Source organism: Paenibacillus sp. D2_2, from assembly GCF_031199965.1.
Taxonomy (GTDB): domain Bacteria; phylum Bacillota; class Bacilli; order Paenibacillales; family Paenibacillaceae; genus Fontibacillus.
In genome coordinates, this window is the sequence record NZ_CP133605.1 from 1,885,247 (window position 1) to 2,000,589 (window position 115,343).

At 46.2% G+C, this 115,343-nt stretch carries 86 protein-coding genes and 20 pseudogenes (2 of these 106 running past the window's edge); 90 read left to right on the plus strand and 16 right to left on the minus strand.

All coding sequences use genetic code 11. The features are described from left to right. The 4 genes and pseudogenes from RE628_RS09375 to RE628_RS09390 form a co-directional block, all read right to left on the minus strand. Positions 1-421, minus strand: the 5' portion of a protein-coding gene (locus RE628_RS09375; RefSeq protein ID WP_309158469.1) for a lysoplasmalogenase. Its footprint begins 230 nt before the window's first position; 421 of the gene's 651 nt are visible here — the first part of the coding sequence; the start codon lies at positions 419-421; the stop codon falls past the left edge of the window. 225 nt (positions 422-646) lie between these two features. Continuing rightward, positions 647-2,337, minus strand: a pseudogene (locus RE628_RS09380) (SulP family inorganic anion transporter). Positions 2,338-2,385: 48 nt separating this feature from the next. Beyond that, positions 2,386-2,706, minus strand: coding sequence for an ArsR/SmtB family transcription factor (locus tag RE628_RS09385; RefSeq protein ID WP_309158470.1), 321 nt, complete (start codon positions 2,704-2,706; stop codon positions 2,386-2,388). A gap of 355 nt (positions 2,707-3,061) precedes the next feature. Beyond that, positions 3,062-4,597: a flavocytochrome c gene (locus RE628_RS09390; protein ID WP_309158471.1), complete on the minus strand. Its 1,536-nt coding sequence runs from the start codon at positions 4,595-4,597 to the stop codon at positions 3,062-3,064. A gap of 416 nt (positions 4,598-5,013) precedes the next feature. On the opposite strand from RE628_RS09390, the pseudogene RE628_RS09395 reads away from it, so the two are divergent. From RE628_RS09395 to RE628_RS09440, 10 genes and pseudogenes are all read left to right on the plus strand, one after another. Next, a pseudogene (locus RE628_RS09395) lies at positions 5,014-6,745 on the plus strand (DNA repair helicase XPB). Next, entirely contained in the window at positions 6,742-7,047 is a 306-nt protein-coding gene (locus RE628_RS09400; protein ID WP_309158472.1) for a hypothetical protein, read from the plus strand. Before RE628_RS09395 ends, RE628_RS09400 begins: the two are co-directional and overlap by 4 nt. Then, positions 7,023-8,567: a helicase-associated domain-containing protein gene (locus tag RE628_RS09405; protein WP_309158473.1), complete on the plus strand. Its 1,545-nt coding sequence runs from the start codon at positions 7,023-7,025 to the stop codon at positions 8,565-8,567. Before RE628_RS09400 ends, RE628_RS09405 begins: the two co-directional genes overlap by 25 nt. 220 nt (positions 8,568-8,787) lie before the next feature. Next, positions 8,788-9,230 (plus strand): annotated as a pseudogene (locus RE628_RS09410) (YlbF family regulator). An 85-nt stretch (positions 9,231-9,315) separates the two neighbouring features. Beyond that, positions 9,316-9,579, plus strand: a complete 264-nt coding sequence (locus tag RE628_RS09415; protein ID WP_309158474.1) for a YlbG family protein — start codon at positions 9,316-9,318, stop codon at positions 9,577-9,579. A 243-nt stretch (positions 9,580-9,822) separates the two neighbouring features. Next, positions 9,823-10,260: a hypothetical protein gene (locus tag RE628_RS09420; RefSeq protein WP_309158475.1), complete on the plus strand. Its 438-nt coding sequence runs from the start codon at positions 9,823-9,825 to the stop codon at positions 10,258-10,260. A 165-nt stretch (positions 10,261-10,425) separates the two neighbouring features. Continuing rightward, positions 10,426-11,331 (plus strand): selenium metabolism-associated LysR family transcriptional regulator, encoded by a 906-nt coding sequence (locus tag RE628_RS09425; RefSeq protein ID WP_309158476.1) that lies wholly within the window; start codon positions 10,426-10,428, stop codon positions 11,329-11,331. An 81-nt stretch (positions 11,332-11,412) separates the two neighbouring features. Next, positions 11,413-12,282 carry a PHP domain-containing protein gene (locus RE628_RS09430; protein WP_309158477.1) on the plus strand — a complete coding sequence of 290 codons (870 nt, stop codon included), beginning with the start codon at positions 11,413-11,415 and terminating at the stop codon, positions 12,280-12,282. A 622-nt stretch (positions 12,283-12,904) separates the two neighbouring features. Continuing rightward, complete coding sequence (locus RE628_RS09435) at positions 12,905-13,729, plus strand: Cof-type HAD-IIB family hydrolase (RefSeq protein ID WP_309159422.1); 825 nt, start codon at positions 12,905-12,907, stop codon at positions 13,727-13,729. A gap of 103 nt (positions 13,730-13,832) precedes the next feature. Further along, positions 13,833-14,522, plus strand: a complete 690-nt coding sequence (locus tag RE628_RS09440) for a YdeI/OmpD-associated family protein (protein WP_309158478.1) — start codon at positions 13,833-13,835, stop codon at positions 14,520-14,522. Between the two features lie 16 nt (positions 14,523-14,538). Here RE628_RS09440 and RE628_RS09445 read toward each other — a convergent pair whose 3' ends face one another. Further along, positions 14,539-15,063 carry a dihydrofolate reductase family protein gene (locus RE628_RS09445; protein ID WP_309158479.1) on the minus strand — a complete coding sequence of 175 codons (525 nt, stop codon included), beginning with the start codon at positions 15,061-15,063 and terminating at the stop codon, positions 14,539-14,541. Positions 15,064-15,136: 73 nt separating this feature from the next. On the opposite strand from RE628_RS09445, the gene RE628_RS09450 reads away from it, so the two are divergent. Further along, positions 15,137-16,045, plus strand: a complete 909-nt coding sequence (locus RE628_RS09450; RefSeq protein ID WP_309158480.1) for a helix-turn-helix transcriptional regulator — start codon at positions 15,137-15,139, stop codon at positions 16,043-16,045. Positions 16,046-16,113: 68 nt separating this feature from the next. Here RE628_RS09450 and RE628_RS09455 read toward each other — a convergent pair whose 3' ends face one another. Beyond that, positions 16,114-17,304, minus strand: a complete 1,191-nt coding sequence (locus tag RE628_RS09455) for a coenzyme F420-0:L-glutamate ligase (RefSeq protein ID WP_309158481.1) — start codon at positions 17,302-17,304, stop codon at positions 16,114-16,116. 319 nt (positions 17,305-17,623) lie between these two features. Between RE628_RS09455 and RE628_RS09460 the strand changes: the two genes are divergently transcribed. From RE628_RS09460 to RE628_RS09510, 11 genes and pseudogenes are all read left to right on the plus strand, one after another. Beyond that, positions 17,624-18,514 (plus strand): LysR family transcriptional regulator, encoded by an 891-nt coding sequence (locus tag RE628_RS09460; protein WP_309158482.1) that lies wholly within the window; start codon positions 17,624-17,626, stop codon positions 18,512-18,514. 147 nt (positions 18,515-18,661) lie between these two features. Next, positions 18,662-19,792 (plus strand): ROK family protein, encoded by a 1,131-nt coding sequence (locus tag RE628_RS09465; protein WP_309158483.1) that lies wholly within the window; start codon positions 18,662-18,664, stop codon positions 19,790-19,792. Positions 19,793-19,801: 9 nt separating this feature from the next. Beyond that, positions 19,802-20,521 (plus strand): 6-phosphogluconolactonase, encoded by a 720-nt coding sequence (locus RE628_RS09470; RefSeq protein WP_309158484.1) that lies wholly within the window; start codon positions 19,802-19,804, stop codon positions 20,519-20,521. A 19-nt stretch (positions 20,522-20,540) separates the two neighbouring features. Further along, a complete protein-coding gene (locus tag RE628_RS09475) occupies positions 20,541-21,461 on the plus strand; it encodes an ROK family protein (RefSeq protein ID WP_309158485.1) in 921 nt (306 codons plus the stop codon). Continuing rightward, positions 21,458-22,519 (plus strand): family 4 glycosyl hydrolase, encoded by a 1,062-nt coding sequence (locus RE628_RS09480; RefSeq protein WP_309158486.1) that lies wholly within the window; start codon positions 21,458-21,460, stop codon positions 22,517-22,519. The genes RE628_RS09475 and RE628_RS09480 overlap by 4 nt, the downstream gene beginning before the upstream one ends. Beyond that, a complete protein-coding gene (locus tag RE628_RS09485) occupies positions 22,417-22,842 on the plus strand; it encodes a family 4 glycosyl hydrolase (RefSeq protein ID WP_309158487.1) in 426 nt (141 codons plus the stop codon). Before RE628_RS09480 ends, RE628_RS09485 begins: the two co-directional genes overlap by 103 nt. A 10-nt stretch (positions 22,843-22,852) precedes the next feature. After that, on the plus strand, positions 22,853-23,002 hold the full coding sequence (locus RE628_RS09490) for a hypothetical protein (RefSeq protein WP_309158488.1): 150 nt from the start codon (positions 22,853-22,855) through the stop codon (positions 23,000-23,002). Next, a complete protein-coding gene (locus RE628_RS09495; protein ID WP_309158489.1) occupies positions 22,996-24,975 on the plus strand; it encodes a glycoside hydrolase family 3 N-terminal domain-containing protein in 1,980 nt (659 codons plus the stop codon). The genes RE628_RS09490 and RE628_RS09495 overlap by 7 nt, the downstream gene beginning before the upstream one ends. Before the next feature lie 196 nt (positions 24,976-25,171). Beyond that, positions 25,172-26,083, plus strand: coding sequence for an ABC transporter permease (locus RE628_RS09500; protein WP_309158490.1), 912 nt, complete (start codon positions 25,172-25,174; stop codon positions 26,081-26,083). A 15-nt stretch (positions 26,084-26,098) separates the two neighbouring features. Next, positions 26,099-26,970 (plus strand): annotated as a pseudogene (locus RE628_RS09505) (carbohydrate ABC transporter permease). A 20-nt stretch (positions 26,971-26,990) separates the two neighbouring features. Next, the gene (locus RE628_RS09510; protein ID WP_309158491.1) at positions 26,991-28,610 is read left to right on the plus strand and encodes an extracellular solute-binding protein; all 1,620 of its coding nucleotides are present in this window, start codon (positions 26,991-26,993) and stop codon (positions 28,608-28,610) included. Positions 28,611-28,696: 86 nt separating this feature from the next. Here RE628_RS09510 and RE628_RS09515 read toward each other — a convergent pair. After that, positions 28,697-30,483: pseudogene (locus RE628_RS09515) on the minus strand (NFACT family protein). Between the two features lie 188 nt (positions 30,484-30,671). Here RE628_RS09515 and RE628_RS09520 point away from each other — a divergent pair. The 24 genes and pseudogenes from RE628_RS09520 to spoVM form a co-directional block, all read left to right on the plus strand. Then, a pseudogene (locus tag RE628_RS09520) lies at positions 30,672-33,446 on the plus strand (HAD-IC family P-type ATPase); the annotation flags it as partial. A gap of 95 nt (positions 33,447-33,541) precedes the next feature. After that, positions 33,542-34,375 carry a diaminopimelate epimerase gene (dapF, locus tag RE628_RS09525; protein ID WP_309158492.1) on the plus strand — a complete coding sequence of 278 codons (834 nt, stop codon included), beginning with the start codon at positions 33,542-33,544 and terminating at the stop codon, positions 34,373-34,375. A 222-nt stretch (positions 34,376-34,597) separates the two neighbouring features. Then, positions 34,598-36,483 (plus strand): annotated as a pseudogene (locus RE628_RS09530) (bifunctional homocysteine S-methyltransferase/methylenetetrahydrofolate reductase). A gap of 35 nt (positions 36,484-36,518) precedes the next feature. Then, positions 36,519-37,406 (plus strand): YicC/YloC family endoribonuclease, encoded by an 888-nt coding sequence (locus RE628_RS09535; RefSeq protein WP_309158493.1) that lies wholly within the window; start codon positions 36,519-36,521, stop codon positions 37,404-37,406. A gap of 41 nt (positions 37,407-37,447) precedes the next feature. Beyond that, on the plus strand, positions 37,448-37,708 hold the full coding sequence (gene remA, locus RE628_RS09540; protein WP_005548256.1) for an extracellular matrix/biofilm regulator RemA: 261 nt from the start codon (positions 37,448-37,450) through the stop codon (positions 37,706-37,708). Between the two features lie 13 nt (positions 37,709-37,721). Continuing rightward, positions 37,722-38,305, plus strand: a pseudogene (gene gmk, locus RE628_RS09545) (guanylate kinase). 41 nt (positions 38,306-38,346) lie between these two features. Continuing rightward, positions 38,347-38,568, plus strand: coding sequence for a DNA-directed RNA polymerase subunit omega (gene rpoZ, locus RE628_RS09550; protein WP_309158494.1), 222 nt, complete (start codon positions 38,347-38,349; stop codon positions 38,566-38,568). Positions 38,569-38,730: 162 nt separating this feature from the next. Next, positions 38,731-39,951, plus strand: coding sequence for a bifunctional phosphopantothenoylcysteine decarboxylase/phosphopantothenate--cysteine ligase CoaBC (gene coaBC / locus RE628_RS09555; RefSeq protein WP_309158495.1), 1,221 nt, complete (start codon positions 38,731-38,733; stop codon positions 39,949-39,951). Next, entirely contained in the window at positions 39,948-42,491 is a 2,544-nt protein-coding gene (gene priA / locus RE628_RS09560; protein ID WP_309158496.1) for a primosomal protein N', read from the plus strand. Before coaBC ends, priA begins: the two co-directional genes overlap by 4 nt. A 101-nt stretch (positions 42,492-42,592) precedes the next feature. After that, positions 42,593-43,093: a peptide deformylase gene (def, locus tag RE628_RS09565; protein WP_309158497.1), complete on the plus strand. Its 501-nt coding sequence runs from the start codon at positions 42,593-42,595 to the stop codon at positions 43,091-43,093. An 8-nt stretch (positions 43,094-43,101) separates the two neighbouring features. Then, entirely contained in the window at positions 43,102-44,046 is a 945-nt protein-coding gene (gene fmt / locus RE628_RS09570) for a methionyl-tRNA formyltransferase (RefSeq protein WP_309158498.1), read from the plus strand. A 71-nt stretch (positions 44,047-44,117) separates the two neighbouring features. Then, positions 44,118-45,510: pseudogene (rsmB, locus tag RE628_RS09575) on the plus strand (16S rRNA (cytosine(967)-C(5))-methyltransferase RsmB). A gap of 216 nt (positions 45,511-45,726) precedes the next feature. After that, the gene (locus RE628_RS09580) at positions 45,727-46,950 is read left to right on the plus strand and encodes an S-layer homology domain-containing protein (protein WP_309158499.1); all 1,224 of its coding nucleotides are present in this window, start codon (positions 45,727-45,729) and stop codon (positions 46,948-46,950) included. Positions 46,951-46,964: 14 nt separating this feature from the next. Beyond that, positions 46,965-47,849 (plus strand): Ig-like domain-containing protein, encoded by an 885-nt coding sequence (locus RE628_RS09585; protein WP_309158500.1) that lies wholly within the window; start codon positions 46,965-46,967, stop codon positions 47,847-47,849. A gap of 119 nt (positions 47,850-47,968) precedes the next feature. After that, positions 47,969-48,640 (plus strand): DUF5704 domain-containing protein, encoded by a 672-nt coding sequence (locus tag RE628_RS09590; protein ID WP_309158501.1) that lies wholly within the window; start codon positions 47,969-47,971, stop codon positions 48,638-48,640. 5 nt (positions 48,641-48,645) lie between these two features. Continuing rightward, positions 48,646-49,437: a hypothetical protein gene (locus RE628_RS09595; RefSeq protein WP_309158502.1), complete on the plus strand. Its 792-nt coding sequence runs from the start codon at positions 48,646-48,648 to the stop codon at positions 49,435-49,437. A gap of 713 nt (positions 49,438-50,150) precedes the next feature. Continuing rightward, positions 50,151-51,944 (plus strand): group II intron reverse transcriptase/maturase, encoded by a 1,794-nt coding sequence (gene ltrA, locus RE628_RS09600; RefSeq protein ID WP_309159423.1) that lies wholly within the window; start codon positions 50,151-50,153, stop codon positions 51,942-51,944. A gap of 57 nt (positions 51,945-52,001) precedes the next feature. Continuing rightward, the gene (locus RE628_RS09605) at positions 52,002-52,766 is read left to right on the plus strand and encodes a hypothetical protein (protein ID WP_309158503.1); all 765 of its coding nucleotides are present in this window, start codon (positions 52,002-52,004) and stop codon (positions 52,764-52,766) included. A gap of 240 nt (positions 52,767-53,006) precedes the next feature. Further along, positions 53,007-54,052, plus strand: a pseudogene (rlmN, locus tag RE628_RS09610) (23S rRNA (adenine(2503)-C(2))-methyltransferase RlmN). Between the two features lie 6 nt (positions 54,053-54,058). Next, positions 54,059-54,832 (plus strand): annotated as a pseudogene (locus RE628_RS09615) (Stp1/IreP family PP2C-type Ser/Thr phosphatase). Next, entirely contained in the window at positions 54,829-56,994 is a 2,166-nt protein-coding gene (gene pknB / locus RE628_RS09620) for a Stk1 family PASTA domain-containing Ser/Thr kinase (RefSeq protein WP_309158504.1), read from the plus strand. The pseudogene RE628_RS09615 and the gene pknB overlap by 4 nt, the downstream one beginning before the upstream one ends. 61 nt (positions 56,995-57,055) lie before the next feature. Further along, positions 57,056-57,958: pseudogene (rsgA, locus tag RE628_RS09625) on the plus strand (ribosome small subunit-dependent GTPase A). Between the two features lie 4 nt (positions 57,959-57,962). Then, positions 57,963-58,628 carry a ribulose-phosphate 3-epimerase gene (gene rpe / locus RE628_RS09630; RefSeq protein WP_309158505.1) on the plus strand — a complete coding sequence of 222 codons (666 nt, stop codon included), beginning with the start codon at positions 57,963-57,965 and terminating at the stop codon, positions 58,626-58,628. Between the two features lie 221 nt (positions 58,629-58,849). Then, a complete protein-coding gene (gene spoVM, locus RE628_RS09635; RefSeq protein ID WP_036621610.1) occupies positions 58,850-58,930 on the plus strand; it encodes a stage V sporulation protein SpoVM in 81 nt (26 codons plus the stop codon). A gap of 165 nt (positions 58,931-59,095) precedes the next feature. Here spoVM and rpmB read toward each other — a convergent pair whose 3' ends face one another. Continuing rightward, complete coding sequence (gene rpmB, locus RE628_RS09640; RefSeq protein ID WP_309158506.1) at positions 59,096-59,284, minus strand: 50S ribosomal protein L28; 189 nt, start codon at positions 59,282-59,284, stop codon at positions 59,096-59,098. A gap of 299 nt (positions 59,285-59,583) precedes the next feature. On the opposite strand from rpmB, the pseudogene RE628_RS09645 reads away from it, so the two are divergent. The 16 genes and pseudogenes from RE628_RS09645 (at position 59,584) to RE628_RS09720 (ending at position 73,510) form a co-directional block, all read left to right on the plus strand. After that, positions 59,584-59,941, plus strand: a pseudogene (locus tag RE628_RS09645) (Asp23/Gls24 family envelope stress response protein). Positions 59,942-59,956: 15 nt separating this feature from the next. Then, positions 59,957-61,719: pseudogene (locus tag RE628_RS09650) on the plus strand (DAK2 domain-containing protein). Between the two features lie 267 nt (positions 61,720-61,986). Further along, complete coding sequence (locus tag RE628_RS09655; protein WP_309158507.1) at positions 61,987-62,856, plus strand: DegV family protein; 870 nt, start codon at positions 61,987-61,989, stop codon at positions 62,854-62,856. A gap of 59 nt (positions 62,857-62,915) precedes the next feature. Beyond that, positions 62,916-64,960, plus strand: a pseudogene (gene recG, locus RE628_RS09660) (ATP-dependent DNA helicase RecG). A gap of 381 nt (positions 64,961-65,341) precedes the next feature. Continuing rightward, positions 65,342-65,629 (plus strand): stage VI sporulation protein F, encoded by a 288-nt coding sequence (locus tag RE628_RS09665; RefSeq protein WP_309158508.1) that lies wholly within the window; start codon positions 65,342-65,344, stop codon positions 65,627-65,629. A 138-nt stretch (positions 65,630-65,767) separates the two neighbouring features. Next, positions 65,768-66,583, plus strand: a complete 816-nt coding sequence (locus tag RE628_RS09670; protein WP_309158509.1) for a helix-turn-helix domain-containing protein — start codon at positions 65,768-65,770, stop codon at positions 66,581-66,583. Positions 66,584-66,627: 44 nt separating this feature from the next. Next, complete coding sequence (locus RE628_RS09675) at positions 66,628-67,338, plus strand: transglutaminase-like domain-containing protein (RefSeq protein WP_309158510.1); 711 nt, start codon at positions 66,628-66,630, stop codon at positions 67,336-67,338. A 160-nt stretch (positions 67,339-67,498) separates the two neighbouring features. Continuing rightward, the gene (locus RE628_RS09680) at positions 67,499-68,179 is read left to right on the plus strand and encodes a TetR/AcrR family transcriptional regulator (protein ID WP_309158511.1); all 681 of its coding nucleotides are present in this window, start codon (positions 67,499-67,501) and stop codon (positions 68,177-68,179) included. A 127-nt stretch (positions 68,180-68,306) separates the two neighbouring features. Continuing rightward, positions 68,307-69,053: a type I methionyl aminopeptidase gene (map, locus tag RE628_RS09685; RefSeq protein WP_309158512.1), complete on the plus strand. Its 747-nt coding sequence runs from the start codon at positions 68,307-68,309 to the stop codon at positions 69,051-69,053. A gap of 196 nt (positions 69,054-69,249) precedes the next feature. Beyond that, the gene (locus RE628_RS09690; RefSeq protein ID WP_309158513.1) at positions 69,250-69,477 is read left to right on the plus strand and encodes a hypothetical protein; all 228 of its coding nucleotides are present in this window, start codon (positions 69,250-69,252) and stop codon (positions 69,475-69,477) included. Further along, entirely contained in the window at positions 69,449-69,658 is a 210-nt protein-coding gene (locus RE628_RS09695) for a YhjD family protein (RefSeq protein WP_309158514.1), read from the plus strand. Before RE628_RS09690 ends, RE628_RS09695 begins: the two co-directional genes overlap by 29 nt. After that, positions 69,655-70,893, plus strand: coding sequence for a DNA polymerase IV (locus tag RE628_RS09700; protein WP_309158515.1), 1,239 nt, complete (start codon positions 69,655-69,657; stop codon positions 70,891-70,893). Before RE628_RS09695 ends, RE628_RS09700 begins: the two co-directional genes overlap by 4 nt. Next, positions 70,890-71,255: a YolD-like family protein gene (locus RE628_RS09705; RefSeq protein WP_309158516.1), complete on the plus strand. Its 366-nt coding sequence runs from the start codon at positions 70,890-70,892 to the stop codon at positions 71,253-71,255. Before RE628_RS09700 ends, RE628_RS09705 begins: the two co-directional genes overlap by 4 nt. Positions 71,256-71,332: 77 nt before the next feature. Further along, positions 71,333-71,833 (plus strand): Crp/Fnr family transcriptional regulator, encoded by a 501-nt coding sequence (locus tag RE628_RS09710; protein ID WP_309158517.1) that lies wholly within the window; start codon positions 71,333-71,335, stop codon positions 71,831-71,833. A gap of 418 nt (positions 71,834-72,251) precedes the next feature. Continuing rightward, positions 72,252-72,911, plus strand: coding sequence for a YitT family protein (locus tag RE628_RS09715; RefSeq protein WP_309158518.1), 660 nt, complete (start codon positions 72,252-72,254; stop codon positions 72,909-72,911). A 92-nt stretch (positions 72,912-73,003) separates the two neighbouring features. Next, positions 73,004-73,510: a Crp/Fnr family transcriptional regulator gene (locus RE628_RS09720; RefSeq protein ID WP_309158519.1), complete on the plus strand. Its 507-nt coding sequence runs from the start codon at positions 73,004-73,006 to the stop codon at positions 73,508-73,510. A gap of 90 nt (positions 73,511-73,600) precedes the next feature. On the opposite strand, the gene hmpA is transcribed toward RE628_RS09720, so the two are convergent. The 3 genes and pseudogenes from hmpA to msrA all read right to left on the minus strand — a co-directional run bounded on the left by hmpA (position 73,601) and on the right by msrA (position 75,952). Continuing rightward, entirely contained in the window at positions 73,601-74,797 is a 1,197-nt protein-coding gene (gene hmpA / locus RE628_RS09725; RefSeq protein WP_309158520.1) for an NO-inducible flavohemoprotein, read from the minus strand. A gap of 189 nt (positions 74,798-74,986) precedes the next feature. Then, complete coding sequence (gene msrB, locus RE628_RS09730) at positions 74,987-75,325, minus strand: peptide-methionine (R)-S-oxide reductase MsrB (RefSeq protein ID WP_309158521.1); 339 nt, start codon at positions 75,323-75,325, stop codon at positions 74,987-74,989. After that, a pseudogene (msrA, locus tag RE628_RS09735) lies at positions 75,289-75,952 on the minus strand (peptide-methionine (S)-S-oxide reductase MsrA). The gene msrB and the pseudogene msrA overlap by 37 nt, the downstream one beginning before the upstream one ends. Before the next feature lie 393 nt (positions 75,953-76,345). Between msrA and RE628_RS09740 the strand changes: the two are divergent. After that, positions 76,346-77,145, plus strand: a pseudogene (locus tag RE628_RS09740) (TerC family protein). 113 nt (positions 77,146-77,258) lie between these two features. Here the strand turns inward: RE628_RS09740 and RE628_RS09745 are convergent. Beyond that, positions 77,259-78,146, minus strand: coding sequence for an AraC family transcriptional regulator (locus RE628_RS09745; protein WP_375143064.1), 888 nt, complete (start codon positions 78,144-78,146; stop codon positions 77,259-77,261). A gap of 278 nt (positions 78,147-78,424) precedes the next feature. Here RE628_RS09745 and RE628_RS09750 point away from each other — a divergent pair. From RE628_RS09750 to hemH, 6 genes and pseudogenes are all read left to right on the plus strand, one after another. Then, positions 78,425-79,191 (plus strand): annotated as a pseudogene (locus RE628_RS09750) (sugar phosphate isomerase/epimerase family protein). Continuing rightward, on the plus strand, positions 79,184-80,266 hold the full coding sequence (locus RE628_RS09755) for a Gfo/Idh/MocA family protein (RefSeq protein WP_309158522.1): 1,083 nt from the start codon (positions 79,184-79,186) through the stop codon (positions 80,264-80,266). Before RE628_RS09750 ends, RE628_RS09755 begins: the two are co-directional and overlap by 8 nt. A 73-nt stretch (positions 80,267-80,339) precedes the next feature. Then, a complete protein-coding gene (locus RE628_RS09760) occupies positions 80,340-81,308 on the plus strand; it encodes a sugar phosphate isomerase/epimerase family protein (protein ID WP_309158523.1) in 969 nt (322 codons plus the stop codon). Positions 81,309-81,549: 241 nt separating this feature from the next. Further along, positions 81,550-81,876 carry a winged helix-turn-helix transcriptional regulator gene (locus tag RE628_RS09765; protein ID WP_309158524.1) on the plus strand — a complete coding sequence of 109 codons (327 nt, stop codon included), beginning with the start codon at positions 81,550-81,552 and terminating at the stop codon, positions 81,874-81,876. A gap of 191 nt (positions 81,877-82,067) precedes the next feature. After that, the gene (locus RE628_RS09770) at positions 82,068-82,628 is read left to right on the plus strand and encodes an FAD-dependent oxidoreductase (RefSeq protein WP_309158525.1); all 561 of its coding nucleotides are present in this window, start codon (positions 82,068-82,070) and stop codon (positions 82,626-82,628) included. A gap of 147 nt (positions 82,629-82,775) precedes the next feature. Then, entirely contained in the window at positions 82,776-83,786 is a 1,011-nt protein-coding gene (gene hemH / locus RE628_RS09775) for a ferrochelatase (protein ID WP_309158526.1), read from the plus strand. A gap of 76 nt (positions 83,787-83,862) precedes the next feature. On the opposite strand, the gene RE628_RS09780 is transcribed toward hemH, so the two are convergent. After that, positions 83,863-84,579: a Crp/Fnr family transcriptional regulator gene (locus tag RE628_RS09780; RefSeq protein WP_126997591.1), complete on the minus strand. Its 717-nt coding sequence runs from the start codon at positions 84,577-84,579 to the stop codon at positions 83,863-83,865. Positions 84,580-85,041: 462 nt separating this feature from the next. Between RE628_RS09780 and adhE the strand changes: the two genes are divergently transcribed. The 11 genes and pseudogenes from adhE (at position 85,042) to RE628_RS09835 (ending at position 103,162) form a co-directional block, all read left to right on the plus strand. Then, positions 85,042-87,660, plus strand: a complete 2,619-nt coding sequence (gene adhE / locus RE628_RS09785; RefSeq protein WP_309158527.1) for a bifunctional acetaldehyde-CoA/alcohol dehydrogenase — start codon at positions 85,042-85,044, stop codon at positions 87,658-87,660. Between the two features lie 243 nt (positions 87,661-87,903). Next, positions 87,904-90,174, plus strand: coding sequence for a formate C-acetyltransferase (pflB, locus tag RE628_RS09790; protein WP_309158528.1), 2,271 nt, complete (start codon positions 87,904-87,906; stop codon positions 90,172-90,174). Positions 90,175-90,248: 74 nt separating this feature from the next. Next, positions 90,249-90,989, plus strand: a complete 741-nt coding sequence (pflA, locus tag RE628_RS09795; protein WP_309158529.1) for a pyruvate formate-lyase-activating protein — start codon at positions 90,249-90,251, stop codon at positions 90,987-90,989. Positions 90,990-91,203: 214 nt separating this feature from the next. Further along, entirely contained in the window at positions 91,204-92,583 is a 1,380-nt protein-coding gene (locus RE628_RS09800) for an ABC transporter substrate-binding protein (RefSeq protein ID WP_309158530.1), read from the plus strand. Positions 92,584-92,724: 141 nt separating this feature from the next. Beyond that, positions 92,725-93,609 carry a carbohydrate ABC transporter permease gene (locus RE628_RS09805; RefSeq protein ID WP_309158531.1) on the plus strand — a complete coding sequence of 295 codons (885 nt, stop codon included), beginning with the start codon at positions 92,725-92,727 and terminating at the stop codon, positions 93,607-93,609. Beyond that, positions 93,609-94,436 carry a carbohydrate ABC transporter permease gene (locus RE628_RS09810; protein WP_309158532.1) on the plus strand — a complete coding sequence of 276 codons (828 nt, stop codon included), beginning with the start codon at positions 93,609-93,611 and terminating at the stop codon, positions 94,434-94,436. The genes RE628_RS09805 and RE628_RS09810 overlap by 1 nt, the downstream gene beginning before the upstream one ends. A 27-nt stretch (positions 94,437-94,463) precedes the next feature. Beyond that, positions 94,464-96,311, plus strand: coding sequence for a cache domain-containing sensor histidine kinase (locus RE628_RS09815; protein ID WP_309158533.1), 1,848 nt, complete (start codon positions 94,464-94,466; stop codon positions 96,309-96,311). Beyond that, positions 96,268-97,899 carry a response regulator gene (locus RE628_RS09820; protein WP_309158534.1) on the plus strand — a complete coding sequence of 544 codons (1,632 nt, stop codon included), beginning with the start codon at positions 96,268-96,270 and terminating at the stop codon, positions 97,897-97,899. The genes RE628_RS09815 and RE628_RS09820 overlap by 44 nt, the downstream gene beginning before the upstream one ends. Positions 97,900-98,066: 167 nt before the next feature. Then, the gene (gene nagZ, locus RE628_RS09825; RefSeq protein ID WP_309158535.1) at positions 98,067-99,605 is read left to right on the plus strand and encodes a beta-N-acetylhexosaminidase; all 1,539 of its coding nucleotides are present in this window, start codon (positions 98,067-98,069) and stop codon (positions 99,603-99,605) included. A gap of 341 nt (positions 99,606-99,946) precedes the next feature. Further along, positions 99,947-102,214 carry a stalk domain-containing protein gene (locus RE628_RS09830; protein WP_309158536.1) on the plus strand — a complete coding sequence of 756 codons (2,268 nt, stop codon included), beginning with the start codon at positions 99,947-99,949 and terminating at the stop codon, positions 102,212-102,214. Positions 102,215-102,511: 297 nt separating this feature from the next. After that, a pseudogene (locus RE628_RS09835) lies at positions 102,512-103,162 on the plus strand (transcriptional regulator). A gap of 250 nt (positions 103,163-103,412) precedes the next feature. Here the strand turns inward: RE628_RS09835 and RE628_RS09840 are convergent. From RE628_RS09840 to RE628_RS09850, 3 genes are read right to left on the minus strand one after another with little or no spacing between them, the layout of a single operon-like run. Continuing rightward, positions 103,413-103,841 carry an integrase core domain-containing protein gene (locus RE628_RS09840; RefSeq protein ID WP_309159425.1) on the minus strand — a complete coding sequence of 143 codons (429 nt, stop codon included), beginning with the start codon at positions 103,839-103,841 and terminating at the stop codon, positions 103,413-103,415. Next, positions 103,736-104,341 (minus strand): IS3 family transposase, encoded by a 606-nt coding sequence (locus RE628_RS09845; protein ID WP_375143065.1) that lies wholly within the window; start codon positions 104,339-104,341, stop codon positions 103,736-103,738. The genes RE628_RS09840 and RE628_RS09845 overlap by 106 nt, the downstream gene beginning before the upstream one ends. After that, a complete protein-coding gene (locus RE628_RS09850) occupies positions 104,332-104,655 on the minus strand; it encodes a transposase (protein WP_309157525.1) in 324 nt (107 codons plus the stop codon). Before RE628_RS09850 ends, RE628_RS09845 begins: the two co-directional genes overlap by 10 nt. 412 nt (positions 104,656-105,067) lie before the next feature. Here RE628_RS09850 and RE628_RS09855 point away from each other — a divergent pair, with 412 nt between their 5' ends. From RE628_RS09855 to RE628_RS09900, 10 genes and pseudogenes are all read left to right on the plus strand, one after another. Then, positions 105,068-105,538, plus strand: a complete 471-nt coding sequence (locus tag RE628_RS09855) for a Fur family transcriptional regulator (protein ID WP_309158537.1) — start codon at positions 105,068-105,070, stop codon at positions 105,536-105,538. A gap of 1 nt (position 105,539) precedes the next feature. Further along, positions 105,540-105,803 carry a membrane protein insertion efficiency factor YidD gene (gene yidD, locus RE628_RS09860; RefSeq protein ID WP_309158538.1) on the plus strand — a complete coding sequence of 88 codons (264 nt, stop codon included), beginning with the start codon at positions 105,540-105,542 and terminating at the stop codon, positions 105,801-105,803. 563 nt (positions 105,804-106,366) lie between these two features. After that, positions 106,367-108,377 (plus strand): annotated as a pseudogene (gene metG / locus RE628_RS09865) (methionine--tRNA ligase). Between the two features lie 338 nt (positions 108,378-108,715). Next, entirely contained in the window at positions 108,716-109,675 is a 960-nt protein-coding gene (locus RE628_RS09870; RefSeq protein ID WP_309158539.1) for a metal ABC transporter substrate-binding protein, read from the plus strand. 42 nt (positions 109,676-109,717) lie between these two features. Further along, positions 109,718-110,476, plus strand: a complete 759-nt coding sequence (locus RE628_RS09875; RefSeq protein ID WP_309158540.1) for a metal ABC transporter ATP-binding protein — start codon at positions 109,718-109,720, stop codon at positions 110,474-110,476. Between the two features lie 49 nt (positions 110,477-110,525). Further along, positions 110,526-111,329, plus strand: coding sequence for a metal ABC transporter permease (locus tag RE628_RS09880; RefSeq protein WP_309158541.1), 804 nt, complete (start codon positions 110,526-110,528; stop codon positions 111,327-111,329). Between the two features lie 149 nt (positions 111,330-111,478). Continuing rightward, the gene (locus RE628_RS09885) at positions 111,479-112,192 is read left to right on the plus strand and encodes a cytochrome c biogenesis CcdA family protein (protein ID WP_309158542.1); all 714 of its coding nucleotides are present in this window, start codon (positions 111,479-111,481) and stop codon (positions 112,190-112,192) included. 110 nt (positions 112,193-112,302) lie between these two features. Then, positions 112,303-113,859 (plus strand): ABC-F family ATP-binding cassette domain-containing protein, encoded by a 1,557-nt coding sequence (locus RE628_RS09890; RefSeq protein WP_309158543.1) that lies wholly within the window; start codon positions 112,303-112,305, stop codon positions 113,857-113,859. A 207-nt stretch (positions 113,860-114,066) separates the two neighbouring features. Further along, positions 114,067-114,492 (plus strand): transcriptional regulator MntR, encoded by a 426-nt coding sequence (gene mntR, locus RE628_RS09895; protein ID WP_309158544.1) that lies wholly within the window; start codon positions 114,067-114,069, stop codon positions 114,490-114,492. A gap of 144 nt (positions 114,493-114,636) precedes the next feature. After that, positions 114,637-115,343: the 5' end (the start) of a family 10 glycosylhydrolase gene (locus RE628_RS09900; RefSeq protein ID WP_309158545.1), read on the plus strand. Its footprint extends 922 nt past the window's final position; only the first 707 of its 1,629 coding nucleotides appear in the window; its start codon is at positions 114,637-114,639; its stop codon lies off the right edge, out of view.

The window sequence follows — 115,343 nt, forward strand, 5'->3', positions numbered from 1 at the left end:
ACAGGATGATTAGCAAATAGATCATGACGGGAATAATGAGCTCCTCGTTGTCGGTGTTATGCATCGCTTGGAATAGCTGGTTCGCCATGATTCCTGCATAGATCAGAATCGGGATGATCGTACATAATCGGATCCATGAAAATTTCCATTTCGTGATGAAAGCGGCGGTGTAGAACAGATGCCCGATCAGGAAGGCTGATAGTCCGATGACAAAATGGCTGAGCAGACCGTCCCCCAGCATGCAGAAGAACAGCCCGATAATAATGAGCAAGACATATCGTTTGTCGACCCGGGATCTGTGCAAATAAGCATACAACAGGATCAGCCACATTGGAATCAGTTTAAAAATAAGCGCAGAGCTTACGAAGATGTAGACCAGCCCCATGATGAGAATGAGTACAGCCAGCGTTCTTTTGAGCATTTCAATACCTCCAGATCGTTAGTGCGAGATCAAAAGTGAACTTTTTAAACTTCCTCTATTAGATATGTATATTTAGTGAAAGCGTAAACAGTATATCAATCATGGCTGACAATCACCAGATGAAAAATGTCGTTGGATCAAAAAAATCGCCCGAGGCCCCTGACGGGGGCTATCGGACGATTTTTTTAGTACCAAGAGATTATGATTGCTTTATTGACCCCGTGCTCAAGAGAGGCGTAAGGATTGCAGATTATCGAATTTGTCCTGCTGTAATTTCTCAAGTGAGAAGGTGATCGCTTCATTCACATGCTCGAAGAAATGCTCTCCGCCGATTGTATAATATAGCCCGTTATGGATCAGTGTCTCCTTAACATGAGGTGGTAGTCCGGCAATCAACAGCCTGCCCCTTGAGCTCTGAATTGATGGATGATACTACGGAAATACGCCTCACCTGTTGTATCAATGAAGGGGACATTGCCCATTCGCAAAATGAGGAATCTCGGCTGTTGCTTGATATAGCTAGCAACCGTCTCGTGGAAATCTTGAGCTGCCCCGAAGAATAAAGGGCCTTCCACAGTATATATGCTGATGGTCGAGTCACTGCTGGACTCATTCCGCAGTTGGGCGATCTTCTCACGTTTTTCACGGAGATGGTTCGGCAATGATTTTTTGACCGTCACACTCTCACTCATTTTCTTGGTGAACAGAAGTAGTGCAAGTCCGAGGCCAACTTCGACGGCAATGGTCAAACTCGTAAATACGGTGAGCAGGAAGGTGATGACGAGAATCAGCGAGTCGCCCGACTTCATCTTGAGAATATGCTTGAAATGGGCTCGCTCACTCATGTTCCAAGCTACGATCATCAGAATTGGCGCCATACTTGCTAACGGAATTCGCGAAGCAAGCGGGGCCAAGAGCAGGAGGGTTAGTAGCACAAACACCCCATGGATGACACCGGATACTTTCGAGGTCGCTCCACTCTTGACATTTGCTGCGGTACGGGCGATCGCTCCTGTAGCAGGTATCCCGCCGAACAGCGGAGTAATGATATTGGCGATCCCTTGACCGATTAGCTCGCGATTGCTGTTATGCTTCGTATTGGTTAAACCGTCAGCGACTACAGCAGATAATAATGATTCAATAGCGCCAAGCATAGCAATTGCAAAGGCCGGACCGATCAGTAGCTGAAGTGTATCCCAATTAAAGGATGGTATTTGGAATTTGGGCGGCGTGCTTGGTATAACTCCGAATGTCGTTCCAATAGTCGGGATATGGCCAGAGAATAGCCAACCTGCGATTAGACTGGATACGACGATTCCAACGAGCGGCGCCGGTACTTTAGGTATTATGCGCGGCATGATGATCAGAATCGCCAGGCAGATCAATGCTGTAATCACGCTGTATATATTAATCGTGCCGATATGGATAGCAATTTCTTTCATGTTCGCGATGAAGGTCTCATGCTTCTCAATATCGGTAAGTCCGAGGAAGTTGGCAATTTGGCCTGTGAAGATAGTAACCGCGATTCCGGAGGTAAAACCGACCGTTACAGGACGGGGGACAAATTTGATTAATGCTCCAAATTTGAATATGCCCATCAGACAAAGGATGATTCCGGCCATGATTCCGGCGATCAGTAGGTTCTGATAACCGTAGGTGAGGACGATCCCGAGCAGGATCGGCACAAAGGCGCCTGTCGGCCCTCCGATCTGAAATTTGGAACCGCCGAATATAGAGATGAGTATTCCGGCGATACATGCGGTGTAAATCCCGTACTCCGGCTTTACACCAGATGCGATCGCGAAGGACATGGCAAGCGGAATCGCAATAACGCCGACAACAATGCCGGCGATTAAGTCTTTTTGAAGTTGCTTGAGTGAGTATTTCTTGAAAATACCCGTAAACAGAGTATTCACAATCGAGCCTTCTTTCTTATAGATCGTTTGAACTACCTCTTAATTTGTTCAATCCTGGTCTTCGTACATGGAAATAATGTGGATCAGATGATTGTTGAAAATATCTTTGGTAATAGCTAATAAATCGGCGACCATAGGGTCGACTAGAGAATACATCACTTGCTTACCTTGCTTGATTCCGACCACAATATTTTTGGCCCGTAGAATACTAAGCTGCTGGGATACCGCAGAGCCTTCGCTTTCTAGCAAGGTCTGTATTTCAGTGACGCTTCTTTCTCCTTCACATAGCAGCTCCAGAATACGAATGCGAAGCGGATGGGCTAACGCTTTGAAGAATTCAGCCTTGAACGCTTGCAATTGGGTATTCATAGAATTCCCCCACCTTTCAAATCTTCAAGAGGTAGTTCAAAAAATCACTTTTGATCACGAAGTAAATCAAGAAGCTATTCGACGTCGAATCTTGAATTCAGCCGGGCCTTCCGGTGCTCACGTAGGTTTTGCCTACGCTCCGCTCCTCAGTCCCTAGCTTCATTCAACCTTCTCGGTGCTGAAAACTGGATTTTTTGAACACACCACTTTAAGTATTAACATATTCAAATATCTTGATATATAATATTATCATGAAGCACGAAAGTACGCTATATGTGAATTCACACAAAATAAAAAAACGGGTCCGACAATCATTTCTGATTATCGAGCCCGTTTGCTCTATTGAGATCAAATCTTATTGTGCTTGAACGAATTCAGCCGATTTGATACCTGCTTGACGGCCGAAAATAATGATCTCGGCTACAGAGTTGCCGCCGATTCGGTTCTCGCCATGAAGGCCGCCAACCACTTCACCTGCTGCGAACAGACCTGGGATAGGTTGACCGTCTTTATTAACAACTTCTGTGTTGGTGTTGATCTTTATACCACCCATGGTGTAGTGAATCCCAGGGCCGATTTTGATCGCATAGAAAGGACCCTTGGACAAGTCGTTATCCATACCGGTTGTTCTGTCAAATTCAGCATCCTTTTTGTTCTTCACTGCGTCGTTCCATGTATCGAGTGTAGTTTTCAATTGATCTGCGGGTACGCCCATTTCTTTAGCCAGAGCTTCAATCGAATCGCCACTAATGACGAAGCCCATCTTTTCATATTGATCAATCGCCTTGGCACGAGATTTCACGCCGGAGTCGAATACAAGATAAGCCGATTTATCAGCTAGTTTGTTAATGGCTGCTGTTACTTTATCGCGAGTATCCAGTTCATTAACAAAGCGCTTGCCTTCGTTCGAGACGAGGATCGAGCCTTCACCACGCACTACTTCCCCGATCAGATACGATTTATCTTGCTGTACAGTTGGGTGAACCTGGATTTGATCCATATCCACCGTTATGCCGCCTAGCTTTTCAATCATTTGAATACCATCGCCAGTGCTACCTTCTTGGTTCGTAGTGACCAGGCCTTTCAAGTCGGGACGAACTTTGGAGATCATATCCATATTGGAGCCGTAGCCACCGGTCGTTACAACGACAGCGTCTGCAGTAATTGCCTTCTCATCTTTTTCGTCAAAGAGAACTTTAACGCCATTTACTTTGCCGTCTTTTTCAGTAATTTCCTTCACGTTAGCATTAACGAAAAGCGGAATTTCTTGTTCTTGAACATTCTTCAGCAATCCGTTGGCAACATATTGACCAACTGCTGATCCATCTTCAGGACGGTGTGTGCGTTTCTCACCCATGCCGCCAGTAATCGTAATATTATTCAATCGAATTCCGATGGAATCGAGCCAATCGATTGCACTGGCTGAATTGTCCACGAAGAACCGAAGCAATTCTTTGTCGTTGGTACCATGACCGCCTTTTAAAGTTTCCTCATAAAACAAATCGTTGCTGTCCTTGATGCCTTGTTCCTTCTGGAACTTGGTCTCGGAAGCGTTCATTCCCGAAGACGCCTTAAGCGTATTCCCGCCGGCAACCGGCATTTTCTCGAAAATAACAGGGTTCAAGCCTTTGCTCTTGGCTTCAAGTGCGGCAGACATGCCTGCGCCGCCCGCACCGACAATGATGATATCATATTTGTCCTGGAGTTGATCCAGTGGTGTGTAAGTCATTTTCGATGCTCCTGAGACAGCTTCATTACCTGCGGCCTCTTCTTTTTTCGTGTCGTTCTGTGGTTGGTTGTTTTTCTTGTTCTCATTCCCGCTTCCACAGCCCGCGATGACGAGCACGAAAGAAAGCATGAGAATTAGCATTGCTGCAGCTTTTTTCTGCATGGTTTTAACCCCTCCATTTTTCTATTTATAGTTGAACTTAAAGATGCTCATGAAAAGGAGAGTGTAACTTGAAGTGAGAAGCGGAAGATAGTTCTTCCCAGCATCACTCCATTTCGGTTATCCCCTCCTTAATTGGTATTTGGCTTCTTTAAGATCAACCTTATTGTAAAATAGGATGGAGTCGGAGATAGTGATTTTATTCACAATCGTAGACATACAATATATGACAAACCGTTTGGAGGTTAGTTCATCTCTTGTTATGATAATAGTTGTTATTGATGGTCCCGTCTTATTTAAGCGGGTTTGGAGATGCTATAACGTAGGAGAAATTCACCCGGCAGAGGGATAAGTTCTCTGTGTTGAGTATAAATGATTAGTGTGCTAATTGAACTAATTAATGAAGGAAGGTGCTGCGCTTGAATGCGGCTGGAGCATGTATTGTACAGAGGGATGGTACGGTATTGCTGGAGAAGAATCACCCAGGCTTTGAAGAAGCGCGGGCACAATTGATACAGATTGCTGAGCTGGTGAAGAGCCCGGCAAATTACCATACATACCGCATTACTCCATTATCGCTGTGGAATGCAGCTGCTGGGGAAGTCTGCGGCAGAGATTGTGGATTCTCTGGAGTCGATATCGCGGTGGGCGCTCCCTCCAGCCGTTATCTCAGATATTCAGGTGACGGTGTCGAGGTATGGAAGATTAAAGTTGCTCCCTGCCGAAGACGAGGAAGGGATGCTATGGCTGGGAGGTGAGGATGCCGACATCATGCGTCAGTTGGAACTTGAACCCAGCTTGTCGTCCTTCGGATTAGTTCACATCGATAATCTGCGAATGAGGCTTTCGGCTACCTATCGCGGCAGTATTAAGCAGGAATTAGCTCGTTTAGGGTACCCTGTACTTGATAGGGTCGGGTATCACGAAGGCCAATCGCTTTATTTTACCTTGCGAAATGTTTCCTCGAATGGGACGGAGTTCAGGCTAAGGCCGTATCAGGAGCAAAGTGTCGCCGCGTTTGCCAGGGATCAGGAGCAGGGCTCCGGAGGTAATGGCGTGCTTGTGCTACCTTGCGGGGCGGGCAAGACGGTAATTGGTCTTGCCTCTATGGAACGTTTTCAATGCGAGACCTTGATTCTAACCTCAAGTGTAACTTCGGTACGGCAATGGATCGCTGAGCTGTTGGACAAGACGACGCTCACATCGGATATGATCGGTGAATATTCCGGAGAGAAGAAGCAGGTTAGAGCAGTTACTGTGTCTACCTATCAAATATTAACGCATCGCAGTAAGAAGGAAGACGGTTTCAAGCATATGGGACTGTTCAATGAACGGGATTGGGGCCTGATTATCTATGATGAGGTACATCTGCTGCCTGCGCCGGTATTCCGTGCCACAGCGGATATTCAGGCTACCCGGCGTCTGGGGTTGACGGCAACCTTAGTGCGTGAGGATGGTCAAGAGCGCGATGTGTTCTCCTTGATCGGACCAAAACGCTATGAGGTACCATGGAAGGAAATGGAGGAGCGCGGATACATCGCTACAGTACTATGTCGGGAGATCAGGGCAGCGATGCCGTCAGCTCTTCAGGAACGCTATAATCTTGCCGGAGCACGGGACAAGTTCAGAATCGCAGCGGAGAATCCACATAAGATTGCAGTGTTAAAGGGATTGTTAAAGCGTCATGCCGGGCGGCAAATTTTAATCATCGGCCAATATTTGCAGCAGCTGCGCCAGGTTGCAGATGAACTGGGTATCCCTTTGATAACCGGAAGGATGCCGCAGGATGAACGTGAGCAGCATTTTCAAGCTTTCCGCAGCAAGCAGATCCCTGTACTGGTTGTATCGAAGGTAGCCAATTTTGCGATCGATCTACCGGATGCTGCAGTGGCAATTCAAATCTCAGGTAGCTTCGGTTCCAGACAGGAGGAAGCGCAGCGGCTCGGCAGAATTCTGCGTCCGAAGGAGGACGGGGAGATTGCGTATTTCTATACTCTCGTCTCGGAAGGAACTCGTGAACAGGAATTTGCCGTGCGCAGACAGTTATTTTTAATTGAACAGGGATATGAATATGAGATCATGTTGGAACAGGCGGACAGTCATATCAACTGGATAGGTTCCGAACGCATTGAGGGGGTATCGGAAGCATGATGGAGGCGATGATTCGTAAATTTGCTGGTTCTCCGTTCACATTGAGCAAATTGAATACGGCAGCTGCGGACAGACTAAGCGGTGCTGAGCTACGCGCGGCAATGCCTGATTTGCTTCATAAAGGGCAAGTCGCAGCCGTCAAGAAGTCTTGGGGGATAGGTTGTATTACATTCCAGGGGATGTGCTCTATGAGTACTGGATCAACTGGCCTCACATCGGGCTTGATTGCTTACCACCCGCTGGCGTCACTTTACGACAGGCTGCTAAGCAAGGGCTTGTGGTTGATTTATTTCGTGGATTAACCTGGATTGCTCATCACGGGCTACCGCTCACAGCGAAAGGGACGATTCACCAGAAATCACTCCATAAATGGCTAGAGCAAGTCGAGCTTACAGAGCAGGATGTAGTGGGTCTTAATTTACGCTACCCGCATCAGGAGGTCTATCCGGCCCATGCTGCCGTCATGCTCGATATGCTGCTTGCGCTAGGGGTAATTCGTAAGGAACGAGGCTCTTGGAGCTTGAATGCTCATGAGCTGTCTCAATGGTTAAGTAGGCCAGTACAACAGATGAATGATCTGCTGTTTCGTGAGGTAATGCTTCGCTATGTACCTGATGATGTCGCTCTGACGCATTTTACCTTCAGGCTGATCGCAGCCGATCTGGTAGAAGGACAGTGGTACTCCTTACATGAGGTCCACGCTTCTCTGACGAAGCAAAGAATGCTCCATGAAGAGCTACCACAGGATAAGCTATTATGGATGAGAAGCTGGCTGGAGGCTCTATGCGGACTGGGTTGGTTGGATCTTGGCGAGACCCAGGAAGGAGAGCTTGTATTTCGTTGGAGTATGAAGCCTTTATTTACCGAGCAGGATGCCATGTCCCTTCTTATAGCAGAGGAGTGCTTCTATATTCAGCCGGATTTTGAAATTATCGTACCGCCGGAGGTTTCCTACCGGGTACGCTGGGAGCTTGAGCTATATTGCGAGAACGTAACGATGGATGTCATGTCCATTTATCGACTTAGTCGGACCAGTATAGCTGCCGCCACGCAGCAGGGGAGAACAGTAGAGGAAGCTATTGATTTCCTGCAAAATGGTTCGGCTGGCATTCCAGATAATGTCCTGCTGTCCCTGAAGCAATGGGCCAAGGAGATGGGCCGGACTTCTCTTGCTGAGGTCCAACTGCTTCGCTGCAAGGATGAAGAGGCGGCTAGCAGGATTGCCGCTCATCCTGAACTGGGGGGCATGCTGGAGCAGATTGGACCACTCGTCTTCATCGTTGATCAGGATCGTCTGAACAAGGTGGAGAAAGTTCTGGAGGAACTGAGTCTATCACCGCCCAGACCGGGCTTGGGACAATCATTGGAGTTGAAATATATTCAGCTGGAGACCGATGCGGAGATTGTGGAACAAGAAGCTACTCATAATCGAGATATAACTGATCAACAAGCCTGGATATACAACGGGCGCGATTATCAGTTTTATGAGCGAGATATATCGATTCCTAAGGGTGATCAACTGTTCCCTGGAATGCAGGACATTCCTGGAGTATGGTTGAGAGAATTAAGGAAATACCATCCTTCTACAGCACGTAAGATCGCCCAGCAGGCCTTAGAGTGGAAGGCAAAAATGATATTGAAAATGGACGAGCAGTTGGCGGAATTTATTCCCGAGCGGATGGAGGGTGAAGAAAGTTGGCATATTCATGGTCTGCTCATGAATTTAGGCATGGATGGGAAGGATACGGGACAGGCACTACGCCAAGCTTCTCTTACGCCGGAGCAGTGGGATGAGATGCGAATTCTTCTGCCAGAATTATAAGTACGAGTTTAAAAAGTCAGATTTTCAGCACCGTGTTAGATATAGAATTTATTAAGTTTTCAGCGGGGGACTTTTTAACAACCTCTATAAGACCTCTTTTCGCTCAGGTAGAGAGTATGATATGATTACTTCGTCGACTGTAGTCAATGAAGTAAGTCGCAAACGGCGGATGGAATGACTTGTCGTCGCAAATAATTGCATAGAATCGAGTTGATCATTCATGAGCGTAACAGAGCGAGTTACGGTTGATATGGCCGAAGTACTGACATACGCCTATGAATTGGGTGATATGATAAATAATTCTACTGCTGTCTCTGATTATTTATTTTGGAAGCAGCGTGTGGAGGAAAGTGCGGAAATTCAGAATCTAATCCGGAAATTGGACGCACAAAAAGAACTGTTCGAGGAGACTCAGCGGTTCGGACATTTCCACCCCAACTATCACGAAGCAAAGGATCGGGTCACGGCGGTGGAGCTTGAACTGGAACAGTTCGAGGCAGTAAGTAAATTCAAGGCGGCCGAAGCGGAGCTGGATGGTATCCTGCATCAAATGTCTGAGATCATTGCCTATTCGGTCTCCGATACGATTAAGGTACCCAGCAATGATCCGAATCCCTCATCTGGATGTGGTTGCGGAGCGGCGGGTCATGCAGCTGCGGATAACGAACTGTACAAGCAATGACTGAAGGTTGCCATACTTGAAGAGGCTATGGCAGGCTGCATAGAGATAGTCGAAAGGAGAGGAAGCATGTTTCCGGAGCGTACAGGCTACATTATTTGGGTAAGCGATTTGAAAGCGGCTAGAAATTTGGAGAAATACGGGAGCGTGCACTACTTATCCCGGCGGATGCATTATGTTGTTATGTATGTAAGCGCGGAGCGTGCCGAGGATACGATGAAGAATATTCGCCGTCTTCCTTATGTGCGCAAAATTGAGCGCTCGTATCGCAACGAGATTAAGACGGAATACAGTAAAGACGTTCCGGATAAGACGCAATACTACGGCTTATAGCCTTGGAATGCGATCTGAAATATGTTTCTGAGTGGGGATTTTAGAAGCAGCGGCAGATTCTTGCCGCTGTTTTTTTGTTTTGTCAATAATTCCGAAAAAGCTAATAATAGTATGAAAGATCTATATCTTTTTATCTTATTAGCCCAATTTAACCGGATGCTGATCTTGTAGAATTATAGGTTATAATGTAATATAATAGGCAAATATACATAGTTACAAAGTCCTATCGATGCGAGGTGCGGCATGAGAGACAAGGCTACAGAACGATGGGGAACCTATGAAGCTTTCCATGTTCCTCTGGGCGATAAAAGAATCGCTGATATCGTGATAACCAATCATGCCAAGGTCAGGTACGAGGATCGTATTAAGGATACCAAGGCCCGGTATGAAGATATCGCTCTTTGGCTGTGGGAACGCCTAAAACAAGGTCGGATAACCCCTTATTATAGAAAAGAAGAAGACGTATATTTAGTGGATGATGACATCGTGATGGTTGCTGAGTTTAACGAGTTACCCGGAGAATTCGATCTAGCGGGACGACCGCTGCATCGTATGATCATCGTGACCTTCCTTGGCTTGATGTCGGAGACAATTGAGCTCCGTGATTTGAAATCGTATTATTCCTGGCTTCGCCATTCGCGGCGTATGACCTTGATGAAGAATAGCCGTAAACGAAAATAAGATCGGAACGTGCGAGGCGGAAGTGTCAGGAGTGCAAGTGACTGTCAACTACATACGATAATGGAGCAATTTTTAGGAGCCTTCCCTTGGTAGTATAACTACTTAGGGACGGCCTCTTTTTTTGTCATGTCCACCATGCTATTGTAAGAAAAGGGGGGATCAGAGTTGGCTTTAAATTTTCATCAATTACATATTTTTTATACCGTGGCCGAGCGGGGGAGCTTCTCAGCGGCAGCTCAGGCACTTCATATGACACAGCCTGCGGTTACGATGCAGATTCAATCGCTGGAGGATTACTTCGGTAGTAAGCTGTTGGTACGCTCTACGAAGAGGGTTGAGCTTACGGAAGCGGGCCAGACTCTGTATCCGTATGCGAAGCGAAGCATCGAGCTGATGCGGGATGCCGAGAAGGCAATGTCTCGACATACTTATATGTTGGAGGGCAGACTGCAGCTTGGGGCCAGCCTGACTATCGGCGAGTATGTACTTCCGAGGCTGTTGGGACCTTTCGCTAGTCAATGTCCACATATTTCTATATCCCTCAAAGTGATGAACACGACGCAAATTATCGACGAGATCGTTAGTCATCAATTGAATTTCGGGTTAGTAGAAGCTCCGGTTCATCATCCAGATCTGAGCTTTGAGCCAGTGATGGAGGATGAACTGAAGCTAATTGTACCTGCCGAGCACCCATTGGCGGAGCGGGAGCGGGTGACACTCCAAGAAGTAGTCAGCTATCCTTTCGTGTTAAGGGAGAAGGGCTCTGGAACGCGCCAAGTGATGGAATCGGAGCTGACGCATAGAGGGTTTGAGCCAGATCGAATCGAGTCTGTGATGGAGCTGGGAAGTACGGGAGCGGTCAAGTCAGCAGTGGAATCGGGGATTGGCATTACAATCATCTCACCTTCTTCGGTGAAGCATGAACAAGCGCTCGGATTACTGAAAGTTATTGATATTGAGGATGCCGAGTTTAAGCGAAAATTTTACGCGGTTCATTTGAAGTCGACCTTGCTGCCAGTCCCTGCGGTTACTTTTCTTACTTTTTTGAGAGAATATGGACAGTCTCTGTAGATGCTAATTATGGTAGTGGCTTAGCAACTCTCGGATCGGAATTTATTTATATATATTACAATTATGAGGATGTGAAGATTAATGAAGGAGACCAGAGAATCGATGTATGATTTACATACCCATAGTCGTGCTTCTGACGGGATGAATACTCCAGAGGAAAATGTGATCTTGGCGAAGGAGAATGGGCTGACCGGACTTGCCGTGACCGATCATGATACCGTGGCCGGAATCGCTTTGGCTCTGGCAGAAGGTGAACGGATCGGTGTTGATGTTATTCCAGGTGTAGAGATAAGTACCCAAGCAGGAGGTAAGGATATTCATGTGCTTGGATATTTTTTGAATTATAAGGATCCCGTTCTGCTAGAGCGGCTGTCTGGGCTCCGTGCAACACGTGATGCCCGTAATGAGCAGATTATTAGCAATCTTCAAGGTTTGGGCCTGTCGATTACCCTGCAAGAGGTTATCGATGGATTAGGCCGCATTTTGCGCCCGGATGAGAGCTTAGGACGACCGCATATTGCTGATGCGCTGGTGCGAAAAGGCTATGTCCGTGATATGCGCGATGCCTTTGATCGATATTTGGCTGAAGGGAAGCCCGGCTATGCAGCTCAGCCGAGAATATCACCGCAGCAAGCGATAGAGTGGATTCGCGAAGCAGGCGGTGCTCCGGTGATCGCCCATCCTGGCTTATACGGGGATGACGAGTTGGTCCGTACGATTATTGAAGCAGGCCGGCCTGCCGGAATCGAGGTATATCACTCGGACCACGGGCCTGCCGAGGAACATAGATATTTGACGATCGCTAGTGAGTATCATTTGATTCCAACGGGGGGATCCGATTATCATGGCGTCAGGCAGGGCGTTGTGTTTCATGGCGACCTTGGCAGTCGCTTCGTTACAGGAGAGACCGTGGAACGGCTGAGGCAAGCCGCCCAATCGCCCAACAATTGAGAGGGTAAAGGGCGGCGATATCTGATATAGTAGAGATTATTACTCTATCAGAACAGTATGCGTGGCTTCGAGTGAATTACTATAACGTTATGTTTCTAACGAAACAACAGATCGCTATTTACTCAAAAACAAAGGCAAAGGAAATCTAACGAAACACCATATCGTTATTTAGAAGAAAATCAGCTTTTGAGCCCTTAATTGGCTTGAATAACGATACCGAGTTTCGTTAAATTTTTTTGTAGTCGATTTTGGCTCAAATAGCGATACCACGTTTCGTTAGAGATTAAATAAAAGTTCAAAAAGTCCGGTTTTCAGCACCGAAGCTTATGCTTCCGATGTGCGTTTTTTCAAAACGCTTCAGTTGGATGAAGCTAGGGTCTGAGAAGCGGAGCGTACGTAGTTTGTACGTGAGCATCGGAAGGCCTGGGTGATGTCGTAGATACTTCCTGATTCACTTCGTGTTAGATATAGAATTAATAAGTTATCAGCGTAGCTGATGTAATTCTATATCGCAAGAAAACCTACCTTTGAATCGCGGTCGCTCATCCATGAATTGGCCTCGATTGGTTTTCTTATCAAAAGCGGACTTTTTGAACTACCTCTTAAAAAGGATGGCTGCATGATGACTTATAAAATGATAGTACTAGATTTAGATGATACTTTACTCCGTGATGATGGGACGATCTCGCCCCGTAATAAACAAGCGCTGATGTCTGCACAGGAAGCCGGCGTAAAAGTTGTGCTGGCATCTGGAAGACCTACGTATGCGATGAAATCACTGGCTGATGAGCTGGAGCTTGAGCGGTTCGGAAGTTATATTCTATCGTTCAACGGAGCGAAGATTATTAATTGGAAGACGCGGGAGGAACCGTTCAGCAGCACATTGACCCCGGAGACAGCCCACGCTCTTTATGAGATGAGTATTGAGGAGGGCGTATCAGCGTTGACGTATGTCGGCGACGATATTGTGACGGAGCAGGCGAACGAGTACACTCATATAGAAGCACAAATTACCGGAATGAAGATTGCTGAAGTACCTAGCTTCATCGAGGCGGTTCAAGTTCCGGTTGTGAAGGTGCTGATGGTTGAAGACCCGGACAAGCTTGTAAGGGTTGAAGAGAAGTTAAAAGTGAAGTTAGCCGGAAAATTGAACGTTATGCGCTCCAAGCCATTTTTCCTAGAGTTTACGGAGAATGGCGTCAATAAAGGAACCAGCCTGCATCACTTAATTAAAAAGTTGGGGATTGAACGTTCTGAAGTGATTGCGATGGGCGATGGGTACAACGATGTAGCGATGCTTGAATTTGCTGGTCTAGGGGTTGCAATGGGCAATGCTCCCGAGGAGATCAAAGCGTTGGCCGATTATGTCACAGATACGAATATGAATGATGGCGTAGCTCAGGTCGTGGAGTCATTTATTCTGAAAGACCTGATTCCAACGACATAACACATATATGTGCATACGCAAGTGCTCCCCGGTATGGGGAGCATTCATTTTAGGATAAGCTTTTAATTGCCAAACTTAATTGGAGGAAGTGAGGAATTATATAATGGCGAAATCAATTGTTGAGAAGCTGAATTTGCATAAGTACGACCGAGTTGCGGTATTGAATAAACCGGATGGCTCGGATTATCTTGAGGAGTTAAGTGGTTATGATGCGGTGCTTGAGGATCAAGCGTATGATCTCATATTCGCATTTGTATTAGATATGAAATCACTGCAGGAACTGGTTGATCACATCATCAAGCACCAGAACCTCCAAAGCGGGGGCTATCTCTTTGTTGCTTATCCTAAGAAGGGCAATAAGGTGTATCCGACCTACATTCATCGCGATGATCTGTTTCCGGGCCTTGGCAGTGATGAGGATGGTTTTATCGGAACAAGCACGATAAAATTCGCTCGTATGGTCGGTCTGGATGACGTCTTTACTGTCATCGGGTTCAAAGAAGATACCAAAGGTAAAAATAAGAGCATAGGCAGCACCTCCGCAAAACCGAGTCAGCGCGTAGGGGACTATATCGCTTTCATCCCTAACATTGAGAAGGATTTGGAAGACACCCCGGAGTTACTGACCTTCTACAGCTCGCTTACTCCGGGATACCGTAAGGATTGGGCGCGTTATGTCTACAGCGCAAAGCAGGAGGAGACGGTGGCGAAGCGCCGCGAGGAGATGAAGATGATTCTTCAGGCTGGTTACAAGACCCGTGAGCTTTACCGCCAATCCCAAGCCCAATCTTGATTCAGTTATGATCCGTCTAAACTGTATAGACTAATGAGACGAATTGCCCCATTTGTTCTATATGCTTTAAGCGAAAAGCACTTGGGACTGTTCCCTGTGGAAACAGTGGAATACCCTCTCCGAGGATCTTTGGGGTAACGGTAATATAGAGTTCGTCCAGTAAACGTGCTTCCAGGAAGCCCGCTACAAGCTGTCCGCCGCCGACAAGCCAGACATCACCATCAGAATCGGCTTTTAAGCGTGGGATTAGAGTGTCCAGAGCCTCATTCGTAAATGTAACGTGTGGGGCTGGAGGATGCTCCTTCCTGGACAGGACATAACATGGCTTATCTGCATATGGGAACTCCTCGGATAGCTTAAGTATTTCGTCATACGTAAGCCGCCCCATCACCACCGTGCCCACGGTACTGTAAAATTCACCATACCCGTTATCTCCTCCGTCTCCTTCCACATCAAAGAGCCAATCGACAGAACCGTCAGTTCTGGCAATATAGCCATCCAGACTCATCGCGACGTATAACACGATTTTATTGTTTTTCATTTTTTATCGCTCCCTTCTATAGATTATGTTACATTTGAATTATGACAATACTTGACGTAATTAGGTGAAGAGATTGAATCAACGCAGACTGATGATTATGCGTCTATTGGACGCCAGAAAGAAATTTACGGCTCGTGAACTGGCTGAACGTTTTGACGTATCGATACGAACGATTCAGCGGGATCTCGACTACTTACAGCAACTGGGTTTCCCCTTATATACCGAGGTTGGTGTCAATGGTGGCTATCGGGTTCTACCAAACCGGATTTTGCCTCCTCTGCAGCTTACCGAGCATGAGGCATTCGGTTTGTTCATGATGATGGAGTATTTACAGCAGGTTCCCGACTTTCCTTACGGCTCCATTCGTAGTCAGCTGTCTGATCACTATTTCTCTAGCTTGCCGAACGATGTCCAGGATAGGATTACCCGGATGGCTCAGCATATTGCATTTATACAGGATCACTCTATGCAGCCGGAAGCCCTAACTACGCAAATCATCAATGCTGCCATGGAGAAAAGACAGATCAAATTCACTTATGCTTCACGCAGTGGGCTGAAGGATGTAGAGGCTTACCCGATTGGCATCTATTATGAGCATGGCTACTGGTATATGCCAGCCCAGAAGCGTGAGCGGGTACTGTTGTATCGGCTTGATCGGATGCGACAGGTGGAAATTCTTCACTGCACGGATGATTCCGTTCCCACGCTGAAGGAATGGTTAGCCTCAACAGATGATAGGGAGAAGACAGAAGTGACGGTGCGGTTTACCGATTTCGGCGCTAGACTTGCTCAATCGGATCTTCATTTCAAGTCGGTGAAGGATCTTGAATGGAGGGGAATGGTTCCGCCGGAGGAATTCCCATTCATGGCCCGCAGGTTACTCGCTTACGGTCCTGAAGCGGAGGTTATCCAGCCGAAGCAAATACGGGAGCTTGTGAAGGAGTTACTGGAGTGTAGCTTAACTCCATATCGGCATGACTAGTGAAGCTCTTCGAACGATCTATTGCATAAAAAGACCGTCCGGCATACAGCGCCGGACGGTTCTATTTATTATTTCGTGTAATTGTCGAAGTAGCCTTGAATATAGATGACAGGCGTACCTTTGTCGCCGCTTCCTGAGGTCAGGTCGGATAGGGAACCGATCAGATCGGTAAGCTTTCTTGGCGTGGTGCCTTGCGCTTCCATAGCTCCTGTAAGATCGGATTCCTTATTGTTAATGTACTCAGCGACCGCTTGCTGCAGTTCTTCGCCTCTCAGATGGGCAAAGTTGTTATCGGCCAAATACTTTAATTTAACCTCGTTAGGCGTGCCGTCCAGGCCTGCGGTGTAAGCTGGGGATACAACCGGATCGGCGAGCTCCCAGATTTTACCCACTGGATCTTTAAAAGCACCGTCTCCATAGATCATAACTTCAACCTGTTTTCCGGTCTTCTCTTTGAGCGCGGATTGAATTTTATCTACAATAGGCTGACAGTTGCGTGGGAAGAGCTTCACGCTGCTCTCAGTGGATTTATTGGAGCCAAGCAGACCGTATGACTCATTAAATCCGCCACCGTCCACAGACTCCGACAGGATATTGTCAAGGCTGAAGACTTTCTCAGCACCATTTGCTGTTAAGATGCGTTTTGTTCTGAATCTCGTATGAATGTCGCAAGTCAGAACGCTCTTCGTATAATTCAGGATCGTCTTCGGATTGTTCGAGAAGATAACTTCACATTCAACGCCGTATTCTTCAATTAGTGATTTATAATAGTCGATGTAATCCACACCAGTAAATGTATGCTTGTTATATCCGAAATGGTCGCGGAATTGCTGTTCAGTCAGTACATCCGTCCATGGATTGACTCCTTTTTCATCGAGCAGGTCCAGATCGACCAAGTGATTACCTACTTCGTCAGACGGATAGCTTAGCATTAATACGATCTTCTTAGCGCCTTTGGCAATGCCCCGGAGACAGATTGCAAAGCGATTGCGGCTCAGAATGGGGAAGATGACTCCGATGGTATCATCACCGAATTTAGCGTTAACGTCCTTCGCGATCTGATCGATTGTCGCATAATTGCCTTGGGCGCGCGCTACGATCGATTCAGTGACCGTTACGATATCCTTATCGCCAATTTCAAATCCTTCGACTTCGGATGCTTTCAGTACACTGTCCACGACGATTGTCTCAATGCTGTCTCCCTGATTGATGATCGGGCAGCGCAAGCCTCTTACCACAGTTCCAACTACTCTTTCCAATATTATCGCTCCTTGTAAGCTATATTAGAGGTAGTTCAAAAAGTCCGATTTTGAATCAGGAAGCTGACTCGGCATCGAATCTTGAATTCAGCCGGGCCTTCCAACCTTCTTGGTGCTGAAAACCGTACTTTTGAACTCACACAATGATGAGTTGAACGAATATTCAACTCATATTGTGAAGTCTCTATTTTTATGAGGTTGTTCAAATAGAGTTTGTTCAAAAATTCGCATTCTTTTTGAACCTACCCTTGTAATATACATTGGATTAATGATATAAGTAAAATTAATATATTGAATGTCGGGTATAAGGAATGGTTATATGTCAGGCAAACTGGATTTATACAAAATATTTTGCAAGGTCGGAAAGAGCGAGAGCTTCTCCAAAGCAGCCAGGGATCTATACCTGACTCAGCCAGCGGTTAGCCAAGCGATTATGCAACTGGAGGGTGAATTGGACATCCGCCTGTTCAACAGAACGCCCAAAGGGGTATCTTTAACCGATGAAGGTAGTCTGCTTTTTGAATACGTGAATTCGGCGATCAATTTGATTCAGGCTGGGGAAGAGAAGATCCAAGGATTCAAGGATATGACGGTAGGAGAATTGAAGGTCGGTGTCGGGGACACGATTTCTCGTTATTTTCTGCTTCCCAAACTAGAGGCTTTTCATAATAAATATCCCTATATTAAATTCAAGATCGTGAACGGGACAACCCAGGAGCTATGCTCGATCTTAAAATCAGGCGAGGTCGATATCGCGGTCTGCAACTTCCCACTTGCGGATTCAACACTGTTGCTCCGGCCCTGCCTCGATATCCATGATATATTTGTCTGCGGGGAGAAGTACCGACAGCTTCTGTCCGGTCCTGTGAGCCTGAATGAAGTCGTGAAGCAGCCGTTGATATTGCTGGAGAAGAACTCCAATTCCAGACGATATGTGGAGGAGTATATCCGGTCCAAGGGAATTCAGCTTTCGCCGGAATTTGAACTCGGCTCGCATGATCTGCTGCTTGAATTCGCCAAGATTAACCTGGGAATCGCTTGTGTAACGAAGGAGTTCTCTCAGGACTACTTGAAGAAAGGGATCTTGCATGAGGTTCCATTAAGCGAAGCAATTCCGCGAAGAAGCATCGGAGTATGCTCGTTAAAAGGTGTGCCCTTATCAATCGCTGCCAAGAAATTCGTTGAGATTATCGAAGACCAGCAGATGTAATCTCGGCTTCCCAGAGCGAAAATCTATTGACATAAGGTCTAGTAAGTATATAATGTTTTGTAAAGGTCCAATACGGCCTTTATATTTTTCCTTAATTATTTAAGAACATTAATTAATTACATTGAATAAATTGAAAGGGGTGACTGAATGAAGTCGTTTTTGCCAAATGACATTAAGGATGAGAATCGAAAGATTATTTTTGATATTGTGATGCAGAATCCGGAGTTAGCGAAAGTCGAAATCACAGAGAAGACAGCGATGAGCTTTGTAACGGTGAGTAAAGTCGTCAATTTCTTCGAAGAGATTGGACTGTTGACCGCGACTGGAGAAAGCCGGGAAGGCTCTGGCGGCTTAGGGAGAAAAAGAACGGTATACCGATTTAATGAGAACAGCTATGTAACCGTCGGAATTCAAATTATAGGCAGCAGAATTACTGCGCTACTCATCAATCTATATAGCAAGATTATTGATTCATATTCGATCGAGACAGATATTCCGTTCTATAGCGAAGAGTTTATCTCGATTTTTGAAGATATCATTTCGCGCATGAAGAGTGTAGCGGAGAAAACGAACAGCGTCGTCCTAGGTATCGGTATTGGGATCGATGGTGCGATAAACACAAGAAAGAAAACGATCAGAATGAGGATTCAGGACAATAAGGAGCAGGACTACAATTATGAGCCAATTATTGAAAATCTGATCAATCGGGTTGATTTGCCTATTTTCCTTGAGAACGATGTAAACGCTTCTACCGTTGCTGAATTCCGAAATCTGGAGAACTCCGGAAAAGCGCTGGCTGATCTGGTTCATATTGCAGTAGGCGATGGGATCGGTGGAGGTTTGATCATCAATAAGGAGCTGCATAGAGGCTTCAACGCAAGCGCGGGTGAGCTCGAGTATATGTGTTTCGATCCCGATTACAGAAGATCACCTTCCTCTGTTGGCTGGCTGGAGAGCAAGCTGGGGATTCAGCATTTGCTTAGCCATTATGATCTAAGCTCCGAATCAGATAAGGAAGCCTGCGCAGATTACGTAGCCAAGCATATAGCTCTAACGATGATTAATATCATCAGCGTGCTGGACATCGACCAGATTATTATTAGCGGTAAGACGGTAGCTCTGTTCCCTGATCGGATTCTAGAGAGAACAAGATATTATGTTGGACAGTATGTGGAGTGGACTCCAACGATCACTTATAGTGATTCGCATCATTCGACAGCTGTTGGAGCGGCCATCCTCTCTCTTCAGCATGAGATGATCAAAGTAATATCCGGATAGGAAGTGAACATGATGATTAAGATTTTTGCGACGGAAGAGGAAGTGGCAGATGCCATTGCCAAAGAGATGAAGGAGCATCTATCGTATGAGCATCCAGTGTTCTGCTTGGCATCAGGCAGCACACCGCAGAAGAGTTACCTGAAATTTGCGGGTGACGCAGATCTCCATTCCAGGATTCAACAGCTTAGAATCGTCAGTTTGGATGAGTGGGTAGGAATAAGCAGAGAGTCTGAGGGAAGCTGCTATCAAATGCTGAATCAGGATTTATTCTCACTTGTACATTTAGACTCAGACCAAATCGAATTCTTTGATGGGACGGCACCGGACCTGGAACAGGAATGTCTGAGAATCGACCAGTTTATTGCTGAGCATCCCATTACTTTCAGTCTCATGGGAGTTGGAATGAATGGTCATATTGGTCTGAATGAGCCAGGCTGCTCGTTGCTGGATCATAGCAGTGTCGTTGATCTTTCGGAGACGACCAAGACGGTGGCTCAGAAATACTTCCTACAACCTACGGAATTGGATAAAGGAATCACCTTAGGTTTAAATCAGGTGGCGGGTAGCAAAAGGGTGATTGTAGCGATTACCGGTGAACGCAAAGCCGGGATCGTTAGAGAAATATTTACAAATCCAGAAGCAAAGCTACCTGCTCAGGAGCTGCTTGGTTATGAACATATCGATTTCTTCCTGGATGCGGAGGCAGCGAAATATATAAAACAGCGATAAAAACTGAGGAGTTCAAATCATGAGTAACAGCGTCATTGGAGTAGATATTGGAGGTACGAACATACGAGTCGGGTTAGTGAATGAGAAGCTTGAATTGGTCTGCAAAGAGACAACATTGACTAGTGATTTTCGAACTGCCAATGAGATGTTTATGGCTATCAAGCAAATGATCGAACGAGTAGATGACCATAAGTCAGCCGACAAGATAGGGATTGCTTTACCCGTACCATGGAAACAGCGGACCAAGACTATATATGATGCGACCAATATTCCTTGCCTAGAAGGGATTGAAATTTCATATATTAAGCGTTTCTTTACTGGCTATGAAGTTCATTTCGAGAATGATGTAAATGTCGTGACTTTGCTCGAATCAGAGCATGGCGCTTCCCAGGCATATGAACAATCGATCTATATTACAGTAAGCACGGGAATTGGCAGCGGTATCATTTTGAATAATGAGGTTCATCATGGGGCACATGGTTATGCCGGCGAGATTGGAAGTATGGTGATATCCGATAACGGCAGGACCCATTCGACATTATATCCGGGCACGCTCGAAGCTCTATGCAGTGGTAGAGCACTGGAGCAAGAGAGTAGGAATCTATACGGTAACGAGGCTACGGTGCATCTGTTGTTTGAGAAGTATCAGCAGCATGACGAGAAGGCGATAGGTGTGGTGAATACCTGGATTGAGTACTTCTCAAATGCAATTGCTTCATTAATGCAGACGATCGATCCGGATATATTTGTCATTGGAGGAGCGGTCATTTATAACAACCAATGGTTGATAGATAAAATTGTTGAAAGCGCTAAAACCAAGGTGTTTGAGCACTTAAGCGACAAAGTCAATGTAGTCCTATCTAAATTTGGCCCTGATGCAGGTGTCATTGGAGCGGGTTACATGGCGTTAAAAAACGATAAAGGAGTCAGAACAGCATGATGAAAATGAAAGTAGCGTTAGTCGGAGCGGGAAGCGTCTCCTTTGCTTTAGGGGCATTGCAAGATATGGTATTGTCCGAGCGTTTGAAAACTCAGGTCCAGCTTGAAATCGCCTTGATGGACATTGAAGAAGAAAATGTAGCTAGAACCTATAAGTACGCTACAGATATGTTTACCGCTTTCTCACATCCGGCGAACATCTGGCAGACAACAAACTTGGAAGATGCGCTGAGAGCAGCGGATTTCGTCATCGTGGCGATCGAAGTAAATCGTTATTTCTACTGGTCGCAGGATTTCCATATTCCACGCCGCTTCGGAAGCAAGCAAATTTACGGGGAGAATGGCGGCCCTGGGTCGATGTTCCATACCCTTCGAAATCTTGGCCCGATGCTTGAAATCGCCCGTACGATGGAGCGTGTCTGCCCAGATGCTTGGTTCATTAACTATACGAATCCTGAAGCGAAATTGGTTGAGGCTATCTCGAAGCTTACTTCGATCAAAATTGTCGGTCTATGCCATGGACTCGATATGGGGATCGAACAACTGTCCCAATTCCTGGAGATGGATATCGCCGATATCGGAATGGAAGGCGGTGGCTTGAATCACTTCGGCTTCTTCACCAAGATCTGGAACAAGAAGACGGGAGAAGATCTGTATCCGTTGTTTGATGAGAAGGAGAAGCAGGCCAATCGTCTGGCGCAATTCGATCATGTCGCACTATCCAGAACGATGTACCGTACTTATGGCTATTATCCTTACCCTGGAACCAACCATTGCGGTGAATATGTTTCTTATGCCGAGGATTTCTATGCTGGCTTGTCTTTGCAATACCGTTATGACCCGATTCGCGAGAAGCTGTGGAGAAGGACTCAAGAACTCCTGATTTCGTATATTGTGCAAGCGGCAACAATCTGGATCAAGGCTTATTCTCAAAGATTCAGACACAAGAACTGTGGGTGGAAGAGGCTTATATTTTCGATAAAGAGAAAGTTAATAGAAGTAATGAATATGCGATTCCAATTATTGAGGCCATCTTCTTTGACGATGAAATTGAGCTGAATGCGGTCAACTTGCCGAACCACGGCGCGATCAAAAGACTTCCTGACGATATGGTTGTTGAGACGCAAGCGATCGTTAACGGCAGCGGAATTACGTTGAAGCCGATGACGGTGGAACTACCGACTGCGGTTATCGGTACGATTCATATTCAAGGCTCGATCCATAAGTTGCTGCTCGAAGCTTTTGTAGAACAGTCCAAAACGAAGCTGCTGCAAGCGATTCTGTTAGATCCGCAGTCGCCAACGTATTACCAGGCTTGTGCAATGATCGACGAGATGTGTGAGATGCAGAAAGATATTTTACCTAAGCTGGAGTGGAAGTAAAGGGGACCATATGAATAATACAAAGATCATTGAGTTGCTTCAGGAGATGACTCTTGCCGAGAAGATCGGACAGCTCTCACAGACGACCGGGGAACATTATGTCGGCAAAATTGATAACGAAATGGTCGAGACCGGCCCGGCTTCCCAGATCATATGTTAGAGGGAAATACGCTGTACACGATGGGTAGTATTATTGGCGTGTCGAGCGCTAAGATCACGAACCTGATTCAAAGTGAGTACTTACAGAAGTCACGGCTTAAGATACCTCTTCTTTTCATGCATGATGCGATACACGGATATAGAACGATTTTCCCGATCCCATTGGGACTCTCTTCTACTTGGGATGAGAGGATTGTGCAGCAGGCAGCGGAGGATACGGCATCAGAATTGCGCGCTGCGGGCATCCATGTTAATTTCTCGCCGATGGTTGATCTAGTGCGCGACTCTAGATGGGGAAGAGTGATGGAGTCCTTCGGTGAGGATCATCTGCTGTCCGGTAATCTTGGCCGGGCGATGATCCGAGGCTATCAGAAAGGCGAGAACGGAGAGATTTCCGAATCAGGAGTAGCAGCTTGTTTGAAGCACTTTGCTGCGTATGGAGCAGGTATTGGCGGCAAGGACTACAACACGGTGGATATGTCCTGGAGAGAATTTTACGCCTATTATGGCAAGCCTTATGAAATCGCACTTCAGGAGAAGCCTAAATTCGTGATGAGCTCCTTCAACACTTTCAACGGGGTTCCCGTAAGCGCGAGTGAGCAAATGATGAAGGATATTCTAAGAGGCACCTATCAATTTGAAGACATAGTCATATCAGATTGGGGGGCTGTTGCTGAACTGCAGAATCACCGTGTTGCCGGCGATGGCAAAGAAGCCGCTGAATTGGCCTTGAAAGCAGGCATCGATATCGAAATGGTCTCGACGTTGTACCTTGAACATTATGAGCAGATTCTACAAGAGAATCCAGAGCTGATTCAAGATATCGATGCGGCGGTACTGAAAATTTTGCAGCTGAAAAATGAGATGGGTTTATTCGAGAATCCTTATGTTGACGAAGCGGCTGAGAATGAAATCATCCTTAATGCACGGTTTCAAGAACATGCTAAGGAAGCTGCCAAGAGAAGCTGCGTGCTGCTGAAAAATGAACAAATGTTGCCAATACGCAAGGATTACAAAAAGATCATCATCGTCGGCCCATTTGCCGGGAGTAATCAATTACTGGGCAATTGGCAGTGTAAAGGTAGCTTTGAGGACGTAGTTACCTTAGCGGAAGGGATGAAGCGGGTAGACGATTCATTCGATCTGCATGTTTACGAATCTTTAGAGGATTGTCCTCAAGACACGCTGGAGCAATGCGATTATATTGTCGTAGCAGTCGGTGAGGATTGGCAATTGAGCGGCGAAGGGCACAGCAGCGTGAACATTGAGCTTGCTGGCGATCAGCAGCATTTGATTCGTGATGTGAAACAGACGAACAAACCGTATGCATGTGTCTTCTTCTCGGGTCGTCCATTAGTACTTCAGAGCATTATCGATGATATCCCTGCTCTTCTGTGGTGCTGGTATCCGGGAACACAAGCCGGGAGTGCGATTGCGGAACTGCTTACGGGTCAAGACACCCCATCAGGGAAATTAACGATGTCGTTCCCGCGTCATTCAGCGCAGACGCCGATTTATTATAATGAGTACAGTTCAGGCCGTCCGGCTAATGAAACGAGCTATAGCAGTAGGTATCAGGATTGTGAAGTTGGGCCACTATTCCCGTTCGGGCACGGGCTGACTTATACCGGTACGCAATATTCTGATTTTGAAATTTCGAGTCATGATCTGTCAAGTGATCAGGAATTGACAATCTCTTTTCAGGTGAGCAATCCAAGCGGGTATCATTATTCTGAAATCGCTATTCTGTACATCGAAGATCTTGTCTCCAAGGCCGTCCGTCCTGTGCGTGAGATGAATAAATATCAGCTCGTGGACGTACCGGCTGATCAGACCGTTACCGTACAGATGACGCTATCTTCGGCGGATCTTCAATATTTGAATGCCAATTTGCAGCATACGATTGAACCGGGAAAATTCAATATTTACATCAACAGTCTTGAACGTCCCGTGTTCACGATTGAATACCGATAAGAATGTCGTACTCACAACATATTTTATGAAATGATCACTAGGCTCGCTCAATTATTAAATTAAATTAATTAATTGTGTAAAATTTATCCAACCACAAATCCAAAATATTTGAGGGAGCCTAGAAGATTTTGGGATAACGCTTACAAGGTCAGATAGAACTGACCATGCAGTACCTGAAGAGAGAGGAGGCATACGGATGAAATCCAAGTTTAAAGACAAGTTTCTGTCCCAGTGGGAGCTTCAAGCTATGATCTGGCCGAGCATTATCTTAATGATTATTTTCTCGTTCGTGCCGATGTTCGGATTGATCATTGCTTTTCAGGATTATTCTCCGTTATCCAGTTTTACGGGCTCGGAATTTGTAGGTCTGGACAATTTCAAAGCCTTTTTGGGGGACCAAGATTTCTATAATGTACTGACGAATACACTGGCCATCAGTCTGATGAAATTGTTAATCGGCTTCCCGCTTGAGATCATCCTAGCTATATTAATTAATCAAATTAGATTAAGCTTCTTCAAGAAATTTACGCAGACGATATCTTATTTGCCGCACTTTCTGTCATGGGTTATTCTGGGCGGCATGATTATATCGTGGCTCGGCTCGACGGGGCTGGTAAACAGCTTCCTGCTATCGACGCATCTCATATCTGAACCGATCTCCTTCCTGTCTAATGCTGATGCTTATTGGTGGGTAGCGACGCTGTCGGATATATGGAAAGAGGTTGGCTGGGGAACGATTCTCTATCTTGCGGCCATCGCGGGAATTGATCCTTCATTATATGAGGCGGCCAGGGTTGATGGAGCGAAAATCTTAAAGAGAATATGGTATATCACGCTTCCCGGTATCAAAAATATTATCGTCCTAATGTTTGTACTTCGTGTAGGTTCTGTCCTGGGAGCGAATCTGGAGCAGACCCTCGTATTGCAAAATTCTACGAATATGCTGCGCAGTGAAGTCATCGATTCCTATGTATATCATTTGGGTCTGACGCAAGGAGACTTTTCCTTCGCGACTGCGGTCGGGATCTTCTCGTCTGTCGTATCCGTCATACTGCTGCTGATTGCTAATTTCTTAACTAGGAAGCTTAGCGATAGTTCAATTTTTTAGAAGGGAGGGAGCTATATGCGGCTAGATAGAGGCGAGAAAATATTTAATGTGTTCAACGCGATATTCATGCTGTTCTTCATCTGCATCATCGTATTTCCATTGATCAACATCATTGCCCTTTCATTCAACGATGGGTATGACGCAATGAAAGGTGGCATTTATCTATTTCCAAGAAAGTTTACGCTAGTAAACTATGAGACCATATTGAAGGATACGACCATTTACCGGGCGTTTGGAGTTACGGCGGCTAAGACTGTAATCGGTGTCATCGGACACTTGGTTATCACAGGGGCTGCAGCCTATGCGATGAGCAAGCCTTATTTATTGGGAAGAAGATATTCATCCGTATGGGCGTTATCACGATGTTTTTCTACGGTGGAATGATTCCGACATTTCTAGTCATTAAGTCGGTAGGTCTATTGAATAGCTTCTGGGTGTACATCATTCCTGTGTTATTCAGCTTTTACGACATGATTATATTGATGAATTTCTTCAGAAGTTTACCGGACTCTATTGAAGAATCGGCCAAGATTGACGGAGCTAACGTATTTCAGGTTTTCTTCAAGATTATTATCCCGTTATCTTTTCCGGTGTTGGCGACGATCGCCTTGTTCCACGGGGTGTATCAATGGAATGATTTTTTCGTGGCCAAGCTCTATGTGACAGATAAGACGCTTTACCCGATTCAATATTATTTGTATCAGCTCTTAACGAGCACTGCCGCTGCGAGCTCGGCCAAAGCGGGAGTATATATCTCCAAGGCGTTTACGACCCAGTCTTTGCAGCAGGCGACGATGATCGTTACAACTTTACCAATTATGCTGATCTATCCTTTCCTTCAGAAATACTTTATTAGCGGCATGCTTGTCGGAGGAGTTAAAGAATAATAAAAGCGAGGGATAACATTATGAAGAAATCAATCTTACTTCTGACTTTGGTCGCCTTAGTAGTTTCATTGACTGCCTGCGGGGGCAAGAAGTCAAGCGCGGAATTACCGGATTCAACGATTGAAGTGGACAAGGATACACCAAGCTGGAAAAATGACAAGGCAACGGCTGATCTTGACTGGTATATCAATTTCGATTGGTTCGCCCAAACCTGGGGTAAAGATGTATCTTCCAAATATATTTCGGAGGATACCGGGGTGAACATTACTTACTTAGGTGGCAGCGATGATAAGCTGAATACGATGATGGCTTCCGGATCGCTTCCAGACATTATTACTGTAGATGGAAGCAACCCTTTTGTTAAGGAAGCTGAAAAATTTGCGATACCACTGGATGTTCTGGCTGAGAAATATGATCCTTATTTTCTAGAAAAAGCGGCCAAGCCGGAAACGCTTAAGTTTTTCACAAGAGACGACGGCCATATTTACGGGTATCCGAACTTCTCAAATACGAAATCGGATTATGAGAAGGGTGGTATTTATGCGAACCAGGGGTTCCTGGTGCGGAAGGATATTTATGAACAGCTTGGTAAGCCTGATATGACCACACCGGAAGGCTTCATCTCGGCACTGGAAGCAGCACAGAAGCTGGGAGTGAAGGATGAACTGGGGAAATCGGTCATTCCGATCGGGATGTCTGATTTTAATGAGGGCTCGGAGCTAAACGGAATATTCAATAGAACGTTGGCGGATTTTATCGGAGTTCCTATGTTAACGGAAGATGGCAAATATTATGACCGTTATACAGATGCGGATTTCCAGAAATGGTTGAAAGTAATCGTCGATGCCCGCCAGAAAGGGCTGACAGACCGCGACATGATTACGATGACCAAGGATGACAAGGACGCGCGGGTAACGAATGGCAGCTACTTCGTCTACTTCGTTTCAGACTTGAATAGTGAGACAGATACGTTGACTGTATGGGCAAATGAGAACCCGGATAAAGAGTATATTGCCGTTAACGGACCATCTTCTACAGTAGGCAGAAAGACAGCATTGCCGGGTACTTCCATAGAAGGCTGGACGCAGACTTTCATTACTAAGGACTGTAAGAACCCGCAAAAAGCTATGGAGTTCTTGACCTATTTAGTTAGTGAGTATGGTGACACCGTAATGAACTACGGACGTGAAGGTGAAACCTACACGATGGTGGACGGAAAACCTGTGTTGAATGCTGATCTTCTTAAATTTAAGCAAACCGATCCTGCTGGCTTCGAGAAGGAAATCGGATTGACAACTCACTTATGGGTGCAGGATAGCGCTTTGCTCTCCCGTCAAATGGGACTTGATCAATTCCCGAAAGCATTGCAGCAAGCAAAAGAGTGGACAGTAGATTATGTAGTGCCACAATTCGAACTAGCGGGTCTGGATGTCTATTTAACGAAAGAATCATCCAGAAATGCAGAGAAAATCAACCAGAACTGGTCACAGACGATCGCCAAGATTTTGGATGCCAAATCGGATAGTGAAGTCGATCAAGCGATGAACGAGTTCATTAAGTATCGCCAGGATAATGGCTATGGCAAATTGGTAGAAGAGAGAAACAAACAAATCGAGGCTAATGCGAAGAGATTGGACTAGTCTCCATAAAATACAAGAAGAGGACTCTCGATATCGAGAGTCCTCTTCTTGTGTACTCCACAGTGTGATTGTAATTTCTATCGCTATTAATTTTTCACCACATTAGGCATGTTCTTGATCATCTGTTCATTCGGAGTAACAAACAGAGTCTTCTGATGATCATAGATCACGAAACCTGGCTTAGCCCCGCTTGGCTTGCGGACATGGCGGATCAATGTGTAGTCGACCGGAACACTGCTGGATTGCTTAGCCTGACTGTGATATGCAGCTAACTGTGCCGCTTCGTCGAGGGTCGCATCACCGAAGGAGTTACTGCGAATCAGCACGTGTGAGCCTGGTATATCCTTTGTATGCAGCCACGTATCGTTCACATTGCCGATTCGGTTAGTGACATAGTCATTCTGCAGATTGTTCTTGCCTACATAGATCTCGATCCCTTCTGAAGAAGTGTAGACATGGAGCGTCGGCTTGTCGTTTTTCTTCTTCTTTTTCACCTTTTTGCTCCGATCGCGCAGATACCCTTGCTGGATTAATTCTTCGCGGATTTCATCGATATCGTCAAGCGTAGCATGAGAGAGCTGCTGCAATAGCTGCTCCATATAGCTGATCTCTTCGCGGGTAATCTTCATTTGTTCATCGATGACTGTCAGGCTGTTCTTGTACTTATTGTATTTCTTAAAATAACGCTGGGCATTCTCTGATGGCGTCAATAGCGGATCAAGCTCAATCTTCTCTGTTCCCTGGTTCTCATCGTAGTAGTTGATTAATTCTACGGATTTATCTCCCTTATGCATCAGGTGCAGGGAGGAGAACAGTAGTTCACCCCGGATGCGGTATTGCTCGGCATCCCCGGCTTCAGCCAAGTCCTCTTCTAGTTTAGACATTTTCTTAACATTTTTACTCAGTTCATTGTGCAGGAACCGTAGTAGATCGCTTGTCTTCTGCTTAACGGTGTCTCTTAAAGCCTTGTCGCCGTAGTATTCTTCCATGCAATCGCTAATCGAATCATATGTGTGCAGATCCCTCTGGATCAGCGTGAGCTTCACGGCAGAGAATATACTCTTTCCTTTGGCATTCTCGCCGTAACCGGTTCATAGCGATGCTCGCGAATTTGCGTCATCAGGTCGGCAAAAGAGCTCCAGAGCGAAGTTACTTTACCCGTTGTCATCTCATGAGAGACATTGTTATCTGTGGCTACTCCCGCTATGGCTTCCTCTGCCTGGCTTGCCCTCAGACATATCTCTTCAGCGATGAGTGGGCTAAGTCCACTAAAGGTGGATACAAGCCAGCTCTTGTCCGTAGTTCCGATCTCAGCCTGCCGATAGGCCTCCATGAACTGTTCCTGGGCAACTTCAAGCGGATGCAGTTTATGCTGCTGTGGGGGCTCTGTATAAGTGAAGCCGGGCATGACGATCCGGTAACTGCTGATTGACGGGGTTACATGGTGAATTCCGTCCAGCTGCGTTCCCGACGCGGGATCGAACAGAATAATGTTGCTGTGCCGCCCCATTAATTCAATGATGATGCGCTTCAAGGATTCATCCCCAAGCTCGTCGCGCTGCCGTATGTCAATATGGATAATTCGTTCCATCTCTTGCTGGGTGACCGCTTCAATCACACCGCTTTCACAGTGCTTGCGAAGCAGCATGCAGAACATCGGGGCTTCCAGCGGGTTGGGGAAGGATTGTTCAGTCATTTGTACCCGAGGATATGTCGGGTTGGCTGAAAGCAGCAGACGCCGGTTACCTCCTCTGGAGCGCAATTGAATAATGATGTCGTTATCCGTAGGTTGATGTATTTTATTGATGCGTCCACCGACGCAAATCTGCAGTTCGTGAACGATGGAGCGCGTTACTATTCCGTCAAGTGCCATACCATATAATCTCCTGTCTTTTTATACTCTCCTCTATGATGCCATAACTGGGGCAAAACTTAAGAGCTTCTTCTGTGATAATTTGGGACTGGCCGGAATACATTTACCCTAGGTGGATAAGCCTCACGCTGTTATCGTACTAAATACGGGAGGGGAAAAAGGAGAATGGAACAAAAAAACTGGCACCAGTGGAATGGGGAAGAGCTTCTGGAGCTGTTGAACGTGAAGCGCGAACAGGGCCTGACCCGGGATGAGGCGCAGAGGAGACGGGAAGAGAACGGCTGGAACGAATTGTCGGAAGGCAAGCGTGTATCCCCGCTACTACTGTTCCTGAACCAGTTTAAGGATTTTATGATGCTCGTATTGATGGGAGCTACGCTCATATCGGGAATTCTAGGCGAATATTTGGACGCCATTACGATTATTGCCATTGTGATCCTGAACGGTGTGCTCGGGTTTATTCAGGAATTCCGGGCTGAACGCTCATTGCGAGCTTTGAAGCAGTTGTCTGCTCCGAGCGCGAAGGTATTGCGTGATGGGTCTATCGAGCATATTCCGGCCAAGGAGCTCGTTCCTGGCGATATCGTCATCGTTGAGAGCGGAGACCGGGTTCCAGCAGACGTGCGCTGGCTGTCTGTGAGCAGCTTGGATGTGGAGGAGTCTGCATTGACCGGGGAGTCCCATCCGGTTGGCAAGCACGCCGGGGTGCTCCGCGAGTCCGAGGTGTCTTTGGGCGACCAGAAGAACCTAGGCTTCATGGGTACGATGGCAACCCGTGGCAGTGGCAGAGGGATCGTCGTTCGTACTGGCATGGATACAGAGATGGGTAAAATAGCGGATCTGATCCAAAATACCGATTCCCAGGAGACTCCACTGCAGCGTCGTCTTGAACAGTTGGGCAAAATATTGATATATCTCTCGTTGGGACTTACGGTATTAGTTGTCCTCGTTGGCATTTTGCATGGACAACCGCCTGGGCGATGTTCTTAGCTGGGGTGAGCTTGGCAGTAGCGGCGATTCCCGAAGGTCTTCCGGCGATCGTCACCATTGCATTGGCGCTTGGCGTGCAGCGTATGATCAAGCGTAAAGCGATTGTCCGCAAGCTTCCTTCCGTAGAGACATTGGGCTGTGCTTCGGTTATTTGCTCCGATAAGACGGGGACGTTAACTCAGAACAAAATGACAGTAACCCATGTGTGGGTTGAAGGACGCGCACTGGAAGTGACAGGTGACGGCTATGAGCCAGTAGGTCAGATATTGGAGCATGGGCGATCGGTTGATCTCAAGAAGGATCAGAGCTTGCGAAGGCTGTTGCAGGTCAGCTCGTTGTGCGGAAATGCCGTGATCTATGAGGAAGATGGCGAGCAGCAGGCGAAGCGCAAGGGAAAGGAACTGGATGAGACTGCTGCTTCGAGATGGAAGCTAAAAGGGGATCCGACTGAAGGAGCGCTCATTACACTGGCAGCGAAGATGGGCTTATCTCCAAGCGCGCTCAGCAGCATGTATACACGCGATAAGGAATTGCCATTCGATTCCGATCGCAAGCGGATGTCCGTTATCGTATCTCATCAAGGTGGCAAAATGGCGCTTGTCAAGGGAGCTCCGGATATGCTTCTGGAGAAATGCTCCTATATATTATGGGATGGCAAGGTGGTTCCTTTCACGGGAACTTTCCGTCAGAAGGTACAGGCTGCCAATGAGGAGATGGCACGGAACGCACTGCGGGTGCTTGGAATGGCCTACCGCGATTTGCGGCCAACGGATCCCGCGGATTCTGAAGCGGATGTTGAGTCTCAATTAATATTCATCGGACTGGCAGGAATGATTGATCCGCCACGCCGAGAAGCGCGCGAGGCGATATCTGTCTGCCGCCGTGCTGGTATCAAGACGGTAATGATTACAGGCGACCATGGTCTGACGGCCGAAGCGATCGCCGCCGATCTCGGTATCATTCCAAGGGGCGGACGTTCCATGTCCGGTAATCAGCTGGCTACACTAAGCGACGAAGAGTTGGATCATCAAATCGATCAGATCTATGTTTATTCCCGGGTTGCTCCGGAACATAAGCTGCGAATTGTGAAGTCGCTGCAGCGCAAAGGGCATGTCGTGGCAATGACCGGTGATGGGGTCAATGACGCACCGGCGATTAAGGCGGCGGATATCGGGATCGCAATGGGCATTACTGGTACTGATGTATCCAAGGAGGCCTCTTCCTTAATACTCAGTGATGACAATTTCTCCTCCATCGTGGCAGCGATTGAGGAGGGACGGAATATTTATGAGAACATCCGTAAGTTTATCCGCTACTTGCTTGCTTCCAATGTCGGTGAGATATTAACGATGTTCTTCGCCATGTTGGCTGGGTTACCACTACCACTGCTGCCGATTCAGATCCTATGGGTCAATCTCGTCACAGACGGTCTACCAGCGATGGCGCTTGGCGTAGACCAGCCGGAGAAAGATTTGATGGAGCACAGGCCGCGCGGAGCGAATGAAAATATTTTTGCACGAAGACTGGGTTGGAAAATTATTAGCCGCGGATTGCTGATCGGCTTCTGTACACTCGGAGCCTTCTGGCTTACGTTGCACACCGCGCCGAATGATCCGGCTCAACTAGCCAAGGCCCAATCGGTTGCCTTTGTAACACTGGTCATGGCCCAGCTCATCCATGTGTTCGACTGCCGGAGTTCGCGTTCGATTTTCCATCGCAACATCCTTCAGAATCGTTATCTGGTCATAGCTGTGCTATCATCGGTCCTTCTGCTGCTCGGGGTAATGTATATTGAGAGCCTGCAGCCGATCTTCAAGACGGTACCACTTGGTTTCCGGGAATGGGCGCTCAGCTTCGTTGCCGCAGGCATACCGACATTCCTGCTTGGGGCGGGTAGTGTCTGGTCGGGTCGTCGTCGCAAGTATAACGGTCCGAGACAGATGATTCCAGCGAAAAGTACAAATATTCGTGCATAAAATCAATACCTTTCCTCTGAAGTAAAATATAGACTAACCCCATAAAGTATTGCTCTGATCACAAAGACAGGGCTCTAGGGAGTGGGGTTCAAATGGAATTTACGAAAATGCATGGCCTTGGTAACGATTTTCTGGTGTTCTATGGTGAGAAGGAATTACCGCAGAATGTCTCGGATTTGGCTATAAAATGGTGCAATCGGTATTTCGGTGTGGGAGCGGACGGTCTGGTGTTTATTTTGCCATCTGATCGAGCTGACTTTAAGATGAGAATTATTAACTCCGACGGTACAGAGGCTGAACAATGTGGGAATGCGATCCGCTGCGTTTCTAAATACGTCTATGAAGCAGGGCATACAGAAAAGCAGCGGATGACGTTTGAGACGCTTGGCGCCGGCGTCCAGGAAGTCCATCTTCAGGTGGAGAATGGAGCTGTGAAAAACGTCCGGGTCGATATGGGTGAACCGATTCTGGAGGGAGTAAGAATCCCCACAACGCTGGAAAGTGAACCTATTGTAGCCTATCCGATTGAAAGTGATGGGCAGCGATTCAGCTTCACAGCGGTATCGATGGGTAATCCCCATTGCATTATTTATGTGGATGATGCGCCGCATTTTGAACTGGAGAAGTGGGGGCCGCAGTTTGAAGTACATCCTTACTTTCCAAGGAAGACGAATGTGGAATTCGCGACCGTTACCTCGCCTGAACGGATTGAGATGAGAGTATGGGAGCGTGGAGCGGGTCCAACACTAGCCTGCGGAAGCGGCGCATGTGCCACTTTAGTATCCTCCGTATTGAACGGGTACACGCAGCGTAAGGCCTGGGTCGGTTTGAAGGGCGGCGATCTCTATATTGAATGGAACCCTAGCGACAACCATGTGTATATGACTGGTCCGGCGGTGATCGTATATCAGGGTGTAATTGAATGATAATATGTGCAAAAAGGCCTAAGGGCCTTTTTCTATTTAAAGTATTTTAGCAGTAGATCTATCTCTCGCTTTATTGCTATAAGAGAAATATAACGATAGAAAGTTCTATCAATTCCTTATCAATTGGCGGAAATTATGATAAATTAATATGAAACTAAGGCGAAAAGGTAGTCTCTATACCGTTCAATTCGTACTATGATCATATATTAAGGAGGGGCTCATATGAGGCCTGATCTACGTCAAACGTGGCAAAATGAAGTTCTTATCGGCGATGGAGCTATGGGTACCTACTTGCACCAATTGGGCTTTTCCGTCGGCATATCTTATGAAGAGATGAATATAACTCGGCCTGAGGTGATTCAAGATGTACACCGCCGTTATATTGATGCAGGTGCGAGATTAATAGAGACAAATACGTTCTCCGCGAATTTCTATAAATTGTCCAAGTTCGGTTTGGAAGGTCAAGTAGCTGACATTAACCGTGCTGCCGCACGCATTGCTAGACAGGCTGCAGGCCCAAATGTTTTTGTTGCCGGTGGTGTTGGCACAATTCGAGGCGGCAAGCGAATAAATGTGACTGACCAGGAATTGGTCAAGTACTTCGAAGAGCAGATGTCCGCTCTACTGGCTGAGGATGTAGACGCGCTTATCTTGGAGACTTTCTACGATTTAAAAGAGATGCGTATAGCGCTCGGACGAGCCCGTCATCTGACGAGCTTGCCGGTCATTTGCCAGTTCGCGGTTGATCAATTAGGCAGAACATTAGATGGCTACACCATTGAGGAAGCCTTTGGTATTCTTCAGGGGAAGGGGCCGATGTGCTTGGCTTCAACTGTCATTCCGGACCAAAAGGCATTATGAGTGTCATGGAGAGACTGGACGGACCTCTGGATATACCAATGTCCGTATTTCCGAACGCAGGTTTGGCGGATTACGTAGATGGAGAATATGTATATGGGGCCACTCCCGCATATTTTGGAGAATGTGCGGTAACATTTGCTGATTTGGGATCACGATTGATTGGCGGATGTTGCGGTACGACGCCGGAGCATATAGCTGCTACTGCTAGGGCGCTGGCTGAATATGTCCCTGCCTCACTTACAGAAGGACGCTCACTTCCAGCTGTACGTGAATCGATTCAGGTGCTTGAGCGTGAACAGGATAACGGAGGCTACCGTCTGACGGGCAATAATCCAAATATCGTTGAGTTGGTTAAAGAACGGCATACGGTTATCGTGGAGCTAGATCCCCCTCGCGATCTGGATACAAGCAAGTTCATGGAGGGCGCAGCCGCTCTTAAAAAAGCAGGGATTGATGCTTTAACATTGGCGGACAATTCCCTGGCCGTAACAAGGATGAGTAATATGGCGCTCGGTTTGCGAGTACAATCTGAGCTCGGCCTAAGACCACTCATTCATATCGCCTGCCGCGATCGTAATCTGATCGGCACACAGTCGCATATGATGGGATTCGATGCCCTTGGTATCGATCATGTTCTAGCCGTGACTGGTGATCCGGCCCGCTTCGGGGACTTACCGGGAGCCAGCTCAGTTTACGATCTCACCTCGTTTGAGATTATTCGTATGATCAAGCAATTAAATGAAGGGATCGCATTCTCGGGCAAACCGCTTAAGCATCGCGCCAACTTCGTGATCGGTGCTGCTTTTAACCCGAATGTGAAGCATCTGAACAAAGCCGTAGAGCGGCTTGAGAAGAAAATTGCTTCTGGTGCGGATTACATCATGACCCAGCCGGTCTATGATCCTGAACTGATCGTGGCAATCCGGGAAGCTACCGCGCATCTTGATATTCCGATCTTCCTCGGCATTATGCCTCTGGCAAGTGGTAAGAACGCCGAATACCTTCATAATGAGGTCCCGGGCATCACATTGTCTGAGACCGTCCGCAAGCGGATGGAGGGGCTTCAGGGAGCAGAAGGCCGTGCTATGGGCGTAGAGATTGCCAAGGAACTACTTGATACAGCAATGCAGCATTTTAATGGTATTTATTTAATGACTCCTTTTATGTTCTATGAAATGACAGTAGCTTTGACAAATTATGTCCATGAGAAGTCGATGCATGGGGCTTCCCACTTGTCTCGTTCATAATTATCAATTACAATAGGGTAACGGATGTGATGTTCATGTCTCACAGTATGACTGGGTACGGTGGTTCCGTCAGACATTATGGCGGTTATAACCTTCAATTTGAAATAAAATCTGTCAATCATCGGTATTCTGAGGTTGTACTTCGGATGCCCCGAGAGTGGACTTGCTACGAGGATAAGCTGCGGCGGATAGTACAGGAGCATGTGAAACGCGGCAGAATTGACGTGTTCATAAGCAAGGAACGGGATGATGACAGTTCCTTGCCTTTTGTACTGAACCGTCCGGTTGTTGAGGCTTATATACGGGCGAATGAAGAGCTAAGGCAGCATTATGGTCTTGACTCTTCGCTTACCGCCAAGGATTTGCTCACACTGCCGGATGCCGTTATTACTCCGGATCCATTAATGGACGGAACTGTGACGGACGAACAGTGGGAGACGGTTCTAATCGAAGGCCTTGAAGAAGCACTGGAAGGGCTTATCGCTATGCGTGAGCAAGAAGGGCTTCACTTGGTCTTTGATTTGGAACAGCGTCTATCCAGGTTGCAGGAGATCCACGCGGACATCGTCAGGTTGGCGCCAGAAGTAGTAATGGACTACCGTAATCGGCTCAAAGGGCGACTCGCCGAACTGTTGGAGGGGGCTTTTGATGAACAGAGATTCGCGATGGAGGTCGCCGTATTTGCGGATCGTTCCAATATCGACGAAGAACTAATTAGACTGAAGAGTCACTTCGAGCAGTGCCGCGGATTATTGCAATCGGAAAGGCCGGTTGGACGGAAGCTGGATTTTTTGATACAGGAAATGAACCGGGAGACGAATACGATTGGTTCAAAGGCTAATCACCTGGCTCTGGTCAACCATGTAGTCGAGATGAAAGCAGAACTAGAGAAAATTCGTGAACAAGCGGCCAATCTCGAATAGCGAGACTAAGAGTCAAGTAAATTAGGGGGAAAAACCTGGATATGGCAATTAAACTTATTAACATTGGCTTTGGTAACATCGTATCAGCCAACCGAATCATTTCAATCGTGAGTCCTGAATCTGCGCCGATCAAGCGGATTATTCAGGAGGCAAGAGACCGCCACATGCTGATCGATGCGACCTATGGACGTCGCACGCGTGCGGTAATTATTACCGACAGCGATCATGTCATATTGTCAGCAGTGCAGCCGGAGACGGTTGCTCATCGCTTATCCACCAAAGATGATGACAACGACGAGTAAAATGGAGAGAACTATGGCTAAAGGGTTATTAATCGTATTATCAGGGCCGTCCGGTGTAGGCAAAGGGACGGTCTGCAATGAGTTGCGGGCACGTATGCCTGAACTTATTTATTCCGTATCTGCGACGACACGGCAACCGCGCCTGGGTGAAGAGAACGGGGTTAATTATTTTTTTAAGTCTCGTGAGCAATTTATAGAGATGATCGAGAAGGATCAGTTGCTTGAATATGCAGAATATGTAGGAAATTATTACGGTACTCCACGTGATTTCGTCGAGGAGACGCTCGAGAGCGGCCGTGATATCATTCTTGAAATCGAGGTGCAGGGTGCGCTTAAGGTGAAGGAAAAGTTCCCACAGGGCGTGTTCGTATTTCTTCTTCCTCCTTCCTTGGATGAATTGAAGGACCGCATTCAGGGACGGGTACAGAGACTCAGGCGACGATCGACCATCGGATGTCGGTTGCGGCTGATGAGATTGGACTGCTTGAACAATATGATTACGCCGTAGTCAATGATGAGATTGATCATGCCTGCAGAAGAATTGAGGCCATCATTGCGGCGGAGCATTGCAAAATAAGAAAAACTGCCAATGTTTAACTTTTGGTAAATGACTCTAAATAGAAGAGGTGTGTTGTTTCATGCTATATCCATCCATAGATAAGATGCTAGGCATCGTTGGTAGTAAGTATTCCCTAGTTGTAGCTGCTTCTCGTAGAGCTAGACAGCTCAGAGAGGGCTCCAAGAGTGATCTGGAGCATCCAAGATCCCATAAACAAGTCGGTTTGGCTTTAGAGGAAATTTACGGCGGTTACGTCAAGCTTAAACCGGAAGTTGTACAACCGGAAACAATCGAGAAATAGAATAGATCGACCTCGTGGTCATGTTGACTTTGAACAACCTCTTTAGATACAACCGCGAGGTTGTTATTTTTTTCTGCTCGTTTTGGTAAAGGCTGATTTCACGGATCTGTTGTAAAGGCAGGGAATTGACTTCGTGATAATGTGAAAGCGGGGGATTGGACGATGTTAATCGGCAAAAAAATATTGCTTGGCGTTACAGGGGGGATCGCTGCGTTTAAAGCAGCTTCGCTATGCAGCAAGCTTGTGAAGGAGGGGGCGGAGGTTCGCGTCATCATGACCGAATCGGCAACGAAATTCATTAGCGAGCTGACATTGCAAGCCTTGTCCAAGAATGTGGTATATACCGACACCTTTGATGAGAAGAAGCCGGAGGCAATTGCACATATAGAACTGGCTGATTGGGCAGATCTAGTTCTTGTCGCCCCGGCTACGGCCAATATGATCGGTAAAATGGCTGCGGGTATCGGAGACGATATGTTATCGACGACTCTACTTGCTGTTACAGCACCGATTATGCTGGCCCCAGCAATGAATGTACATATGTACACCCATCCAGCTGTCGCTAGAAATATGGCAGAGCTGCAATCACGCGGGGTTCATATGATTGAGCCGGGTGTCGGCTTGCTGGCCTGTGGATATACCGGCAAAGGGAGAATGGAGGAGCCTGAAGCGATTGTAGATGCGGTGAATCAATTCTTTTCGCGTCAGGCTACACGGGCTGAACTTCCACTTGCCGGCAAGCAGGTTGTCGTAACCGCAGGGGGAACGATCGAGCGCATTGATCCGGTTCGATATATTACGAATGACTCCTCAGGTAAGATGGGATTTGCCGTAGCTAAGGCTGCTCAGGAGCTTGGTGCTAATGTTACTCTTATCGTTGCCCGCACACAGGTAGCTCCTCCAGTTAATATCAATACCGTACATGTAGAGTCAGCTATGGAGATGTATGAAGCTGTTGCTGCTGTGTGGCAGGACACGGATATTTTAGTGAAGGCGGCTGCCGTAGCAGATTATAGGCCGAAGAATCCAGCGCAGCATAAAATAAAAAAATCGGGTGACGATTTGCAATTGGAACTCATTAAAAATATTGATATTTTGCAGACAATGGGTCAGCAGAAGACGTCACAGTTCCTGATCGGATTTGCAGCCGAGACCGACAATCTGGAGCAGTACGCCATGGATAAGCTGCAACGTAAAAACTGTGATTTGCTGATAGCTAATGATGTAACTCAAGCAGGGGCGGGCTTTGGAATCGATACGAATATCGTGAATATCTATGATGCGCAAGGTCTGGTGGAATCTTTGCCTATGATGACAAAAGAGGAAGCTGGGCTCCGAATTATGGAACTGGCTGCGGAACGACTGGCGGGAGCCAGCAAATGAATTGCAAAATCGCCAGAGTAATTGTTGACGTTCCGAGCCGTGGTACGGATCGTCCCTTCGATTATATTATTCCAGATACGATGAAGGATTGGATCGAAATCGGTAGCCGAGTTGGCGTTCCATTCGGACACCGGACGGTACAGGGCTTCGTTATTGATCTCCGGCCTGATTCCGAGTTGAATTTCGCGCGTATGAAGCCGATTCAGGAACTGCTAGATCTAATGCCACCACTCCCACTTGATCTAGTCAAGCTGGCCGAGTGGATGAGCCATAGGTATGCTTGTAGTATGATCTCTGCGCTTCAGGCTATGATTCCTACAGCCCTTAAAGGTAAAGCGGAGAGATACATTCAACTCCATGAAGATTTAGATCATACGGATGCTGATCATGAGGACGAAGCTTTATATGCGGCACCGCCACTGCTGACTGGTGAGGAAGAGCAGATCGTCGCTTACATTAGAGCGAATGGATCGGTTCTGATGACGATGACTCATCTGAATGCTCAGTTTCCTGGTCAAGGGGAGACGATCAAAGGCTTATTGCGGGCCGGTGTACTGACAGAGACTCAAATGATCAAGGATAAAGTCCGTAAAAAGACCGTCAAGACGGTAACAGCAACGGTAAGCGGGGAGCAGGCGGAAGCTGTACTCGCCTCCTTCAGCGCTCAAGCGCGCAGGCAGAAGGAGGTTCTGCAGTTTTTGCTTGAGGTAGGGATTACCATATCTCTCCAGGAACTGCTAACGACGCTAGGCGTTACGGCTGGAACGGTCAAGAAGCTTGCAGAGAAAGGCTTCGCGGTTATAGAGGACGCTGAGGTATTCCGTGATCCGTATCAGGATAGGCACTTCAAACGGACAGAACCGTTGCCGCGTACGCCGGAGCAAGAGTCTGTCTACAGAAAAGTAAGCGAAGTGCTGGATAATAGATCCTATGGCGCTTTTTTGTTGCATGGGATAACCGGAAGCGGTAAGACTGAGGTTTATATGCAGACGATTGAACGCTGCATATCATATGGCCGACAGGCCATTGTACTCGTGCCGGAAATCTCATTGACTCCGCAGATGGTAGAGCGTTTTAAGGGACGATTCGGTAATAAGGTTGCTGTTATGCACAGCCGCCTGTCAACCGGCGAGCGCTATGATGAGTGGCGGAAAATTAGAGAGGGACGTGTGCAGGTTGCAATCGGTGCCCGATCCGCAGTCTTCGCCCCTTTTTCCGATCTCGGATTAATAGTTATGGATGAGGAGCATGAGACCTCCTATAAGCAGGAAGAGACTCCTAAATATCATGCTCGGGACGTGGCAATCCGGCGAGCCAAGCATCATCATGCTGCTGTTATCCTTGGTTCGGCTACACCGTCACTGGAGAGCTACCACGCAGCCAGATCACTCGATAATGAGCACTATACGCCTATGCTGCTGGAAATGAATGCACGTGCTTCAGGCAGCAAGCTGCCAGGTATACAGATTGTGGATATGCGGGAAGAATTGCGAGAAGGGAACCGCTCCATGTTCAGCCGACAGCTTCATGCTGGATTAGAGGCTAGACTTGAACGCGGTGAACAAAGTGTGTTGTTCCTGAACCGCCGCGGATTCTCGACATTTGTCATGTGCCGTACTTGCGGATATGTGGCCGGCTGTCCGGATTGTGATATATCACTGACCTATCATCAGAAGTCGAACAATTTACGTTGTCATTATTGCGGCTATGCCATCCCTGCACCTTCGGTATGTCCGGAGTGCGGGAGTGAGCATATCCGATATTTTGGAACTGGTACCCAGCGAGTTGAGACTGAACTGTCCAAGCTGTTTCCTGGGATTCGGGTTATTCGTATGGACGTAGATACGACGACTGAAAAGGGCTCACACGAGAAGTTGCTACAGGCTTTCCGAGAGAAGAAAGGCGATGTGCTGTTGGGAACGCAGATGGTAGCCAAGGGACTGGACTTTCCGGATGTTACGTTAGTGGGCGTTATTGCTGCGGATACTGCGCTTAATTTCCCGGATTTCCGGTCTGCGGAGAAGACTTTTCAGTTGCTGACGCAGGTGGCCGGCAGGGCGGGACGTCACCAGCTCCCGGGCGAGGTTGTGATCCAGACGTATATACCAGATCACTATTCGATCGTACACGCCAGCTCACATGATTATAACTCGTTTGTACGCGAGGAGCTGCTGCACCGTAAAGCTCTTCATTATCCGCCATATAGCCGCTTGATTCTTGTAACGCTGTCCCATGAGAAGCTACCGTTATTACTACGGATGGCCGAGAACTTCACAGCGAACTTGCGCGGCAAGGCCCAGCAGTTGGGATGGTTCGGCAATATGGATCGTTTTACGAGAGACGTCTTGGATATTCTCGGTCCTGTCGCCTCACCAATCCCGCGGATCAAGAACCGCTACAGATTCCAATGCATGGTAAAGTACCGCGGTTCACTGGATGCGGCAGAACTGGTACGCAGTGTAGCTGAGACCATGCTGAATGATATGCGCGACTCATCATTTCAGATCAGTATTGATGTGGACCCGCAGATGTTGATGTAACTGGACATTTATTTAGTTGAATTTTTGCAATTAAGTATTCGCGATAATTCTATTAATCAAAGAGGACTTTTTAACGACTTATAAAAGGATGGTGTGTTTATATGGCATTGCGGATTATTGTCCAAGAACCGGACGAAGTGCTACATCAGTTAGCTAAAGAAGTTAAGAAAATTACTCCGAACGTACAGAAATTACTGACCGATATGGCGGAGACAATGTATGATGCCGAGGGCGTTGGGCTTGCGGCACCGCAGGTTGGCATTCTGAAGCGAGTCATTGTCGTGGATGTAGGCGATGAGCATGGGTTGATTGAATTGATTAATCCCGAGATTGTCAGCAAAGAAGGAGAGCAGTTTGGACCTGAGGGCTGCTTGAGCATCCAGGGTTTACGTGGGGATGTGCGCCGGGCACAAACAGTAACGGTAAAAGGCCTCGACCGTAATGGTAATGAAGTAACTTATACAGGATCTGATTTGCTCGCGAGAGCTTTCCAGCATGAAATTGACCATCTGAACGGTGTTCTATATACGGATGTTGCGGAGAGAGTATATGAAATTACTGAAATTACTGAAATTACCCCTGAGGGTGAAGAAAAGGTGTGAAGGATAGGATGAATATCGTATTTATGGGGACACCTGCTTTTGCGGTTCCGTCTCTGGAGTCTCTGATTGCAGAAGGCTATAACGTAGTTGGTGTCGTGACTCAGCCGGATCGCCCACAGGGGCGGAAGAAGGTATTGACTCCGACTCCGGTAAAAGAAGCGGCTTTGCGCCACGGGCTTCCTGTGCTTCAACCGCAGAAAATGCGCGCACCGGAAGCTGTTGAAGAACTGGCTGCACTGCGTCCTGATCTTATTGTTACGGCAGCCTACGGACAGATTCTGCCTAAGGCTGTGTTGGAGTTGCCCAAGTATGGCTGTCTGAATGTGCATGGATCACTCTTGCCCGCTTACCGTGGAGGGGCGCCGATCCAACGCTCGATCATCAACGGTGAGAAGGAGACCGGAGTTACGCTGATGTATATGGCAGAGGGTCTGGATACGGGCGATATGATCGAGAAGGTTGTCGTTCCGATCGAGGATGAGGATAACTCGGGCACGATGTTCGAGAAATTAAGTCTTGCTGGGGCGAAGCTGCTGATGGAGCAGTTGCCGCTTATTTTGAACGGTACCGCCAAGCGGATCCCGCAGAACAATGAAGAGGCTTCGTATGCTTCTAACTTGTCGCGCGAGGATGAGCGGATCGATTGGACGGCATCTTCACGCGATATTTTCAATCGAGTTAGAGGCTTAGTACCATTTTCGGGTGCTTTTGCGACATGGAATGATGAAGTATTCAAAATATGGTCGGTAGCCAAGCCGACAGGAACAGGATCAGCATCGGCTTCCGAGACAGTTCCCGGGACTGTGCTTGAACTGTCCGAGCAGGGAATCGAAGTGAAGACTGGCGATGGTTCGGTCTGGCTGACCCGTGTTCAGCCTGCTGGGAAGAAAGCAATGGAGGCTGCTGAATTTATTCGCGGCGGTGTTATGAAGAAAGGTATGGTATTGTCATGAGCGACATGAAAGGCCATTCCGGCAAGGCGGGCGGCAACAAGAGAAGACAGGGGAATCACGCTGGAGCTGGCATGGGCTCGAATGCTGGCAATAGAAACAAGAAGGCGCAACCTACTGCACGGGATACCGCTCTGGATGTGCTGACCTCTGTTGAGCAGGAAGGGGCATACAGCAACTTGCTGCTAAATGGAGCATTGCAGAAATCCGGACTAAATGGTCCGGATGCAGGTCTCGCTACAGAGCTTGTGTACGGTACGATATCGCACCTAAATACGATTGATTATTTTTTGGAGTCCTTTGTTAGCAAAGGGGTGGCCAAGCTGCAGCCATGGGTCAGAAATCTATTACGGCTGAGTTTCTATCAATTGTATTATTTGGATCGTATACCGCCCATGCTGCGGTGAACGAGGCTGTAAATATCGCAAAACGGCGCGGCCATCAAGGGATCTCCGGTATGGTGAATGGGGTGCTGCGTAATGTGTTACGTCGCAAAGAAGAGTTGTCCCTGCCTAGTGATCTCCCTTCGGCGGCACGGATCTCACTTGCTCACTCCCATCCGGAATGGCTCGTCTCACGTTGGATTGAGCAGTACGGGGAAGCTGTTGCGGAAGCGATTTGTATCGCCAATAATGAACCTCCTTCCGTCAGCGTTCGTGTGAATCGTTCGCGGACGAGCCGAGAAGAGATGATCGCTATTATGAAGGAACAGGGGATGGAGGTTGCTCCGTCGCCTATATCACCGGATGGTATTTTAGTATTAAGCGGCGGTAACATGGCACTGACTAAATGGTATAAGGATGGGCTTATATCAATCCAGGATGAGAGCTCGATGCTCGTTGGCGCGGCTGTTCAGGCAATGCCAGGTATGAAGGTGCTTGATTGCTGCGCCGCTCCCGGAGGTAAGACATGTCATATCGCTGAACGGATGGAAGGTCGCGGTCAAGTAATCGCCAATGACATCCATACGCATAAGGCGCAGTTGATCGCCGATCAGGCAGAGCGGCTTGGGCTTACCAACATCGAGACGATGACGAACGATGCAGCCAAGCTATCCGAGCGCTTTGCAGCAGAGTCATTCGACCGTATTTTACTAGATGCTCCATGTTCAGGGCTAGGTGTAATTCGCCGGAAGCCAGATATGAAATGGACAAAACACCCGGCGATATTACGGAGATTAACGCGATTCAGCATACTGTATTGGACGCCGTGTGTAGACTGCTGAAGCCGGGCGGAATTCTGGTTTACAGCACCTGTACGATTGAACGGAGTGAAAATGCGGGCATGGTGGAAGCTTTTCTACAGCGTCATCCGGAATTTTCACTTGCGGAGGATATGCCGGAGGACTGGCAAGCCTTACAGGAAGCGAATACCAGAGAGAAGACAGGACTGCAGATCCTACCGCAGGACTATCATTCTGACGGATTTTACATCGCGCGTCTCGTGAAAACTTCGCCTGTAAAATAAAGGGATTCAAATGTTAGTTAATACTTAATCCTTTACGAAATACCCACAATTGTTATATACTGGAATCAGTGAAGCACACTTCTACTTATTGTTAAGAACGATAATAGGAGTGTGTTTTTTGTACATAAATAGGCCCTAATTGGGCTTATTAGGCTTGGGTAGTAATTCATATGAGTTTGTGAATTCATCTATAAGAGATTAGGAGAGTTGATTTTAATGAAGAAATGGTTACCCCTTCTGTTGAGTGGAGCAATTGGTTTAGGAGCAGTAAGTATGCCTGTGTCGGTGAACGCGGCTGATGGCTTCAAGGATGTTAAAGCAGATCATTGGGCAAAAAGTGCGATCGAATCTGCAGCCAGCAAAGGATATTTCAAAGGATATGCTGATGGTACATTTAAACCGAACGCTACTCTGACTCGCGCCGAATTTGCTGCAACATTAGCACGGCTTTCCAAGGTTGATGGTGTGGAGAATCCTGACCATGTCTTTGCTGATCTATCTGGGCATTGGAGCGAAGCTGAGGTAAACCGCGCGGTATCATTAGGATTTATCGATCCTAAAGATTATCCAAATGGATTTAAACCGAATACACCGGTGACTCGATTTGAGATTGCCAAATGGATGACCTCCGGTCTGGCTGCTGTTGATGAGGATTATAAGCAAGCGCTGGAAGATACAAAGACGACAGTTATTCCAGTTAAAGAGTACTTTACACCAGGCATTCCTGAATCAAAAGCTCCTTATGTAGCGGTGGCTATGGGCACGAAGCTGCTTGGGGGTTATCCGGATGGGACATTTGGGCTTAACAGCAATGCAACCCGTGCAGAAGCTTCTACGATTCTATTAAGATATGAATCTGTTAGCGGCAAGAAAGCAGATGAATTCCTGGGGTTAACGGAGCTACGCCAAGTTGGAACAGAGCGTACGAATATGGAAACGATCAGTCCGTTTACTACTAAACCGTCGTCTTTTAATAATGTAGTAGAAAAGAGCTATACGTTTCGTAATAATGCTGGAAGCTTGAAACTGCATAATTATATTGTAGTGGATTCTGAGAATTTCAAAAATATTGAGAGTATTTATGCTCCGTTATTTATTGATGATAAGAGTTATAATAGTCGTCTTGATGAGAAAGGAATATACAGAGCGTATATTCAAATAACAATTTACCCTAAATCTAAGGAATTTGATCTTGATCATTATATGGGTGGTGTACGTGCTGGAGTTGTACACGGAAGTAGAATAAATAATGGAAATATAGCGGGGAAGTACGGCTACCTTACTTTACCTAATACGGACACAAAACAGTTCTTTATAGATCAAAAAGATCAGGATGGGGGAATCACAGTTTGGGTTCAAAGATATTTGGATTCCAATAATATTGGAGACCAACTAGTAACGGATGATAATTCATTTCTTAGTATCAAGACTAAAAATTAAATGGAGTATTCATTATGATAAAAAAGTGGATTTGTAGCTTTGTTACACTCATACTCCTATTAAATGAAATCCCGATTTTTTCCAATGCTGCTTTTAATGAAGGTTATCCTACCTCTGGATATAAAATAAGTGCTCCTTCATATATGCAAACCTTGGAAGTGAATGTATCAGGTAGGACTGATGCTACTCCTAAAGTGGTTTGGACTCAAACAGATAAACAGATCTGGACTGCAACTTTCGCTGATGGCGTTGTAGAAACACCTAATGTCGGTAAGGGATGGGACGCATTACCAAAATCGAAAGAAACTGCAGAAAAAATAGATATGACCGTATATGTACCTGATTCAATGCGAGACACTGCAGATAACAAATATAAGAGAGAATATATCCGAAATCTTGGTATAGCAGATATGAATTGGATACGAGCCGACTCGTACTCGAAAGTTGATGCAAAGCCTGACTTCAAAGTTGGAGAAATTACCGCAAATATTAAGGTTATAACAGGAAACTTACAAGAATATAACAGTAAACCACAATATTCGACTCAACCAAATGGAGACCCTAAGTTTAATGCCCATTATTGGATTCCCATGGATGTAACATTTCAGGGAACTATCGTGGAAAAGAAGCAAATTCGTGTACTAGAATCTGCAGCCTTAAATATTAATGATACGAAGGATATGATCGCTCAGGTAAGAACCTTAGAATATAGTATGTCCGATTGGAATGATAAATGGACAACCGTGACCACGGCAACTGAGTGGCAGTCTAGTGATCCAAGTGTGGCAACCATTGATGCTAACGGTAAAGTTACTGCAAAAAAGAGGGAAAGACAACGATTAGCGCGGCATGGAAAAAATTCCCTTATGAGCTTAAGACAACAGCTCTTATTACAGTAGGTGAAAACACGGAAAACGGTTGTTTATTAGACCCGACTGCTCCTGAGTGCGGTGGTGGTGGTGGTGATGGTGGTGACGGAGGAAGTGTTGATTGCTCGTCACCTGATCTAGGACAAACTATGTCTGGGCAAGATTTCACACCTAATGTCAGTGCGGTAATTAAAGCAGATAGTCGCGGAAATGAGCGGTTTAATGTTCTTGATGGAATACCGACAACAGAGAGTTTATACGGAAATGTGTGGTCGAAAGATTACCTAAGTAAATATCAGTATCAGGAAATGAAAGGTAAATGTACGTTTAATGTTAATGTTACCGTAATGCCGCCACCAGTTCCAAATGACCCTGCCCCAGCCCCTGGTCCAGATCCTGGAGAGAGTGGGGAAGAATCAGGGACTACGGTTCAGGTCATCATAGAGAAAGAATATTCTTATTGGACGATTCTGAACGTTGATGTTTATCAAATTAAGGAAGCAGCACTGTGGAACTATGCCTTTGATGGTGGAGGCATTCGGATTCAGCCGAGCGGGTACAACGCTCCGTATTATTCAACATCCCAGACTGCCGGTTATGAAGCATCTTCGGTTCCTGAGGACATTACAGTCAATTTCGATGCAGATCCACAGGCTGCTGCAGAATCGGCCGTATATGTTAATGTCAGCAATGATACATTCACTTTTAATAATCAGACTTTGATGAATGGATCAACCACAAGCAATCATGGATCGACACCGAGAGCGATTCCAATCGCTCCTATGACAGGGACAATGTCCTTTATAGTCCTAATAACATGATTCCAATGAGTAAAACGAATAAACCTAACGAACCAAGTTCAGGAACCATTTTTTATGGACAAGTCAACGGATCGGGTACGATGGACTTTACAATCGATGGTATTAATCCGGTTACCGTACATACACCAGTCGTTATTTATCCGGGAGTATCCGACGATAAGGCTCATAACCAGAAGACGAATCCGGCATTAAGCCGTTCGGCGATTATTCTGGAGCGTCCCTTTACCGTACAGATGCCGAATAGCGGACAGCATACCAATTATGTAGGGTATGGAAATCGTAATTATTTAAAATACATAGGAAGTAAGCAAATTCGCTTTCCATTTGATGTGTACAATGAGGCGAAGACGATCTTTTATCCGAAGAACACTTGGATTGAGGTGGAGAAGTCACAGGAATCCTTTACCTTTTATTTACCGGTATGGGTAGATGAAGGCTTCTACGATGTAGAGTTCAGAACGATTGCTCATAACGCGCCTGTCGGTGCGACTCATGAGACGAATGCAAACTTGAATCTAACGCATCATATCGCCTATGGCACTGTTCCCGTAGATGTTATCGGCCGTGTGTACGATTTTCATGTAACAGATATTGCTGACTACAACTGGGAGAGCGTATTTCGTAAGGAGATCGGAAGTGCGGAGCCCACAAGCGCATCTTACTGGGTCGGACTGGTGGAATCGATGGGGCGCCGCGGGGCAATACAGAGAGATACACCCTCCCGATTCGCTCTGGAAGTCATCCTCAATATAAAAACGCGGTACTCAAACCTGGCTATCATTTTAAGTTTGATTTAAAGACAAAGGGCAATATGTGTGCGACTTGTTTTGCTATAACTGAGTAAAATCAGGAAATGCAAGGACTTTCAAAAGTCTAACTTTCTATCTGAGGACAGGAATGAGGAATCCAAGTTTTCCGAAACTGTTCCGTTGAGACTCCTACATGCCTCCTGTTCAGCAGAAATAAGAGGTATGAAGCTAGGTGAAGTCGGCAGAAAGAAGGCTACAGCCACCTATTAAGGAAGGTATGCCAACCGATATGCCGGACGGCTGAAAAAATTGTCTATGGTGAGAATGTTCATATGGGAACCGACGAAACTCCGAATTTACGAATCTAAATGCCTACCTCATGGAAACATGTTGACCAACGAATGTTGGGGCAAGCGGCGTAAAGTACGATTACATGTTAGGAAATACGCTATACCGAACAATGGCGGTATCACACTTGCAGGTTCAAAGGAGTCACCTAAGGACAATATGCATAGCTAAGATAGAAGGAACAAGGAAACCAAGGGACGTCGCAACAATGGACTGCTATCCAAGACGGTTGCTATAAGGTTAATTCCGAAATGCATTTATCCTTGCGAGAGTAAGGGCACTACCAATGAAGCTTCTGTAACGGGAGTGGAGGAACAGCCCTGAGTCTTGCTATTATGATAAACAACTTCCAAAAGTGAACTGTATCGGTCGGGTATGAAAGTGGGGACAATCTCTACAAGGAGGTTGCCACAATACAGGCTCTACGTTATTGGGATTACTACAACTTAACGGATACCTTTACTGATTTACATGAACGTGCTAAGCAAAAAGGGGCATTTAACCGTCTGTATGAATTAATCACATCAAAGGAAACTATTCTTCTTGCCTACCGCACAATTAAGTCAAATAAGGGATCGAAGACAGCAGGAACAGACGGCAAGACAATTGAGAACCTTAAAGTAATAACTGATAGCGACCTTGTAAATCTCATTAAAACAAAACTGGAAAATTATCATCCTAAGAAAGTTAGACGAGTCTATATTCCTAAAGCCAATGGAAAAATGAGACCATTGGGGATTCCATGCATCCTAGACCGATTAATACAACAATGCTTTAAGCAAGTGCTTGAACCAATTGCCGAGGCACATTTTTATAAACATAGTTATGGGTTCAGACCGCTACGATCTACCCACAACGCATTGGCCAGAGTGCAATTTTTGATTAATAATGGAGGACTCCATTACATCGTAGACATTGATATAAAAGGATTCTTCGACAACATTAATCACTCAACCTTATTAAAGCAGCTATGGAATCTAGGGATACATGACCGTAAAGTCTTGCGCATCATCAGTCGAATGCTGAAAGCTGAGGTTGAAGGCGAAGGCATTCCTGAAAAGGGAACCCCCCAAGGTGGGATACTATCCCCTTTGCTTTCCAATATTGCATTGCACGACCTGGATGTATGGGTAGCTGGGCAATGGGAGAACTTCCAACCCAATCATGCATATACAAAGAGGAATAAATACAACGCTTTGAAGAAATCAAAGCTTAAAGAAGGATTCATCGTTAGATACGCTGATGACTTCAAGATCCTCTGTCGTGACTGGAAAACAGCCCAAAAGTGGTTTCATGCCGTAAGACTATACTTGAAAGATCGTCTAAACTTGGATATCTCCCCAGATAAATCGAAAATCTTAAATCTTCGAAAGAAGAAATCCGAGTTTCTTGGATTTACTATTAAGGCTACGATAAAGGGGAAAAAGGCAGTTGCGCATACCGGTGTGATTGATAAGAAAAAACAACAAATAAAACTGCAATACAAAAAACTCATTCAAGATATTAAAAAATCACCTTCGGCTGGTAATGCACACCGCTTCAACAGTTTTGTTCTTGGGATTCACAATTACTTTAAGAAAGCAACGCATGTATTTATCGAGTTCTCACGACTTGCCTATGACCTGAAAAAGTTCACCTATAATCGTTTAAAGCAGATTGGTAAATACGAGCATCCGAATAATCCACCTCCTACATATAGGAAATTCTATTCAACAAGTTATCGAACATTTAATGTTGATGGGATATACCTGTATCCAATAGTGGATGTAAGAACCTCCAAAAACCTGAACTTCAGTCAAGAGATGACACCATTCACTGTGGAGGGACGGAGCCTCATTATCAAAAAGCTTAGTGGGCATGTACAAACAGAAATCATCAAAATGATGAAATCTGACAATCCACAACGAAGCGCTGAATTTCTGGATAATCGGATTAGTCGGTACAGTATGGTGATGGGGAAATGTGAAATTACAGGCATGTTCCTATTTGCGAATGATGTACACTGTCATCATTATGTACCAACGTATCTCGGTGGAGATGACAAATATAATAACTTACGCATCCTTCATCGAGATGTCCATACACTAATTCATGCTACGAATGAACAGACGATTATTGGACTCAAGCGTATGCTTGGTTTAACAGAACCTATGTTGCAAAAAGTTAACCAATACCGCAAAATGAGTAACTTGGAAATAGTTGTTTAAAACATAATAGCAAGATGGAGCGCCGTGTGCGGTGAAAGTCGCATGCACGGTGCGGAGGTGGGGAAAAGGTGGCGACTCCAGTCAAAACCTTACCTATACCTATTCGGTACACAGGATCAGATTCGCATCACGCCAAGCTTTTATTTTATTAGTGCCCAGGATGGAAATCGGACTTTGGTGGACTTGTATTATCATACAGGGAGCAGCAGTTACGTGAAGATCGGTTCGCCGCTGGATGAGGTAGAGCGCTATGTCGTCTTGAATGAGCGGCTGCGAAATGTACCAGACGAGGAACTTACAGATACGGCGCTATATAAATATGATCATGAATATACGTTTGGACAGGTTGCTAACATAGGGCGTGCTCAATACGTTCAATACTATAAAGAAAAGATGACAAAGCAGAAAACGATGGTCGGCAGTCTCAGTCTGTTGCAGCTTCCTGCAAATGTCCGAACTTTGCTTGGACCCAAGAATGGCTTGCCTGAAGGCGTGGACGTAGCACGGGCCAATGCTTCGATTCAGCGATGGTATGGGGAGTACAGCCTGCCTGCAGAATTGTTTGCGGTTAAAGCAGGGACGAATGTGGCTGAATATGGACGTACTCATCAAGGGTTAACGGATAAATCTCCGATTTTTCTAAGAGATGGGTATATTGTTGTGAATTTTAACATTGAGACGGTGCGTGACGGGCAGACGGACAAGCCATATTTGCAATATATCCACGCCCCACTGATGAATCAATGGCAGCAGATGGAAGGCTTCAAGCGTCAGATTACGGACCGTATGGCCGTGCCTATACACTTTTGGATGGAGATGTAGTATTCTACCAAGCGGATCAATCTAGCCGTGATGATTTTCGATCGATGGTGACACATTGAGTGGATATAAGTAAGGAATTAAGACCGGGTTTGCCTAATAAAACAGGGGAGCCCGGTCCTATCTTTTTGTTACGCTAAACCCCTGTCAAGGGCTTCCTCTTTAGTGTTATTATATTTTATGCTAAAATAGGTGGAATGAGTATGGTTATATACTTGATACTATAAGAATAGGTGTGTGAAGATGAATCCTTTTATATATGATTTGAGTTTGGAAGAACTTCAGGAATGGGCAGTACAGCAAGGAGAGTCAGCCTTCCGCGGCGCACAGATATTTGACTGGCTTTATGTAAAGCGCGTAAACTCTTTTGATGAGATGACGAATTTATCCAAGACGCTTCGGCAAAAAATGGACGAACAGTTCTCGTTCGTAACCTTGAATGAAATTGCGAAGTATGAATCCAAGGACGGTACGGTCAAGTTCCTGTTCGGGCTACATGATGATCACGCCATTGAGACGGTTATCATGAAGCATAACTATGGAAATAGCGTCTGTGTTACCACTCAAGTCGGCTGTAAAGTGGGTTGTACGTTCTGTGCCTCTACTTTGGGTGGACTTAAGCGGAATCTCAATCCTGGGGAAATCGTGGCTCAGGTTGTACAGGCTCAGAAGATTCTTGACACACGCGGCGAACGAGTAAGCAGCATTGTCATCATGGGAACAGGTGAACCATTCGAAAATTATGAAGCGACGATGAAATTTTTACGGATTATGATTCATGAGAAGGGCTTGAACATTGGACAACGGCATATTACTGTATCAACGAGTGGTATCGTTCCTAATATATATAAATTTGCTGATGAGGATACCCAGATCAACCTGGCGATTTCGATTCATGCGCCGAACGATGCGCTTCGCTCTAAGCTGATGCCTGTAACCAGCGTTTCCCGTTCGATGATGTCATCGAGGCGCTGCGTTATTACATCGCTAAGACCGGGCGTAGAGTAACATTCGAGTATGCGCTGATTGGCGGCGTCAACGATCAAGCGGAGCATGCTGAGGAGTTGGCGGAGGTACTTAAAGATATGCTCTGCCACGTGAATCTGATCCCGGTCAACCATGTTCCGGAGCGGAAATATGTCAGAACCTCAAGAAACGATATTTTTCAGTTTCAACGCATATTGGCGGATAAGGGCATTAACGTAACGATTCGTCGGGAGCAAGGACATGATATTGCAGCGGCTTGCGGACAACTGCGGGCCAAACATATGGAGTCTGGTACGAGGTGATAAGGATTGATAAAAACGGCTTATGTAAGTGATGTAGGAAAAGTTCGCTCTATAAACGAGGACAGCACATGGGTTGCCAGGCCTGGAACAAGGGTATACGCTTGCGATTGTAGCTGATGGTATGGGCGGACATCAGGCTGGGGATACGGCCAGCCGCCTGACCGTCGAGACAATTGTGCAAGATTTACAGGCATTGCCTTCACACTTGTCTCCTCAAGAGTTCGGAGATGAGCTGCAGCGGGCAATTCTGCATGCCAATGAAATCGTGTATCGTGAAGCGAAAGAGCATGTGGAGTACTACAATATGGGGACCACGGTTGTTGCCGTCCTTCTCAATGAACGTGAGGGCATCATCGGCCATATTGGGGACAGCAGGGTCTACCAATTCCGAAATAGCGTGCTGACTCAAATTACTGAAGATCATTCTCTCGTTAATGAGTTAGTTAAGAATAAGCAGATTAGCGAGCAGGAAGCGAACGTGCATCCACATCGGAATGTCGTAACCCGGGCACTCGGAACCGATGAACAGGTTGTTGCCGACATGTATTCGGTGATGTTAGAAGAAGGGGATATACTGCTGCTCTGCAGTGACGGTCTCAGCAATTATGTAACCCCGGATCAAATGATTCATACGCTTGGAGTTGACCAGCTTCCACTGGATCAGCGTGCTCATCAATTACTTCAATATGCCCTGGATGCAGGGGCGACGATAATATTACAGTCGCGTTATTGGAGTATCATGATGAGTCCGTGTCAAGCGCAAAGGGGTGGAATTTATGATCGGTCACGAGTTAGGTGGTCGTTACCAAATTATTGAACGAATTGGCGGGGGAGGAATGGCCCTCGTATATCGTGCTCAGGATATTCTATTAAATCGTAATGTAGCTATTAAAGTTTTGCGTCAACAATTTGTGAACGATGAGGAATTCATCCGCCGCTTCCGTCGTGAGGCACAATCAGCTGCTTCACTGTCACATCCGAACATCGTTAGCGTCTATGATGTTGGACAAGAGGGCGATGTGCATTACATTGTTATGGAATATATTGAAGGTCGCAACTTGAATGAAATTATCAAAGAGCGTGCTCCACTACAGGTAGATGAGGCAGTTCGTATCGCTTCGCAGATCGCTGATGCCTTGGATCATGCGCATACGAATCATATTATTCATCGTGATATTAAACCTCATAATATATTAATCGGTCGCAACGGCTGGGTAAAAGTGACTGACTTCGGGATCGCACGTGCTGTATCCTCAACGACGATTACGCAGACGGGCTCCGTCATCGGTTCCGTTCATTATTTCTCACCTGAACATGCCAAAGGGGTAACAACTGGCGAGAAATCGGACCTTTATTCACTCGGTATTGTACTCTATCAGATGCTGACTGGACGTCTTCCGTTCCTTGGGGAGAGCCCGATCAGTGTGGCACTGAAACATTTACAGGAGCATTTTGACGAACCACGCTCGGTGAATCCAATGATTCCGCAGAGTGTGGAGAATATTATATTGAAGTCGATGCGCAAGAATCCCGGCGAGAGATATGAATCTGCTAAGGAAATGCTCCGTGATCTGGAGACTAGTCTGCTACCGGAGCGTAGAACCGAGAACAAGCTTACTTTTGTCGAGGACGAGGATGAGGATAGCACCCGTGTAGTTCCAGCTATCAAACCTCAGAATAGGCAGAATAGTGGAGGTTCGAAGCTGTCTCGCGATGATCAGGGATCTGATGAAAGACAAAAGCAGAAATCGAACAAGAAACCAACAGGCAACAAGACTAAATTATGGGTCGGTATTACGCTGATTGTGATCGTTGCGATGCTTGGTATTGCTTGGTATGTGAACAAGCTCGTCACGGTGGAAGAAGTAAAGGTACCGAATGTGCTTAATATGTCCATTGAACAAGCTACTGAGGAGCTCTCCAAGGTTGGCATTGTGGTTGGGAATGTCGCTCAGGTATATAAAGAGGGCGTAGATGAGGGAATTGTCTATGAACAGAGCAAGTCAGAGGGAACCGCTGTGAAGGAAGGTTCGTCGATTGATTTGACGGTAAGTACGGCGAAGGAGCTACCGCAGATGCCGATGCTGATGGGTGGAACCTATACCTATGAGGAAGCTGTTGCACAGCTAGAGCAGCTCGGAGTGTCGAAAGACAGGATTCGCAAGGATGAGGAAAATTCCGATAAGGATACTGGTGAGGTCATTGGGCAAACCCCGGATGCCAATGCAACATTTAATCCGGATACCGATCAGATTATCTTGAAAGTGAGTAAAGGCCCAGCAAATATCAAGATGCCTAAGCTGGAAGGGTTAACTCAGGCTGCTGCTGTGAAGGCGATTGAGGATGCAGGGCTGAAGCTGGCGAAGGACGGAATTAAGCAGAAATCGAGCTATGATAAACCATCAGGTGAAGTTATGGAGCAGTGGCCATATGCGCCAGGTGGAGATGTAGCACCGGGCTCGGAGGTAACGATATTCGTCAGCTCCGGCTACCCTTCCGAAGCGATCGAGTATACATTCGAGGTTCCTGTCGTCCCGTCCACAGATGGTCAGAAGAGTAAAATCCATATTATCTATGGGGATGCTCGCGGCGAGAATCAAGACTGGGGTACAAGGACGATTACCAAGCCGCAATATATCTCGGTGGATCTTGTTCTGGCGCCTAACAAAGACGGTTATGTCTATGTGAACCGTGATGGTGCATTAACGGATACCTACAAGGTCTCGTATATTGATGCTAAGCAGGGGACTGTGCCGCAGCCATCATTGCCTGTAACGAATCCTACACCGGATGAATCAAATAATGATCCTAATGGCAACAATGGTGACAATAATAGCGGGAACAATGATCAGAACCCTCCTGATACAGGAATGGTCAACAAATCCAAGATAACTGGACGGTTAGCAAAGGCTGATATGAAGGGATCCAAACACCACAATTGAAGTAAAGCTTAAATGAGCTTTAATCGTTATACAGACAGACATGAAAGCGAGGCCTGCAAGAATGCCTGAAGGCTTAATCGTTAAAGCACTAAGCGGATATTACTATGTGAAGCCTGCAGACCCGGTGTTGGACGAAATTGTCCAGTGCCGGGGACGCGGCATTTTTAAGAAAAAGGCATAACACCTCTTGTTGGAGATCGGGTCATGTATAGTCCGACGGAGAACGGTGAAGGGATGGTAGATGAAATTTTACCACGCATTTCGGAGCTGATTCGTCCGCCGATCGCTAACGCCAGACTTGCAGTACTGCTGTTCTCACTGAAAGAGCCTGATCTGAATTTGCAGCTTCTGGACAAGTTCTTGGTACATATTGAACATGCGGGGCTGCAAGCGCTGATCTGTTTGACCAAAGAGGATCTGCTTGATGCGGAGAAGAGGATGCGGCTAGCACCACAGAGCAGGTGGCGCGTCTCTATGAGCAAATAGGATATGAAGTATTCATTACAAGTTCTCTGACCGGCAAAGGGACGGAAGCCGTGAAATCACGTCTCGCTGGAGAGATTAGCGTCTTTTCCGGTCAGTCCGGGGTAGGCAAATCAACGCTGCTGAATGCGATGTTCCCTGGATTGTCGCTGGAGACGAGTGAAATAAGCATGAAGCTTGGCCGGGCAGACATACGACCCGTCATGTAGAGCTGATTGAGCTTGAAAATGGCGGATATGTGGCGGATACTCCTGGATTTAGCCAGCTTGATTTCCTTGAGCTTGGAGTGGAGCAGCTCTCTACCTGCTTCCGCGAATTCCGCGAGCTCGCAGAGGGCTGTAAATTCCGCGGCTGTACACATCTGCATGAGCCTAACTGTAAAGTGAGGCAGGCGGTTGATGATGGGACTATTGCAGCGGGACGCTACGAGCATTATGTGCAGTTTTATGAGGAAATGAAAGACAAAAAACGGAGGTATTGACTTCATGAACGACATCTATATTGCACCGTCGATATTGTCGGCTGATTTTGCCAAGCTGGGTCAAGAAGTGGTCGAGGTAGAACACAGCGGAGCCGATTGGCTTCACGTCGATGTCATGGACGGACATTTCGTACCTAACATTACATTCGGGGCGCTTGTGATGAGAGCAATTGCTCCACTAACCAAGCTGCCGCTTGATGTTCATCTGATGATCGAGAATCCTGAGCAATATATTCCGGATTTTGCAAAGGCAGGGGCTCACCTGATAACAGTTCACCAGGAAGCTTGCGTACATTTGCATCGCGTCCTGCATTTGATTAAGGAGCATGGTGTTAAGGCGGGTGTAGCTATCAATCCGGCAACACCTGTATCTTCGATTCGAGAAGTACTTGAGGATGTGGATTTGGTGCTCGTGATGACTGTAAATCCAGGCTTTGGCGGCCAAGCTTTTATTCCGTCGACCCTTCGTAAGATCAAGGAACTGAAGGAACTCAGGGAGGAACTGGGGCTGAAGGATCTCCGTATTGAGGTTGATGGAGGAATCACGGCCGTTACAGCGCCGCTTGTTGTAGAAGCAGGGGCAGATGTACTGGTCGCGGGTAATGCAGTGTTCGGCCGCAGCGACCGCAGTGCGGCTATTCAAGAGATTCGCAGCAGTATACAAGAATAGCACTTCTGATAGTTCTTGTAATATTTCTGATCGAAGCTATATTATCTTCATATTTGGCAGGTTTCACTTTGTCCGGTTGGCATAGTGATTCGACCTGACGCATACAATGGGTTACATGAGCGGGTTCTCATGCAGCCCTTTTTTGTCGGTGAAAATACACAGAGAGAGGGCGCGGAACATACACTATGATGAGGGCATGAGAATGATGGGGAGGGTGAACGATGAAATTTTACACATTCAAGCTGCCTAAGTTTTTGGGAGGTTTCGTCAAAGCGGTGTTGAATACGTTTCACAAGAACTAGGCAGCAACAACTGCCGCTATCATGGAATTCGGGCGGCGCAAATCCCGCCTTCCATCACGCGGTTTGTGGCGATACTGTTTTCCGGTTGCTGAAGTGGCAGGAGAATACGAAAAAAGCACCTCTATTAAGAAAAGGTGCTTTTTGTCTATATACTTATTCTCACCATTATACGCGAGTCAGTTTACCGGATTTTAAAGCCCGAGTGCTGACGTATACGCGTTGTGGCTTACCGTCTACCAAGATCCGGACTTTCTGTACGTTAACGCCCCAAGAACGACGATTACGGTTGTTTGCGTGGGATACATGGTTACCGCTGCTTGGTTTCTTGCCTGTTACATAGCATTTGCGAGACATTCATTACACCTCCTGTTCCGATACACCTGTCTTGAAAATAACAGTTTATTATTGAAGTTAACAGTTATTGTTCAAGCCGGCTTTAGCCGGTTGATTTCCCTCATTAAGCCTATAAATGCATAGGAAACCGCATAAAACAATACTTACATATAATATCACAGTAAAAAAACGTCCGTCAACCGATCGACAAACTTTATTTCTATAGACGCTTGTCGCGCTTTGTTTATTTATTTATCTTTGTTCTTATAGTACAATATGGTTTAGCCCATAATAATTTCAAGGGAGGAGTGAGCGTAGGCGTGGCAATACAACTTGAGACCGAATATGGACGTGTAGATATTTCGGAGGAAGCAGTAGCTGTGATCGCCGGGTCGGCCGCCATGGAATGTTATGGACTCGTAGGAATGGCAAGCCGGAAACAATTCAAGGACGGCATTGCTGAATTGCTGGGGCGTGAATTTAGCCCGGGGTGTGGAAGTAAAGCTCGATAATAAGCGATTGGCAATTCATCTTTATATCATAGTCAGTTATGGTACGAAAATTTCCGAGGTTGCCTACAACATACAGCGAAAAGTAAAATATGTGTTAAATGAAGTCGTTGGACTCGAAGTGGCTCAAGTCAATGTTGCAGTTCAAGGCGTTCGTGTATCAAGCTAGGAAGGGGAATTCTCATTGAGTAAGCGTTCTATTAACGGAACAGATTTCACCGCCATGGTACTAGCCGGGGCGAAGCGGTTGGGGATCATGCTGAGCATGTCAACTCTCTAAATGTCTTTCCAGTTCCTGATGGAGACACCGGAACAAATATGAATCTCACGATGACGGCCGGAGTGGCCGAATTGAATAATAACGGATCAGGCGGACTTGGTAGCCGGGCAAATACGTTGTCCAAGGGATTGCTGATGGGGGCTAGAGGAAACTCTGGCGTTATTCTATCCCAGTTGTTCCGCGGCTTTGCCCGTTATGCATCTTCTTATGAAGAGCTAGATGCTATTCAATTTGCCTCAGCTTTACAAAGCGGGGTGGATACAGCCTATAAGGCCGTAGTAAAACCGGTAGAGGGAACAATCCTTACGGTAGCGAAAGAAGCTGCCAAGCATGCGGTTCACCAGGCTAGACGTACTACCGATATCGTAGATTTGATGGCTGATGTGCTAGCGAAGGCTAAGGAAGCTCTAGCGAATACGCCAGAGCAATTGCCTGTACTGAAGCAGGTCGGAGTTGTTGATTCCGGCGGACAAGGTCTTGTATATATTTACGAAGGCTTTATGGAGCAATTAACAGGCAAAGCAAAGCCTATCGATTCAATGCCCGCACAATCTAAAGCAGGGTCTATCTCTGCCGTTGCAGCCGTACATCCGGCCGAACATCATGATGCCACTGCTCAAGCGAAGCTTGTTACAGAGGATATTGAATTTCTCTATGATATGGAATTTTTCATAAGTCGTACCCTAGGTGGAGTACCGCATTCGAATTTTGACGAAGATCAATTTCGGAAAACGTTATCACTGAACGGTGACTCTATTATCGTGATTGCCGATGATGAAGTAGTCAAAGTTCATGTACACTCCAAAGCGCCCGGCGAGGTTCTGAATCTCGCTCTGAACTATGGGGAAATTACTCAGATTCATATTCTAAATATGCGTGAACAGCATCGTGAGCTGTTGTCAACCGGGCTTGATGCCGCTCCAATGCCAGAGTTGTTCGCTGACATCCCGGCTGAACCTGCCCGTTCTGTAGACCCGGCTGAGGTTCCTGCGGACGAATTGGCTCCTTACGGATTTATTGCTGTAGCGTCCGGACAAGGAATCTCAGATATCTTCAAGAGTCTTGGCATTGACGTTGTTCTATCTGGCGGACAGACGATGAATCCAAGTACGGAGGATTTCGTTAAGGCGATTCATTCGATCTCTGCGCAGCATGTATTCGTGTTGCCGAACAATTCGAATATCGTTCTTGCCGCTCAACAGGCCCGAGATTTGCTGGAAGATGAGCGTAGTGTCACAGTTATTCCGTGCAAGAGCATTCCGCAAGGAATCGCTGCTGCCTTCGCGTTCCAGGAAGAGGAGAGTGCTGACGTTAATACGGATCATATGATGAGTGCCGTATCTCATGTCAAGACAGGACAAGTTACCTACGCGATCCGTGATACGATGTTCGACGATCTGGAGATCAAGGCTGGTCATTATATCGGTATTGAGAACTCCAAGATCGTTGCAACCGAAGAACAATTGCTTGAGACAAGCCAAGCATTGCTTACTAAAATGCTGTCCAATGGGGATGAGATCGTCACTGTCCTGATTGGAGAAGAGGCGACAGAGGAGACTACAGCGTCGTTAGTGAGTTGGCTGAATGAAACTTATCCTGATGTCGAAGTAGAGACTCATGATGGCGGACAACCGATCTATTATTATTTATTCTCGGTTGAATCCTGATCGTCCTAATAATATAAGTTCAAAAAGATCGGTTTTCAGTACCGAGAAGGTTGGATGAAGCTAGGGTCTGAGGAGTGGAGCGTACGTAGTTTGTACGTGAGTACCTGAAATGTTACCGTAGGTAACATGACTTCGTAAGCATCTGCTTAGGCCAGGGTGAATTCAAGATTCGAAGCCGAGTTACTCCTTGATTCACTTCGTAATCAAAAGTGAACTTTTTGAACAACCTCTTGCAAAAGGGGGAATGATGAAAGGGTGAAGATACCTATGAGTCAGATCGTTATTGTAGCTGACAGTACGGCTGACGTTCCTGCTTCGCTGGCTGCTGAGTATGGTATTCATATCGTGCCAATGCGGCTAGCCTTCGGGGATGAGTCTTACCTGGAAGGAATCGACATCACGGTTGAAGAGTTTTATGACAAGCTGGCGAAGTCCAAGGATCTCCCGACGACTTCGCAGACCTCGCCTGCTCAGTATGTAGAGGTGTATCAGAATTTAATGAAGCAGTATCCTGATTCTCCTATCCTCTCGATACATTTATCTTCTGGGATGAGCGGCACCTATCAATCCGCTCAGCTGGCAAAGTCGATGATAGAGGAAGATTCTACAGAGCCGGTAAATATTACGGTGGTCGACTCGCTCTGTGCTAGCTATGGCTTCGGCATGATGGTAGTGCATGCAGCAAGATTGGCGAAGCAAGGGGTTTCCGTTGAGCAGATTTGCACCGAGTTAGAGCGTCTTGGACAAGAGCGCAGGCTTTATTTTCTGGTTGATACACTAGAGTATTTGCAAAAAGGTGGTCGGATCGGCAAGGCGGCGGCCATTCTTGGCACATTGCTGAATATTAAGCCGATTCTTTCTGTAGACCATGAAGGCATTATCTATTCGGTAGATAAGGTAAGGGGCCGCAAGAAGGCGGTATCTCGTGTAATTGAGTTATTCAGGAATGATTTCCCGAACCACAAGGATTTGAACGTTGCTGTGTGCGATTGTGTGAACCCTGAAGGAGCGGAAGAGATCATTCAGCTGTTGTCAGAGCATTTTACCCTGCATGAGATCGTACGCAACAGCATTGGTTCTGTTGTAGGTACTCATGTAGGTCCTGGTACTGTGGCTATCTTCGTATGGCCGGCTTAAAGAAGTTGTTCAAAAAGTTAAGCTTTTTGGACTTGTATTTAAAGCGAGGGATTTGAACGATGGATTTGCATGAAATCCCCGTAAAGCAAGTCAGCGGCGTGAGTGCTCTCAAAGCAGGAGAGCTTCACGCCTTTGGCATCTTTACGGTAAATGATCTAATTGAATACTATCCGTTTCGTTACGAAGATTACCGACTTAAATCTTTGACAGAAGTCAAGGACGGAGACAAGATTACGGTTCAGGCCAAAATTATGGGGATTCCTGTTCTGCAGCGCTATGGGCGCAAATCAAGAATGACCTGTAAAATGGTGGCCGAGGATTGGATGTTCACGTCGACATGGTTCAATCGCCACTTCCTGCGCGATCAATTGGTTGCCGGAAGAGAGATCATATTAACCGGGAAATGGGATCTAAAGCGTAATCAGCTTACAGTATCAGATTCGGAATTCCCGGATAAAGGCGTACAGCGAAGTGGCACCGTTCAGCCAGTCTATTCAGTTGGCGGGAAAATTACACAGAGCTGGATGCGCAAGGCGATTCATCAGGCGATGCAGCAGTATGGGGAGCTGGTTCCTGAAATCCTGCCTGAGGGGCTGCTGAAGCGCTATGATCTTATGTCGAGAAAACGGGCTATTCAGCGGATCCATCTGCCTGAGGATCAGACTGAGGGGCAGCAGGCTCGCCGCCGTATGGTCTATGAGGAGCTGTTCCTGTTCCAACTTAAGCTGCAAGCATATCGCGCGATTAACCATGAGCGAATGGATGGCGTTACCCATATCTTTGAGAACCGGGCGATTCGGGAATTCGTGCACAGCCTCCCGTTCGAGCTAACCGATGCGCAGAAGCAAGTTGAGCTGGAGATCTTGCAGGATATGCGCTCTCCTTATTGCATGAATCGGCTACTGCAAGGCGATGTGGGTTCCGGGAAGACCGTTATCGCCGCGATTGCGCTGTTTGCCGCGGTGAAATCGGGCCATCAGGGAGCCTTTATGGTTCCTACGGAAATTTTGGCGGAGCAGCATGCCCGTTCGCTTGCGAAGATGTTCGAGCCCTTTGGTATCTCAGTAGGGCTGCTGACGGGGAGTGTATCAGGTCGTAAGCGCAAAGATTTGCTCGCTTCCTTGCAGATGGGGCTGACGGACGTCCTTATCGGTACCCATGCTTTGATTCAGGAGGATGTCTTCTTCCGTTCGATGAGTTTGGTCGTTACGGATGAGCAGCACCGCTTCGGCGTGAATCAGCGCAGCATTTTGCGGCGCAAGGGGTTCAACCCCGATGTGCTGACGATGACTGCTACTCCGATACCCAGGACGCTGGCGATTACCGCCTTCGGAGATATGGACGTCTCCACACTGTCGGAGCGACCAAAGGGACGAAAGCCGATTTCAACCTATTGGGTGAAGCATGACATGATGGATCGTGTGCTCGGTTTTATTTCCCGTGAAATATCGCAGGGAAGACAAGCTTACTTGATTACACCGCTGATTGAGGAATCGGAAAAGTTGGATGTCCAGAATGCGATTGATCTGTACGTGTCGATGCAGCAGGCATTCCCGGACATCCGTGTTGGACTGCTGCATGGGAGAATGACCCCGAGCGAGAAGGACGAGGTCATGCGGGCGTTCTATGCGAACGAGGTGCAACTGCTCGTATCAACTACAGTTGTAGAGGTCGGCGTGGACGTGCCTAATGCTACGCTGATGATCATCATGGATGCCGACCGCTTCGGCTTGTCGCAGCTGCATCAGCTGCGCGGCCGTGTAGGACGGGGGAGCACGCGTCTTACTGCGTGCTCATCGCCGATCCGAAGACGGAGGTAGGTCAGGAACGAATGAAGGTCATGACCGATACGGACGACGGCTTCGAAGTGTCACGCCGGGACCTGGAGCTACGCGGCCCTGGGGATTTCTTCGGCACGAAGCAGAGCGGCGTGCCGGAATTCCGAATCGCGGACATGGTCAGCGATTTCGCAGTGCTCGAGGCGGCGCGTGATGACGCCGCCCGGCTGGTGGCGGACGCGTCCTTCTGGACGTCGCCCGAGTATGAGCCGCTGCGCGGCTACCTGCAGCGGGAGCAGGTGCTGCAGGGCGAAGTGATCGATTGATGGGACACTTTGGGCTAGTCGATTAGCTCAAAGTGCCCCAAATCTGTTGCCTGCTCTCTACAAAACTGCAAAAATACTTCTTTTTTTAAATAAAACGGACCACCTAAGTGAAATTGCTGCAAATATGCATCTTTTTGATGCGAAATGCGAAGAATTAGGATGATTTTGAGAAAAAAACTGCATAATTGCAGTTTTTTTCTCAAATCTGGTGAGTTTATGGAAGAAAAGCTGCATTTTTGCAGTTTTTTTAATTTCCGTCGGCCCTGGGTACATTTTTATTAACCATACTAGCATCCCTAAATTCATTTTCAAGACACTATGTACAGGCCTCCCGTCATATATCTAGAAAGTAGGTGTGAATGAGGGAGGTGCAATGAGCTTTTGAGTTACCAACAATTTGGCATTAGTTCGCAGTTAGTAGAGCGGGTGAAGCTTAAAATGAAGAATCCGGCCACAAAGGATCGTATGAAGATGCTGGTGGATGGTTTAACGAAATCGGATTTGCAGGATCGCGTGAAGGTGCGCCGAATGGTGAAATCGGCAGCAGGTATATTGAACGAGCGTTTGACGGGTGTACAGGAAGAACAGATTGTCTCATTTGTAGTTGCTCAGAAAATTGATCCACGCAATACATTTCACCTGATTAAGCTGTGGGGAATGTTCCGATAGTAGTTAAACCAAAGGTGAAGGTTCTTGTATAAAGAGCCTTCACTTTTTTTTATAAACGAAGTGTATCGTTCCCTCTTTACTTCATAGTTGCCGATCGGTATAATCCGAACCAATGAATGTGTACACATCACTCGACCAATGGATGGGAAGGAGAAGCTAGAATTGCAGATGTTTGGTTTCCCCTATGAGCTTATATTGTATTTTAGTCAGGATCATATCTCTTTTCTTACAAACAAAGTAGACGCCGACGATCACAGCCATCATTACATACAACTTACGATAGGACTCGAACAGCCCGTATCTATTACGGTGGAAGGTCAGCAGATACAGGCTTCGGGACTCTTTCTCCGATCCAGTGTGATTCATCAATTACAGGGCTATCAACAGTGGCAGTGGTACATGCTGATCAATCCTGAATCAACCTTGGGAGAGCTAGTAAAGCGGGTGTATTTACAGGATTCTAATGTCTGTGTATTAGAACAAGATCAGGTCGATCAACTGCGGCAGCTTGCTACTAGGCAATTATCTTCGATAACTAGCCAGAATGATTACAATCAGAGTATGAGGAATTTTATGCAAATTTTGCGGCTGCAGGGACAGGAGGATTATGAACATAAGTCTGATCTGGATGACCGTATCGGGGACATATTGCTCACTGTCGAGACATTTCCGGGTCATGAACTGACGGTTAGAGCGCTTAGCAAACACATGTATATTTCCGAGAGCCGATTATCGCATTTTTTCAAAGAAAAGGTAGGTATATCACTGGCAAGCTACATTGTACATCATAAATTAAGAACGGCATTCCAGGCGATTTTTAATGGCGTGTCGATGACAGAAGCTGCGATAGAGGCCGGCTTCAGTAGTTCCTCTCATTTCTCTAGAACCGTTAGAAACAAGCTGGGCATGACCGCACGCTCGATCGTGCAGAATAGCAGATTTTTGAAAGTGTAACGATCGTCATCTTCCTTATACTTATAGCAAAAGGGGGGATGATCGTGGAAGCATTCCTACAAGCTACAGTATTAGTAGACTATAAACATCCATCGATTGAGCAGCTCATTAGGACGAAGGGCTGGAGCCGGGACGAGCTTACCGAATACGAAAAAATCCGTCAAATCTACGATTATGTAAGAAATCAGATCAAATTTGGCTACAACCGCGGCGATGACATTCCTGCTTCGGAGGTGCTTGCTGATGGATATGGGCAATGCAATACCAAGAGTATTCTATTGATGGCACTGCTGCGGGGCGCAGGGATTGCGTGCCGAATTCATGGCTTTTATATCGATAAAAAAATGCAAAAGGGCGCGCTTACTGGCATCATTTATACCTTTGCACCTGCGAATATCGTTCATGCGTGGACAGAAGTATGGTTTGAGGGAAAATGGGTAGCTTTGGAGGGAGTTATTATCGATGATCCTTATCTCAAGCAGGTGCAGGATAGACTTTGCAGCTATAACGGAGGTTATATCGGATACGGGATTTCGATCAAAGATAAGGCGGGGATTAATCTCTGCTGGCGCGGGGAGAGCACCTATATTCAGAGCTTCTCGATTACCGAAGACTTAGGGTATTTCGACCATCCTGATGATTTTTTCGCCAAGTACAACAATGTCAAAGGCGCTGTGAAAAAATTATTATTAAATCTGCTGCGCAAACGGGTTAACCGGCAAACGGACGCGATTCGAAAGGGTAGAAGGCAATAAACAAATGAGGTTAGCCTCTTCAACAGGCCGACCTCATTTTTTATACCATTGTTTCTCCTTGAGTATAGAAAAATACTATTTACATATCTGTCTTGTTTTTTGCCAGGGATTGATGTATTTTTATATTGACATGTTAGTAGGTCAAAAAAAGGAGGCAGACATGACTCCGCGTACAAAAGAACAAAATGAAGAAATTCGAAATCGGCGGATTGCTGAAATTATCCAAGCTGCGGCTGATGTTTATTTAGATAAGGGTATGCTGCTGGAGATTCGTGATGTTGCCCGCTTGGCCGGCCTCGGTTATGGAACGGTATATCATTACTATAAGAACAAAATAGACTTATTGCATGACTTGCTGTGGCAAGCTCTGGAGAGAACCGCAGCGGTTGTTGATCGGTTAATCGATGAATCGCGGACGCTCCCCGGTGGCACACTTCCTTATACAGTAGAAATATCGGGGGGCACAGCCTTGGCTAGGACTAAAGAAACGGAACCTAAGGTCTGGCATGTTCTTGTCGCAGGCCTCTTGAGGACCTGGTCAGAGGATCATGCAGCGTATTTGGTGTACCAGCTTGGTAATGAGGATTACCGCCAGCTTCCCGAGGAACAGGCTTTGCCTCTAAGCAAGGCGTATCGGGAGCATATAGTGATTCCACTATCTCAGCTGATTGAACAAGGGGTGGTAGAAGCTACCCCAGGCATGTCTGCCCTAGATACGGAGGCCAAAATACGGATGCTGTTGTCGGCGATGACAGGCTGCACGTTGCTGCCGCTTCGGCGAGGGACGCTATACACCGAAGCGGAGGGAATTGCTAGCTTCCTGTGTGCGGGACTGACTTGAGGATTGGTCGATGGGTAACTTTGTAGACCAGACCCTTAAGTCGCGTTTGTTGATGGGATATTACTGTCCGCCGTATGGAGGTTAAAGGGTATGCAAATGCCCGAAAATGAAGGAGTGGAAGAGAAAGATGATTATTTTAAAATCACCGCGAGAGATTGAAGACATGAAACCAGCTAGCCAAATTGTGGCCGATTGCCACCGCGAGGTTGCTAAGCTGATCAAGCCGGGGATTACTACCCAGGAGATCAACGACTTCGTGGCTAGACATATTACCAAGCTTGGCGGTAAGCAGTTTACGAAAGGATACCACGGCTTCCCTGCTGAGACCTGTGCCTCGGTGAATGATGTAGTGGCACATGGCTTTCCCGGTAATCGACCTCTAGAAGAAGGCGACTTGCTTAAACTGGATATCGTTGCTGAATATGACGGATGGTTCGGCGATTCCTGCTGGTGCTATGCTGTCGGCCAGATTAGTCCTCAGGCTGAGCAGTTGATGAAGGTGACGAAAGAATGCCTCGATATCGGGATAAGTAAAGCTCTACCGGGTAATCGTCTCGGCGACGTTACATCAGCAATTCAGCAACATGCTGAATCGAACGGCTTCTCAGTTGTTCGCGACTTGCTAGCACACGGGATCGGGCGCAGCTTGCATGAAGATCCTAGCTTCGAGCATATTGGTGTTGCAGGGAAGGGGCTGCGTCTAAGGGAAGGCATGGTATTAACTATTGAACCGATGATTAATCAAGGCACGTTCCGGATTACGATCGACGATGATAAATGGACAGCAAGAACGGCTGATGGCAAACTCTCTGCTCAATTCGAGCATACTGTGGCGCTTACTCAGGATGGTCCGCTTGTTCTGACCGCGCATTAATAAATAAGATCCTCAATCAGATAGTCACTCATTCAGAACCGGTTAAGCTTAATTGCTTGGCCAGTTTTTTATTTGTAGAAATAACCAGCAATAACCTATTGCCAAGGGGAATATTTGTTCGTATTATGAGTATAATAGGAACAAACGTTCTTACGGAAGGTGAGTTTATGATTTATAGCTTGCGAAGTGGGCTAAGATGAGCCCAATTCCTTGGCAGACGCCAGAAGAGGCGGAGTTCGTGAAGGAATCGATTCTGCTGCCGATCATCCTGGATGTGCTAGAGAGACCGTACAGCGGTAGTTCGGGCGGGATTGAAGCTGCCGGAGATATATGGCGAACTAATCGATTTGCTACAAAAGGCAGCTACGATGGAGTTAACCCGGGCTCGGCAAGGCTTGCGCCAACATGGAATGAAGATCTATAAGGAGCGCCGAACGGTGCTTGGCATCGAGGCGGATTATTTATGCCGTGGGTATCATTATGAATTTTCTATGTTGTGGGGGCTCGTCAAGGCGGAAATCCTGCAGCGGATTCGCAGCTATCTGAGCATCTCTCCAGGTGGCTCCCTAGAAGTCTACAATGCAAAAGAAGGGGATGGCTCATGAAGCAGCGGGACCGCGTCATTATGATGGGAGACTGCCAGTCGTTCTATGCCAGTGTCGAGAAGGCAGACTATCCGCAATATAAAGATCGTCCGTTGATCGTTGCCGGCGATCCCAAACGCCGTTCCGGCATTGTGCTGGCGGCTTGTCCGATCGCCAAGCGTTACGGGGTAACGACTGCGGAGAATGTAGGGACCGCGCTGGCAAAATGCCCCGAGCTCGTTGTAATGAGGCCAAGAATGGAGAAATATATCCAGGTATCGCTGCAGATTACGGATATTATGAGGCAATTTACTGATCTGGTAGAGCCCTATAGCATTGATGAACAGCATTTGGATGTAACCGGGAGCCTATCCTTGTTCGGAGACCCGGATACTCTGGCGCGTATAATTCAGGCCGACATCCAGAATAAGACGGGAGTGCGCTGCCGATTTGGGATTAGCTATAACAAGGCGGTCAGCAAGATGGCCTGCGATATTTTCGCTAAGAAGAATGCGGATGGTATCTATCTTCTTCCCCAGGAGAAGCTTCAGAAGGTGCTCTGGCCGTTGCCAATTCGGAAATTGTTGATGGTCGGCTCGCGAATGGAAGGGCATCTTATCAAAATGGGAATGCCGACAATTGGCCATTTGGCGAATGCCCCGATGCAGAGGCTCAGAGCTCGCTTCGGAGTAAATGGGGAATTGTTGTGGCGTCTGGCCAATGGCATCGATCCTTCGCCAGTGAATCCCTATAGCCATCAAGGCGTCAAATCAATCGGTCATGAGATGACATTGCCGCGTGATTACTACTCCCTGGAGACGATTGCCGTTCCGCTCTTAGAGCTGACGGAACTCGTCTGCCGACGATGCCGGGATAAAGGGTTCATGGGTAGTGTGGTCAGCGTTAGCTGCCGGGGAGCGGATTTCGACCAACCAGCCGGATTTTCACGGCAAATGAAGCTGGCTGACCCGACAAATGTCACCAACCAGATCTACGAAGCGGTGATGGCGCTGTTCCGCAAGCATTGGAACGATCTCCCTGTGCGCAAGGTGGGCGTTACCTTGTCAGGATTAGTAGAGGATGATGCGTATCAACTGACCTTATTTGATGAGCGGCCCAAATATCAGGCACTGGAAAGAGCGACGGATGAGATTAAGCGAAAGTACGGAGACTCAGCTATTCTCAGAGCGGTATCACTAACGCCTTCAGGCCAAGCCAGAGACCGGGCAGGCAAGATTGGAGGACATTATCGATGACAGGAAAATTGCAAGGCAACGGGATGTGGGAGTCTTCGCGGATGATGCTGCCGGAGCATAAGGAGGCAATTTTGAGAAGCAATCGTCATTTACAGAAGAGGACGCGGGTACAACTGGATGAACAGGAGCTCGAGAGAGTCTCACGAATTTTAATGGAATCGCTGCATGAAGGAAGGGAGATAGCACTTCGGCTATTTGGTGAATATGAGGATCGGGGACTTTATGGAACCGTCACTCGCCTGGACCTGGCGGGCGGCGGGTTTGTCTACAGACAGATTATGGAATGGAGTGGGTGTTATGGCGTGATATTGTTAGCGCCGAATTCGCAGCAGAATATCAGGGTGATTAAGAAAGTATGGTAAGGCCGCCCCATGGTCTTGGATGCATATTATGCTATAATATGGGTTACAGCATTTTGGACTGAATGGGGAGATAGTTAATGATCTTGTACAAAGGTGATGCTTTATTTCACCAGGGAGATGAATGTGAGAACTTGTATCGCATTAAGAGTGGCTTGTTTAAGGTAATACGACTGCATGAGAATGGAAATGTGGTATTGTTTAATATTTTATATCCCGATGAAATTGTACCGCATCATTCTCTGGTCTCACCCAAAGAAGTGCTGGGAACAGCGATTGCGCTGGTCCAAAGTGAGGTAGAGGTTATTCCCGCACAGCAGTGGTACCGGGATCTACAGAATAATCCGGACAAGGCGATGGAAGTTGCCATGCAGCTGCAGGAGAAGCTAAGATTTATGCAGGAACGGCTGGATCATCTGTCGATTGGTACTCCGGCCGAACGGCTGGAGCTATTGGGCGATTGGCTAAACCAGCATGTCCCAGGCACGCATCTAACCGATTACCTGACTCAGGAGGAGATCGGGCAACTGATCGGAGTGAGGCGCGAGACGGTGAATCGTCTGCTCAAGGCGTTGGGCTAATCTGCTTCTAAGAGGTAGTTCAAAAAGTCCACTTTAATGAATTCAGTATTATAACGCTGAGAATTGAAGGATGATTCTCTCCGCATGATATGCGGCGATTAATATGAGCAATAATGATGGTATGCCTGTGTAGCTGGGGTGTCCTGAAGTTTTTGTCATGAACCGATTTGTGCTATAATAAAATAGAATCAAAAACAGAAAGGATCAGGATACCATGTGTCCCTTAAGGACGAATCCCCAAAGGACGATTTGGAAACGTTGTGATCTCTCTTACACTTAGCTTCTTACGTGGAACGTCGGTTTGCGACAATACCCTTAAGAAAGAAGCGAGTGATGATGCGAAGTATGAAGTCCTCGAGGATCTTTTTCGTAGGGTGTTGGCGTGAGGTCAACCAATCTGCGATAAGAGGGATTCTTAATGAGGAAGAAAACAACAAGATGGCAATATGACGGTAAGCAGTTATTAGTTTTGATGTTTGGTACATTTTTATTAGCGTTTACGTATTATCATATCAATTTTCAGAATGGTCTGTCAGAGGGCGGCTTTGTTGGCTTGGCGCTGTTAGGTAAATATTCATTCAATTTGCCTCCGGCATTGTCAATGCTTGCGCTTGACGCTCTTGTTATGATTGTGGCTATATTTTTTAAAGGCTGGAAATTCATTGCAAATACAATATTCTCCTCGGTACTGTTCTCGGCATTTTATGAACTGTTCGAGCGATTTTCACCGCTTTCAATGAACTTAACGGACAATTTGCCGCTAGCGGCATTGTTGTCAGGTCTATTGACAGGGCTTGGCGCTGGGCTTGTTCTACGTGCAGGCGGAGCTTCAGGTGGAGACGATATTCTAGCATTGATGTTAAGTCAGTGCTCAGGCATCAAGATCGGTACGATGTTCATCCTGCTGGATGCGGTTGTACTGATGTTATCTTTGTTCTACTTGCCATTTAAAGAGACGATGTTCACCATTATGGCGGTACTGATTGCCGGTAAAATGATTACTTGGACTGTTCAGTATGGTCGTAAAGAAGTGCCATCGCGCAAAGTTTCTTACGGCATGAAACAGAAAACGGCGTGAGCCCTCGGGCTACAGCGTCGTTTTCTTTTTATATAGGTGCTGGTAATCTGCTATAATATGGAATGTATTTTTACGAGAATGGAGAGATCAATATGATTTTACATAAAGGTGAGACGCTGTTTCATCAAGGAGATGAAGGAGTGAATTTATACCATATTAAGAGCGGATTGTTCAAGGTGACCAGACTGCATGAGAACGGGAATGTGGTGTTATTTAATATTCTCTACCCGGGTGAGATGGTTCCGCATCATTCCTTGATATCAGCGAAGGAGACGCATGGAACGGCAATTGCGCTTGTACGAAGTGAAGTGGAGGTCATTCCTGCGCAGAAATGGTATCGCGAGTTGGAGGAAGATCCGCATAAGGCGCTTGAGATTGCTAAGCTGTTGCAGGAGAAGATCAGGTTTATGCAGGAACGGTTGGATCATTTGACGGTAGGAACGCCGGCCGAGAGATTGGAACTGTTGAACAAATGGTTAAATCAACACGCGAATGGTATTCCGTTAACGGATTATCTAACCCAAGAGGAGATTGGTCAATTGATCGGGATCAGGCGCGAGACGGTGAATCGCTTGTTACGTGAAATGAACAAAGGTTAGAATTAAAAATAAACCCCCGTGGATCTGACGTGCGAACACTCCAGAGCCGCGAGGGTTTTGTTTATATATAGCGATAGATAAACGATTAATTTAAACTGTCTGCGGTCCGAAGAATTCGAAATGAACTCGCTCTTCAGGAACGTCCCATTGCTTAAGAGCGCGGTTAACAGCCTGCATGAACGGTGTAGGTCCGCAGAAATAGAAATCAGCATTGGAATCCGTCACGGTCTGCAGCCAAGGGAGATCGATGAAACCGATCTTGTCGCAGCTTTCGCCAGCAGTTGGAGCTTCGTAGACAAGATAAGAACTTAAGGCCGGATGATCTTGAGTCAACTGGCTAATATGCTCTTTCATGGCATGATGGCTTCCGTTGCGAGCGGCGTGGATATACACGACCTCACGTGCAGGTTGTTGCTCCAGCAGTGTTTCGAGCATGCTGACCATTGGAGTTAGGCCTACACCACCGCTAATTAGAACAACGGGAATCTCCTTGGATTGATCCAACGTGAATTCGCCAGCAGGTGCGCTAACCTCTAGGATATCTCCTTCAAGAACATCGTTATGCAAATAAGAGGATACGATTCCGGCTGGTTTGTCAGCCTCTGCTTCCTCACGTTTGATGGAAATGCGGTAATAATCATGACCAGGTGAGGTGGATAGGCTATAATGACGAAGATGGGTGAAGGACTGCCCCTCCGGTTTAACACGTACTGTGATGTATTGTCCAGGAAAATAACTTGCGATTTCTTTGCCATCTTCTGGTTTCAAGTAGAAAGAGGTAATGACATTACTCTCTTTAATCTTGCGATCCACGATGAAGCGGCGGAATCCGCGCCAGCCGCCGGGCTGCTGTTCGGAAGCTTGGTACATCTCAGCTTCGACGCTGATGAATACGTCGGCGATGACACCATATGCTTTGCCCCAGGCCTCGATGATTTCATCGGTCGCGGCATCGCCAAGCACCATTTTAATAGCTGCGAGTAGATTCTCGCCAACGATAGGATATTGCTCAGGCAAAATGCCGAGTGCCCGGTGCTTTTGGGCAATTCCTTTGACGACAGGGAGGATTTCTTCCAGACGATCAATATGTGCAGCGGCAGCATAGACAGTATTGGCTAGAGCCGTAGGCTGTTTGCCTTGACGCTGATTTGCGTGATTGAAGACATTGAGTAATTCGGGATGATTTTTAAACATCGTTTCATAAAATTTTCTGGTAATTGTTTGCCCATGGACCTCTAGTACGGGAACCGTTGATTTGATGATTTCAATGGTTTTCGCATCAAGCATATGGGGCACCTTCTTTCTTTGTGATAAATCTTACACTTATAAGTATAGGTGCATAGAAATATGGATAATTGTGATTGGCGTCACCTCAATTGTTTACGAAATGTGAACTTAAAATTTTAGCAATTAAATTTATCACATAAAAAAACGGCGTTTGCCCCTAAGGCCACGCCGTTTCATTATTTAACTCTGCTACTCGAATAGTTGCAAATACTCTCCATAACCTTCTTTCTCCAGTTCCTCCTTCGGTATGAAGCGGAGTGCAGCGGAGTTGATGCAGTAGCGGAGTCCATTCGGGCCGGGACCGTCATCGAATACATGTCCCAGATGAGAGTCGCCTTGCCGGCTTCTGACTTCTGTGCGGATCATGAAATGACTTTTGTCCAACTTCTCCTTAACATTGTAGGACTGCAGTGGACGGGTGAAGCTTGGCCAGCCGCAGCCAGCGTCATATTTATCGAGTGAACTGAACAGAGGCTCGCCAGATACGACATCTACGTAGATGCCATCTGCTGTATAATCCCAATACACGCCGGTGAACGGCCTTTCCGTGGCACTGTTCTGAGTGACTTCATCTGAATCGGCGTCAGAACCTGCTTCAATTGCTCTTGGTTGGCAGGGCCGGACCAATGTTGTTCAATGAAATCCTCCCGGCCGGAGCCGATCCGGTAACGCTTGTAGTGGAGTGGATTCTTCTTGTGGTAATCCTGATGATAATCTTCGGCAGGATAAAAGACCAAGGCCGGCAAAATTTGCGTTACAATCGGTTTATCGAATCGTCCGCTTTGTTCAAGCTCGACCTTTGAGGCTTCTGCTTCTTCACGTTGGTGCTCACTATGATAGAAGATAGCTGTAAAGTAGGATTCCCGCGGTCATGGAATTGTCCGCCTGCATCGGTCGGATCAATTTGCTGCCAGAATAGAGTAAGCAGCTTTCGGTACGGAAAAACAGCTGGATCAAACGTGATCTGCACAGCTTCATAATGACCTGTATCCCCGGCGCATACTTCTTCATAGGTTGGATTCTCTTTATGGCCACCGATATAGCCCGAGACGATCCGTGTATGCCCGGAAGCTCTTCAAATGGGGATACCATACACCAGAAGCAGCCGCCGGCAAAAGTAGCTAATTCCAGATTAGGCAATGGTGCTTGGTTCATGTTTTTCCCTCCGTTTCGATGGTAGTAAGATCATAGGGTGTAACGGTATTTATTATACCTGTTTTTAAGTAAAATTCGAAATAATTTCCGTTATGGTTTTATACCGAAGTTAACTTATATATTGACAGATAAATTTATATTTTATAATATTATGACGTAAAGTATATGAATACTTATATGAATGATTAAAGGGGAGTAGCTGCTTCAGTAAAGTCGTCATTACGAGATGAACCATCTCCGGCTTTATTGGCAACTTCACGTTGTTAGCGAGACCTTTACCATTGCAGGGTAGAGGCTTATTTATAAAGACCTTTACCGCAATCGGTAAAGGTCTTTTTTTATTAATTTAAGCAAGATTACAACAACTACACTAACTAATTGGGGGAAAAAAAGATGGATATCAGCTTGCTTATGGAGTATGGTTGGGTGCTCATTGTTCTGATAGTGCTGGAGGGACTTCTAGCCGCAGATAATGCGCTGGTCTTGGCAATTATGGTGAAGCATCTGGATGAGGATGTTCGGAAGAAGGCTTTGTTCTATGGATTGGCAGGCGCATTTGTATTCCGATTTGCATCATTATTTATTATTTCCTACCTGGTCGACGTGTGGGAGGTTCAAGCGATCGGGGCACTCTATTTGCTATATATGGCAATTAATCATATTATCCGTAAGCTGGTCGTACATCGGAACGGAGATGAGAGCGAGCGGAATAAAGAGAACAGCTCTAGAAGAAGAAGCCTACAGGCTTCTGGGGAACTGTATTAAAAGTGGAACTTGCGGATATTGCATTCGCCGTCGATTCAATTCTAGCCGCTGTTGCTCTGGCGGTCGCCTTGCCGCCTAGTGGTCTGCCGAATATCGGCGGCATGGACGGAGGCAAATTTATCGTAATTCTGCTCGGAGGCTTCATCGGATTGATCATTATGCGCTTCGCAGCCAATTTCTTCGTGAAGTTACTGCACTCCCGTCCAGGCCTAGAAATAGCGGCATTCATTATCGTTGGCTGGGTTGGAATTAAGCTGGCAGTTCACACCTTAGCGCATCCGTCGCTTCACGTAATTCCTGAAGCTTTTGCCGAGAGTACTGCCTGGAAGATCACATTCTACGTCGTGTTGGTGCTGATTGCAGTCTGTGGTTGGTTCCTGTCGAGCAAGAAGCTTGAAGAGAATCAGACTAGCAAGGTGAATGGATAAATAACCTAGGGGCACAGCACAATTCATCCCCGCAGAGACAATAAAACGCTGCTGAAGTCGTCTATGACTTCTAGCAGCGTTTCTTGTAAAGGGCGAGTTAACGGAATCGTCAATTACATCCCATGGTTGCGTGATGCCTGCCTATATTGCTTGGGTGACATGCCGAATTTTTTGCGGAATACTTTATGGAAATAGTTATAGTTCGGAAACCCGGAGCTCTCGGCGACATGTTCCAGAGACATAGGGCTGAAGGTGATCCGCTCCCGCGCCATATTTAATCGAACCTCTAGAGCATATTGAATGATACTGGTTCCGAATGTCTCTTTGAACAAGTGAACGGCGCGTGATACGCTGATGTCAACATGGGCCGCTGCATCCTCCAGCTTAAAAGGAGAGGCGGCATTCTCTTCAATATAGTTCTTGATGCGATGGGCAAGATAAGTCGGATAAGTGGGCAGCGGCTGCTGCAGGAAGTTTCGATCGATATCCAGGCACAATATTCTTAAGTAGTACTCTGCTATTTCAGGCGTAGGATTAGAAATCCGCCGCTGCTCGAGCATAATTTGACGGAAGGCGCCAATGATACCTTCGGACAGGGGAACCTTCATCTTCTGTGGTCGGTCGTACTTCTCCCACCATTCTTCGACCCACTTTCCGGATAGGAAAATATGATAATCAGCGCTGGAGACAATCGTCTCACCGAGCTGATTCTGCTCCGCCTCGATCCTAAGTTCATATGGCTCATTTGGCTTGAACAGCAGTAGGTCACCGGGTTCAAGCAGCTCTAGCTTGCCATCCAAGCGGGCTCGGCAGCGTCCGAATGATTGCAGGCGGATGAGATAACTATGCAATCCTTCGGGATTAACCATATGAAAGGGCTTGCGGTGAGAGGAATAGTTAGCAGTTAGTATTTGCAAGTCCAAGCGCTCTGACGGCGCTCCCTCGACGATGTGCTGAGAGGGGCGGTTGGTAGCTGGTAGTTGAAAGTTTTGGCAATCCATCGATGATTCTCCTTAATATATAAATAAAATAATGACCAGATTGTTCATGTTTGAATCATATTATTCATTTTAAATGAAAGCGATTTGAAATACCATTGGAATTGTAATGCTAATATAAAAAAATCCTTTTCAGGAGCGGTATCGTTGGCCGAATGCTGAGATAGGCGCTAGATAAGTAAGACCTATGAATTCGGCATACTCGAGGGTGTTACAAGTTATAAAGTACACATTTTCGGTATTCAGGAATCGCCACAATCATTCGTAATGAGGTGAATCATTTGGTGAAGGTAGGATTACAGCTTTATACAGTACGGGATTATTTGGAACGTGATTTTGAAGGTACGCTACGGAAGGTGGCTGAGCTTGGATACCAAGGCGTGGAATTCGCCGGTTTCTATGGCCGTACTCCGGAGCAAGTCAAGGCTATCCTTGATGAGACAGGACTTGTCGCTTTAGGTGCGCATACACCATATGAACGTTTGCTTCATGCGCTGGATGAAGAGATCGCTTTCAACAAAGCCATTGGTAATCGTTACTTGGCCATGCCTTATTTGGCCGAAGAGGATCGTGGGCGCTGGGGTGAAGTGATAGAAGATTTGAAAGTGATTGGTCAGCGTTGCGCTGAAGAGGGAATGGTGCTGTTCTATCATAACCATGACTTCGAATTGACACAGAAGCTGGGGACAAGCCAGTTCTTGATGCGATATTCTCCGAAGTATCCGAAGAATTACTCAAAGTCGAACTGGATTCATGCTGGGTGTACTTCGCGGGATTTGACCCGCTTGAATATATCGCTAAATACAGCGGTCGCTTGCCGCTGCTGCATTGGAAGGACCTCGTTAAGAAGGCAGATGGGTCACCGGAGACGGTGGAACTGGGTAAGGGAGAAGTGAATGTGCGTGATATTGCCGACGCTGCTATTCAGGCTGGTGCCGAATGGTTGGTCGTAGAACAGGATTATTGCGCTAATGATTCATTGAAGAGTATTGAGACAAGTATGGAGTTTATACGCGCTTATGCACAAGGAGGAAAACTAAATGTCTAAAAAAATAAAAGTAGCTGTAATTGGGTGTGGCGGGATCGCTAACGGCAAGCATTTGCCAAGTCTTTCGCAGGTAGAGCAAGTTGAATTGGTCGCTTTTTGCGATATTATTGAAGAACGCGCAACTAAAGCGGCTGCTGAATATGGCGTAGAAGGCGCCAAAGTATTCACGGATTTCCGCAAGCTATTGGCAGAAACTGATGTAGAGGTTATTCACGTATGTACGCCTAACGATTCTCACGCGGAGATCACGGTAGCTTCCCTGGAATCCGGACGCCATGTTATGTGTGAGAAGCCGATGGCTAAGACGGCTGAGCAAGCTCGTCAAATGCTGGATGCAGCGAAGCGTACCGGCAAGAAGTTGAGCATCGCATATCAGAACCGCTTCCGTGATGACAGCTTGTATTTGAAGCAATTGTGCGAAGAAGGCGAATTGGGCGATATTTATCTGGGTAAGGCACTGGCGCTTCGTCGTCGTGCAGTTCCTACTTGGGGTGTATTCCTTGATGAAGAGAAGCAAGGTGGAGGCCCACTCATCGATATCGGAACTCACGCACTAGACTTGACGCTGTGGTTGATGGATAACTACGAGCCGAAGAGTGTAACTGGACAAGTGTTCCACAAGCTAGGTGATCGTGAGAATGCGGCAAATGCATTTGGTCCATGGAATCCGGAAGAGTTCAAAGTTGAAGATTCTGCATTCGGATTCATTACGATGAAGAATGGTGCGACCATTATTCTTGAGTCGAGCTGGGCAATCAACATGGTTGATATCGGCGAAGCAAGAACGATGCTGTGCGGTACTGAAGGCGGAGCGGACATGACTAACGGTCTGCGTATTAATGGCGAGAAGAACAGTCGCTTGTATGACACGAAGATCGACCTTGGCGCTGGCGGTGTAGCGTTCTATGACGGCAAAGTAGAGAATGAAGCTGTCCGTGAGGCGAGAACTTGGATTGAAGCGGTTATTGAAGACAAAGAGCCGGTTGTAAAGCCTGAGCAGGCTCTCGTAGTTACTGAAATTCTTGAGGCGATTTATGAATCGGCGAAGACAGGCAAGGCAGTATATTTTGATTAATTAATACATCAAGAATAAGGGCTCACAGCCCTAGGTACGATAATTTCAAGAAATATAGGTAGGAGGAATTACAATGAAATTAGGCGTTTTTATGGTTCTGTTCGGAGATCGTTCGTTTGAAGAAGCACTGGATATGGCTGCATCTCAAGGCTTAAAAGCCGTTGAGATCGGCACAGGAGGCAATCCCGGCAATGCTCACTGCAATCCGGAGCTGTTGCTAGAAAATAAAACGGCTCGTGAGCAGTTCAAGAAGGCGGTGGAATCCCGCGGTCTGATGATCAGTGCCTTGAGTTGCCACGGTAACCCGCTACATCCACAGAAAGCTCTTGCACAGAAGGACCATGACGATTTCGTCAAGACGGTTCAGCTTGCAGAATTGCTCGAAGTACCGGTTGTTAACACTTTCTCTGGATGTCCAGGTGATCATGAGAATGCAATGTATCCGAACTGGCCGGTTGCTCCTTGGCCAAATGATTATCAGGAAATATTGAACTGGCAATGGGAGAACAAGGTCATTCCTTACTGGAAAGAATGGGGCGCTTACGCTGCGCAGCATAACGTTAAGATCGGCCTTGAACTTCATGGAGGCTTCTCAGTTCATACCCCGGGAACATTGCTTCGTCTCCGCGAAGCAGCAGGTGAAGTGATTGGCGCGAACCTCGACCCTAGCCATATGTGGTGGCAAGGCATCGATCCGGTGCAGGCGGTTGCTATTCTAGGTAAAGCTGGCGCAATTCATCACTTCCATGCGAAGGATACGACAATCGATCCAATCAATGTTAATATGCACGGGATTACTGACATGCAGTCATACTCGCTGATGCAGGATCGCGCTTGGCAATTCCGTACAGTGGGATATGGGCATGATATGAAGACATGGGCTGATATTATCAGTGCGCTGCGCTTGTATGGTTATGACTATGCAGTAAGTATCGAGCATGAAGATGGATTGATGTCGATTGAAGAAGGCTTCACCAAAGCCGTTCGCAATTTGCAACAAGTTATTATGGAGGACTCTGCTGCAGAGATGTGGTGGGTGTAGATAACACAGATTAGAATAGAATTAGAAATAACGGCTGCCGTTAATCGGAGCCGTTATTTTTGTATATGATTAAAGTCTATGTTAATAATACCGAATATGTAAAAATGTTAGGGCAAACTATAAACTCGGTGTTAATTTATTTAAAAATATGATAAACTGAAACAAACTAACTTATTGTAAGTTTTTAACGACAATGTTTCTTATAAAGTAATGTTTTTAATTAAGTAAGAGGTGAAATGTAATGGATGATAATGGTACATCCATGTGTCCGATGTGTCCACGCTTTGAATCGGCATTTACTTTGCTGGGAAAACGTTGGAACGGATTAATTATTCGAACTTTAATGAACGGACCCAGGAGATTCAAAGATATTTCAAATGGCATCCCGTCGATGAGTGATAAAATGCTGTCTGAACGAATGAAGGATCTTGAGAACGAAGGCATTCTTGTGCGACATGTATACCCGGAGACGCCTGTTCGGATCGAATACGAGTTGACGGATAAAGGACGTGCTCTGCGTCCTGTTATGGATCAGGTTCAATGCTGGGCGGAAGAATGGATTGATTAACGTTGCTAAGCCGTGCCGCTACCTGTGACGGGGGCGGCACGAATATTGCGAGTTCAAAAGGCAGGTTTTCAACGCGATCCCATGCTTCCGATGTGCTTTTTCAAAATGCTTCAGTTGGATTAAGCTAGGGTTGTAAGGAGCGGAGTGGACTTTTTGAACAACCTCTAATATTTCAGAGAGTAGGTGTAATTTTGGCTGAGGTAATAGTAATCGGAGCAGGACCTGCAGGGGCAAGTGCAGCTTTGTTTCTGGCTAAGGCAGGTAAAGAGACGCTTGTTCTAGACGGCAATGCAAGCATGACGAAGAGAGCCTGGATTGAGAATCATTATGGCGTTAAAGAGGCGACAGGACCCGACTTATTGCAGACAGGTCGTGAACAAGCCGAGAAATTCGGCGCCAAGTTCATCGAAGAGAAAGTAATAGCCGTAGATACGAATGGTGAAACCAGAGTAACCGTTAAGACGGAATCGGGACGTAGCTATGAAGCTTCTCATGTTATTCTGGCGACTGGTGCGCTTACGGATTTAGCTAAGACGATTGGCCTTACACTTAAGGATGGAAGAGAGCCTCGCATTAAGACCGTCATTGATACGGACGGCAATGGACGAACCAGTAAGCCGCGGATTTGGGCAGCGGGTACAGTAGCTGGCGTCAGCGTGCATACCATTATTACAGCTGGCGATGGCGCTAAAGTTGCGATTGAGATTATTAGTGAATTGAACGGTGAACGTTACGTTGACCACGACATTTAAAATAAAATATTTTATAAGAGAGAGGCCTTCCTTTACAGGAGGGTCTTTTCTTTTTTGTCTTACATGCGATTGTGATCTCATGTACTGTATTAAAAGAGAGCATATGCTACGTTAGGATTATGTCAAGAATAGAAGGAGATTTTAGAGATGTCTTCTGTCGGAGTTATATTATCGCAAATCGGCACCCCCTTGGAGCCAACTGCCCAATCTGTACGTCCTTATTTACGTAAATTTCTGTCGGACAGACGGATCATCGATTACTCTCCGTGGCTCTGGCAACCTCTGCTACGGGGAATCATTCTGCGCACAAGACCACGCAAATCGGCGAAGCTGTACCGTGAAATCTGGCAGAAGGAGGGATCGCCGCTACTGATCCATTCGCTGGCTCAGCAATCGGGGCTACAATCACGGCTCGGAGCAGAGTTCCAGGTCGAATTGGCACTGGCTTATAGTGAACCAAGCATGGAGCAGGCAATGACTAGTCTGGAATCCGCGGGGATCACACGAATTATTATAGTCCCTTTATTTCCGCAGTATTCATCGACAACGAGTGCGTCGGTATATGATCAAGCCTGCTTCGCGGCACTCGGGAGGAGGAGCATATCTGGCCCAGTGTCCAAGCGTTATATTCCGGCGCTGCGCTTCATGGACGCGTATTATCGTGAGCCTGGTTACATATCAGCGATGCAGTCTCATCTGTATTGTTACCTGGAAAGCATGAATGCCACACCGGATTATTACGTACTTAGCTTCCATGGCATACCGAAGCGATATATTGATACCGGTGATCCTTATCCACAGCAATGTATGGAGACGGCCAAGCTGCTTGCTGAAGCGATGGGATGGGATTCAGACCGTTATGAAGTAACTTTCCAATCTCGCTTCGGACCGGAGGAGTGGGTAGGGCCTGCTACTGATCAGGTGCTCGGTCAGTTAGCTGAGCGGGGGATCAAGAAACCGCTTATTTTCTCACCTGGATTGGTTACGGATTGCTTGGAGACACTGCATGAGTTGGCTATAGAAGGAAGAGAACAATTTGCTGACGGAGGCGGAGATGCACAGCAGTTCAATGCAGCACCCTGTCTGAACGATCATGCGCAGTGGTTGGATTTCCTGTCCCAACAGGTGCAGAAGAATGCCCTAGGCTGGACAGACTGAACGGATTAACACAAAAAACCTTCATCTTCCTGGTGGGGAGGACGAAGGCTAAGGGGATGGTGTGCCGGACTGAAAGTCAGATCCGGCAAATTTCATTCGGACAGAGCTCACAATGGCACATGTCTTGCAGCATAACCAGATCCTTAATGACGATCATGCCGTTCACATATTCAAGCGCGTCCTTCTTGCGCAGGTCGCTCAGCATACGGTTGACGCTCTCACGAGTTGCGCCGATCATGTTGGACAGGTCGGTATGCGTGATTTTCTTGTTAATAAGAATCGAATCGCCATATGGCTCACCGTAAGTGTTGCTAAGACGGATCAGAGTAGAGGTAAGAGCTCCGGGTTTGCCATACATCATCAAGTCGCGGAATTTAGTCTGCGTCAGACGATGATGGATACCCATCCATTTCATGAAATCGATTGAAAAATCGCAATGTTGGCAAATCATGATTTCCAAATCTTTTTGCTCAATGACGCCGACTTCACTGTCCTCAATCACTTCAGCCGTGAAGCTGTGCTTCATGCTAAAGAATGGATCTGCCTGTCCGACCATATCGCCGCGACCGTACATATATAGAATGAGTTCTTTGCCTTCATCGGTTGATTTGGTTAATTTTACACGCCCGCGCTTAATGTAGAATAGCTTATCGGAAAGATCGCCTTCCCAGAAAAGATGTGTCCCCTCAGGATAAGATTTATCCTTCATCGTAACAAGAAGTCTGTTGAAGTTTTGCTCGGAGAAACAACTTGTATTGCCGCGGGGCATGGTGGTATTTACACTTTCACTCATCATCGATTTCCCCTTTTATACGAATTTGTTCTAAATTTTCTGAAAATTTTAAATTATTTTAAATTAATTATATAACGATTATTTGATTTTGGGTCGCCTCTAATACGTCTAAAAGTGTCTAATTTTTAACATTGTGACTAATTTCACTTTGGAAGCGTTATCCAACTGCTGATATATTGTAAGAAGTTAATGAGACAAAACTCAATTTATTAGGTTGCTTACAATTTAGAATCGATGAAAAATAGAACATATAGATGTAAGAACACGATGAAAATATACAACAAAAGATGAAAGTTTTCAACTATTTTAAACTATGTGAAAAAATTCACTATACAAACAAAAATCGATATGTTATGATCAAACCATAAAGAGAAGCACAAAGCTTCCAGCGGATATATCTGTAAGTGAAATATTTCACGAACTAATTCAGATAGGTCCACTAACCTTAGGAGGATGAGAGAGATGGCCGTAAAAAATGAAGTTGTGACTAAGGTTCAACAGCCAACTGCACAAGAGTATGTTCAAACGTTAATCGACAAAGCTAACAAAGCACAAGAAGCTTTCATGAGCATGAATCAAGAGCAAATCGATTCCATCGTACAGGCAATGGCGCTTGCTGGTCTGGACAAACATATGTACTTGGCGAAGATGGCCGTAGAAGAAACCGGTCGTGGCGTGTACGAGGATAAGATCATTAAGAACATGTTCGCTACGGAATACATCTACCACAGCATCAAGTATGATAAGACGGTTGGTGTCATTGAAGACAATGCATATGACAACTTCCAGAAAATCGCTGAGCCTGTCGGCACTATCATGGGGATTACTCCGGTAACGAATCCGACATCTACGACGATCTTTAAAGCCCTTATCGCGATCAAGACTCGCAACCCAATTATTTTCGGATTCCATCCATCCGCTCAACGCTGTAGTGCAGAAGCAGCTCAAATCCTGCTTGATGCAGCAATCAAACATGGCGCACCTGCCGATTGCATTCAATGGATCGAGAATCCATCTATGGACCGTACAAATGAACTGATGAATCATAAAGACATTGCTTGCATTCTGGCAACAGGCGGTTCTGCAATGGTTAAGGCAGCATACAGCTGTGGCAAACCGGCTCTGGGCGTAGGACCAGGTAACGTTCCTTGCTTCATCGAGAAGAGCGCGGACATTGACCAAGCGGTAAATGACTTGATCCTTTCTAAGACTTTTGACAACGGCATGATTTGTGCTTCTGAACAAGCGGTTATTATCGAGGAACCGATCTTCGATCAAGTGAAGAAGAAAATGATAGCTAACGGATGCTATTTTGTAAATAAAGAGGAAGCAGGCAAATTGACCAAGGGAGCTATTAATGTAGATAAATGTGCAGTGAACCCGGCGATTGTAGGTCAACCTGCTGTCAAGATTGCTGAAATGTGTGGCATTGATGTACCAGCGGGCACTAAAATTCTAGTGGCAGAGATTGACGGCGTAGGTCCTAAATTCCCATTGTCTGCTGAGAAACTTAGCCCAGTACTGGCTTGCTACAAAGTGAAAAATGCTGAACAAGGCATCAACCTTGCCCTTGAAGTTGTATCGTTCGGCGGAATGGGTCACTCCTCGGTTATCCATTCGAATAATGAAGAAGTTATTAAGAAGTTCTCCGACCGCATGCCTACTTGCCGGATTTTGGTGAACCAACCATCTTCGCAAGGTGGTATCGGCGATATCTATAATACAAACCTGCCATCGTTGACACTAGGCTGCGGATCGTATGGACGTAACTCGACTTCGTCGAACGTAACAGCTGTCAATCTGATCAACGTGAAAAGGGTGAATCACCGTACCGTGAATATGCAATGGTTCAAAGTACCTGACAAGATTTATTTTGAAAAAGGCTCAACTCAATATCTTGCAAAAATGCCTGACATCAGCCGTGTGCTCATCGTTACTGACCCTATGATGGTTAAATTGGGATATGTGGAAAGAGTGGAGCATTATCTCCGTCAACGTCAAACTCCGGTTGCGATTGAAGTCTTCTCGGACGTAGAGCCGGATCCATCGACAACAACGGTTGAACGCGGAACTGAGCTGATGAACAAATTCCAGCCGGACTGCATCATCGCACTTGGTGGTGGTTCGCCAATGGACGCTGCGAAGGGAATGTGGTTGTTCTACGAATATCCGGATACAAGCTTCCACAGCCTCAAGCAAAAATTCATGGATATCCGCAAGCGGATCTATAAATACCCTCGTCTCGGACAAAAGGCTAAATTCGTTGCCATTCCGACGACTTCGGGAACAGGTTCGGAAGTAACTTCGTTCGCAGTTATTACTGATAAAGTTAACGGCAATACAAAATATCCTTTGGCAGATTATGAGCTAACTCCAGATGTAGCTATCATCGATCCTGAATTCGTATATACACTGCCAAAGACCGCTGTTGCTGATACCGGGATGGACGTATTGACTCATGCGATCGAGGCTTATGTCTCGGTAATGGCTAGTGATTACACAGATGGACTCGCGATCAAAGCGATTCAACTTGTGTTCCAATACCTTGAGAAATCGGCGCTTACTGGCGACAAGCTAGCCCGCGAGAAAATGCACAATGCATCGACATTGGCAGGTATGGCCTTTGCCAACGCTTTCCTGGGTATTAACCATAGCTTGGCGCATAAATGGGGCGGACAATATCATACAGCACACGGTCGTACGAATGCGATTCTGATGCCACATGTTATTCGCTATAATGCCAAGAAACCGACTAAATTCGCAGCATGGCCTAAATACACACATTTCGTTGCTGACGAACGTTATGCAGAAATCGCCCGTATTCTCGGCTTACCAGCTCGTACGACGGAAGAAGGCGTCAAGAGCTTGATCAATGCGATTCGCGATTTGAACCGAAAGCTTGGCATTCCTGAGACTTTCCAAGAGCTCGGATTCGATCCGAAGGATTTCGAGTCGAAGGTAGATTACTTGGCTGACCGGGCATTTGAAGACCAATGTACGACAGCGAACCCTAAGCTGCCACTTGTAACTGAATTGGCTGAAGTATACCGTGATTCTTTCTACGGAAGATTTGACGAATAATTGAACAAACGCAAGGAAAATCGTGACAAATATCACTTCGATTGTGATATTTGTCACAATCATTTATGCGGGATTGAGGTATGATTATGTCATAAACGATCCCGCATAATTATAGTAAAGATGATAATACTACATGTCTTATTAGTGACTAAGATGTGAAAATTATCACAAATTTAAGGGATCACGAGGCGCGGGTAATCCTTCAACCGTGTTCTCCAAACTATATATATGGAGGGAATAAAGATGTCGGTGATTGAAAGAGAAGTAAAAGGTGCTCAAGAAGTTCAGTCTGCATGGAGAGGTTTTAAAGCAAGTAAGTGGATGAGAGAAGTTAACGTTCGTGATTTCATTCAGAACAATGTCGCTTCTTATGAAGGGGATGAAACCTTCCTTCAAGGAGCAACTGCTAACACTAAAGCGCTCTGGGAGATCATTTCTGATCTGACCAAGAAAGAACGCGATGCTGGCGGCGTACTTGATGTTGATGTTAACACTCCTTCAGGCATTACTTCACATGCTGCTGGTTATTTGGATAAAGATAAGGAACAAATCGTCGGCTTGCAAGCAGACGAGCCATTTAAACGTACGATCCATCCGTTCGGTGGTATCAACATGGTTCTCAATTCCTGTAAAGCTTACGGATTTGATCTACCAGGCGAAATCGTAGAACTGTTTACAAAGATTCGTAAAACCCATAACCAAGGTGTTTTCGATGCTTATACATCTGAAATGAGAGCATGCCGCAAAGCGGGTATCATCACTGGTCTTCCAGATGCTTACGGTCGTGGCCGCATTATCGGCGACTATCGCCGTGTGGCTCTTTACGGTATTGACTTCTTGATCAAACAGAAGAAGCAAGAATTGAACAGTCTTGAAGTCGATGTGATTGATGAAGATGTGATCCGTCTTCGCGAAGAGATCTCTGAGCAAATCCGTGCTCTGCAAGAGTTGAAAGAACTGGGCCAAATGTACGGCTTCGACATTTCCAGACCAGCTGAAAATGCAAAAGAAGCGATTCAATGGGTGTACTTCGGTTATCTTGCAGCTGTTAAGGAGCAAGATGGTGCAGCAATGTCGCTCGGCCGCGTATCTTCGTTCCTCGATACTTATATTGAACGTGATTTGGCTGAAGGTACACTGACTGAAGAGACAGCTCAAGAATTAGTTGACCATTTCATTATGAAATTGCGTATTGTTAAGTTCTTGCGTACTCCTGAATACAACGATCTGTTCAGCGGTGACCCAACTTGGGTAACTGAATCAATCGGTGGTATGGCCGAGAACGGCAGAACACTCGTAACGAAGAACAGCTTCCGCTTCCTTCATACGTTGTACAACTTGGGACCAGCTCCAGAGCCAAACTTGACTGTCCTCTGGTCCGAGAAGTTGCCTGAAGCATTTAAGAAATTCGCTGCAAAAGTATCGATCGAGACAAGTTCGATCCAATACGAGAACGACGATTTGATGCGTCCGATCTACGGCGATGACTACGGTATTGCTTGCTGCGTATCCGCAATGAGAATCGGTAAACAAATGCAATTCTTCGGCGCTCGCGCTAACTTGGCTAAAGTATTGCTGTATGCGATCAACGGTGGTAAAGACGAGAAATCCGGCGCGCAAGTAGGTCCAGAATATCAACCGATTACTTCGGAGTATCTGGATTATGACGAAGTTATGAAACGCTTCATTCCTATGATGGAATGGCTGGCTAAGACTTATGTTAACTCCTTGAATGTTATTCACTATATGCATGATAAATACTGCTACGAACGTATTGAAATGGCATTGCATGACCGTGACATTCTGCGTACGATGGCTTGCGGTATCGCAGGTTTGTCAGTAGCTACTGACTCCTTGAGTGCTATTAAATACGCTAAGGTTAAACCGATTCGCAACGAAAATGGCATCGCCGTTGACTTCGAAATCGAAGGCGAATATCCTTGCTATGGTAACAACGATAACAAAGTTGACGACATCGCTGTTAAGCTCGTTGAGACCTTCATGGGCATGATCCGCAAGCATAAAACTTACCGTAATTCGTTGCCAACACAATCGATCTTGACGATTACTTCCAACGTGGTTTATGGTAAGAAAACAGGTAGCACTCCAGACGGACGTAAAGCTGGCGAACCATTTGCACCAGGTGCTAACCCAATGCATGGCCGCGACAAGAAGGGTGCTCTTGCTTCCTTGAGCTCGGTTGCTAAGCTTCCTTACGAACACAGCTTGGATGGTATCTCGAATACATTCTCGATCGTTCCTAAGGCACTTGGTAAAGATGCTGAGACACGGAAATCCAACCTTGTATCGATGATGGATGGATACTTCGGTAGCGACGCTCACCACTTGAACGTTAACGTATTCGATCGTGAACAATTGATGGATGCTATGGATCATCCAGAGAACTATCCACAATTGACGATTCGCGTATCGGGCTATGCTGTTAACTTCATCAAGCTGACTCGTGAACAACAACTTGACGTTATTAACCGTACCTTCCATGGTTCGATGTAATAACGAGATTTAAATAGTCTTAAGGATTGTGGCTATACATCAGGCAGCCTCAATGAGAAAGGGTGACGAATAATATGCTTAAAGGTCGTATTCATTCATTAGAAACATTCGGAACGGTAGATGGACCGGGTATACGCTTCGTACTCTTCATGCAAGGCTGCCTGCTGCAATGCCAGTATTGCCATAACCCCGATACTTGGAGCCTTACGGAAGGCAAAGAAATGACGGTAGAAGAGGTGCTGGCTGAGATCGAGCCTTATCTGAACTACTATCGTTCGTCAGGTGGCGGTTTAACCGTATCCGGTGGGGAAGCCACATTACAGGCTCCATTTGTCACTGAATTGTTCCGCGAAGTGAAGAAGCGCTGGAATCTGCATACTTGCTTGGATACGAACGGATACAATGAAGGCGATAAAATCCGCGATTTGTTGGATGTAACGGATCTGGTCATGCTTGATTTGAAGCATATCGATAATGAGAAGCACATCAAATTGACTGGTAAGCCAAATGAACGTATGTTAAATATGGCGCATTGGCTGTCTGAGCATAACCATAAAATGTGGATTCGTCACGTATTTGTACCGGGAATCCATGACGATGAACAGGATTTAATCAATCTTGGTAAGTTTATCGGCGGCCTTCAAGGTGTTGAGAAGTTTGAGATGCTTCCTTATCACACCATGGGGATCTATAAATGGCAGGAGCTTGGTTGGGATTACCCTCTGGAAGGCGTTCCTTCTCCAACTGCGGAGGAGATTGAATGGGCAAATCGCTTGATCGAAGACGGGCGGCAGCAGGTAGTTACAGCGAAGTAATCATTATGTCAGTTAACATGACTTAAACTATATTACTAACCCACAAAAACGGTTGAATTTGACATGACTTGTCAGATTTAACCGTTTTTCTTTACATAACGACTAGATAATATTATCCCCATTATAGAAAAATGTCCTCCTTATCAAAAATGGAATCGCTTTCTATAATGAAGATGTAACATACAAACCGATCTTGAGGAGGGTCAAAAGAAATATGAAGAAAAGTTTGACGCTGTTACTATCCCTGTTCTTCGTAGCTTCGGCATTGCTTGCTGGTTGCGGTAGTTCCAATGACAAGAACACGGCGGACAAAGGTAGTGCAGGAACGAATGACAAACCTGCTAATGAAGCAAAGACTAACAACGATCCATTTGAAATCACGATTCGCCACACGCAAATCGGGGAAGCGAAGAAGTTCCGCTTGGCTATTCTGGAAGATGTCGTTAAGAAGACAGAAGCTGCAGTTCCTGGTTTAACGATTAAGCTTGATGGTGTTGATTCGGAAGTTAACCGTAAGGAAAAGCTGAGAGGCGAGATGGCTGCGGGCAAACCGCCAGAAGTATTCGACGTATTCGGCAGCCCGGATGCACAGTTGTATGCTAAGGAAGGTTTGATGCTTGACCTTACTCCGATTCTCGATGAACTCGGAATCAAGGACAAATTCAACACTTTAACTCCATTTACTAATGATGGTAAGGTTTATGGCCTGCCAATTGGCGGCTCAATCGAAGGTATTTTCTATAATAAAGATTACTTCACACAAAAAGGCTTAGCAGTTCCTAAGACACTTGATGAATTGGAAGCGATTGCTGAGAAAATTAAGGCAGACGGCAAGATTCCTTTTGCTCAGTCATCCAAAGATGCTTGGATTCCACTGATGACAACGAATAACCTGTGGTCCTACTACGCTGGTCCGGACATTACTTATGGATTCAAGACCGGTGCAACCAAATGGACTGACGAGAACATGGTTAAAGCAGTTGCCAAACATCAAGAGTGGGTACAAAAAGGCTACTTCAAGAAAGGCGAACTCGGTTTTGAATATGCAGATATGAGAAACCAAGTCATTACCGGCGAAGCGATCATGATGATGGATGGATCATGGGCGAACTCGGTATTTAGAGATCCAGCACAAGCTGGTGACCTGGTAGGTAAGATCGGTTACTTCAGCATGCCACCTGTTAAAGAAGGTGACCCATACGTCGTCATGCAGGATGCTAACAACGGTTATGGTTTCTCCAGCGCTGTTGGCGAAGATCCTCGCAAATTGGCAGCGGTTAAGGAATTCATCAAGAACATGTGGACAGATGAAATGCAGCTTCGCGGCCTGAAGGAAGACGGCGTACTTCCTGCTATGAAGATGGATCTGGATCAAATGAAGACAACGTCTGATGATCCTTTGATGCAAGATATTTTCAAAGCTGTTAGTGAAATCGGAACATCGTTCCCTGCCTTTGATGCTCTAGTTCAAGCAGAAGTTAACACGGCGCTCGGCATGGGTATCCAGCAAATTATCGGAGGAGAAATTACTCCTGAGAAGATGCTGGAGAATGTGCAAGCCGCTCAAGATGCAGCTAATGCAGCAGGCGAGTAATTACTTTTTGAACTACTTTATTAGCTAGAAAAGGGCGCCACCCGCCTCGATTTTGTGGGGGCGCCTTTTCTTCTCACTGGAATGATAGATAGAACTTAGGAGCAGAAGAAACGAATATCAAAGATTACAACGGAGGTTACCATGAATAAAGCACTAAGAAATCCGCTGATATATGTCTTGTTCATACTTCCTGCCTTCATCCTGTTTCTGGCCTTTTTTATCTATCCGGTATTTACAGCGATTAATAATAGTTTCACAAGCTGGAACGGGATATCCAAGAACGTTCATTATATCGGATTTGATAACTATGTGCAGGCATTTCATGATGTTGCATTCTGGAAGTCAGTAAGAAATAACGTCTATTTTATTTTGTTCTCCTGTCTGATTCAGGTTCCACTCATTATTATTTTCTCATTGTTAATAGCCAATGTTAAGCGCTTCAAGGGGCTATACAAGACGGCGGTATTTATGCCTTCCATTATGTCGACGGCTGTTATCGGGATTTTGTGGGGCTTCATCTATAACCCGGATTTCGGGCTGGCTAATGAAATCCTCGGACTCTTCGGCGTATCGCCAATTTACTGGCTGTCTGATAAGAACTGGGCTATGATATCGATTCTGATTACGAATGCTTGGCAATGGACAGGCTTCTACATTGTCATGGTACTTGCAGCCATTCTCTCCATTCCTAAAGAACTGGATGAGGCGGCGGCGATTGATGGTGCAACCGGGATCCAAAGAGCTACGAAAATTACGCTTCCGCTCATCATGCCAATTGTATCAGTCGTTATTATGTTGTCCATCGCTGGTGCGATGAAGGCTGCAGATATCGTGCTCGTTATGACTAAGGGGGGTCCTGCAGGCTCGACGGATGTCATGGCAACCTACATGATCCGTTATGCAATTACAAGCTTTAGGCACGGCTTCGGTAATTCCATCGCTGTATTGATCTTCGTATTTACGATTATCATCACAGTGTTATATCAAGTCTTGATAGCAAAACGGACGGAAAGGATTGAATACTGATGAGAGCAATTAAGAAGACTATTCCGCATATATTTCTAATGGGCTATTTGCTGATCATCCTGTATCCGTTCCTGTTTGTCATCTTCTCATCATTTAAGACAAACAATCAGGATATTGCTTCTAATCCGTTCGGACTTCCAGGCTCGATCTCATTTGATAATTATGTAAATGCTTGGGTCAATGCAAAGATCAGCACTTATTTCTTTAACAGTTTGTATATCGGGGTGCTCGCTGCCTGTGTATCAATCCTATTTGCAGCGATGTTGTCCTTTGCAGTCACACGTATGCGCTATAATAAGGTCAGTGCGATTGTATTTCAATTAATTCTGCTGGGGATGCTGATTCCGAACAACTCCTTGCTTCTTCCAATCTATGGAATTATGAGAAAGTTGAATATCCTTGATACGCACATGGCACTAATTTTGCCTTATGTCGCTAATGCAATTCCATTCTCGGTCGTCATTCTAGCCGCTTTTATGCGTTCACTTCCGGGAGAAATTGAAGAAGCCGCTGTCATTGATGGATTGAGCTCTGCCGGACTGTTTGCTAGAATAATAGTACCACTAACTATACCGGCGATCGTTACCGTTTTCATCATCAATTTCCTGGGTAACTGGAACGAGTTCTTGCTTGCGAACTATTTCCTGTCTAATGATGCACTGAAAACGCTTCCGGTAGGTATGGTAGGTTTCAGGGACGCTTACAACACGAACTACGCACAAATGTCCGCTGGGATTGTCTTTAGCGTTCTGCCAGTCATGATTGTTTATGCTATTTTGCAAGAGCAAATTATTGAAGGAGTCACGGCGGGCAGCGTCAAGGGCTAATTACTAGGGTGATCGGAGCTCATGCGTATGAATCTGCGAATTAAATTGTTTACCGCATTTCTGGGATTGGTTATCATCCCTCTATTTATCCTTGGCATTATTACTTTTCTCGTAACCTTTAATTCGATCGAGACGAAGTATAGTCAGCAGTCCGAATATTCACTGAAATCGATCGGTTACAGCATCAAAAATGTATTCTATGAGATAGATAATGTAACGGATAATGGGATCGCCAAAGGGGTGTTTCAGCAGGCGCTAATCGCCAAGGACCCGAACTCGCAGGATTTGACAGCATCGAGCCAGCAGCTTGAGCTTAATGCCAACCAGAAGAACTTCCGGTCACTGCTATACAATCATCCAGCAATCGACTATGCGTTCTTGTACAATGTACACGGGCGTGAAGGATCGAATGTGATAACGCTTTTTAATAAAGAAAATTTTCAGACTTTACCCTATGAACAGTTCAAGGAGCATCCTTTATACAATGAGGTTGTATCGCTTAGAGGCGTGCCGTTGTGGATTGCTCCTCATGAATATCCGGAATTAACAGGTTCGGACAATGTATTCACGCAGATCCGCTTAATTAAAGACTTGAACAATTTGCGCAGCGTTGGTATCTTGGTCGTTCAGATTAAGAACTGGGAGTTTGAGAAAATATTCCAGAACTTAAGATTGGGCACCAGTATGAAGGATACTCGCTTTATGCTGATTAATAACAAGGGACAGGTGCTGTACGATTTTCAATCCGAGCTGGTTGGACAATCATTGGAACCGAGCATTATGGAGCAAGTTGATATTAATAAGAATTATCAAAGCTTTAAAGCCAAGTTTGATGGTGATCAGAGCGTAATTTCAGTTTATGATCTGAAGGAATATTCTTGGAAACTCGTATCCATAACATCCTGGAGCTATTTATCTCGAGAGGTTTCGACGTTCGCCAAGTGGTTTACCGCTATTTTTTTTGTATGTGTGTTAACCGCTCTGTTATTCAATCTCCTGTTCATGAATCGAATTACAGGCACGATTGGAGTAATCGTCAGGTTCATGCGTAAGGTTGAGGACGGGGACCTGAACGCACGCGTGGATGAAAAAGGCGATGATGAACTATTGCTGCTCCAGCAAGGCTTTAACAATCAGATGGTCAAGATTAATGAATTGTTCGAGCAGGTCAAGAAAGAGCAGTTCCAGAAGGCTAATGCGGAGCTGAGAGTGCTGCAGGCTCAGATCAAGCCGCATTTTCTGTTCAACACGCTGGAATCGATTAATGTTCTGGCTGTTCAGAACGAAGGTCGCAAGGTCAGCGAGATGGTGCTGCGGTTAGCTAACATCCTTCGGATCAGTATTCAGGATAAGGAGGAGATCAGTCTAAGCCTGGAAATCGAGCATTTGAGAAGTTATTTAGAGATTCAGAAGTTCAGATTCGATGATCTGTTCGATTATGAGATCGATATTCCGGATGAGATGCTGGGTTGTCAGCTACTGAAGCTTACGCTTCAGCCACTTGTAGAGAATAGCATTCAGCACGGTTTTGAAGGAATTGAATATCAAGGAATGATCAAAGTGATCGGGCGGATGGAGGCGGATCGGATCACGCTTCGGGTTGAAGATAATGGAATTGGGTTAACGAACGAAGCGTTGTCGAAGATTCAATATATGGATTGGGACGATCCTGCCTATCATGAATCCACTTCATATCCGAATCATGAGAGAAGAGGCTTGGGGCTGAGAAGTGTGTATGATCGTCTCCGGCTTAAATATGGGGTAAGATACGGCTTGTTTATCTGTTCGCGGCCTGGATACGGTACGGTAATTCAATGTGTGATTCCTAAATATGAATTGGGTGATAAAAATGAGACTGAAGGCGTTATTGGTTGATGATGAGGTTCATATCCTGAACAATTTATCGAAAGTGCTGCCTTGGGAGGATCTGGGCTTTGAGATTGTCGGCTTGGCTAAGAACGGTGTGGACGCTTTGGAGGTGGCCACCCTTCATCATCCTGATTTAATTTTATGCGATATCCGTATGCCGGTTATGGATGGTTTGACATTGATCCAGAAGGTTAGAGAACAGGGGTTAACCGGGGAAATCCTTCTTCTGACGGGCTATCAGGAATTCGAATATGCACGTACTGCGATTCGCTATGGAGTTCGCGATTATATTTGCAAACCGATCAATTATTTCGAGCTGGAAGATATGGTAAGGAAGCTGGCGAAGCAGATTATTGAGAAGAAGAAGCAGAAGAATAAGGAGCAGTTATTAAGCAGGGTGGAATCCCTGGCGAACGAGAATAATCTGCTACATTCCTTACTAGGACAAGAGACGGTCAAGGAAGATGAATTGTGGCTTGATGAGGATGGAGCAGACCATCAGAATGGATATGCTGTCTTATTGCTCGATATGGAAGGTTACGCGAACGAATCTATTTCTTGGTCTTCACCTGAACGGAAGGCATGGAATCTGGAAATTAAGCTGAAATTGAAGGAGCTGTTCCTGCCACTGCTCAGAGATTATACGGTGCTGCAGGTACGTGAAGGGGAATGGTGCATCGTCTACGACATGGTCATTAATCAGACGTTGACGGAGGAAGCTCTGAGTTTGGTACATGAGAAATTGCTAGCGATGGTTACAGACAAGCATATGCTCATACGCATTTGCCTGGAGCAGGGACCTCTCTCATTGAGTGAGCTGTTCACCGTCTACCAGCGCATGCATCAGATACTTATTCTGGACCCACCACAGGGATGGTTCACCGATATTCAGAATGTGAGAGCCGATCTGTTCGAGCCTGTACCTGGCGATGAACTCAGCGTGGTAGATGCCCAATGGCACTGGGTCGAGCAATTCGGAAGCGGCCTGCGAAATGGCAATTATGAAGCAATGACACAGATAATCAGCGATCTGAAAGCTTATGTAGGCCGTCTGAACGAGACTTCGGTCGGTAGGGCTGAGAAATTACTGTATTATTTGCTTATTCATCTACTTCGTGAAATGCGTGAGATACAGATGCTTCCTGGGGAACAAGAGGAGGCCGTATGGTTGAGATTACAGGAGTCGCTCAGTGTGAAGGAATTGTTATCGCTGATCGTCTCAATGATCGAGCGATTTAAGGATTCTCTCTCAACCAAGAAATCATCGGAGGTACTGATGATGTCGGCACAGAACTTTATTCAGCAGAATCTGGGATCTGACTTCGGCATCGAAGAGATTTCCGACTTTCTTGGTATTAGCTGCAGTTACTTCTGCTTGCTGTTCAAAAATCATTTCGGGGAAACTTTTGTGGAATATTTGACGAGACAACGGATTGAGACGGCGAAGCATATGTTAAGCCGCAGTGAGAAATCGATCACACAGATTGGTGCTGAAGTAGGCTATCAGGAACGTCGTTACTTTACGAAAGTGTTCCAAAAATATACCGGTATGACCCCTTCGGAATATCGCTTGAAGGACTCGCCGGCATCTTAAAAGTATGGGTTCAAAAAGAGAGGATCTTAGCATCTAAACTTTTTGAACCTATATATCTAAAACTGCGTGTTTAAAAAGTCAGACTTCATAAGAAAACCAATCGAGGCCACTTCATGGATGAGTACCGGGGGACTTTTTAAATAACATCTAAAATGGGAAGGTGAATAATGTTGGATTTGACTCAGTGGACTTTGGAGCAGAAGATTGGCCAATTGTTTATTTGTGGGTTTCATAGCTTGACGCCTGATGAGCAAATAACTACATTGACGGGAAAATACCATGTCGGCGGTGTCTGCTATTTCCGCCGCAATGTTGAAACGGTTCAGCAGCTTGCATCGCTGTCGCACAATCTACAGAAGCTTCCACGCAGCCATTCCGATATTCCGCTCATTATATCGATCGATCAGGAGGGCGGTATGGTCGCCCGCCTTGATCATGACGGAATCAGTCGTATTCCTGGGAATATGACACTTGGAGCCGTAGATGACCTGCAATTGACCTATGATGTAGCCAAACTGGCTGCGGAGGAGATGTTGGCGCTCGGCATCAACATGAACTTTGCACCATGTATCGATGTGAATAACAATCCAGCTAACCCAGTCATCGGGGTCAGATCCTTTGGCGAAGACCCTGCGAAGGTAGCTGAGCAGGGCGTGGCAGCCACTCGTGGTTATCAAGAGCAGGGCGTTATTGCGGCGATCAAGCATTTCCCAGGGCATGGAGATACGGCTGTCGATTCACATCTTGGCTTAGCTATCGTACCTCACGACAAAGAACGATTGTATCAAGTCGAATTGCTTCCGTTCCGCAAGGCGATTGAAGCTGGTGCCGATGCAGTTATGACGGCACATGTCATCTTCCCGGCATTTGAGACGGAGGAGATTCCGGCCACCTTATCGCATCGTGTGCTGACAGAGCTTTTGCGCGAAGAGATGGGCTTTGAAGGTGTAATCGTAACGGATTGCCTTGAGATGCATGCCATTTCCAAGAGCTTTGGCATTGCTGAAGGAGCAGTACGGGCGATCGAAGCCGGCGCTGACCTTGTTCTGGTGAGTCACACACTGAGTGACCAGATCGCCGCTATCGAAGCTGTACGGGAAGCGGTGGTAAGCGGCCGAATTAGCGAGGACAGAATTAATCAATCGCTACAGAGGATATTGGAATTGAAGGCGCAGCGGATCTCATCTTCCTTGGAGGTTGACTATGTGAGCGTACCTATGCCACTTACACCACAAGCGGTTAGCGAGGCCTTACTACGGGATGTTGCCGAGCGCAGCGTTACGCTAGTATGTGATTCTGGTAATCTACCTCTAAGGAAGCAGGAACCGCTGCTTGTGATCTGGCCGGAGCTAAGGCATCGCACTGAAGTTGATGAGCCTTCAGTACATCAATATACCCTGCTCAATGCATTGCAGCCTTATAGCGATAATGTCAGCTTAGCGGTGATTGGAACACGCCCGGATGAAGAGGAAATCCTAGAGGTACTAAAGCGCAGCACTGATTATGAGCAGATCGTGGTGGTTACTTATACGGCGGAAGGAGAAATTCCAGAGGGGCAGAGCCATTTGGTGAATGCGCTGATTCGGATGCATGGCGCAAATGTCGTCGTCATATCGACCCGAAATCCGTATGATATCAAGTCTTTCAAGGATGTTGGCACGTATATATGCTTATACGAGAATCGTCAGTCTCTCTCGATGCCGTAGCCAAGGTATTAATGGGTGAGCTTACGCCGAATGGAAAGCTTCCGGTTAGCCTGAAGCTAGAGGAAATCACTAACTAAATTATAATAGAGTATAGGCTTGGCAGAGATCATTCTTTGCCGGCCTATTTTTGATTGACGCAGAAGAGTTTGCATTTGGCGACACACAGATATCACCTAAATATATCAGCATCAGGAAATTAAAGCTGGAAAATTACTGGAATGTCAGATACAATAATTTCGTTGCTGTTTTTATTTTTTAGACAAGAAGCAACTTTTTTCGTTTACATGCGTTTAACATAATGTGATTGTCTAGAGACAAAATGGGAGTAGAAGGAGCTAGAAATGAATCTTAAAAGACTAATTATCACTACGATTATTATTGCATCGCAATTAGCGATGGTTCTTCCTGTAAGTGCTGCGGAAGCGGGGAAGCAAGATACAGTTAGCGCCATTGAGCAGCAAACTGCTGTTACATCGAATAATTTGGGAGCTAACAGTGCTACCGCTCAGAATAACAATGTGACTAATCCTGAGCAAGAAGGCCAAGTGAATAACGATCAGGACACGTCTCTGACAGGTGAGGACGGCAAGACAGAGGAGACTGGCAACAGCACAGAGGAAGGCCAAACAGAGCAACCAACGGGTACTGAGGATGGCAGTGATGTTAATGGATCGAATCCATCAACGACTGACCCAACTACGACACCGGACAGCAATGTAAATGCAACCGGCGCTGGCGCTGGTCAACTTATTCTGATGATGAACAGTAACAAGATGTATCAAGGCGGCAAAGAATACATAGCCGGATATCCGATGGAAGTGAAGAATGGTGTTTCTTACGTTTCTATCCGTGCCATCGTAGAGCGTGCCGGTTTGCAGCTTTCTTTTGATAATAAGACCAAAGAAACGATTATTTCGCGAGGCAATGATGAGCTTCGTTTCAAGCTGAACACAGCAAATTACCGTGTGAACGGTGTCGTTACGCCGATGAAGGGCACGTCTTATTCTGCGAAGAATAATTTCATGGTGCCATTGACGGCCATTACGAAGGCACTTGGTATTCCATATTCAGTTGATAATGTCGGTAAGCGAGTTATTCTGAATCTATCGACGAAGCCAGTAGCTTCCTTCTCGATTGGCAATAAGGAAGTAATCGCCGGTGAGACTGACGTTCAATATTTGACCAATTCCTATTCTCCGAGCGGGCTTGATATTGTGAACGAGGAGTGGACCGGACGTCAAGATATGTTCACGGACCCAGGGACTTACACGGTGACCTATCGTGTTCAGGATTCCAACGGGCAGTGGAGCGAACCGTTTTCCTTGAAGATTAATGTTGGTAAGCCGCATACACCACCTCTCGCCAATTTCATGACCGACAAAGATACGTATAAGATGGGCGAAATGATCACTTATACGGATCTTAGTACAGATGAAGTAGGCATCAAGGAGCGGGTATGGGAGAACAATGAGCGTGCCTTCTTTACGCCAGGAAAGATGACGATCCGTCTGAAGGTAGTCAACCAATTCGGCTTGACTTCAACGGTGGAGCGTACGATCACGATTACGAACGAGTTGTTGTATAGCCGCGACGATTTCAATAAATTATTTACACCTGTTGGTGAGAAATACGCATTTGATGGCACGTCTGTACCATCCTGGGAGAGAGTGAACTACTCGATTTCTTCCGATCCTGTAACTTTAATTCGTAGTAATAGTCCAGAGACGGTATATTCCGAAGGTAGAGTATATAGGGAAACGGCAAGCGGAGCGATTCGTTTCATGGTTCACCATGTGAATTCCACAGGCAAGAACATGAAGATGTATGTCGTCGCAACGAATAAGAATGATACGACGACTCGTCTGACACAGACCAGCCTCGGTTTTGCCGGACCTACACCTATTGCAACCGCTGCAGGTAAGAGTTCGGTTGAACGTTATTATAAATCTTTGCAAAGCGGGTCTCAGTATAAAGATGTATGGATTGCACCAGGTGACAGCAAGATTATTATGACTGAGCTTAATGCTACAACGATGAAGCAAGGGGACGTAATATCTCTGTTTGCTGATATGTACAGCGATCAAGCATTGGAATTTAATGTGATCATGATTGATCCTAATAAAGATCCGCTCACTCTAGCACAGTCATTGTCACTTCCTAACTTGGAGCAAGATGTTCACAATCGTGGAACTTACGAGGATTCAACTCGGTATTTACAATATAATGAACTCATTGGAACTACTAAGCAAAGACTGCTTATCGGAGATAATTCAAATGATCCGTTCCAAGTCGGACATGATGGTATAACGAATGATTATAAACTGAATGCTGGGAACTTTGGAGTACTATACAAGATTAAACTGTACCGTGTTGCTCCGAATACGTTGATCACTTTTAACCCTCGTGGCGGAAGATATTCCGGTTCGATTATGGTGAACGGTGATATCGTACAATTGTCTACAGGTAGTTCGCTTAGCGCACCGAATGATGCGAACGTACTGTTCCGCACAGGCGATCGCGAGCAGACAGTAGAATTTGTATTCACAGCTGCACCGGGCAGTAACTTGTCCGTCAACCTGCTGTTCCAGCCGTTGCCAGAGAAAAAATAAATTGTAGCTATTAAGGGGCTGTCCCAAGTCATCTATGATGAATTGGGACGCCTCTTTATAGTTGATATTCTTACTGAATAATCATGCCCGAAATAGGAGTTCCTGAGAATATGCAGGTATATTATTACAGGGACTATGTAGTATACTAAAATTATAATCTAGCTGGTGTGAAGAACATGCCGCTTTAATATGAGCATCCGTTAACGGTTGCCATATTGGAGCGGCTTTTTGTGTGCTGATGATCTGTATAGCGATCACTAGATTAATGACATGTAAATGAAGAGGGAGAATTCACTCATGAGCTTATTCATGCAAACGTATGAGGAATGGTTGCAAAGTAATATTGAGAAAGAGAAAAATCCGAGAAGACGTGAATTCCTTGAGAAAGGACTGACTCACAGTACTCTTGAGTTCCTTCGATTATGTTGGTATCCAACGGTGGGGAATTTAGATCATCTATATCCTGAATGAGAAGTGAGGGATATGAATAATGCAGTACGTTATCTTGATCTGGCGTATATGCCGAAAGGTGCAAAAGGATGTATTGAAATCCAAGATTACCGATCCCACGCTAGAGATATTGGCGTTACCCGATTCAAGGATTTATGTATGAAGCATTCGATGCTTGCTCTTGACGACTGGACAATACTCTCCATTGCATATCTTTCCATTGTGGAAGAACCCAAGGTTTGCAGACAACTCATACTGGCCTTTATTGGAAAATTTGTATCGACTTCATTTTCATCTGGCTTGGATTGGGCTGAGGCAGAAACGCTTCGATTCGCCCGCCGATTGCCACATTCTTTTTCAACGGCAGAACTGGCCGATCACCTTCGACTCTCTGACCGTCACACTAGACGCATCTTGCATGGATTAGTTGAACGTAATTTGATGATGGTAACCAATAGAAAACAGCGTTATCGGACCTATCAGCTTGTCTCAGAGTGACTAGAGGCTAGTAGTCTGACAGAATGTTTGAAAACTCTAGCGGACATAGTGAACGTTGCGAACATCGTGAAAATAACGGACATAGCAGCCTCTTAGGATAGAACTTCTGAACATCATAAATTTTAACGGACATGGATGCATGTAAAAAGATAAAAAAGACCCTTTTAACATGGGTCACAGCGTTTAAGCGTTCGTAGCGGTTCAACCCCCTAAGTTTGGACACTTTCCACATCATGCTTAGGAAATCACATCATAATGCAATATTCTTTGGGTTAATCAGGCCTGTGGTCACTAAACGCAAATATTCCTTGGGCGACCAATCGTAAAGACTACCGTGGATGCGTTCTGTATTGTAGTAACGAATAAACCGGTCGACCTCTACAAAAGCCTCTTCGTAGGTTTCAAAGCAATTCCGCTGGTAACATTCTTGCTCTACAATACTGTGGTAAGACTCAATAAAAGCATTCTTGTTTGGCGTTTGGTTGGGGATCCTTTCGTGCTCTACGCCTACTTGCTCACAAAAGGCATGGAACGCTTTGCTAATGAATTGCGGCCCATTATCCGTTCGAATCACTAGCTTGTGCTCTTGTTCATGGATTCTACGCTTAAACAGCGCTTTCTGGACTGTACGTAAAATGTCTCCTGTGCTACAAACCTTTCCGCGGTGATGAGCGACAATGCTCCGGTCAAACACGTCAATGATACTGGCCAGGTAAAAATGTCGGCGCTTGCCAGGCTGACGTAACCATACTTAATGTCCATTTGCCACAGCTGGTTTGGTCCATTCACAATACGGTTATTGGCAAGTTTTCTGGGTACGGGATTCCTCAACTCTCGTTGTGGATGGAGAATCCCCATTTCTTTACAGAGGCGGTAGGTCTTCTTTTTGTTAATAATTAGCCTGTATTTTCGCCGTAACAACGTCGTTAGTTTCCGGTAGCCGAAGGCGGCGTTAGGGCCTTGAATCAAACGTCTGAGGCTCTCCTTAATGCGAGCATCTCCTACTTTCTTTCCATCTTTGTCATAGGAGAAGCCTGGTATAGGTCGACCGCTGCTAATAGGCTGCTGGCGCTCAGGATGCTTTAACCGATAGTAATAACTTGAACGCGGAACTCTACATAGAAGGAGAACCTTTTGAACAGGATACCCTTGCTGAATCCAGTGGATAGCTACTTCCAATCGGGATACTTTTTTTTTACCAAGTCCCGCAGAATGCTGTTCTCAAGCTCTTTTTCTCCTAGCAGTTTCATAGCACCGTCGTATTTCTTCTGCAGTTCCTTGTAATTAGCTGCATCCTGTTTCATTTTTTCCGCATCGTTTTGCTTCTTTGTCATAAGATCACCCACCTCATCCTGATACTGGCGAACCCATTGGCTTAACGTTCTAGGAGACATTCCATACTTCCGGGCTACCATCTCCGTTCGATACCCGGAAAGTACCTCTACCACAAGCTCCTTCTTCGTCTCATTGGGGCACCTAAATCGTCTTTTCATGGACTAACTCCTCACTTATTTTAGTGTATCTGAGGTGGATTAGAGTGTCCAATCGGATTAGGGGGCTAAATAGGTAGTGACCGTTAAAATACGAAAACGACTGTTTTTTGTATATAAGCGTCGCTGGTGTCCGTTACAATAGTTGCCATCTTCTCAAAGGGCTAATTTACGCTCTAAAGTGTGAGCATTCTCAAAAAGCTATTGTTGAGGCTAATAAGTACGATCATCTCTATAGGAACCATTACAAGCATGTGCTTTAAAGGCCATAAAAGGCTATCAAGCGTGTGCGATTTAGGGCTAGCTTTGAAAATGGGCCATGTTACGTTGACTAGGCTCACTTTTTGCGGCATTATTAATAGAGATGTTGTGTGAAAGACGCATGGAAGGGTAGTTCAGACGGGAGGAATGTCACATGCTGTCGACAGAGGATATTATCGGTGTGATGTCTGCCCAGGGCTTGCGAATCACCGACCAGCGCAAAAGCTTGGCCAAACTGTTCGCAGAACGGGAAGGTTATTTAACGCCAAAAGATGTATATGAGTATATGGGTAAGCAATATGCAGGCCTTAGCTTCGATACGGTATATAGAAATCTAAGGGTCATGGAAGAGCTTGGAGTGCTTGAGCAAGTTGTATTTGAGGATGGACTGAAATTCAGAGTAGGTTGCAGCAAGGAAGGTCACCACCATCACCATATGATTTGCTTACAGTGCGAGAAGACATACCCCATTCATTTCTGCCCGATGCCGATGACGGATGCTCCAGAAGAGTTTCAAATCGTGAAGCATAAATTCGAAGTGTTCGGTTATTGTAAAAACTGCCGCCCTGATAAGTGCTCGGACCCAGCTGCTAAATCGGGTAAGGAACCGGGCGGAGGCGCATAATATGGGCATTGCTCGCAAGACATTTCAGGCGCCAATCCATGTATACCGTAAGTTCATTTCTCCACTGAAGCCTCCAACCTGCCGCTTCTATCCGACTTGCTCGGCATATGCGCTAGAAGCGATTGAAGTGCACGGGCCCTTAAAGGGCTCCTGGCTGGCTGCTAAGCGGATTGTGAAATGCCATCCTTTTCATCCGGGTGGTGTGGACCTAGTACCGCCCAAGAAGACTCATGTCAAGTATAAAGATAAGGCAGGGCGGGTATAACTTGACAACAGATATGTTCTTTTCTAATATAGTGCTATATGTATGTGTTCATAAATGCCAGACGTTTTGAACATCAACCTATATATGTCCTGAGAAGGGATGAGTACGAAGCGTTGCATCCAGCAGCAGAGAGCCGGGGAAGCTGAGAACCGGTCTGGAACAGCTTTGGAATATGGTCCTGGAGGAACTGCTTTCGAGTCGAGCTAGTTAGGTCGATAAGGGAGCGGCGCGAATCCGGCGTTAATGGAGGGTTGCGACAGCAACCAACTGAGCCCGTCTGCCTGCAAAGGCACGGGGAATTTGGGTGGTAACACGTGAGAGATCTCTCGTCCCATTGTGGGGCGGGAGTTTTTTATTTTTATTTAAAAGTGGTGTTCAAAAGAGGTTTTCAGCACCAAGAAGGTTGGATGAAGCTAGGGTATGAGGAGCGGAGCGTACGTGTTGGTACGTGAGTACCGGAAGGCCCGGGTGAATTCAAGATTCGATGCCGAGCCCACTTCCTGATTCACTTCGGGATCAAAATCGGACTTTTTGAACTACCTCTAAATTAAGGAGATGATAGTATGTCTGACAAGAAAACCTTCTACATCACGACACCAATTTATTATCCGAGCGCTAAACTGCATATCGGCCATGCTTATACGACTGTCAGCCGGCGACGCTATAGCGCGCTACAAACGGTTGCGTGGTTATGATGTTCGCTATTTGACAGGGACGGATGAACATGGACAGAAAATCGAGCAAAAAGCTCAGGAAAGCGGTAAAACGCCACAGCAGTTCGTCGATGATATCGTAGTCGGCATAAAGGAATTATGGAATAAACTCGAGATTTCCAATGACGATTTCATTCGAACGACAGAACCGCGTCATAAAGAGGTTGTAACCGAGATTTTTGATCGCCTGCTGAAGCAGGGAGATATATACAAAGGGGAGTACGAGGGCTGGTACAGTATCCCTGATGAAACTTTCTATACGGAGACGCAATTAGTCGATGTTGAGAAAAATGAGAAGGGTGAAGTTATCGGTGGCAAAAGCCCGGATAGCGGTCATCCGGTAGAGCTGGTGAAGGAAGAGTCTTACTTCTTCCGCATGAGTAAATATGCCGATCGTTTGTTGAAGTATTATGAGGACCATCCTGACTTTATCCAACCAGAATCTCGCAAGAATGAAATGATTAATAACTTCATCAAACCGGGTCTTGAGGATCTGGCAGTGTCACGGACGACTTTCGATTGGGGAGTCAAAGTAAAGGGCGATCCGAAGCATGTTGTGTATGTATGGATTGACGCTTTGTCCAATTACATCACTGCTCTTGGCTACGGATCGGATAATGAGGAACTATTCAATCGCTTCTGGCCTGCGGATGTTCATCTGGTAGGTAAGGAGATCGTTCGCTTCCATACGATTTATTGGCCGATTATGCTGATGGCGCTTGATTTGCCGCTTCCGAAGAAGGTTTTTGGTCACGGCTGGCTGCTGATGAAAGGCGGCAAAATGTCCAAGTCCAAAGGCAATGTTGTCGATCCGAATGTGCTGATTGATCGCTATGGTCTTGATGCAACCCGTTACTATTTGTTGCGCGAGGTACCATTTGGCTCTGATGGCTCTTTTACTCCTGAGAGTTTTGTACAACGGGTGAACTCCGATCTGGCCAACGATCTGGGCAACTTGCTGAACCGTACTGTAGCGATGGTTGGCAAATATTTCGAGGGCGTGGTACCAGCATATCGTCCAAATGTAACAGCTTATGATGCGGATCTGGCCGACATGGCGTTGCGAACGGTAGAGAAGGTAGAAGAAGTTATGGAGAATCTGGAATTCTCTGTTGCTTTGACGGCGATCAGTGCATTTATTAGCCGTACGAACAAATATATTGATGAGACGCAACCATGGGCACTTGCCAAGGATGAAGCCAAGCGCGATGAGCTAGCTTCTGTAATGGTCAATCTAGTGGAATCATTGCGGATCAGTTCGATTCTGCTACAGCCGTTCTTGACGAAGGCTCCAGCGAAGATATGGGAGCAGTTAGGCATCGAGCCTGGCGAGTTAACTGCATGGGATAGTGCAAAGAGCTTCGGCCTCACTCCGGCAGGTACAAAGCTGGGTAAGGGCGAACCAATCTTCCCGCGCCTCGAAGTGGAGAAGGAAATTGAGTATATCGATAGCTCAATGACTGGCGGCGCAACTGCCGAAGCAGAAGCTACTCCAACCGCTAACAGCAAGCCGGTGATCGAGAACCCGGAATTGAAGGAAGAGATCGGAATCGACGATTTTGCCAAGGTTGAGCTGAGAGTGGCTGAGGTGCTTGCCTGTCAGCCAGTGCCAAAAGCGGATAAACTGCTGAAGTTACAGCTTGATCTCGGCTTTGAACAACGTCAGGTCGTATCCGGGATTGCCAAGTTCTATAAACCAGAAGAACTTGTAGGACGCAAGGTGATTTGTGTGACGAACCTGAAGCCGGTGAAATTGCGTGGCGAGCTGTCACAGGGCATGATTCTTGCAGCTTCGCAAGACGACCAGCTGACGCTGGCGACGGTACCTGATTCGATGCCGAACGGAGCCGTCGTGAAGTAAGAACCCGAGAACCAGTTCAAATATTAAACCGCTGGAGTCAATACTCCGGCGGTTTTTTCATACGTTTATTCTCTTGGTCGATTTGGTTTGGTTCGGTTCTTCGAATAAAAAGAGTGTAAATTGTCAACAAATACTGATATTACAAGTCCAATCAGGCGGGCTTCTGCCGCTAGCGGAACATAGATTTTAGGAGTAGAAGCAGTCAAGACTTGCATAGTTTTGGCTGCTATTTTATTAAAAGAAGCTTATTTTCTAGATAATATAGTTGACAAAACTTCAAATTTGCACATATAATCCTAATAGTAATTATTACGATTAAGTGTGGAGGTTATAATTAAATGGTTTTGAACAGAAGAAAGCTAGGAGCCACAGGAATAATCCTATTTATTTTCATATTTACGCTTATCTTATCGGGCTGCGGCAAGAAGAGCAATGCAGAAATCGTCCCAGGTAAGGTAAATGTAGTTACGAGTTTCTATCCTATTTACGAATTTGCTAAGACAATTGGCGGGGATGAAGCGAATGTGACCAATTTGCTGCCGACAGGGGTCGAGCCGCATGATTGGACACCACGCAGTAAAGAAATTTTGAACACGTCTAAGGCGCAGCTATTTTTGTATCATGGTGCAGGTTTGGAAGGCTGGGTACCAAATTTCCTGAAGGGCCTCGGTAGCGATGCCGTTGTGAAGCCGGTTGAGGTCAGTCAAGGCGTCTCCTTAATCACCGCAGAAGGCGATGACGGACATGATCATGGAGCAGAAGCGACAGATAGCCATCATATCGATCCTCATACCTGGGTTAGTCCAAAATCGGCCAAAATTATTGCTGAGAATATTAAAAGTAGCTTCATACAAGTCGACCCGGATCACCAAGCTGACTACGAGAGCAGGTATACGGAGCTGGCGAAGAAATTGGATGAGCTTGATGCGAAATTCACCACTGAGCTTGCTAATACAAGTAAGAAAGAAATCGTCGTATCCCATCAGGCTTTCGGTTATCTATGCCGCGACTATGGCCTGACACAGCATTCTATTATGGGATTATCACCGGATGCTGAGCCAAGGGCGCAGGACATTGTTGCTTTATCAAAGCTGGTGAAGGACGAAGGGATTCAATATATTTTCTTTGAAGAGCTGGTCTCCGACAGATTAGCGAAGACATTGGCTGGTGAGGCTGGTGTTAAGACACTAGTACTGAATCCGGTCGAAGGATTGACGAAGGAGCAGGAGAAGAACGGGGAGAACTATTTTACCCTGATGGAGAAGAACTTGCAAAATCTGCTTCTCGCTCTACAATAAGGATAGTCAGAAGGTTAGCACAGAGCGGAAAGGAAATTATTTATGAAACCAGAATTATCAATGCCCAAAGAGTATTGTCATGATAATATCATTGAACTCGATCATATCTCATTTGCCTATCAGGATCAGCAGGTTATTTCCGATTTCAGCTTTATTGTCAAAGAACGGGACTTTGTCGGCGTAATTGGCTCCAACGGAGCGGGTAAGACAACATTGATGCGCATGATGGTAGGACTTCTGCAGCCTACATCGGGCGAGATCAAGCTGTTCGGTCAACCGATTCGTCGTTTCCGGGATTGGGAGCGGGTTGGATATGTACCGCAAAAGAACTCATTTAACCCATTGTTCCCGGCAACGGTACGCGAGGTTGTGCTATCGGGGTTATATAACAATAAGAAATTGTTCCGCCGGATCGGAGCGGTGGAGCAGCAGAAATGTAATGACGCGCTTGAGGTCATGAAGATTAGCAATCTTGCCAATAAGCGGATCGGCCAGTTATCCGGCGGACAACAGCAGCGTGTTTTCCTGGCCAGAGCGATGATCAATCATCCCGATCTGCTCGTGCTGGATGAGCCTACAGTCGGTATCGATGCCCAGACACAAGCCGATTTCTTTGAATTGATTTGCCATTTGCATGCACACCACCAGATGACTTTTCTGATGGTGTCTCACGATCTTGATTTTATACATGGATACATGGGTGTGGAACCTAAGGGTTATTGTGGAGCTATTAATCTCTTCGTACGTCATTCCCATGATCCTGAATGTGCGATTCCTGACTTGCAGCATTCTCTACTATAATTGTGTTTGAATGCTGCTGTATGAAATGTAAATGAGGAGATGTATCTACTTGGAAATATTAACTGCTGATTTCTTTCTAAGAGCGCTGACAGGCGGGCTGCTGATCGGTCTTACCGCCCCCCTGATCGGCATTTTTCTTGTCTTGCGGAGATTGTCCATGATCGGCGATACCCTTGCCCATGTGACGATAGCGGGTGTTGCGCTCGGATTCCTGATCGAGGTCTATCCGATCGGGGTTGGTCTTCTCTTTGCCGTGGTCGCTTCGTTTGCCATTGAAAAATTGCGCAAAGCTTATAAAGGCTATGCGGAGTTATCCATTGCTATCATCATGTCTGGGGGTGTAGCTCTGGCATCATTGTTCTTTACCCTTGGAATGGGTTACAATACAGATGTTAACAGTTATCTGTTCGGGAGTATCTATACGCTTGATCAAGTTGATTTATATGTCGTCGGTGCGGTTACTGTGATCGTCATCATCACTATTTTCCTTCTATTTAAAGAATACTTCCTACTGACGTTCGAAGAAGATGCGGCTGCTGTTAGCGGATTGCCAGTCAAAGTCCTGAATATGCTTCTTACCATACTTACCGCCCTTGTCATCAGCACTGCGATCAAGATTGTTGGAGCGTTGCTCGTCTCCGCATTGCTTACGATCCCAGCTGCGACGAGTCTATTGATTGCGAGAAGCTTCAAGCAGTCGGTCGTGTTCTCCGTGATTATCTCAGAGATTGCCGTTGTGGTTGGTCTTGTCATCGCTGGAATCTGGAATCTGGCCCCAGGTGCGACGATCGTATTATTCCTGATTGCTATGCTGATCCTAACGATCATGGGCAAGCGCGGCTTATCTGCCTAAGCTATGGACAGCGATCGGAAGAACATTTCACCCGGCTGCCCCATCCGTACAATTGATAGTTCAACTTATAGTAAAGTAAATAGAGTTCTAAATAGAAAAGAGATATGGATAGAGACCGAGAATAGAGAAGATTGAATTGGGAGGCTGTTATGACTGATATTCATTTAGGGGTCGCCTTCGCGGCAGGGGTGGCCTCTTTTATATCCCCTTGTTGCTTACCACTATACCCGTCTTATCTGTCCTATATTACGGGCATGTCAGTGCAGACGTTGAAGACGGAACAGAAACGAAGAGATGTCCGGTTTCGGACATTAACGCATACACTGGCCTTTATCCTCGGTTTTTCAGTTGTGTTCTATACCCTTGGCTTCGGAGCCGGGATGTTCGGCGAATTTTTCAATCAATATCGCGATTTGATCCGTCAGCTTTCCGCTGTGTTGATTATCGCAATGGGTTTATTTCTAGTCGGGATTTTCCAACCGCAGTTTCTATTAAAAGAGCGCAAGATGGATTTGAAGTTAAATAAGGCGGGATACATAGGTTCTTTTATTTTTGGCATCGGCTTCTCGGCAGGCTGGTCGCCTTGCGTTGGCCCGATCCTTGCGGCGATTATCGCCATGGCTGTCAGTGAACCGGGGGCCTGGCTAGGTTTGATCACCGCATACACACTGGGATTTGCCCTACCGTTCTTCATATTGGCCTTCTTCATCGGGCAGACACGTTGGATCGTCCGCTATTCTGGGATTGTGATGAAGGTTGGCGGGGCTCTCATGTTGTTGATGGGCGTACTTCTATTCACGAATAAGATGACGCAAATTACGATTTGGTTGCAGTCAATCACTCCGGATTGGCTCAAATTTTAACGTAACAATACAAGATGGTTTCCAAGAATAAGTTAGCAGATATGTGTTGAAATTATGACTTCAACAAGTTTATAATAGATCGATTATATTTAAGAAAAAGGTGTCTATCGATGAGCATACTAAATGTTGAAAATTTAAGTCACGGTTTTGGTGATCGTGCGATTTTTAAAGATGTATCTTTCCGACTTTTAAAAGGTGAGCATATCGGGTTGATCGGCGCTAACGGCGAAGGTAAATCGACCTTTATGAACATCATTACGAACCAGCTACAGCCTGATGAAGGTAAGGTAGAGTGGTCCAAGCGGGTACGCGTTGGTTACCTTGACCAGCATGCAGTTCTGACGAAGGGCATGACGATTCAGGATGTGCTGCGTAGCGCGTTCCAATATTTGTTCGATCTAGAGCAGGAAATGAACGATATGTACGGTAAAATGGGCGAAGTCAGCCCGGAAGAATTGGAGAAACTTCTGGAAGAAGTCGGTACTATCCAGGATACCCTGACGAGTCAGGATTTTTACATGATTGATGCTAAGGTGCAGGAAACGGCCCGCGGATTGGGGATTACTGATATTGGTCTGGATCGGGATGTCAACGATTTGAGTGGGGGTCAGCGGACGAAGATTTTGCTGGCTAAGTTACTGCTGGAGAAACCGGACATCTTACTGTTGGACGAGCCGACCAACTATTTGGACGAGCAGCATATTGAATGGCTGAAACGCTATTTACAGGAGTACGAAAATGCGTTCATCCTCATTTCACACGACATTCCGTTCCTGAACAGCGTTATCAATTTGATCTATCATATGGAGAACCAGAAGCTGACGCGGTATGTCGGTGATTACGACCAGTTCCAGCAAGTTCACGAAATGAAGAAGCAGCAACTGGAAGCGGCATATACCCGGCAGCAGCAGGAGATTGCTGATCTGAAGGATTTCGTTGCCCGCAATAAAGCCAGCGTAGCTACGCGTAATATGGCGATGTCGAGACAGAAGAAGCTTGATAAGATGGACGTCATCGAGTTGGCGAAGGAAAAGCCAAAACCGCAGTTTAATTTCAAAAGTGGCAAGACCTCCGGCAAAATGATTTTCGAAACGAAGGGACTCGTTATCGGTTACGACAGCCCATTGTCCAGACCACTTGATCTGCAGATGGAGCGGGGACAAAAAATTGCGCTCGTCGGCGCAAATGGTATCGGTAAAACGACACTACTGCGTAGCATTCTAGGTGAAATTCCTGCGCTGTCTGGTTCCGTCGAGCGTGGCTACCATCTGGAAATCGGTTATTTTGAGCAGGAAATGAAAGATAGTAATTACAACACATGTATTGAGGAGATTTGGGAAGCCTTCCCTTCGTTTACGCAGTTCGAGGTGCGCGCCGCATTGGCTAAATGCGGACTGACAACTAAACATATCGAGAGCAAGATCACTGTGCTTAGTGGTGGAGAGAAGGCGAAAGTTCGCCTATGCAAGCTGATCAACAACGAGACAAATTTACTAGTTCTTGACGAGCCGACGAACCACTTGGATGTGGATGCGAAGGACGAGCTCAAGCGGGCGCTCAAAGAATACAAAGGTAGCATTTTAATGATCTCGCACGAACCGGAATTCTATAGCGATATCGCAACTGAGGTTTGGAATTGTGAAGCCTGGACCACGAAGGTTTTCTAAGTTAAAGGCATATTTTTAGATTAGCCGGGGAGGTTTACAATCTTCCCGGCTTTTGCATCGGCTTCAAACGGGCTGATGGCTGCAATAGACTTGAAAAGACGCTATCAAGAGGTATGCACTTGCCAATAGACAAGCATAACATGTATCATTAACAGAGTAACGGGCAGAGGTTCTGCCCGTGTGAACTCATGGAAAAGAGGTAGTCAGATGCCAACGCCGAGTATGGAGGATTATTTGGAGCGTATCTATAAGCTCATTGATGAGAAGGGATATGCACGGGTTTCCGATATCGCGGAAGGTTTGGAGGTCCATCCTTCTTCCGTTACGAAGATGATTCAGAAACTGGATAAAGACGAATATTTAATTTATGAGAAATATCGTGGTCTGGTATTGACGAATAAGGGCAAGAAAGTAGGAAAACGCCTTGTCGATCGTCACCAACTGCTTGAAGAGTTCTTGGAATTGATCGGGGTTGATGACAGCAACATCTATAAGGATGTTGAAGGAATTGAGCATCATCTTAGTTGGGACTCGATCACCTGTATCGCATCACTGGTAGAATATTTCAAACGAGATGAGTCCAAGATCCGTGAACTGCGTGAAGTTCACCAGGAGCTTCTGACCGAATCGTAACCTTAGCATCTGTCTCATTTAGGCAAATGTCTTTTGTTTCTTTAGTACCATTTTTTCGTCTGACCGCAACTCCGGCCATATGATACGCGTTAGAATTAAGAGCGGTTCTTCGCGAACGACTATCATATCAATCGGAGGTAACAGATGAAATTATTACGAACATGGTTTATACCGCTACTTATTCTATTAATCGCCTGCCCTTTTGCTGGGGTGGCACGGACGGAGGCAGCATCAGCCAGCGCTATTCAGATCTATCTGAACGGTGATCTGCTCCCTAGCGACACTGCTCCTTACTTAAAGCCAAAAGAGAATGTCACTATGGTCCCGCTTCGTGTCATAAGCGAAAGCTTGGGAGCGAGCGTACTTTGGTCACAGGCTACGAAGACAGCAACGATTCAGAAGGACGGTAACAAGTTGGTGCTAATCACTGGACACAGTGTAGCAGAGGTGAACGGAGAACCGGTTGGGCTCGACGTATCCGTTGAGAACATACAGGGACGCACCATGGTGCCGCTTCGCTTCGTCAGTGAGCAACTCGGACTCGATGTAGTCTGGAATCAGTCATTGAAGACAATATCGCTTACTTCCAATGAGGGAGGCGTCCAGCCGGGAGAGGAAGGGCAGGATCCGAAGCCGCAACCGCCTGTGACTCCACCGCAGGCAAGTGATGAGCTTCGCGGTGCCTGGGTCTCTACGGTGTATAACCTGGATTGGCCAAGCAGTACCTCAACTGGAAAGGCAGAAGCGCAGAAACAGGATTATGTAAAGCTGCTCGATGATCTGCAAGGGATGGGGATCAATGCTGTATTCGTACAGGTACGACCGTCAGGAGATGCGTTCTATCCTTCAGA

What these genes read in the sequence shown, in the direction of transcription:
- RE628_RS09385 (WP_309158470.1), bottom strand. Translation starts at nt 2,706, where the DNA reads ATGAATACCCAATTGCAAGCGTTCAAGGCTGAATTCTTCAAAGCGTTA.
- RE628_RS09390 (WP_309158471.1), bottom strand. Translation starts at nt 4,597, where the DNA reads ATGCAGAAAAAAGCTGCAGCAATGCTAATTCTCATGCTTTCTTTCGTG.
- RE628_RS09400 (WP_309158472.1), top strand. Translation starts at nt 6,742, where the DNA reads ATGATGGAGGCGATGATTCGTAAATTTGCTGGTTCTCCGTTCACATTG.
- RE628_RS09415 (WP_309158474.1), top strand. Translation starts at nt 9,316, where the DNA reads ATGTTTCCGGAGCGTACAGGCTACATTATTTGGGTAAGCGATTTGAAA.
- RE628_RS09420 (WP_309158475.1), top strand. Translation starts at nt 9,823, where the DNA reads ATGAGAGACAAGGCTACAGAACGATGGGGAACCTATGAAGCTTTCCAT.
- RE628_RS09430 (WP_309158477.1), top strand. Translation starts at nt 11,413, where the DNA reads ATGAAGGAGACCAGAGAATCGATGTATGATTTACATACCCATAGTCGT.
- RE628_RS09435 (WP_309159422.1), top strand. Translation starts at nt 12,905, where the DNA reads ATGACTTATAAAATGATAGTACTAGATTTAGATGATACTTTACTCCGT.
- RE628_RS09440 (WP_309158478.1), top strand. Translation starts at nt 13,833, where the DNA reads ATGGCGAAATCAATTGTTGAGAAGCTGAATTTGCATAAGTACGACCGA.
- RE628_RS09445 (WP_309158479.1), bottom strand. Translation starts at nt 15,063, where the DNA reads ATGAAAAACAATAAAATCGTGTTATACGTCGCGATGAGTCTGGATGGC.
- RE628_RS09460 (WP_309158482.1), top strand. Translation starts at nt 17,624, where the DNA reads ATGTCAGGCAAACTGGATTTATACAAAATATTTTGCAAGGTCGGAAAG.
- RE628_RS09465 (WP_309158483.1), top strand. Translation starts at nt 18,662, where the DNA reads ATGAAGTCGTTTTTGCCAAATGACATTAAGGATGAGAATCGAAAGATT.
- RE628_RS09470 (WP_309158484.1), top strand. Translation starts at nt 19,802, where the DNA reads ATGATGATTAAGATTTTTGCGACGGAAGAGGAAGTGGCAGATGCCATT.
- RE628_RS09475 (WP_309158485.1), top strand. Translation starts at nt 20,541, where the DNA reads ATGAGTAACAGCGTCATTGGAGTAGATATTGGAGGTACGAACATACGA.
- RE628_RS09480 (WP_309158486.1), top strand. Translation starts at nt 21,458, where the DNA reads ATGATGAAAATGAAAGTAGCGTTAGTCGGAGCGGGAAGCGTCTCCTTT.
- RE628_RS09490 (WP_309158488.1), top strand. Translation starts at nt 22,853, where the DNA reads ATGAATAATACAAAGATCATTGAGTTGCTTCAGGAGATGACTCTTGCC.
- RE628_RS09495 (WP_309158489.1), top strand. Translation starts at nt 22,996, where the DNA reads ATGTTAGAGGGAAATACGCTGTACACGATGGGTAGTATTATTGGCGTG.
- RE628_RS09500 (WP_309158490.1), top strand. Translation starts at nt 25,172, where the DNA reads ATGAAATCCAAGTTTAAAGACAAGTTTCTGTCCCAGTGGGAGCTTCAA.
- RE628_RS09510 (WP_309158491.1), top strand. Translation starts at nt 26,991, where the DNA reads ATGAAGAAATCAATCTTACTTCTGACTTTGGTCGCCTTAGTAGTTTCA.
- dapF (WP_309158492.1), top strand. Translation starts at nt 33,542, where the DNA reads ATGGAATTTACGAAAATGCATGGCCTTGGTAACGATTTTCTGGTGTTC.
- RE628_RS09535 (WP_309158493.1), top strand. Translation starts at nt 36,519, where the DNA reads ATGTCTCACAGTATGACTGGGTACGGTGGTTCCGTCAGACATTATGGC.
- remA (WP_005548256.1), top strand. Translation starts at nt 37,448, where the DNA reads ATGGCAATTAAACTTATTAACATTGGCTTTGGTAACATCGTATCAGCC.
- rpoZ (WP_309158494.1), top strand. Translation starts at nt 38,347, where the DNA reads ATGCTATATCCATCCATAGATAAGATGCTAGGCATCGTTGGTAGTAAG.
- coaBC (WP_309158495.1), top strand. Translation starts at nt 38,731, where the DNA reads ATGTTAATCGGCAAAAAAATATTGCTTGGCGTTACAGGGGGGATCGCT.
- priA (WP_309158496.1), top strand. Translation starts at nt 39,948, where the DNA reads ATGAATTGCAAAATCGCCAGAGTAATTGTTGACGTTCCGAGCCGTGGT.
- def (WP_309158497.1), top strand. Translation starts at nt 42,593, where the DNA reads ATGGCATTGCGGATTATTGTCCAAGAACCGGACGAAGTGCTACATCAG.
- fmt (WP_309158498.1), top strand. Translation starts at nt 43,102, where the DNA reads ATGAATATCGTATTTATGGGGACACCTGCTTTTGCGGTTCCGTCTCTG.
- RE628_RS09580 (WP_309158499.1), top strand. Translation starts at nt 45,727, where the DNA reads ATGAAGAAATGGTTACCCCTTCTGTTGAGTGGAGCAATTGGTTTAGGA.
- RE628_RS09585 (WP_309158500.1), top strand. Translation starts at nt 46,965, where the DNA reads ATGATAAAAAAGTGGATTTGTAGCTTTGTTACACTCATACTCCTATTA.
- RE628_RS09590 (WP_309158501.1), top strand. Translation starts at nt 47,969, where the DNA reads ATGTCTGGGCAAGATTTCACACCTAATGTCAGTGCGGTAATTAAAGCA.
- RE628_RS09595 (WP_309158502.1), top strand. Translation starts at nt 48,646, where the DNA reads ATGAGTAAAACGAATAAACCTAACGAACCAAGTTCAGGAACCATTTTT.
- pknB (WP_309158504.1), top strand. Translation starts at nt 54,829, where the DNA reads ATGATCGGTCACGAGTTAGGTGGTCGTTACCAAATTATTGAACGAATT.
- rpe (WP_309158505.1), top strand. Translation starts at nt 57,963, where the DNA reads ATGAACGACATCTATATTGCACCGTCGATATTGTCGGCTGATTTTGCC.
- spoVM (WP_036621610.1), top strand. Translation starts at nt 58,850, where the DNA reads ATGAAATTTTACACATTCAAGCTGCCTAAGTTTTTGGGAGGTTTCGTC.
- rpmB (WP_309158506.1), bottom strand. Translation starts at nt 59,284, where the DNA reads ATGTCTCGCAAATGCTATGTAACAGGCAAGAAACCAAGCAGCGGTAAC.
- RE628_RS09655 (WP_309158507.1), top strand. Translation starts at nt 61,987, where the DNA reads ATGAGTCAGATCGTTATTGTAGCTGACAGTACGGCTGACGTTCCTGCT.
- RE628_RS09670 (WP_309158509.1), top strand. Translation starts at nt 65,768, where the DNA reads ATGGATGGGAAGGAGAAGCTAGAATTGCAGATGTTTGGTTTCCCCTAT.
- RE628_RS09680 (WP_309158511.1), top strand. Translation starts at nt 67,499, where the DNA reads ATGACTCCGCGTACAAAAGAACAAAATGAAGAAATTCGAAATCGGCGG.
- map (WP_309158512.1), top strand. Translation starts at nt 68,307, where the DNA reads ATGATTATTTTAAAATCACCGCGAGAGATTGAAGACATGAAACCAGCT.
- RE628_RS09690 (WP_309158513.1), top strand. Translation starts at nt 69,250, where the DNA reads ATGAGCCCAATTCCTTGGCAGACGCCAGAAGAGGCGGAGTTCGTGAAG.
- RE628_RS09700 (WP_309158515.1), top strand. Translation starts at nt 69,655, where the DNA reads ATGAAGCAGCGGGACCGCGTCATTATGATGGGAGACTGCCAGTCGTTC.
- RE628_RS09705 (WP_309158516.1), top strand. Translation starts at nt 70,890, where the DNA reads ATGACAGGAAAATTGCAAGGCAACGGGATGTGGGAGTCTTCGCGGATG.
- RE628_RS09710 (WP_309158517.1), top strand. Translation starts at nt 71,333, where the DNA reads ATGATCTTGTACAAAGGTGATGCTTTATTTCACCAGGGAGATGAATGT.
- RE628_RS09715 (WP_309158518.1), top strand. Translation starts at nt 72,252, where the DNA reads ATGAGGAAGAAAACAACAAGATGGCAATATGACGGTAAGCAGTTATTA.
- RE628_RS09720 (WP_309158519.1), top strand. Translation starts at nt 73,004, where the DNA reads ATGATTTTACATAAAGGTGAGACGCTGTTTCATCAAGGAGATGAAGGA.
- hmpA (WP_309158520.1), bottom strand. Translation starts at nt 74,797, where the DNA reads ATGCTTGATGCGAAAACCATTGAAATCATCAAATCAACGGTTCCCGTA.
- RE628_RS09745 (WP_375143064.1), bottom strand. Translation starts at nt 78,146, where the DNA reads ATGGATTGCCAAAACTTTCAACTACCAGCTACCAACCGCCCCTCTCAG.
- RE628_RS09755 (WP_309158522.1), top strand. Translation starts at nt 79,184, where the DNA reads ATGTCTAAAAAAATAAAAGTAGCTGTAATTGGGTGTGGCGGGATCGCT.
- RE628_RS09760 (WP_309158523.1), top strand. Translation starts at nt 80,340, where the DNA reads ATGAAATTAGGCGTTTTTATGGTTCTGTTCGGAGATCGTTCGTTTGAA.
- RE628_RS09765 (WP_309158524.1), top strand. Translation starts at nt 81,550, where the DNA reads ATGGATGATAATGGTACATCCATGTGTCCGATGTGTCCACGCTTTGAA.
- hemH (WP_309158526.1), top strand. Translation starts at nt 82,776, where the DNA reads ATGTCTTCTGTCGGAGTTATATTATCGCAAATCGGCACCCCCTTGGAG.
- RE628_RS09780 (WP_126997591.1), bottom strand. Translation starts at nt 84,579, where the DNA reads ATGAGTGAAAGTGTAAATACCACCATGCCCCGCGGCAATACAAGTTGT.
- adhE (WP_309158527.1), top strand. Translation starts at nt 85,042, where the DNA reads ATGGCCGTAAAAAATGAAGTTGTGACTAAGGTTCAACAGCCAACTGCA.
- pflB (WP_309158528.1), top strand. Translation starts at nt 87,904, where the DNA reads ATGTCGGTGATTGAAAGAGAAGTAAAAGGTGCTCAAGAAGTTCAGTCT.
- pflA (WP_309158529.1), top strand. Translation starts at nt 90,249, where the DNA reads ATGCTTAAAGGTCGTATTCATTCATTAGAAACATTCGGAACGGTAGAT.
- RE628_RS09800 (WP_309158530.1), top strand. Translation starts at nt 91,204, where the DNA reads ATGAAGAAAAGTTTGACGCTGTTACTATCCCTGTTCTTCGTAGCTTCG.
- RE628_RS09805 (WP_309158531.1), top strand. Translation starts at nt 92,725, where the DNA reads ATGAATAAAGCACTAAGAAATCCGCTGATATATGTCTTGTTCATACTT.
- RE628_RS09810 (WP_309158532.1), top strand. Translation starts at nt 93,609, where the DNA reads ATGAGAGCAATTAAGAAGACTATTCCGCATATATTTCTAATGGGCTAT.
- RE628_RS09815 (WP_309158533.1), top strand. Translation starts at nt 94,464, where the DNA reads ATGAATCTGCGAATTAAATTGTTTACCGCATTTCTGGGATTGGTTATC.
- RE628_RS09820 (WP_309158534.1), top strand. Translation starts at nt 96,268, where the DNA reads ATGAATTGGGTGATAAAAATGAGACTGAAGGCGTTATTGGTTGATGAT.
- nagZ (WP_309158535.1), top strand. Translation starts at nt 98,067, where the DNA reads ATGTTGGATTTGACTCAGTGGACTTTGGAGCAGAAGATTGGCCAATTG.
- RE628_RS09830 (WP_309158536.1), top strand. Translation starts at nt 99,947, where the DNA reads ATGAATCTTAAAAGACTAATTATCACTACGATTATTATTGCATCGCAA.
- RE628_RS09850 (WP_309157525.1), bottom strand. Translation starts at nt 104,655, where the DNA reads ATGAAAAGACGATTTAGGTGCCCCAATGAGACGAAGAAGGAGCTTGTG.
- RE628_RS09855 (WP_309158537.1), top strand. Translation starts at nt 105,068, where the DNA reads ATGCTGTCGACAGAGGATATTATCGGTGTGATGTCTGCCCAGGGCTTG.
- yidD (WP_309158538.1), top strand. Translation starts at nt 105,540, where the DNA reads ATGGGCATTGCTCGCAAGACATTTCAGGCGCCAATCCATGTATACCGT.
- RE628_RS09870 (WP_309158539.1), top strand. Translation starts at nt 108,716, where the DNA reads ATGGTTTTGAACAGAAGAAAGCTAGGAGCCACAGGAATAATCCTATTT.
- RE628_RS09875 (WP_309158540.1), top strand. Translation starts at nt 109,718, where the DNA reads ATGAAACCAGAATTATCAATGCCCAAAGAGTATTGTCATGATAATATC.
- RE628_RS09885 (WP_309158542.1), top strand. Translation starts at nt 111,479, where the DNA reads ATGACTGATATTCATTTAGGGGTCGCCTTCGCGGCAGGGGTGGCCTCT.
- RE628_RS09890 (WP_309158543.1), top strand. Translation starts at nt 112,303, where the DNA reads ATGAGCATACTAAATGTTGAAAATTTAAGTCACGGTTTTGGTGATCGT.
- mntR (WP_309158544.1), top strand. Translation starts at nt 114,067, where the DNA reads ATGCCAACGCCGAGTATGGAGGATTATTTGGAGCGTATCTATAAGCTC.